Origin of the sequence: Cytobacillus depressus (genome assembly GCF_008923245.1) — a bacterium.
Lineage (GTDB): Bacteria > Bacillota > Bacilli > Bacillales > Cytobacillaceae > Cytobacillus > Cytobacillus depressus.
Map to the genome: position 1 here is coordinate 346,029 of NZ_WBOS01000004.1, position 87,949 is coordinate 433,977.

General features: G+C 37.4%; 79 protein-coding genes, 1 pseudogene and 3 riboswitches (1 of these 83 running past the window's edge). Of the genes and pseudogenes, 57 read left to right on the forward strand and 23 right to left on the reverse strand.

What is annotated here, in order from left to right:
• From F7731_RS12370 to F7731_RS12380, 3 genes are all read left to right on the forward strand, one after another.
• Positions 1-72: the 3' portion of an alpha/beta fold hydrolase gene (locus tag F7731_RS12370; RefSeq protein WP_151535082.1), read on the forward strand. It extends 654 nt beyond the left edge of the window; 72 of the gene's 726 nt are visible here — the last part of the coding sequence; its start codon lies beyond the left edge, outside the window; its stop codon occupies positions 70-72.
• A gap of 154 nt (positions 73-226) precedes the next feature.
• The gene (locus F7731_RS12375) at positions 227-877 is read left to right on the forward strand and encodes a hypothetical protein (protein WP_151535083.1); all 651 of its coding nucleotides are present in this window, start codon (positions 227-229) and stop codon (positions 875-877) included.
• A 328-nt stretch (positions 878-1,205) separates the two neighbouring features.
• Entirely contained in the window at positions 1,206-1,406 is a 201-nt protein-coding gene (locus tag F7731_RS12380) for a cold-shock protein (RefSeq protein ID WP_151535084.1), read from the forward strand.
• Between the two features lie 259 nt (positions 1,407-1,665).
• On the opposite strand, the pseudogene F7731_RS12385 reads toward F7731_RS12380, so the two are convergent.
• Positions 1,666-1,992: pseudogene (locus F7731_RS12385) on the reverse strand (redoxin domain-containing protein); the annotation flags it as partial.
• Positions 1,993-2,007: 15 nt separating this feature from the next.
• Entirely contained in the window at positions 2,008-2,175 is a 168-nt protein-coding gene (locus F7731_RS26485; RefSeq protein WP_170289703.1) for a hypothetical protein, read from the reverse strand.
• Between the two features lie 326 nt (positions 2,176-2,501).
• On the opposite strand from F7731_RS26485, the gene F7731_RS12390 reads away from it, so the two are divergent.
• Positions 2,502-3,038, forward strand: coding sequence for a hypothetical protein (locus F7731_RS12390; protein ID WP_246197198.1), 537 nt, complete (start codon positions 2,502-2,504; stop codon positions 3,036-3,038).
• A 429-nt stretch (positions 3,039-3,467) separates the two neighbouring features.
• Here F7731_RS12390 and F7731_RS12395 read toward each other — a convergent pair whose 3' ends face one another.
• Complete coding sequence (locus F7731_RS12395) at positions 3,468-4,265, reverse strand: AIM24 family protein (RefSeq protein WP_151535086.1); 798 nt, start codon at positions 4,263-4,265, stop codon at positions 3,468-3,470.
• Positions 4,266-4,417: 152 nt separating this feature from the next.
• Here F7731_RS12395 and F7731_RS12400 point away from each other — a divergent pair, with 152 nt between their 5' ends.
• The gene (locus F7731_RS12400) at positions 4,418-5,608 is read left to right on the forward strand and encodes a macrolide family glycosyltransferase (RefSeq protein WP_151535087.1); all 1,191 of its coding nucleotides are present in this window, start codon (positions 4,418-4,420) and stop codon (positions 5,606-5,608) included.
• A 208-nt stretch (positions 5,609-5,816) separates the two neighbouring features.
• Here F7731_RS12400 and F7731_RS12405 read toward each other — a convergent pair whose 3' ends face one another.
• A complete protein-coding gene (locus F7731_RS12405; protein ID WP_151535088.1) occupies positions 5,817-7,238 on the reverse strand; it encodes a sigma-54 interaction domain-containing protein in 1,422 nt (473 codons plus the stop codon).
• 297 nt (positions 7,239-7,535) lie between these two features.
• Here F7731_RS12405 and F7731_RS12410 point away from each other — a divergent pair, with 297 nt between their 5' ends.
• The 8 genes from F7731_RS12410 (at position 7,536) to F7731_RS12445 (ending at position 17,191) form a co-directional block, all read left to right on the forward strand.
• Entirely contained in the window at positions 7,536-8,711 is a 1,176-nt protein-coding gene (locus F7731_RS12410; RefSeq protein ID WP_151535089.1) for an aminotransferase A, read from the forward strand.
• Between the two features lies 1 nt (position 8,712).
• On the forward strand, positions 8,713-8,913 hold the full coding sequence (locus F7731_RS12415; RefSeq protein ID WP_151535090.1) for a DUF3311 domain-containing protein: 201 nt from the start codon (positions 8,713-8,715) through the stop codon (positions 8,911-8,913).
• Entirely contained in the window at positions 8,910-10,388 is a 1,479-nt protein-coding gene (locus F7731_RS12420) for a sodium:solute symporter family protein (protein WP_151535091.1), read from the forward strand. The genes F7731_RS12415 and F7731_RS12420 overlap by 4 nt, the downstream gene beginning before the upstream one ends.
• Position 10,389: 1 nt before the next feature.
• Positions 10,390-11,505, forward strand: a complete 1,116-nt coding sequence (locus F7731_RS12425; protein ID WP_151535092.1) for a M20 metallopeptidase family protein — start codon at positions 10,390-10,392, stop codon at positions 11,503-11,505.
• A gap of 226 nt (positions 11,506-11,731) precedes the next feature.
• Positions 11,732-12,697: a UV DNA damage repair endonuclease UvsE gene (gene uvsE, locus F7731_RS12430; protein ID WP_151535093.1), complete on the forward strand. Its 966-nt coding sequence runs from the start codon at positions 11,732-11,734 to the stop codon at positions 12,695-12,697.
• Between the two features lie 121 nt (positions 12,698-12,818).
• On the forward strand, positions 12,819-13,994 hold the full coding sequence (locus F7731_RS12435) for a sulfite reductase subunit alpha (protein ID WP_151535094.1): 1,176 nt from the start codon (positions 12,819-12,821) through the stop codon (positions 13,992-13,994).
• Between the two features lie 688 nt (positions 13,995-14,682).
• Positions 14,683-15,921: a serine/threonine transporter SstT gene (sstT, locus tag F7731_RS12440; RefSeq protein ID WP_151535095.1), complete on the forward strand. Its 1,239-nt coding sequence runs from the start codon at positions 14,683-14,685 to the stop codon at positions 15,919-15,921.
• A gap of 772 nt (positions 15,922-16,693) precedes the next feature.
• Positions 16,694-17,191 carry a YehS family protein gene (locus F7731_RS12445; RefSeq protein WP_151535096.1) on the forward strand — a complete coding sequence of 166 codons (498 nt, stop codon included), beginning with the start codon at positions 16,694-16,696 and terminating at the stop codon, positions 17,189-17,191.
• 216 nt (positions 17,192-17,407) lie between these two features.
• Here the strand turns inward: F7731_RS12445 and F7731_RS12450 are convergent, their stop codons facing one another.
• Complete coding sequence (locus tag F7731_RS12450) at positions 17,408-18,100, reverse strand: DUF899 domain-containing protein (protein ID WP_151535097.1); 693 nt, start codon at positions 18,098-18,100, stop codon at positions 17,408-17,410.
• A 235-nt stretch (positions 18,101-18,335) separates the two neighbouring features.
• On the opposite strand from F7731_RS12450, the gene F7731_RS12455 reads away from it, so the two are divergent.
• The 4 genes from F7731_RS12455 (at position 18,336) to F7731_RS12470 (ending at position 21,849) form a co-directional block, all read left to right on the forward strand.
• On the forward strand, positions 18,336-19,043 hold the full coding sequence (locus tag F7731_RS12455; protein ID WP_151535098.1) for a M48 family metallopeptidase: 708 nt from the start codon (positions 18,336-18,338) through the stop codon (positions 19,041-19,043).
• 168 nt (positions 19,044-19,211) lie between these two features.
• Entirely contained in the window at positions 19,212-19,583 is a 372-nt protein-coding gene (locus F7731_RS12460; RefSeq protein ID WP_151535099.1) for a VOC family protein, read from the forward strand.
• A 66-nt stretch (positions 19,584-19,649) separates the two neighbouring features.
• The gene (locus tag F7731_RS12465; protein ID WP_151535100.1) at positions 19,650-20,045 is read left to right on the forward strand and encodes a VOC family protein; all 396 of its coding nucleotides are present in this window, start codon (positions 19,650-19,652) and stop codon (positions 20,043-20,045) included.
• A gap of 331 nt (positions 20,046-20,376) precedes the next feature.
• Positions 20,377-21,849 carry an alanine/glycine:cation symporter family protein gene (locus tag F7731_RS12470; RefSeq protein ID WP_151535101.1) on the forward strand — a complete coding sequence of 491 codons (1,473 nt, stop codon included), beginning with the start codon at positions 20,377-20,379 and terminating at the stop codon, positions 21,847-21,849.
• A gap of 254 nt (positions 21,850-22,103) precedes the next feature.
• Here F7731_RS12470 and F7731_RS12475 read toward each other — a convergent pair whose 3' ends face one another.
• Both F7731_RS12475 and F7731_RS12480 read right to left on the reverse strand, forming a co-directional pair.
• Positions 22,104-23,489 carry an MATE family efflux transporter gene (locus F7731_RS12475; protein WP_246197199.1) on the reverse strand — a complete coding sequence of 462 codons (1,386 nt, stop codon included), beginning with the start codon at positions 23,487-23,489 and terminating at the stop codon, positions 22,104-22,106.
• A gap of 470 nt (positions 23,490-23,959) precedes the next feature.
• A complete protein-coding gene (locus F7731_RS12480; protein WP_151535102.1) occupies positions 23,960-24,841 on the reverse strand; it encodes a LysR family transcriptional regulator in 882 nt (293 codons plus the stop codon).
• A gap of 134 nt (positions 24,842-24,975) precedes the next feature.
• On the opposite strand from F7731_RS12480, the gene F7731_RS12485 reads away from it, so the two are divergent.
• The 4 genes from F7731_RS12485 to F7731_RS12500 all read left to right on the forward strand — a co-directional run bounded on the left by F7731_RS12485 (position 24,976) and on the right by F7731_RS12500 (position 30,335).
• Positions 24,976-26,241, forward strand: coding sequence for a methylaspartate ammonia-lyase (locus F7731_RS12485; protein WP_151535103.1), 1,266 nt, complete (start codon positions 24,976-24,978; stop codon positions 26,239-26,241).
• A gap of 81 nt (positions 26,242-26,322) precedes the next feature.
• Positions 26,323-27,438 (forward strand): zinc-binding dehydrogenase, encoded by a 1,116-nt coding sequence (locus tag F7731_RS12490; protein ID WP_151535104.1) that lies wholly within the window; start codon positions 26,323-26,325, stop codon positions 27,436-27,438.
• A gap of 56 nt (positions 27,439-27,494) precedes the next feature.
• Positions 27,495-28,937, forward strand: a complete 1,443-nt coding sequence (locus F7731_RS12495; RefSeq protein WP_151535105.1) for an aldehyde dehydrogenase family protein — start codon at positions 27,495-27,497, stop codon at positions 28,935-28,937.
• Between the two features lie 213 nt (positions 28,938-29,150).
• Complete coding sequence (locus tag F7731_RS12500) at positions 29,151-30,335, forward strand: amidohydrolase (protein WP_151535106.1); 1,185 nt, start codon at positions 29,151-29,153, stop codon at positions 30,333-30,335.
• Between the two features lie 74 nt (positions 30,336-30,409).
• On the opposite strand, the gene F7731_RS12505 is transcribed toward F7731_RS12500, so the two are convergent.
• From F7731_RS12505 to F7731_RS12540, 8 genes are all read right to left on the reverse strand, one after another.
• Positions 30,410-31,207 carry a TatD family hydrolase gene (locus F7731_RS12505; protein WP_151535107.1) on the reverse strand — a complete coding sequence of 266 codons (798 nt, stop codon included), beginning with the start codon at positions 31,205-31,207 and terminating at the stop codon, positions 30,410-30,412.
• Positions 31,208-31,211: 4 nt separating this feature from the next.
• The gene (locus F7731_RS12510) at positions 31,212-31,952 is read right to left on the reverse strand and encodes an ABC transporter ATP-binding protein (protein WP_151535108.1); all 741 of its coding nucleotides are present in this window, start codon (positions 31,950-31,952) and stop codon (positions 31,212-31,214) included.
• Between the two features lies 1 nt (position 31,953).
• Entirely contained in the window at positions 31,954-32,715 is a 762-nt protein-coding gene (locus F7731_RS12515; RefSeq protein ID WP_212031183.1) for an ABC transporter permease, read from the reverse strand.
• Positions 32,715-33,005 carry a thiamine-binding protein gene (locus F7731_RS12520; RefSeq protein WP_151535110.1) on the reverse strand — a complete coding sequence of 97 codons (291 nt, stop codon included), beginning with the start codon at positions 33,003-33,005 and terminating at the stop codon, positions 32,715-32,717. The genes F7731_RS12515 and F7731_RS12520 overlap by 1 nt, the downstream gene beginning before the upstream one ends.
• Positions 33,006-33,018: 13 nt before the next feature.
• Positions 33,019-34,011 (reverse strand): ABC transporter substrate-binding protein, encoded by a 993-nt coding sequence (locus tag F7731_RS12525; protein WP_151535111.1) that lies wholly within the window; start codon positions 34,009-34,011, stop codon positions 33,019-33,021.
• Between the two features lie 88 nt (positions 34,012-34,099).
• Positions 34,100-34,209, reverse strand: a riboswitch (TPP riboswitch).
• Positions 34,210-34,498: 289 nt separating this feature from the next.
• Positions 34,499-35,020 (reverse strand): cupin domain-containing protein, encoded by a 522-nt coding sequence (locus F7731_RS12530; protein WP_151535112.1) that lies wholly within the window; start codon positions 35,018-35,020, stop codon positions 34,499-34,501.
• Between the two features lie 184 nt (positions 35,021-35,204).
• Positions 35,205-35,305: riboswitch (purine riboswitch) on the reverse strand.
• A gap of 241 nt (positions 35,306-35,546) precedes the next feature.
• Positions 35,547-36,977, reverse strand: coding sequence for a hypothetical protein (locus tag F7731_RS12535; protein WP_151535113.1), 1,431 nt, complete (start codon positions 36,975-36,977; stop codon positions 35,547-35,549).
• A 909-nt stretch (positions 36,978-37,886) separates the two neighbouring features.
• Complete coding sequence (locus tag F7731_RS12540; RefSeq protein ID WP_151535114.1) at positions 37,887-39,092, reverse strand: MFS transporter; 1,206 nt, start codon at positions 39,090-39,092, stop codon at positions 37,887-37,889.
• An 87-nt stretch (positions 39,093-39,179) separates the two neighbouring features.
• Positions 39,180-39,280: riboswitch (purine riboswitch) on the reverse strand.
• A 205-nt stretch (positions 39,281-39,485) separates the two neighbouring features.
• On the opposite strand from F7731_RS12540, the gene F7731_RS12545 reads away from it, so the two are divergent.
• The 4 genes from F7731_RS12545 to F7731_RS12560 all read left to right on the forward strand — a co-directional run bounded on the left by F7731_RS12545 (position 39,486) and on the right by F7731_RS12560 (position 43,596).
• A complete protein-coding gene (locus F7731_RS12545) occupies positions 39,486-40,484 on the forward strand; it encodes an LLM class flavin-dependent oxidoreductase (RefSeq protein ID WP_151535115.1) in 999 nt (332 codons plus the stop codon).
• Positions 40,485-40,887: 403 nt separating this feature from the next.
• A complete protein-coding gene (locus F7731_RS12550) occupies positions 40,888-41,748 on the forward strand; it encodes an EamA family transporter (protein ID WP_151535116.1) in 861 nt (286 codons plus the stop codon).
• A gap of 334 nt (positions 41,749-42,082) precedes the next feature.
• A complete protein-coding gene (locus tag F7731_RS12555) occupies positions 42,083-43,036 on the forward strand; it encodes a nucleoside hydrolase (RefSeq protein ID WP_151535117.1) in 954 nt (317 codons plus the stop codon).
• Between the two features lie 263 nt (positions 43,037-43,299).
• Entirely contained in the window at positions 43,300-43,596 is a 297-nt protein-coding gene (locus F7731_RS12560) for a hypothetical protein (RefSeq protein WP_151535118.1), read from the forward strand.
• Positions 43,597-43,857: 261 nt separating this feature from the next.
• Here F7731_RS12560 and F7731_RS12565 read toward each other — a convergent pair whose 3' ends face one another.
• Positions 43,858-44,628, reverse strand: a complete 771-nt coding sequence (locus tag F7731_RS12565; RefSeq protein WP_246197200.1) for a class I SAM-dependent methyltransferase — start codon at positions 44,626-44,628, stop codon at positions 43,858-43,860.
• Between the two features lie 349 nt (positions 44,629-44,977).
• Here F7731_RS12565 and F7731_RS12570 point away from each other — a divergent pair, with 349 nt between their 5' ends.
• Positions 44,978-45,337: a hypothetical protein gene (locus tag F7731_RS12570; protein WP_151535120.1), complete on the forward strand. Its 360-nt coding sequence runs from the start codon at positions 44,978-44,980 to the stop codon at positions 45,335-45,337.
• 22 nt (positions 45,338-45,359) lie between these two features.
• On the opposite strand, the gene F7731_RS12575 is transcribed toward F7731_RS12570, so the two are convergent.
• Together F7731_RS12575 and F7731_RS12580 are read right to left on the reverse strand one after the other, a co-directional pair.
• Positions 45,360-45,599 carry a hypothetical protein gene (locus tag F7731_RS12575; protein WP_151535121.1) on the reverse strand — a complete coding sequence of 80 codons (240 nt, stop codon included), beginning with the start codon at positions 45,597-45,599 and terminating at the stop codon, positions 45,360-45,362.
• A 150-nt stretch (positions 45,600-45,749) separates the two neighbouring features.
• Positions 45,750-46,100 (reverse strand): DUF1360 domain-containing protein, encoded by a 351-nt coding sequence (locus F7731_RS12580; RefSeq protein WP_151535176.1) that lies wholly within the window; start codon positions 46,098-46,100, stop codon positions 45,750-45,752.
• Positions 46,101-46,319: 219 nt separating this feature from the next.
• Between F7731_RS12580 and F7731_RS12585 the strand changes: the two genes are divergently transcribed.
• The gene (locus F7731_RS12585; RefSeq protein WP_246197201.1) at positions 46,320-47,174 is read left to right on the forward strand and encodes a chemotaxis protein; all 855 of its coding nucleotides are present in this window, start codon (positions 46,320-46,322) and stop codon (positions 47,172-47,174) included.
• 158 nt (positions 47,175-47,332) lie between these two features.
• The gene (locus F7731_RS27075; RefSeq protein WP_281352308.1) at positions 47,333-47,467 is read left to right on the forward strand and encodes a hypothetical protein; all 135 of its coding nucleotides are present in this window, start codon (positions 47,333-47,335) and stop codon (positions 47,465-47,467) included.
• Between the two features lie 129 nt (positions 47,468-47,596).
• Here the strand turns inward: F7731_RS27075 and F7731_RS12590 are convergent, their stop codons facing one another.
• Positions 47,597-48,355 carry an AAA family ATPase gene (locus tag F7731_RS12590; RefSeq protein ID WP_151535122.1) on the reverse strand — a complete coding sequence of 253 codons (759 nt, stop codon included), beginning with the start codon at positions 48,353-48,355 and terminating at the stop codon, positions 47,597-47,599.
• A 208-nt stretch (positions 48,356-48,563) separates the two neighbouring features.
• On the opposite strand from F7731_RS12590, the gene cyoE reads away from it, so the two are divergent.
• Positions 48,564-49,466 carry a heme o synthase gene (cyoE, locus tag F7731_RS12595; protein ID WP_151535123.1) on the forward strand — a complete coding sequence of 301 codons (903 nt, stop codon included), beginning with the start codon at positions 48,564-48,566 and terminating at the stop codon, positions 49,464-49,466.
• Positions 49,467-49,742: 276 nt separating this feature from the next.
• Here the strand turns inward: cyoE and F7731_RS12600 are convergent, their stop codons facing one another.
• The gene (locus F7731_RS12600) at positions 49,743-51,191 is read right to left on the reverse strand and encodes a DEAD/DEAH box helicase (RefSeq protein ID WP_151535124.1); all 1,449 of its coding nucleotides are present in this window, start codon (positions 51,189-51,191) and stop codon (positions 49,743-49,745) included.
• Positions 51,192-51,547: 356 nt separating this feature from the next.
• Here F7731_RS12600 and desA point away from each other — a divergent pair, with 356 nt between their 5' ends.
• Both desA and F7731_RS12610 read left to right on the forward strand, forming a co-directional pair.
• Positions 51,548-52,579 (forward strand): Delta(5) desaturase DesA, encoded by a 1,032-nt coding sequence (gene desA, locus F7731_RS12605; protein ID WP_151535125.1) that lies wholly within the window; start codon positions 51,548-51,550, stop codon positions 52,577-52,579.
• Positions 52,580-52,649: 70 nt separating this feature from the next.
• A complete protein-coding gene (locus tag F7731_RS12610; protein ID WP_151535126.1) occupies positions 52,650-53,195 on the forward strand; it encodes a response regulator in 546 nt (181 codons plus the stop codon).
• Positions 53,196-53,328: 133 nt separating this feature from the next.
• Here F7731_RS12610 and F7731_RS12615 read toward each other — a convergent pair whose 3' ends face one another.
• Positions 53,329-53,631 carry a DUF5634 family protein gene (locus tag F7731_RS12615; RefSeq protein ID WP_151535127.1) on the reverse strand — a complete coding sequence of 101 codons (303 nt, stop codon included), beginning with the start codon at positions 53,629-53,631 and terminating at the stop codon, positions 53,329-53,331.
• A gap of 216 nt (positions 53,632-53,847) precedes the next feature.
• Between F7731_RS12615 and F7731_RS12620 the strand changes: the two genes are divergently transcribed.
• From F7731_RS12620 to F7731_RS12685, 14 genes are all read left to right on the forward strand, one after another.
• Positions 53,848-54,453 carry a TetR/AcrR family transcriptional regulator gene (locus F7731_RS12620; protein ID WP_151535128.1) on the forward strand — a complete coding sequence of 202 codons (606 nt, stop codon included), beginning with the start codon at positions 53,848-53,850 and terminating at the stop codon, positions 54,451-54,453.
• Between the two features lie 14 nt (positions 54,454-54,467).
• Positions 54,468-55,949, forward strand: a complete 1,482-nt coding sequence (locus F7731_RS12625; protein ID WP_151535129.1) for an o-succinylbenzoate--CoA ligase — start codon at positions 54,468-54,470, stop codon at positions 55,947-55,949.
• 103 nt (positions 55,950-56,052) lie between these two features.
• Positions 56,053-57,069, forward strand: coding sequence for a 3-oxoacyl-ACP synthase (locus F7731_RS12630; RefSeq protein WP_151535130.1), 1,017 nt, complete (start codon positions 56,053-56,055; stop codon positions 57,067-57,069).
• A 62-nt stretch (positions 57,070-57,131) separates the two neighbouring features.
• Positions 57,132-58,415: a substrate-binding domain-containing protein gene (locus tag F7731_RS12635; RefSeq protein WP_151535131.1), complete on the forward strand. Its 1,284-nt coding sequence runs from the start codon at positions 57,132-57,134 to the stop codon at positions 58,413-58,415.
• 86 nt (positions 58,416-58,501) lie between these two features.
• Entirely contained in the window at positions 58,502-59,257 is a 756-nt protein-coding gene (locus F7731_RS12640) for an ABC transporter ATP-binding protein (protein ID WP_151535178.1), read from the forward strand.
• The gene (locus F7731_RS12645) at positions 59,254-59,961 is read left to right on the forward strand and encodes an ABC transporter ATP-binding protein (protein WP_151535132.1); all 708 of its coding nucleotides are present in this window, start codon (positions 59,254-59,256) and stop codon (positions 59,959-59,961) included. The genes F7731_RS12640 and F7731_RS12645 overlap by 4 nt, the downstream gene beginning before the upstream one ends.
• A gap of 76 nt (positions 59,962-60,037) precedes the next feature.
• Complete coding sequence (locus tag F7731_RS12650; protein WP_151535133.1) at positions 60,038-60,901, forward strand: branched-chain amino acid ABC transporter permease; 864 nt, start codon at positions 60,038-60,040, stop codon at positions 60,899-60,901.
• A 211-nt stretch (positions 60,902-61,112) separates the two neighbouring features.
• Positions 61,113-62,114: a branched-chain amino acid ABC transporter permease gene (locus F7731_RS12655; RefSeq protein WP_151535134.1), complete on the forward strand. Its 1,002-nt coding sequence runs from the start codon at positions 61,113-61,115 to the stop codon at positions 62,112-62,114.
• Between the two features lie 29 nt (positions 62,115-62,143).
• Positions 62,144-63,055, forward strand: coding sequence for an intracellular short-chain-length polyhydroxyalkanoate depolymerase (phaZ, locus tag F7731_RS12660; protein WP_151535135.1), 912 nt, complete (start codon positions 62,144-62,146; stop codon positions 63,053-63,055).
• Positions 63,052-63,789 (forward strand): 3-oxoacyl-ACP reductase FabG, encoded by a 738-nt coding sequence (gene fabG / locus F7731_RS12665; protein WP_151535136.1) that lies wholly within the window; start codon positions 63,052-63,054, stop codon positions 63,787-63,789. The genes phaZ and fabG overlap by 4 nt, the downstream gene beginning before the upstream one ends.
• A gap of 103 nt (positions 63,790-63,892) precedes the next feature.
• Positions 63,893-65,392, forward strand: coding sequence for an acyl-CoA synthetase (locus F7731_RS12670; RefSeq protein WP_151535137.1), 1,500 nt, complete (start codon positions 63,893-63,895; stop codon positions 65,390-65,392).
• Positions 65,393-65,515: 123 nt separating this feature from the next.
• Positions 65,516-66,364, forward strand: a complete 849-nt coding sequence (locus F7731_RS12675) for an SDR family NAD(P)-dependent oxidoreductase (RefSeq protein WP_246197202.1) — start codon at positions 65,516-65,518, stop codon at positions 66,362-66,364.
• 3 nt (positions 66,365-66,367) lie between these two features.
• Positions 66,368-67,939 (forward strand): AMP-binding protein, encoded by a 1,572-nt coding sequence (locus F7731_RS12680; protein WP_246197203.1) that lies wholly within the window; start codon positions 66,368-66,370, stop codon positions 67,937-67,939.
• Entirely contained in the window at positions 67,936-68,211 is a 276-nt protein-coding gene (locus tag F7731_RS12685; protein WP_151535138.1) for a CC/Se motif family (seleno)protein, read from the forward strand. The genes F7731_RS12680 and F7731_RS12685 overlap by 4 nt, the downstream gene beginning before the upstream one ends.
• A 190-nt stretch (positions 68,212-68,401) precedes the next feature.
• Here the strand turns inward: F7731_RS12685 and F7731_RS12690 are convergent, their stop codons facing one another.
• Positions 68,402-70,207 carry a carbon starvation CstA family protein gene (locus F7731_RS12690; RefSeq protein ID WP_151535139.1) on the reverse strand — a complete coding sequence of 602 codons (1,806 nt, stop codon included), beginning with the start codon at positions 70,205-70,207 and terminating at the stop codon, positions 68,402-68,404.
• Positions 70,208-70,462: 255 nt separating this feature from the next.
• Between F7731_RS12690 and F7731_RS12695 the strand changes: the two genes are divergently transcribed.
• The 12 genes from F7731_RS12695 to F7731_RS12750 all read left to right on the forward strand — a co-directional run bounded on the left by F7731_RS12695 (position 70,463) and on the right by F7731_RS12750 (position 85,820).
• A complete protein-coding gene (locus tag F7731_RS12695; RefSeq protein ID WP_151535140.1) occupies positions 70,463-71,371 on the forward strand; it encodes an ROK family protein in 909 nt (302 codons plus the stop codon).
• Between the two features lie 62 nt (positions 71,372-71,433).
• On the forward strand, positions 71,434-72,453 hold the full coding sequence (locus F7731_RS12700) for a hypothetical protein (protein WP_151535141.1): 1,020 nt from the start codon (positions 71,434-71,436) through the stop codon (positions 72,451-72,453).
• Positions 72,454-72,835: 382 nt separating this feature from the next.
• Entirely contained in the window at positions 72,836-74,068 is a 1,233-nt protein-coding gene (locus F7731_RS12705) for an ATP-binding protein (RefSeq protein WP_151535142.1), read from the forward strand.
• 309 nt (positions 74,069-74,377) lie between these two features.
• Entirely contained in the window at positions 74,378-74,908 is a 531-nt protein-coding gene (locus F7731_RS12710; RefSeq protein WP_151535143.1) for a hypothetical protein, read from the forward strand.
• A gap of 77 nt (positions 74,909-74,985) precedes the next feature.
• Positions 74,986-75,324 (forward strand): hypothetical protein, encoded by a 339-nt coding sequence (locus tag F7731_RS12715; protein WP_151535144.1) that lies wholly within the window; start codon positions 74,986-74,988, stop codon positions 75,322-75,324.
• A gap of 228 nt (positions 75,325-75,552) precedes the next feature.
• Positions 75,553-76,272, forward strand: a complete 720-nt coding sequence (locus F7731_RS12720; RefSeq protein WP_151535145.1) for a hypothetical protein — start codon at positions 75,553-75,555, stop codon at positions 76,270-76,272.
• A gap of 294 nt (positions 76,273-76,566) precedes the next feature.
• Positions 76,567-77,097, forward strand: a complete 531-nt coding sequence (locus F7731_RS12725) for a DUF4871 domain-containing protein (protein WP_151535146.1) — start codon at positions 76,567-76,569, stop codon at positions 77,095-77,097.
• 889 nt (positions 77,098-77,986) lie between these two features.
• A complete protein-coding gene (locus tag F7731_RS12730; RefSeq protein WP_151535147.1) occupies positions 77,987-79,147 on the forward strand; it encodes an acyltransferase family protein in 1,161 nt (386 codons plus the stop codon).
• 1,822 nt (positions 79,148-80,969) lie between these two features.
• Complete coding sequence (locus tag F7731_RS12735; protein ID WP_425481998.1) at positions 80,970-81,998, forward strand: serine hydrolase domain-containing protein; 1,029 nt, start codon at positions 80,970-80,972, stop codon at positions 81,996-81,998.
• Positions 81,999-82,343: 345 nt separating this feature from the next.
• A complete protein-coding gene (locus F7731_RS12740; protein WP_151535149.1) occupies positions 82,344-82,754 on the forward strand; it encodes a hypothetical protein in 411 nt (136 codons plus the stop codon).
• A gap of 577 nt (positions 82,755-83,331) precedes the next feature.
• Positions 83,332-85,062, forward strand: a complete 1,731-nt coding sequence (locus tag F7731_RS12745) for a LytS/YhcK type 5TM receptor domain-containing protein (protein ID WP_170289704.1) — start codon at positions 83,332-83,334, stop codon at positions 85,060-85,062.
• 23 nt (positions 85,063-85,085) lie between these two features.
• Complete coding sequence (locus F7731_RS12750) at positions 85,086-85,820, forward strand: LytR/AlgR family response regulator transcription factor (protein WP_151535151.1); 735 nt, start codon at positions 85,086-85,088, stop codon at positions 85,818-85,820.
• A gap of 80 nt (positions 85,821-85,900) precedes the next feature.
• Here the strand turns inward: F7731_RS12750 and F7731_RS12755 are convergent, their stop codons facing one another.
• On the reverse strand, positions 85,901-87,337 hold the full coding sequence (locus F7731_RS12755; protein ID WP_246197204.1) for a YfcC family protein: 1,437 nt from the start codon (positions 87,335-87,337) through the stop codon (positions 85,901-85,903).
• Between the last annotated feature and the right edge of the window lie 612 nt (positions 87,338-87,949).

Below are 87,949 nucleotides of genomic sequence, written 5' to 3' on the forward strand. Positions count from 1 at the left end.
GCTCATTATATACAAAATGATGAACCAGAAGTGGTAGTCAGTGCGATAAAAAAGCTGATAGACATTAATTAAGATTAGATTATGAAGGATTATACTTAAAACTATTAGGGTGCGTTAGATTATTAAGTGATTTTATGAGAGAGGTCAGAATTTAGTTATTCCATTAAATAAGAAAAGCGTCTTTCTTTATGAAAAAGGCCATATTGTGGAATTGGAGGCAAAATAAATGAAATTTACTTATTTGTTAGTAGTCTTATTTACTCTGAGTTCCTGTGTTAAGGATACTACTAGTGTTCACGAAAAAAATACGCCTGTAGTCGCGGAAGATAGCAACACATATAGTGCTATAAACACAAAAATTACGCCAAGCACTGAACGGAATGTATTCCAAAATTCTCCCGAATATTTAGCTAAAAATGAAGGTGAACTATCTGAGCTGGATTCTGAAACGGCTTATGAAATGTGTGAGAGAGCGCTTACTGACTATTATAAAGCGGTCTGGAACGGCTTGGATATTGAATTGGATACATTTATCGATAATGATAACCTTAAACAGTATACGCAAAAGAAGATTCAATCCCAATATGATGTGTATAAAAATTTTACAAAAAATTCGGTGCAGGATATTGATATTGGCGCTTGGGAAGTGAAGTATACTGATGATGTGAATGGAGGTTTTCTCTATTTAAAATTACCTGTGGAAATTAATAAGAGTGTAGGTAGTTATGGTGAAGTCACTGAATTTCTCGTACGTAATGTAAACGGCAAGTTAGTCCTTGTTGATTGGTATACTGGTGCAAAAGATAGTTATGATTTCATGGTGCGTGGAGAAAATCTAACGATTGACAACCCTAATATTTGGAATGATAGTGAATAATAAAGTTCACTCTTGAACAAACGGGTGCATTAGCACAAGAAGAAATAGTGGTGAAGCATTGATTCTTTTATATTATGATCTTCCACAATCGGGCGTCTACTTGAATAAGAACAACAAAAGAATGCAAAACCAGATGCGTAAATTTATGAGTTGTAAAAATGGTAGCTTACATGTCTTCTTGCAAATACTTGTGAAAAATGTTAATCTAGATAAGAATTATTTTTGTTCGGTGTAAAGGATAGTATAAGTAAGAACTTTTCGTCTTGATGATCACTGAGAGCAAGGATAGTAACACAATGTGTGTTTTTCACACTAGGAGGCAACAAAAATGGAAAATGGTAAAGTAAAATGGTTTAACGGCGAAAAAGGCTTCGGATTCATCGAACGTGAAGGTGGAGAAGACGTATTCGTTCATTTCTCAGCTATTCAAGGCGAAGGTTTCAAAACTTTAGAAGAAGGTCAAGCTGTGACTTTCGATGTTGAGCAAGGACAACGTGGAGCTCAAGCAGCTAACGTACGTAAAGCTTAATAATAAAACCAAACTCAAGCAGACTCTTTATAGAGTCTGTTTTTTATTTAACTTATAAGCAAGGAACCCCACTCACGAATGAGTAGGGCACATATAAACAGTAAATCAAATGGGAAACAAAGAGTATCACATAATCACGAATTCTCCTAATTACATTTAAATAAACAATTTAAAATCCTTTTGTAGAGAGGGCTAAAATTGTCACTTTTTTTTGGGTTGTTAGGATTTTCTTCAGGTTAGAGAGCTAAATCTAATTTTTTTATTTAAGTTTATTATATTCTTCTTTAATCTTTTCAACTGTTATCTCGATTTGCTCTCCCCAATGATCATTTTTAGTACTAAAAATAATATATCCCTCTTTATCAATCATGCTATAACCTCTATAAGCTACACCATTTTTCTTCATTCCCATTTTTTCAATTAATTCTAATTTCGGATCGGAAATAAAGGAGAGAGTATGTCCAAAAGTTTTCTCCAGTTTATTCTGTAATGTACGTAGCTCTTCTGGGGAATCTTTGCTAATTACAAACATTTCAATATCCATTCCATCCAATTTATTCATATTTTCATGCAACTGAACCAGTTGCTTCTGGCAGAGAGTTCATTTATATGTTGTTATAAAAAAGAGTACTGCTGGTTTTTCTAACGGAAAAGTTACCTCTTTTTGTTCATGATTTAATAAAGTGATTGGTTCGATAGGCGTCCTTTGTCCAAATGCTGATAATACTAGAAAAGAAAGTAAGGACAAGATTATAATTTTCGTTCGCATTTTAAACTCCTTTCAAATAAATTTAAAAAACAGATTGGGATTATCTGATTGGAATGGGGCTAAATAATCCCTATGTGGAAAACTCATAATATTCATCCCCATTTTTTCTATATTAGAATGAGCAAAACAATTAAACACTATCCAAGTTTTTTCTAATTAACCCTTCAAAAGATTCAAAACCACTTCTCAATGAAAAAAGGCTTCGTCATTTTTCAGCTATAGTATTGTACATATTTTTACATTCGTTGTTATTCCCTTAATAAACCTTTTCAAGGGAATATGTGAAAAAACCTAATAATAAATTTAAAACAGAAGGGGGGATGACTATGGAGTTGGAATATATAAGGGATTATGTGATGTATATAGCGATTTTCGGTATGTTTAGTTTTGTTTGGTTCGGGTGGGCTCAGGAGAAACCCAGAAAAAATTGGCGCAAGTATATCGGGATTGCTTCCGGAATTGCGTTGTTAGTATGCTTGTTTGGCGTGTACTTAAGCGTGACGCACTGGGATGCGGCTACTACTTTGTCAGAAAAGGACACGTTTAATAGCTACCTAATTGTTTTCTACACTGAATTTTTTATAGCGGGTCTCGGCGCTTTCTTGTTGATCCGAAGTAAAAAAAAGGATTATGTTGCTCCGTGGATTGCTTTTATCGTAGGTGTTCATTTTTTCTGGCTAGTAAACATCTTTAAAGACCCCAGTTTGTATATATTAGCGGTACTTATGATAGCAATTGCGGTAATATCACCATGGGGATCCAAAAGGTTGGGCGTTGCCAGCAGTGCAATCACCGGCATAGGGTCTGGCATAGCTTTGTTTTGTTTTGCCATATTGGGATTGATTCGCTACCTATTGGCATAAAAATAGGGATCGGGCGCGTTTATTTAGGAACGCGTCTTTTTATTTTGTTGAGGAAAAGCAGGTATTTGTATTAAAGTAATTGAATGTATTCATTCACTAATGTGCCCTTCGACTATGATAATTTCTTTTAATATGCTTGAGAGGTTTTACGAACGATCGATGTTTATCGGTAGGGAGGCAAAGAAATTGTTTCATAAGATAGATAAATTGAACGGTCGTAACAAAGATATAGACACATAAAAAAAGAAGTACTAAAAGGGAATTTTTCAGAGATAATTCTTTGAATTTTTTTGTAAAAAAGGATCAAATCTAACCAAGTAATGGATCATTTATTTACTGTACAACAAATCTAGAAGTAAAATTAAGAAAAAATGCCCAAAGCATTGACCCACTCAACACAATTACGTTTTGTGGGTCAGACACCGTTTTTTATTTCGATGATGGCATTGGTTTTAAAACATGAGCTAATTTTTGGTAAACAGGTAATGTCGGTGCAATAATGACTTTCCCCGTCCCCCTAAAGGTTTGAAGCAATCCTTCTCCGGAAGCAACTGAACCGAAAATGCTTTTTGTCGACTTTTCAACGGTAAAATCAATGTTTCCAGTTCGGAAAAGTGTGAAGTTCCCATCAACTTGAACCATTTCATTTTGAAGTTCAAATTCCACAAGCTCTTCTTCAGGTACTGGTATTTCAAATACACAAAACCCGCTACCAGAAACTTTTGTTTGAAATAGTCCTTCACCTCCTATAATGGCGGAGCTGACATTTTTCATTGCTTGAACAGAAACGGAAACACTGGATTCGCAGCAATAAAAAAGACCTTTATCTGCAATGATTTCTTCGTTATTTAGTTCCACAATCATATAGTGTTTGAAACTAGGTTCCAGGTAAATAATTCCACTGCCTTTGTATTGCGGTTTGATCATGGATTCATTCGTTAAAACGCTAGAGGCAAGTCCTTTTAAAAATCCTTTGGCACCCGTTCCGCCTAAGCTTTTTAATGTAATATTCCCTTTCATAAACTGAAGAGCACCAGATTCCGCTGTTAAGGTGCTATCTTTTAGTGTAATTCTGACTTGTCTTAATTTGATATTTGACTTTTGAGCAAAATATAATTTTTCAGCAACGGAAAAATTATCATTCCCACTTAAATTTTGATATTCTAATATTTCAATTTTCATATTTTGATTCTCAACAAAAGAAATCACTTGATATGCTTCTGACATGACAATTTCCCCTTTTCCATTTTTTATAGTATATCAAACATTTTTTGTTAAAGTAGTAAGAGAAAGGCTGGATGTATGGAAATATTGGTGTTTAGAAATTTTAATAATACTTACACATTCCAGAGAACTTTTTTACTTAAGGAGGGGCTATCATGACACGTGTTTTATTTATAAATGGCGGTTCTGAAGGGCATGTCAATCCAACGATCGGAGTGGTCCAAGAACTGATTTTGCGTGGGGAAGAGGTCGTGTATTTTACAATTGAAGATTTTCGGGAGCGCATTGAGAAGACGGGGGCAACGGTAAAAACTTTTGATGTGCAAAAATTTATTAAGGCCTTTATCTCAGGGGGAAGAAATAATCTACTCGAAAGAATTAACGGTCTTTTACATACGGCAGATATTATAATCCCTAGCCTTCTGGAGCAAATCGAAGGAGAGCGCTTTGATTATATCATCCACGATTCGATGTTTGGCTGCGGGCGATTAATTGCCCAAATCCTGAAGCTTCCGGCCATCAATTCGTATACTACTTTTTCGGAGACAGAGACTTCATTCAATAAGGGGTTCAACCAGCTTGCTAATAATATTCCTGCAGAAACATTTGCTGAATTTCAAAGCCTGACAGCGATGGTTAAGCAGAAATATGGTGTAGAAATCCACTCACCTTATGAAGTCTTTTGTAACCCGGCATCGCTTTCAATCGTTTATACATCTAGGGAGTTTCAACCTTTTGGAGAGGAATTCGACGTAACATTCAAATTTGTAGGTCCATCCATTTCTGAACGATTTACCCATGAAGATTTTGATTTTACTGCAATCAAGTCGAAAAACACAATTTACATATCTTTAGGTACGGTAATTAACTATGCAATTGATTTTTATAAGCTTTGTATCGAAGCATTTAAGAACACAGATTATACTGTTGTCCTATCGATTGGGAATAAAACTAAGCTATCTGATTTAGGGGAGATTCCTGAAAACTTCATTGTAAAAAATTATGTTCCGCAAACAGAGTTGCTGAAATCCACGAAACTATTTATCACCCATGGCGGAATGAACAGTGTCCACGAAGGTCTCTACAACGGGGTTCCGCTCATTGTACTTCCGCAAAGCGCGGATCAGCCAGTCATTGCCAGACAAGTTGCCGACATCGGGGCCGGTATTCAATTACAAATGCAAAGCTTAACGGCAAATCAACTGCGTGAAGCGGCTAGTCATGTGTTAAGCAATAAATCTTTCCATAAAGCTGTAACAAAAATGAAGGAATCTTTTCAAGAAACGGGTGGGTATCGCCAAGCAGTTGATGAAATTTTTGCATTTAAAAAGAAGCATGATATATAAAAAATTCTTATGAGTTTATCCTTGGTTAGATATCCTGTCGTTAATCACCATCGCATTGTTGAGGATTATAATACGTGGCACAGAATATTATTTTATTGAACTTGAAGAACAAGAGTAAGTTCTGCCGAAAGATGCTTGAGATAAGGTGCCAGCCCCTCCTTACAATATTGCTTTAAAACACTAGGGGATAGGCACCTTTTTTCAAAAACTACTCCTCAACCAATTCCTTCGCATCACTTATTTTCAAATTGTATTTTTTTAACCGACGAATGATATAGGATTGAGATACACCGAGTTGTTTTGCGGTTTTCCAAGTGCTATTCGTTTCGTTATAGGTTTTTATTAAAATGCTTTTTTCAATCTGATCTAAATAGATTGGTAAACTCACTTCTTCTAAGTTTTGAAGGAGTATTTGTTGAGACTGCTGAAGGGGGAAGTCGCTTGGTAAATTATTTATATCAATTTTTGGTCCATCAGATGTAATTACCAATCGTTCCATTAAATTTTCAAGTTCACGAATATTTCCTTCCCACCGGTAATTGTATAAGGCATCCATTAAGTTTTTGGATAATGTATGTTGACGGCCATACTTTTTGTTAAATTTACTTAAATAAAAATTCAATAGTGGGATGATATCTTCTTTTCTTTCACGTAAAGGTGCAATATTCATAGGAACGACGTTTAGACGATAGAATAAGTCTTTACGAAATGTTCCTTCTTTGACCCGTTCCATTAAATTTACATTGGTAGCTGCAATAATTCGTACATCCGCTTGTTGTACTTTGTTATCCCCAATCATTCGATATGTCTTGTTTTGTAAAAATTGCAGAAGCTTTGATTGTAGATGAAGAGGGATTTCCCCGATTTCGTCTAAAAGCAAAGTTCCCTGATCAGCCGTTGCAATTAAACCGATTTTTCCATTCGCATTGGCCCCTGTAAATGCCCCTTTTTTGTACCCAAATAATTCAGATTCAATGAGAGATTCTGGAATTGCACTGCAGTCTAAATGAATAAAGGGTTTATTATTACGACTACTAAGCTGATGAATTCGATAGGCGAAGGCTGTTTTTCCAACCCCTGTTTCTCCAGTTAAGAGAATGGTTGTATCAATATCAGCAATCTTTTGAGCCCACTCAGAAATATAATGAGCAGCTTTACTTTTTCCGACATAGAAATCTTCATCTTGCTGATTCTTTTGCAAGATTAGTTGGCGAATTTGCTGTTTATATAGTTGTAATATTGATTCAATTTTTTCTAATTCCTTCGTTTGATTAATAGCTGGGGATAATTGTCTTCCATGTGTAACGATATATTGAATTTCCCCGTTTTCGTCTTGAATATAGTCACCAGAAACGAGCACGTGATCATTATTTTGAGTGATTTGGGTAGTACTGACAAACTGTTTTTGTTCGATGACAAGCCTTGCGATAGAAGGTGAAAATAAACCTTGTTTTTCCATTTCAAAAACGTTTTTTCCAACCAACTCGCCGATTGAAAAATAATCATAAGCTGCTTGATTCACCCACAATACATTCCCGTTTTTTTCGTTAATCCAAATAGGATCTTTTAAAGTATTAATAATCTTTAAAAGCATTTGTCCATTTAATTGTTGTAAGATCCTTGCTGTCAAAATGCTCCCCCCAATCTTAAGTCACTTCTACATTCCCGAAAAATTTTTAAACGTTCAGTATTTTTGATTCATAACCGACTCATTTTGAACCCATTTATAAGAGATTATAGCATAATAGAAACGTTTTTTTACATTTTTCGACACTAAATGAATCTTATTAGAATCAATAAGTCAGAATCGAATTGTTAATTTAATGTAAAGTTTTTAGAAAGTACCGATTTGTCGGTGTTTTAAAATTGGCATGATTTTTGCATATTATCGAAGTATACTAAAATTTTAGGAAAAGGGGAGAGAACTATGGATCACTTACTTAGCAAGACCGTAAAAAATATTAAAATTTCTGCTATTCGTGACATTGGAAACAAAGTAGCAAATGATCCGTCGATCATTAACTTTACAATTGGACAACCAGATTTTATTACACCGGATTCTATTTTAGAAGCAGGAAAACGTGCAATTGAAGCATGTAAAACTGGTTATACACATAATGCAGGTGTACTTGAACTTAGACAAGCAGCGTCTGACTTTGTAAAAAGACGTTACCAACTAAATTATCGCCCAGAAGATGAAATTCTAATTACAATGGGCGCAAGTGAAGCGCTAGATATTGCCTTCCGCACAATTTTGGAGCCTGGTGATGAAGTTATTTTACCAGCACCTATTTATCCAGGTTATGAACCACTTATTCGTATGTGCTATGCAACACCTGTGTTTGTGGATACTCGTAAAAATAATTGTAAAATCTCTGCAAAATTAATTGAAGAAAACTTAACAGAAAAAACAAAATGTGTTGTTTTACCGTATCCATCAAACCCTACTGGTGCTATTTTAAATGCTGAAGAATTAGAGAAAATAGCAAACCTGCTAAGAGGGAAAGACATTTTTATTATTTCGGATGAAATATACAGTGAACTAACATATGGATTGAAACATATTTCAATCGCTTCAATCCCAGAAATGAAAGAGCAATGCATCGTCATAAACGGTTTATCAAAGTCCCATGCGATGACAGGCTGGAGAATTGGCTACACATTAGCTCCTGCTTATATAACAGAGGAAATGTTCAAAGTTCATGCGTATAACTGTGTATGTGCAAGTTCTATTAGTCAATACGCTGCCATCGAGGCATTAAAAAACGATTTACCAGAAGTCGAAGAAATGCGCCAAGCATATGAAAAGCGACGTAACTATGCTTATCAATGTATAACGGATATGGGTTTAGAAGCAATTAAACCTGATGGTGCGTTTTATTTATTTGTTTCAGTTGAAAAGACTGGTTTAAGTTCGCATGAATTTACCAACCAACTTGTAGAGGAAGCGAAAGTGGCAGTCATTCCGGGCTATGGCTTTTCTGAATATGGCGAAGGGTATATCCGTATTTCGTATGCATGTTCAATGGAAAACCTGGAAGAGGGCATGAAGCGTATGAAACAGTTTGTACAAAGTTTATTAAAAGCAGAGGAGGTTTTTTAATTTGAAACCATTATATTTTCTAGCATTTATTCCGGTTGTGGGCTTCCTTATAGGTGTACCTTTAATGAATCGGATTGAACCTTATGTATTAGGACTGCCTTTTTCAATGTTTTGGATTGTTTTGTGCGTCCTTTTAAGTTCATTAACTATATGGGTGATGTACAGACTTGATCAACATGATGAGGAGGAAGGTGCAGAATGAATATTTCTTTAACGATTATGATTGCCGTTGTTATCGTTTGTATATATTGGGCGATAAAAGCAGGCAGAGGGAAAAATGAGAATATGGAAGAATGGGCATTAGGTGGACGAGGCATGGGTGCTATCGTTACGTTCTTCTTATTAGCAGGGGAATTTTTTACCGCCTTTTCTTTAACTGGGTTAGTCGGGCTAGCCTATAATAGCGGAATTGCGACTCTTTATATCATGTCATATATCTCGATCGCCTGTATTATTGGCTATTTTCTATTACCAAAAATTAGACGTTATAGTAAAAAGCATAATCTCATTTCACAAGGTGACTTTTTTGAGAAAAAATATCATAGTCCGTTTTTAGGGAAGCTTATTACAATCGTAGGAGCTATTGCCATTATCCCAACGATTGTAATGGCATTAAAAGGAATGGGCCTGATTGTTTCTGTCGCATCTTACGGGGCAATATCTGCTACCACGGCCATTTGGTTTGGAAGTATTATTGTCTTAATCTATACATTAATTTCCGGACTTCATGGCTCGTCACGTGTAGCCTTGATTAAGGACCTTCTTATGTTTGGTGTACTTGTATTTTTAGGTCTTTACTTCCCATTCCATTATTATGATGGTGTTGGATCAATGATTAAACAAGTTGCTGAGGTTAAGCCTCAAGTATTGTTATTTCCAGAGACAGGTTTAAGTCTTGTATGGTATGTCTCTACTGTCTTATTAATGTGTTTAGGGTTATATCTTTGGCCAAATTCATTTTTATCGACTTATGCAGCGAAAAATGACAAAGCCCTTCGTAAAAATACGATGTTAATGCCGTTATATTCATTGATGCAGCTATTTGCATGTCTTGTGGGATTAACGGCGATATTAGCGATTCCGACTCTATCAGGAGCGGAAAGTGATTTGGCTTTAATTAATTTAGTTTTTGAAACATTTGATCCATGGTTTGTCGGATTCATTGGAGCAGCAGGATTACTGGCATCTTTAGTACCGTGTTCTGTTGCGCTCATTACAATAGGTTCAATGATAACCTCTAATATTTATATGCCGTTGAAGCCAAACACTTCAGTTCGTAAGCAAATGAATATTGCCCGTCTTTTTGCAACCGTTGCAGCGATTATTAGCTTGTACGCATCATTACATTCACACGGTGCCATCGTGTTCTTGCAATTAATTAGCTATAACTTTATTATGCAGCTATTCCCAGCTCTTATTTTTAGCTTACAGAAGAGAACCTTCGTTACGAAACAAGGGGTTATTAGTGGGATTGTCGTTGGTGTATCTTTAGCATTATACTCAGCAGCGACAGGTACAACGGTGGCAACATTATTCCCGAACTTGCCTTCATTTATTTTAGACATTAACAATGGTTTATATATGTTAATCATAAATGCAATTGTAACGGTAGCTGTCAGTCTGATCACTAAAAAAACAACAGCTGAGGCTATCATTTTAGAAAGGAGAATTGGATAAAATGAAACCTCAAAATTATGAATTGGCAAAAAAGCTACGGCACGAATTGCACCAGCATCCTGAACTTTCAAACGAAGAAGTTTGGACAAAACAACATTTAATGGAGTTTCTGGAAGCGAATACAAATTTACGAATTGTCGATAAAGGAAATTGGTTCTATGCGATATATCAAGCTGGAACAGATAAGCCAAATATTGCTTTCCGTGCGGATTTTGACGCACTTCCGATGGATGAAGTCATCGAACTGCCATGGGCTTCTCGATTCCCTGGAAAAGCACATAAATGTGGGCATGATGGCCACTCAGCAACGCTAGCAGGATTTGCGCTTGAAATCGATCAAGAGGGTGCAGATAAAAATATCTTTTTCCTCTTCCAACCCGCTGAAGAAACAGGGGATGGTGCTATTCAATGTGTTGAATTCATTAAAGAACACAATATTGATGAAATTTATGCCTATCATAATATGAGTGGCCTCCCTTACAAAACTGTAGGGATTATAGATGGAACGATCATGTGTGCATCTAAAGGGATGACGATCCATCTGGAAGGCGCTCCTACCCATGCTAGTCAGCCAGAAAAGGGAATCAATCCATCCTTTGCAATCGGTCATATTCTCGGAGCCATTCCTGAATTAACTTCTCCGGAAAAAAATAAAGGCCTTGTCCTATGCACAGTTGTCCAAATCGATGTAGGTGAAAAAGCTTTTGGTATTGCTGCATCAAAAGGAGATCTTCGTATGACCATCCGTGCTCTTTACGAAGAAGAACTGGAGCGTCTTCAAGAAAACCTTGAAAACTTTGCAAAAGCGCAGGCAGAAGAGTTCGGATTAAAAGTAAGTTTTCAATACAATGATGAATTCCCGGAAACGTTCAATCATAAAGAAAGTGCAGATAAAATTCGATTAGTTGCAAAAGCGAAGGGAATGGAATTAGTTGAAATAAAAGAAGCATTCCGTGGCTCAGAAGACTTTGGACACTTTACAAAGTTAACAAAAGGAGCCTATTGCTTTATTGGAAATGGGGAAGATTATCCCCATGTTCATACACATAAGTATGACTTCCGCGATGAACTTATTGAATCGGGTGTTGAACTATTTAAGGGGTTAGCAAGCTTGTAATTTTGCACAACACGTTGTATCACGGGAAAACTTATAAAAAATAATTTGGATTAAACGATGAAGGGGCTAATCAGCTCCTTTTTATGTTTTCAAAAATCGCAACACTTATCCATTTGAGAAAAAACTTCTTCAGCCCGTTTTCATCATATTTTTTTAAAATTACTTAATACTATTAAAGATTACTTATGGTGAAAATTTATTGAAATACAATGGATGAGGTAGAAAAATGACGATTGTACGTCTCGGTTATGTTGCTATGAGCATGGAATTAAAAAATGCTTCACCCTCACAAACGATGACATTTGCGCAATTTCAGAAAATCGAGGATCGGGAAGCGGCTATTCGTAAATTGGAGCGAATTTCGCTTTCGAATTTAGAACATACATTACGAATTTTAAAGCATAATGCTGCTTCAAACATTCATTTTTATCGTTTAACGTCCCGAATCATTCCTTTGGCCAATCATAAAGAGCTTCCTGATTGGGATTATTTGAAGCCGCTGCGTAAAAAACTACGTGAAATTGGCGATTATGCTAAAGAACATGACATGAGAATTGATTTTCATCCCGATCACTTTGTTCTTATTAATTCCATGAAGAAAGAGATTTTAATAAATTCTATAAAAACGCTGAAGATGCATTATTTATTATTAAAAGGAATGGGAATTGATCCGTCTCATCGCTGCGTTATGCATGTAGGCGGCAATTATAAGGAGACAGAAGCATCGCTTGAACGTTTTGTAGAGAATTGGATGGACGTCCCAAGATCCATTCAAAAAATGATTATGCTTGAAAACGACGATACTTCATTTACGCTAGAGGATACCCTTTATTTATGCGAAAAGCTGGACATACCGCTTGTTTTCGATTATCATCATCACCTCGCTCATCATCGAATTGTAGATTGGGAAATTCATTGGCACCGAGTCATTCAAACGTGGAAACATTCTCCTCTACCTATAAAAATGCATATTTCCAGTCCAAAAAGCGAAGAGGCCTTTCGACATCATGCTGACAATGTCGATGTGAATATGTTCTTTCAGTTTTTAAAAGAAATTAAAGGCAGCGTTCCGCAAATTGACTGCATGATTGAAGCAAAAAGAAAAGACGAGGCTCTTTTTCGTTTAATAGATGAAATAAAAGCGAGAGATGATGTGGAAATTATTGATGGCTCTTCATTTTATTTAAAATGATTGCGCATTTGGGGACAGGCATCTTTGTTTCAAAAATCTAACCAATGTGTGACAAAAAACAAATATGTTTTCCACGCGATATGTTATGCTAGGTATATATTCCTTTTGGAGGTAAAGAGATATGGAAAGTACTTTAGAAAACCCTATGATTACCAAAAGTGACAAACCGCAATTTTCAAGGACCAATCCATTTCAAGCAAAGGTTCTTAAAAATATTAATTTAAATGGAACAGATTCTAGCAAGGAAACAAGGCATTTAGAGCTTTCATTAAAAGGTTCTGGCCTTTCCTATGTTCCAGGTGATGCACTTGGTATTGTCCCAGAAAATGATCCAGAACTTGTAGCTTCTCTTATAAAGGAAATGGGCTGGAATGAAGAAGAAATTGTCTCTGTCGGAAAGCTAGAGGAAACGCTGCCATTGAAGGCGGCGCTCTCAACCTATTGTGAAATTACCCTTTTGACGAAGAAAATTTTACAGCAGGCAGCAGCATTCACGGAAAATGAAGAATTGCAAAAGCTAATATTGCTTGAAAATGCTGGTGAGCTTAAAGAGTATTGTTATGGTCGCGATTTAATAGATATGCTGCGCGATTTCGGTCCTTGGAAGGCATCTGCCCAAGAGATCGTCTCGCTACTTAGAAAAATGACGCCCCGACTTTATTCGATTGCAAGCAGCATTGCCGCTCATCCAGATGAAGTTCATCTAACGATTGGTGCTGTCCGCTACACTTCCTATGGACGTGACCGAAAAGGAGTTTGTTCAGTGCAATGTTCTGAGCGTGTTCTAGAGGGAGATACGCTCGCAGTCTTTGTTCAAGCGAATAAACACTTTTATTTGCCAGAGTCTGGGGAGACAGATATTATCATGGTTGGCCCTGGGACAGGGATTGCCCCATTCCGTTCTTTTATCGAGGAACGTGCAGTGAATAAAGGTACTGGTCGTACATGGTTATTTTTTGGAGACCAGCATGCAGCAACGGACTTCCTTTATGAAGATGAATTGAAAAAATATCAACAAGATGAAGTATTAACAAAACTTGATACTGCCTTCTCTCGTGATTCAGATCAAAAAGTTTATGTACAGCATAAAATGCTTGAATATAGTAAAGAATTGTTTGAATGGATGAATAGTGGTGCTTATTTCTACGTTTGTGGAGATAAGGAACGTATGGCGAAAGACGTCAACGATACGCTCGTCACCGTTATTGAAAAAGAAGGTGCAATGACTCGCGATGAAGCGGAAGCATACTTAAAGGATCTGCAGAAGCAAGGACGTTATCAGCGTGATGTATATTAAATAAGACCAGTGTCCCTTCGTTTCCCATGGAACGGAGGGGCACTTTTTTAAATTAAATGATAAGTATTAGCCCGGGGGCACTAATTCTTTGAAGAATAATCCCCTTTATCTCTGAATAACTTCCCCAATCTAACAAAATCTAAGGAAGGATACAGATGATAGTTTTTTCCAAATGTTAAATTAAAATACTTTACTTAAGATGCGGCCGAACGACCATCCAACCGCATCTTTTTATAATAAAAAGTGTATTATTTAATAAAAATGTTATACTAATTAAATCATTCGCGCGCTTAAAAAATTCTCTTAAAATAGTGATCAACCCTTATATAATCAAGGGTTTTTATTACTGGGCCTCAAATTTATTTGAACATTCAACCAATTGGTAATTGTTTAAATTAAAATAACGATATTGTGCTATACTAAAAAAGTCTTTATAATACTTTTCATAGGAAAGACAAGTGTATATGTGGAGTGGAACTTTTAGGAATGTTATATATCAGAAATAGCTCTCCTTAAACTCTATCCAATTTGTGATCTCCTATATAGATGACCTTTTGGCAATCATATTATCTATTAATTAAATAGTCATCTACCTTCATACGTAGCTATTTTTAATAGACACTTCCATCTATTAAAAATGAACATCTCGATATAAACAATATCGCAAATTTAAAATTGGAGGAAATCTATGAAAAGCTTAATGAAAAAGTGGAATCAATTGAGCCTAGTAAAACAAATCATTGTTGGTTTGGTTATTGGTGTTGTCTTAGCTTTAACGATTCCAGATGCAGCAAAACCGATTGTCATTTTTGGCTCTTTATTTGTAGGTGCTTTGAAAGCAATTGCACCTGTGTTAGTACTATTTTTGGTAATGTCAGCTATTGCTCAGCACAAAAGTGGTCAGCAAACGAATATGAAATCCGTTATCATTCTTTATCTTTTAGGAACATTTTTAGCTGGCTTAATTGCTGTTATTGTTAGTTTTATTTTCCCTGTAGGCTTAACGCTTGTTAAGGGTGCTGAGGATGTGACACCTCCTAGCGGTGTTGTTGAGGTTCTTAAGTCCTTGCTGCTGAACGTTGTTGATAACCCAGTGAAGGCGATTTTTAATGCGAACTATATCGGAATTTTAGCTTGGGCTATTCTCCTTGGAGTAGCTTTAAAAAATGCCGCTGATTCGACAAAAACTATGATTACCAATTTTTCTGATGCTGTTGCTAAAATAGTTACATGGGTTATTAAGTTGGCACCATTAGGAATTATGGGTCTAGTATTTGAGTCTATTACTACAAGTGGACTTGATTCTTTACTAAGCTATGGGAAATTACTTGTCATCTTAATTGGTTGTATGCTTTTCGTAGCGTTAGTTGTTAATCCGCTCATTGTGTTTGTGTATATTAAGCAAAACCCATTCCCGCTTGTTTTTAAGTGCCTGAAGGAAAGCGGAATTACAGCATTCTTTACACGTAGCTCAGCTGCTAACATTCCTGTGAATATGAAATTATGTGAAAACCTTGGTTTAAATAAGGATAGTTATTCCGTTTCGATTCCATTAGGTGCGACAATCAACATGGCAGGTGCCGCTGTTACGATTTCTGTATTGACTCTTGCTGCGGTTCATACGCTTGGCATTCATGTTGATATACCAACTGCGATCATTCTTAGCGTATTGTCAGCTGTGTGTGCTTGTGGTGCCTCAGGTGTTGCTGGCGGATCCTTATTACTGATTCCTCTAGCTTGTAGCTTATTTGGAATCCCGAATGAAGTGGCTATGCAAGTAGTTGGAGTAGGCTTTATCATCGGTGTTATACAAGACTCAGTTGAAACAGCTATTAACTCATCAACTGACGTGCTTTTCACAGCTGCTGCAGAATATAAAGAATGGCGTAAAGAAGGAAAAACAATAGAAATTAAAAAAGTAGCATAAAGAATTTGTAAATGAACTGCATCCCAATGCTAGAACCGGGATGCAGTTTTTATTATGAAAAACGACTACATGTATTAAATAATACATCCATCGGTGAAGACAATTAGTTTTGATATAAAATAAAAAAACGGGGACATCCATCGGCATATATTAGGCTTTTTTCAAGGCATGTTTGAAAAAAATACATTAACCGTGTTCAAACGGACACTTTGTAGATTTGTAGAAGCGAACTGTCCGTTATCAGAGCTCTAACGGACACTTTGAAGATTTGTAGAAGTGAAGTGTCCGTTATCAGTGCTCAAACGGACACTTTGTAGATTTGTAGAAGTGAAGTGTCCGTTATCAGTACCCTAACGGACACTTTGTAGGTTTGTAGAAGCGAACTGTCCGTTATCATCGTTCAAACGGGCAGTTTTCTAAGGTCACTGCTCAAAAGTATTACTATGAGCTCGTCATAGCACGTGTTTTCAAAGATTCCCACCCCGAACAATCACTATGATTGTTTCATAACGTATATTTTAAAAAATCCCCGTTAAAACGCTCACCATGACCGCTTCAAATATTTAGCGCGTGCCTCTTAGCACGATAATACATAGTATGTCGGGGGTCAGGTATTTTTTTTGACCCCTAGTATAGGTAACTTCCCGATTGGTAGTTGCCTATTTACTTTTTGAAATCTGAATTACGTTGAGGTATATTAGATTAGTCAATTGGTCAGTACTTGGTTGTGGGACAGAGGATTGACGTTAATTTTTTTATTTGGAGGACTATTGTGGAAAATAACGATATATTAATTCGATTGAGATATGCGCAAGAAATTAAAAATAAAGAAATGGTAGAGATCTTTAAGCTTGGTGGAGTAGATGTAACAGTCCCAGAAGTAATAAAGATTCTCACAAAATCAGACGAGTATGATGACGAAAGTGACGATCAAATAAAATGTAATAACAGTATGTTAGATTCATTTTTAAATGGTTTTATTATTTATAAAAGAGGAAAACAGGAGCCCAAACCAGGGCAGCCGGATACGCCAGAACCGTCTATAAATAAAAGTGCAAATGTTAATAATCTCCTGTTAAAGAAAGTAAAAATAGCATTAGCATTAACGACAGAGGATATGCTGGATATATTCGAAAATGCAGGAATCACGGTTACAAAAGGGGAACTCGGCGCTTTATTAAGAAAAGAAGGGCATAAGAATTATAAAGAGTGCGGAGATAAATTTGCCCGGAATTTCTTAAAAGGATTGGCAATCAAATACAGGGGATAAACCTTAAAACCGATGATGCCACATACACTCTGGACATGTGGAGTGCTGTTCAATACTCGTAAGCAAAAGGAAAATAAGATTTAACAGTGAATAAGAGCCTTTTGGATTAAAAAGGCTCTTTAATTTGCATTTGTGAAGGGTTCACTAACGTCTCAGTTTAGTTCAACACGAAAAACATCCTTAATGCAAAAAAAGTGAGGTACTCCCCGCTTATTTTTAAATTTTTGGAACATATTGATCATGATGCCGTAGTCCACGGTCGTCCTGTCGACCTTTCGGAACCAAATCAAGAAACTGATATGTAATATTCATCATGTCAATGCCACGGGCGTATGTCGAGTATGTATGAAATATATTTTCTTCTTCATCTTTGTAAAAAACGCTCACACCTTCTCTGTCAGTACTCATAGGGTTCTGCAGTGTATAGTTGTAGAATGCATGTTTGTTCTCTACTTCCTCTTCGGTAAAAGATGCTTGAAAATCATAATTAAAATCCGTATGCCCCGATGAATACCAAGGAAATGTCCATCCCATTCGTTTTTTGAATTCATTCAACTTTTCTAAAGGAGCCCGGGAAATACAGACAAAAGAGACATCACGGTGAGATAAGTGTGGAATCATCCCACTATAATGATCTGCCCAAAAAGAACAATGTTTGCAGCCTTGATCCCAACTAGGATCGAACATGAAATGGTACACAATTAGTTGACTTCTACCAGCAAATAAGTCTGCTAATGACATCTTACCGCTGGGACCGTCAAATGTGTAATACTTGCTGACGGCTTCCCATGGGAGATCTCGTCGTTGCTGCGTGAGTTCATCACGCAACTTCGTGAATTCCTTTTCTTTCTTTAGTAGTTCTTTTCTTGCTTCGATCCATTCATTCCTTGGCAGAACTTTATGATCCATAACAACACCTCATTATCTTGTTTTCCCAATTATTCTTTCCAATCTCGATTATGTCATCCTTTTTCCTCTTCCTACGAAAAAACAATAGAGATCAGCAAAGTAACATAAAGAATTTGTGATTTAACTGTATCCCAATTGTTAGAATCGGCTAAACAATAGGATGCAGTTTTTTTATGAAAAAGGGTGTGTTTGTACTAAGTCCGTATTAAAGTATAAAATAGGGGACGGTGATTAAATGATACATACCTACTCAGGTGAGACAATTAGTTTTGATATAAAATATAAAAAGCGGACATCCATTGGTATTTATATAGACTATTATGGAAATATTGAAATTCAGGCTCCGAAAGGGACAACCAATGAAAGTGTAGTTCAATTAATAGAAGAAAAATGGGACTTAATTCAGCAGAAAACAAAAGAAATGAAGGACAGATTGCTTGGTCCTAAGGAAAGGGACTATGCTCATGATGAGAGCTTTCTTTATTTAGGAGGTTCATATCCCATACAGATCCATCATGATCGTAATATAACGCAGGACTATGTTGTGTTTGAAGGAGATAGGTTACATATTTATGTGAAACAGTTAGAGGATGAAAAGATAAAGCAAGCTTTAAAACGATTTTATTATCAGCAGTGTAAAGCTATAGTGGAAAAGAGTATCTCCTCTTATCAAAACAACTTTAAAGTGAAACCACGTTCTATCCGAATTTCTGATAGTAAAACTACGTGGGGCACCTGTGATTCAAAACTGCAGTTAACCTTCAATTGGAAGCTGGCAATGGCACCACGAAAAGTAATTGACTACGTAGTCGTACATGAAATGTGCCATATGGTGCATCTGAATCATGATCGATCCTTCTGGCGCCTCGTTGGAAAAATAATGCCTGATTATAAGGAACAGGAAAAATGGCTGGCATTATCAAGTTGGAAAATGACAGTATAGACATGATTGAAAAGAATATTCAGTTGAAAATACTATAAACCTAATAGAATTCTTGCTTGTTATCCTAATGTTCAGTATAGTCTAATTACATACTAGTAATCGAGTGAAGAAATGATTAGTTAGGGGAGTTAAAAAATTTTTTAAAGTCATTTTGAGAGGAGAAAGAATATGAGTATTGGAGCGTTTTCTGTTAGTTTGACGGTAAAAGATATTAAAGCTTCAAAATCATTTTATGAGAAACTTGGGTTTCACGTTTTTGGTGGAAATATCGATCAAAACTGGTTAATCATGAAAAATGAAGACGCTGTAATTGGTCTGTTTCAAGGTATGTTTGAAAAGAATATATTAACCTTTAATCCTGGATGGGACAATAATGCTGAGGAGATAAATCCTTTTAAGGATGTTAGAGTGTTACAAGAGGAACTGAGAGAAAAGGGAATAAACTTTATTCAGGAAGCGAATTTGGCTACTGAAGGCCCTAGCAGCTTTATGATTAAGGATCCAGATGGAAATCTAATCCTTGTCGATCAACACAGGTAGAAAGAAAATTTAATATATCCATTCAAGAGTGCAGTACAATCTATTGAAAATATTAGGAGGCTAATGATGGGACGAGTAGTTCATTTTGAGATTCATGTAAATAATATGGAACAGGCAAAAGCATTTTATAGAGAGGTATTTGGCTGGACATTTCAAGACTGGAGCGAATATGCAGGAATGCCTTACTTTGGAGTAGTGACAGGAAGTGAAGATGAACTTGGAATCAATGGTGCTCTAATGCAGCGGCAAAGTGCTTCACCTGAAGTAAATCAAGGACTAAATGCATATGTTTGTACAATTGGTGTTGAGAATTATGATGAATCGGAAGCTAAAATCATTAAGAATGGCGGAAAAGTTGCCATGGCAAAATATGCTTTGCCAGGAATGGCTTGGCAAGGATATTATTTTGATACAGAGGGCAATATTTTCGGGTTACATCAGCCTGATGTTAATGCTGAATAAGGTAATTCTAAAATTGGATCATTTAGAATAAATCTGGCTAAGGTGCCTGACTCAATCGTGGTTATGCTTTAATACACGGGGGTCAGGCATCTTTTTATTATCTGGAAAAAATAACTATTCGAAAAGAATAGTAAAAATATTCAAGTGTTATATTTTGTAAATCAATAGTGTTTATGCTGTGAACAGCAGTTATAAGAATAACCTGCATGTAGAGGAGAAAAAAAGTAGGTTATTTTTCCTGTTTTTAATAAAAAAAAGATTGTCTTATTTTTTAATATAATTTATACTTCGAATATGAATAATATTCTGAAACATAAAAAGGGGGATTTTTATGATTGATCAAATTGTTGATACCGTTAACGGGTTGCTGTGGAGCCCCGTATTGGTAGGTTTCATTGTTTTATGCGGTTTGTATTTTAGTTTTCGCACCAGATTCCTGCAGATTCGCCACTTCAAAGAAATGGTTAAACTCGTGGCCTCAGGGAAGGGTTCCGATGCGGGGGTTTCTTCGTTTCAGGCATTAGCGATGTCTTTATCAGGCCGTATCGGCGTAGGAAATATCGCTGGAACCGCAACAGGTATTGCTTTTGGAGGACCAGGTGCCGTCTTTTGGATGTGGGTCATTACCTTTATCGGTGCATCTTCAGCTTTTGTGGAGTCGACTCTTGCTCAAATCTATAAAGAAAAGCAAGATGGCGAGTATCGTGGTGGTCCTGCATTCTATATTGAAAAGGGACTTGGCTGGAAATGGTTTGCGGTAGTTTTCGCAGTGGCAACTCTGTTTGCAATGGCTGTCTTGATGCCAGGAATTCAGGCAAATTCAATTGCAGATGGCGTTAAAAACGCTTTTGGTCTTGATAATAAAATCACCGGTTTTATCGTTGTTGCACTTATTGGTTTTACTATTTTTGGTGGTGTTAAGCGTATCGCTAGAGTTGCAGAATTGATCGTTCCATTTATGGCAGCCGGTTATGTGTTACTCGCACTTGCAATCATAGGGGTTAACATTGGAGAAGTTCCAGCAGTATTTGCTCTAATTTTTAAAAGCGCTTTCGGAGCTCAAGAAATGTTTGGTGGTATTATTGGCTCAGCTATTATGTGGGGAGTAAAACGTGGTCTTTATGCGAATGAAGCTGGACAAGGTACTGGTGCTCACCCAGCAGCGGCAGCCGAGGTTTCCCACCCTGCAAAGCAAGGTCTTGTGCAAGCGTTTTCAATTTATTTGGATGTATTCTTAGTTGTTACAGCGACTGCAATGATGATTTTATTTACACAACAATACAATGTTATCGATGAAAAAACTGGGGGAGTAATAACTGAAAACCTTCCAGGAGTTGAACCTGGAGCTGGTTACACTCAAGCGGCTGTTGATACGCTTATTCCAGGATTCGGTGCAGGATTTGTTGCCATTGCCTTATTCTTCTTTGCCTTTACGACCATTTATGCTTATTACTATATCGCAGAGACAAACCTTGCATATCTAGTACGTGGTAAATTCAGGGGAATTGCTTTTGTTGCACTAAAAATCATCCTTTTAGGTTCCATTTTCTATGGATCAATAAAAACTGCAAAAACAGCATGGGCAATGGGCGATATCGGACTCGGAATTATGGTATGGCTGAACTTAATTGCGATTCTATTGTTATTTAAACCAGCGGCTATTGCTTTAAAGGATTACGAAGAGCAGCTTAAGGAAGGTAAAGATCCAGAATTCAATTCAACTAAATATGGAATTAAGAATGCGGATTTCTGGGCTAATGGTTATAAAAGTCCTGAAAATAAGGAAAGGGATAAAGTATCATAAAGTGAAACTTCATTTAGTGGGGGGGTTCTTTCATCCCCCCACTGAATGTTAGTTGAACTTATCGGGCCTTTACGGGCAGTTGATCTCCCACCTAAACTTCCTCGATTCATCTAAAGCCTTTGAGATGGGAGTCTTACTGCCCGTTAATCTGCGATAAATTGAACTTCTATCCGAGTAGTTCCTTCAAATAGTTAGTTATATCAGAAAAGCACCAGCTCTAGTAGCTGGTGCTTTTCTAATGACGGTTTCCCATATTAATTAACTGCGACTTCCCCAACTTCTGGAGTTTCATGGGAAACAAGTGCATGTTTTTCCCACTTTCTGCTTTTCCATCTAAAGTACATGATAATGGCTCGAGTCCACTCATCGGCTGCAATTGCTAGCCAAATGCCTGGTAAGCCAAGGTCAAGGTGAAACACAAAGAAATAACCTAATGAGAGACTCATTCCTACCATTGAAAATGCACCAATGATAACAGGAAATGTTGCATCTCCTGCTGCCCGTAAGGAGTTAATGACAACAATGTTTGTCGTTCGCCCTGTTTCAAGTAGAATGCTTAATAGTAAAACACTTGCACCCATCCGAATAATCTCAGGATCATCTGTAAAAAGCGCCATCAATGGTTCACGAAGCAAGATGACTACGGCCACGATCAATAATGTAGCAGCCATTGCCCATTTCAAACTTTTCCGGACTTGGGAGTAGGCTTCATCTTTTAGATTGCCGCCAACAAGCCGACCGACGATGATTGATGTTCCCATCCCGATGGCTAAGGCAAATAAATACATGAACATAGAGATATTTGCTGCATACTGTCTTGCTGCAAGTGAGTTCTCACCAAGAAAAGTGACATAAAATAAGAAGACGATTTGGCATGATTGGTACATCACCTGTTCAAAGGCAGAAGGCAAACCGATCTTTAATATTTTCCGTATATACTCTAGTGATAAGTTGAAATAATAGTTGATTTCAATTCGGAATTCCATGATTCGATAGAGGAGCCAGAAGAATACGAGCAATGCAAGAAGGCGACTAAATACAGATGAAATAGCAGCACCTTGGACACCTAACTCTGGAAATCCAAACTTCCCAAATATTAAACAATAGTTTCCTACAATATGAATCACGTTCATTCCAAGTGATACAAGCATCGCTTGCTTCGTGAATCCATGCACACGAATGATGGCAGCGACTGAATTTATTAGTGCCTGCAGGAAGATGGCTCCACCGACAATTTTTAAATAGCTGTCCGCATAGAGTAAGATTTCTCCTGATAAATTTAATCCTTCCAATATATTTCTGCTGAAAAGAAGAAAAATCACACTGACGATTAAGCCAACTATTAGATTCATTACAATAGCAGTCGCAGAAATTTTAGAGACTTCCTTCATTTTTTTCGATCCGATATATTGAGCAATCACGATGGCTGCCCCATTACCGACCACTTCCAAAATGAGTATGGAAATATGAAGGTATTGATTGGCCGCACCTACACCTGCAACAGCGTGGTCCGATATGGCACTCAACATAAACGTGTCAACAATACCCATGAGCATAAAGAGAAAAATCTCTAAAAATATAGGCCAAGTTAAAAAGAAGAGATTAAAATCCTTCTGTAATTTTGCTGTATGATTAACCACTTCGTTCACCTTTTCACATAAAAAGTTTACTAAAACAAAATGTATCTTATAACAGTTTAATGAGTGTTACAAGTCTTTTTTTGCTGCTCATGAAATGTAATCGTTAACAAGCGTGACGAGTTCTGTTCATAGGAAATAATTGGAGATTTCCAAAAATCAAATTAGACAGCTGGTTTGTATTTGGATAAATAGGCGGGTTACTCAAAAGACCATTTTGAAGATCGTTGTAAATAAAAAAGAAGAGATCCGAACGGATCTCATTCTAATACGAAATGGTTAATTAGTTTGTCTCATGATTGTAAAAAACCTTAAAGGTACAAAGCAATAAACCAAGGTAATGTTTTTTTCATTAAAGAAGAATGAGATAGATAAGAACCAATTCATCATTTTTATTAAAAAAGATTGAAATTAGGCAAAAATAAATAAATTTATTAAAAAACTTTATTCGAATATAAGAATATCAGTCCCGTTTAGATTAATTTACTTGAACCGATCGCATTTTTAATAGTTGTAATAAATTTTACGGCTGCTGGAGAAAGTTCTTTTAAGGATGTTGAGGCAATGCCGATATTCCGAAACTTTTCTTGTTCTAGCTCATGGATACTAACATTATGTGGATGTCCATGGAGAACTAATTCTGGTATGATACTTATCCCTAGTTCATTTTCCACCATAGCAATGATAGCTTGATCATCAGCCATTTCAAATTTAATGTTAAAGGAAGAATGAATATCTTTAAAAATACGTGTTAAATCATTGTCATATCCTGATTTTGGTATTATAAAAGGTTCCTTTACTAATTGCTCAATCTGAATCTTGTCCTGTACACTAAGAGGGTGATTTTTTGCAAGAATACACAGCATTCTGTCTTTTGCTAGCGATATGATGTCAAAGGATTTATCCGTAGGTAAAGTTACAAATCCAAAATCAACACTTCCGTTTCTAATCCAATGTTCGATATCCTCATATCCCCCTTGCAAAATCTTAATCTCTATAGCCGGATGCTCCTCTTTAAATTTTTTCATAATTCCAGGAAGCCATTGTGTACAAACACTTGTAAATGCTCCTATTCGAATCGTCCCTACCTCAATTCCCTTAATAGAAGCAGCTTCTTGTTTCATTTTTTCATCCCAATGGAGTATTGTTCGAACATATTTTAATATTCTCTTTCCATTGCTAGTCAAGCTAATACCAGACCGGTTTCTAGTAAGCAATGGAAAGCCAAGTTCTGTTTCAAGATTCGAGATAGAATAGCTGATAGCAGACTGTGTTAAATTTAAAGCTTCAGCAGCCTTAGTTAAGCTACCTAATTCAATAACAGTGTTGAATACTTCATACTTTGGGATACTCATTTTTTCAATCCTTTACATGAATTTTTTTTATGGTAATTTAAAAAATATTCAGTTTATTTATGTTTATTGTATCCCTATAATTATGTATAAGGCAATAAGTAACTAAATAGATGACTACTGCAAGGAGTGATTTAATGAAAATAAAAGAGGTTGTTCTTTGTGAAGGGGTAACTGGTTTCTATGTTGATGACCAGAATGCCATTAAAAGAACGGCCACACCCGATGGATTTACGTATATTGGGAAACCTGTAACAAAAGGATTTAAGAAAGTAAGGGAACCGGGAGAATCTGTTTCCGTAATGCTTATTCTAGAGGATGGACAGATTTCATATGGAGACTGCGTTACAGTCCAATACCCAGGTGTTGGTGGACGAGATCCAAAAATTAATGCTAGGAACCTAATAACTATTATTAAGAATCACATTTCTCCGATTCTTACAGGAAAAAAAATTAGTACATTTCGAGAGATGGCAGACGAGATAGACCAGCTAACCATTGATGGAAAACCTATACATGCATCTATAAGATATGGGGTCACTCAAGCTCTTTTGGATGCGGTAGCAAAAACTCACAAAATTACAATGGCTGAAGTGATTCAAAAAGAATATAAGACGGTATTCAAACTTAAAAAAATCAAGATTTTCTCGCAGTCTGGTGATAACCGATATGACAATGTTGATAAAATGATCATGAGAAAAGTGGATGCACTTCCACACGGACTAATTAATAATGTAAATGAAAAACTAGGTGTTCATGGAGAATTGTTAAAGGATTATATTGTTTGGTTGAGAGAAAGAATTCTAAGTTTGCGAGATTCAGACGAGTATTCACCTGTCATTCATATAGATGTATACGGTACGATTGGTCTCGCTTTTAAAAATGATATGAACAGTATGATTAAATATATTAGTGAACTTGAAAAGGCAGCTTCCCCATTTCATCTCAGGCTCGAAGGTCCGGTAGATTTAGATAACAGAGAGAAGCAATGGCGCTTACTTAAGCAATTAAAAACAGAGTTAAAAAAGCAGGGTATCTTAGTTGAGATTGTTGCGGATGAGTGGTGCAATTCATTGGAAGATATTAAATTGTTTGTGGATGAAAAAGCAGTAGATATGGTTCAAATTAAAACTCCTGATTTGGGAGGGATAAATAATATTATTGAAGCTCTTTTATACTGTAAACAAAATAATGTCGGAGCATACTTGGGAGGCTCATGTAATGAAACAGAAATATCTTCAAAAGTAAGCGTTCATATTTCTATCGCATGTGGAGCGGACCAATGCCTAGCAAAGCCAGGTATGGGCGTTGATGAAGGCTATATGATTGTATTAAATGAAATGAATCGAACCTTTTCTCTACTATGTGCTAGAAGAAGCGTTATTAGTGAACCAATCGCTTAAGGGGAACAACTCATATCCACCATAATTCCCAATATACCTAGAAAGAAATGAGACTAAAAGATAAATCAAGGAGGAGTTTATATGAAGGGTAAATTAGCAGTAATGACTAAACCAGGAAAATTAGAAATGAAAGAGTATGCATTACCAAAGGTTGAACCCGGAGCCGTACTGGCGAAAATACTCCGTGCGAATGTTTGTGGCTCTGAGATTCACATTTGGAAAGGCGAACATCCTACAAAAAAGTCAGGGTGTTTGGGACATGAAATGGTTGGGGAAATTGCTGCTTTGGGTGAAGGCGTACAAACAGATAATGCAGGGAATCCAGTTAAAGTAGGCGACCGTATTGCAGCTGTATATTACTTAACTTGCGGAAAGTGTTCATATTGCAATAACTACCAATATCACCTGTGTGAAAATGCATATAATTACTATTCCAGAACCCCAGAAGAATTTCCACATTTCCATGGTACGTTCGGTACCCATTATTACATTCATCCAGATCAACACTTCTATAAAGTTCCTGATAATGTTCCAAATTCTGTTGCTGCAAGTGCAAACTGTGCACTATCACAGGTATACTTTGGAATCGATAAAGCAGGAATCGGCTTCGGGCATACAGTAGTTATCCAAGGGGCGGGCGGATTAGGCTTGAACGCTACAGCTATTGCAAAAGAATTCGGTGCAACTGTAATTGTGATTGATAGTGTAGAAAGTCGATTGGAAATTGCGAAGCATTTCGGAGCAGATCATGTCATTAATATGAATGAGTATGAAACGATAGAGAAACGGGCTGCGCTTGTTTATAAATTGACGAATGGAAAGGGAGCAGATGTAGCAATGGAGCTAACTGGAGTACCAGCAGCCTTTCAAGAGGGAATTCACCTAATTCGTTTAGGTGGAAAGTATGTGAGTATTGGGAATTTATCACCAGGAAAATTTACTTCTTTTGATCCAGGATTAATGACAAGAAAATCAATTCAAATCCTTTCACTTGTTCGATATGATCCAACTTATTTAAATAAAGCTTTACAATTTTTGTCGAGGACAATTGATAAATACCCGTTCGTAGAGATGATTGACCAAGATTTTGATTTGAACGAAATTGAAAGAGCACTCGATAAATCTGTAAGTAGAGAAGTAACAAGAGCGTCAATTAATATAAATAATCATCATTTCTCAAGAGCTAGTCTTAAATAGAACTAGAAGGCCCCACAACATCATCATCATTATTATTACAAGGAGTGTAAGTTTTAATGACTCAATTAAAAGTTGGATTAGAAAAAGTTTATCCCATTTATATTGGAGGCAAGTGGTCCAATACAAAAGAGACGTATCCATTGGAATTTCCTTATAACGGAGAGGTAGTTACAAACGTTGCATTAGCAACAACTAAAGAGGCAGAAGAAGCAGTGGATAGCGCAATCTCCGCAAAAAAGGTGATGGCGGAGCTTCCGCTATGGAAGAGAGCAGAAATTTTAAATCGTGCTGCAGATTTATTAATTGAACGCCAAGATGCTCTAGCCGAATTAATGGTTTATGAAACTGGAAAGATCTTTAGAGACACAAAAACTGAAATTGCTAGATCAGCATCTACATTACGTTTTGCAGCAGATGCAGCCCGCGCTTTACAGGGTGATATGATCCCAATTGATGCCATGAAAGGCGGAGAAGGCCGTTTGATGTTCACTATCCGAGAGCCAATTGGGGTTATTGGTGCTATTACCGGGTTTAACTTTCCATTGTTGCTTGCAGCTCATAAAGTTGGACCGGCTATTGCAGGAGGAAACCCAACCGTTTTAAAACCTGCTCCTCAAACACCATTGTCTAGCTTTGAATTAGCAAGAATTTTTGAAGAGGCTGGTCTACCTAAAGGTGGCTTAAGTGTAATTACAGGTGATGTAGAAGTTGGTGAATATCTAGTAAAACATCCTAATGTCCCTGTCATATCCTTTACTGGAAGCTCAGAAGTAGGGAAGCGGATTAGTGAGATTGCTAGATATAAAAAGGTCTTGCTAGAATTGGGTTCAAATTCAGCGACAATAATTGATAAAGACTCAAATATAGATTATGCAATTGATCGTTGTGTTGTTGGAGGATTTGGTGCTTCTGGCCAGTCTTGTATTTCTGTGCAGCGAGTATACGTCCATAAAGAATACTATGAAGAGTTTTTGGAACGACTAGCAGCAAAGATCAATAATCTGAAGATTGGCAATCCGTTTGATGAGGATACGGACGTTTCTACCTTAATTTCTTTTGAAGCAACAAGTCGTGTATCCGGATGGGTCCGTGAAGCAGTCGAGTCTGGAGCACGTTTACTAGCAGGTGGTGAGGTAAAGGGAAGGATTCTTGAGCCTACATTATTAGCTGATGTTACATCAGATATGAAAGTTAGTTGCGAAGAAATATTTGGTCCAGTTATTGTCGTTAGTCCATTTGAATCGTTTACAAATGTGGTCGATCTTGTAAATGATTCACGTTACGGTCTGCAAACAGGTGTATTCACTAATAATATAAACAATGCATTCTATGCAATCAAGAACATTGAATCTGGCGGTATCAACATTAATGAGATTCCTAGTTTCCGTGCAGACCACATGCCTTATGGTGGAGTAAAGGATAGCGGAATCGGTAAAGAAGGTCCGAAATATTCACTGGAAGAAATGACTGTCGAAAAACTTGTTAGTTTTCGCATATAAATGTGATGTTGTCCATTTTGTAAAACAGGTCACTTTGTTCATAGATGCGGAGGTATAAGTTTTTGAAGTTAAATTGCGGAGTATGGTTGATTTTATGGTACCTATTCCGCTTAACCCTGAAGGAAGGAAACTTTGACGGTTTCCTTTAGTATCGGAAGAAGTGTGAAAATTCATTAATCAAAACATAAAACGATTAACGGGGGAAGATTCATTATGATTAATCGGAAAATAAAAGACGCTATTATAAGGTACAGTGATGAATTGATCACTTTGCGCCGGAAGTTGCATAGTGAACCGGAGCTGTCATGGGAAGAGGAAAATACAACAGCATTTGTCTGTGAATACCTTGATAGTCTTGGAATCTCGAATCGTAGAACAGAACCGACAGGCGTCATTGCGGAAATTAGAGGAGCGGAGTCCGGTAAAACCGTCGCTCTTCGCGGTGACATGGACGCCCTATCTGTTGAACAGCTGAAAAAGTATCTTCCGTACGCTTCCAAATTCAAAGGGAAAATGCATGCATGCGGACACGATGCACATACAGCTATGCTCCTAATCGCTGCAAAAGCGTTATCGGAGGTAAAAGATGAACTGCCTGGAAATGTCCGCCTTCTATTCCAACCGGCCGAAGAAGTTTGCCAAGGCGCGAAGGCGATGATAGAACAAGGGGCAATACAGGATGTAGACAATGTTTTTGGCATCCATATTTGGTCACAAATGCCGACTCAAAAAGTTTCCTGTACACCTGGGCCTTCATTTGCCTCAACAGACATTTTCAAAGTGCACTTTAAGGGAAAAGGCGGTCACGGCGCAATACCTCAAGACTGTATCGATGCGGCAATCGTGGCCTCTTCGTTCGTCATGAATGTCCAAACTGTAGTTTCAAGAACAATTGATCCTCAAAGCCCAGCAGTTATAACTGTAGGAAAAATGAATGTCGGGACACGGTTCAACGTCATCGCCGAGAATGCTTTCATTGAAGGGACAGTCCGTTGTTTCGATAAAGACATACAAGATCACATCGAAGAGTGCATCGTCCGATACGCCCAAAATGTCGCAAATATGTACAGTGCAACTGTTGAAGTCGAATATATACGTGGTACCCCACCCGTCATTAATGAAGAAGAGAGCGCAAAACTCGTCCAGAAAGTGGCTGCCGAAGCATTCGGAGAAGAGGTTTTATATACGGAAAAACCTACGATGGCAGGCGAAGACTTTTCGTTCTTCTTAGATGAAACTCTGGGAAGCTTCGCATTTGTCGGGTGCGGAAACCGGGACAAGGACACAGATTGGTCGCATCATCACGGAAACTTTGACATCGACGAAGACGCACTCTCCATCGGAGCTGAACTGTACGCGCAATATGCGTGGGCATTTTTGAATAAGAAAGATTATTAGATCGTAAGGAGAAGCCCTTTTCTTATCGCCTTTTTATTTTCAAGATTGGTCTTCAAAAGAGCGAACAGTACCATTCACTGTTCGCTCTCACTCTTTTCATCATTTTCTCTCAAACTATAAAAATCAATGGTATTTTTCCTAATAATAGAATAAACGTCTGTGATCGGTATACGCTTTAAATTAGCAATTTCCTCAAGCGATTTATGCATCATATTTGGGTGGGTCTGACTACCTGAAAAAGGACCTTCAAATGTCCAAGGACCGTCTGTTTCGACCATGATTTGCTCGAGTGGATACTTTTTGACAAGCTCTTTAATATCGGTTTCATAGAGTACATCAGGCGTGATGGATATATAGTAGCCATTCTGAATCATACGGTCAATCGTATACTCATCCCCTTTAAACCAATGGAAATGTGCTTTTGAAATCGAGTGCTTTTCAAGGAGGTCACAAACAATTTTTGCATCTTCGTATACAGCATGAAGCACAAGCGGTTTTTGCCATACTTTCGCCTTGACGGTCATTGCTTCTAACAAATCAAGATAAGGTTCGAGTGGAAGAGCCTGTTCTTGACGCAAATAATAGGGGAGTCCCACTTCACCTACGGCAATCATTTCGTCTTGATGACGATCCATCCAATTAATAAGCTCGACAAGCTCTTTTTCATGAGGGAGCTGCTGCTCTGGATGATAGCCATAAGCAGGGTATACCTGTTGATAACATGAAGCAATTTCCTGTGTAGCTACACACGATTTCAAATCAAAAGAAACGGCAATCAATGCTTCTACTGATGGGTCTCCTTCAATAATTCTGCTTAAATCCCGTTTTTCGTATTGATCAAGATGAATATGAGCATCAATGATTTTTTTCATATGATCACTCCATGAATGATTTCAGTTCGTAATAAATTTTACGTTTCCATTGTAAAAAGCCGTCATCTAACAAAAGCTCTTCCTTACGAGGTCTAGCAAAAGGAATGACAAATTCAGCTGCAATGGTAGCAGGCTTATTCGAAAGAATCACAATCCGATCGGATAAAAACAAAGCTTCCTCAAGATTATGGGTGACAAATAAAACAGTTCGACGATTGTTTTCCCAGATGGACAATAGCCATTTTTGCATGTCCAGTCTTGTGAGTTCATCTAACGCTGAAAATGGCTCATCAAGTAAGATGATTGGCTGCGGACTAAGTAAAGCGCGAATAAAGGAAACCCGCTGTTTCATGCCGCCAGAGAGCTCATGAGGATAAGAATGAATATATTCAGCTAACCCAGCCTTTTCAATCATTTCTACTGCTTTATTTGTATCCTTTGTTCCTTTTAACTCTTGTCCAAGAAGGACGTTTTGTAAGACGTTTCTCCACGGAAGCAAACTAGGGGACTGCGGCATATAGCTGACTGCACCTGTTTGACTGTTGATTTTCTCGCCCTTAAGAGTAATCGTCCCTTCATCAGGCGTCAGAATGCCGCCAATGAGTGAGAAGAGTGTACTTTTTCCACTACCTGAAGGGCCAAGAATGGAAACAAACTCACCTTCATTCACTTGTAAATTTAGATGCTTAATGACATCTACATCTGCAAATTTTTTCGAAATATCTTGTATCGTTAAGACACTCATTTTAGTTTGCTCCTTTAGACCGCCAGCGGATAAGAATTCGTTCAAGTAAAACAATGGCCGCAAAGAATAAAAGACTTATCGCCATGATCGCAAATATCGCAACGAAGACACGATCTGTTCGGAATGAGGACGAAGCATAGGTCATATACACACCAATGCCTGATTTTGCCCCGAGCCATTCGGAAATCACGGCACCCATTACGCTATAGGTGGCAGAGATTTTGATTCCTGAAAAAATGGAAGGGAGAGCATGTGGAAGTTCGAGCTTCCAAAACAATTGGCTCTTCGTCGCACCAGCCATTTTCATGTAATGCTTTAAGTCAGCTGATGTTTGCTTAAACCCATCAAGCGCGGCTATCGTTACGGGGAAAAAACAAACAAGTGTAATGACAATCATTTTTGGTAAAAGCCCAAAACCAAACCAGATGACTAATAAAGGGGCTAGAACGATCACGGGAATATTTTGTGAAAGTATCAGAAACGGATAAACAGCTTCTCGGACAAACGGCAGGAGATAGAGAAGAACAGCTGCGAAAAGCCCGATCCCAACACCGATTGCAAACCCTGTTATTCCAAGTTTTATCGTTGAAAGCAAATGTACAGAAAAGCTTCCAAAGCCTGTAATCGCTTCCGTCATAATCGTTGAGGGAGCAGGAAGCAGCCATTCTGGAATATCGGCTTTTTTAACGATAATCTCCCAAATGAAAAAGAAGAGAAGGAGAACGACAGCCGGTCTCCATCCCTTAAATCGCTTCATCTTCATTATTGATATTTCTCCGTTAACTGGTTCATCGTAATTCCTGTTGGCTGATATAAAATTTTCACTTGAGAAATTACGTTTCTGCTGCCCATTTCAATCATGCGTTCATTCATTTTCTTTATCACTTCAAATAGATAGGAAAGTTCACCCTCCATCGTTGTTTCTAATGGAGAAACTCTATAGGTCACACCTGATTCTTCAATGATTTTAATCGCTTCATCCACATATGGAATCACGTCTTCGCCATTTTTTGTTTTAGGAATGATTTGTATACTAACTAGTGCATTATTCATTCTGTTAGTCTCCTTACTGTGGTAAATAATCGTTTGTAAAAGCTTTTTTAGCCTCTAGTTCTTTGTCTAATAATTGATTTTCAAACATCCAGTTTGCATAGTTTTCCCAAATTTCAAGTTTCTGTTCACCCCACCTTGGAGCATCATCTTGATAACGGGATGCTAACCATTCCTGGCTTTTCTTCACAAGCTCTTTATCAAGATCAGGTGCTGCTTTTAATAAGCTATCTGCTGCTTCAGATGGATGATCGATCGCAAATTTGTAGCCTTTTGAAACAGCCTTTAAGAATTTCTTTACCTGTTCTGGATTAGATTGTAGCTTCTTTTCATTTGTTGCAAGGACAGGTGTATAGTAATCAAGCTTCTTACTATAATCGGTTAAATAGACCATATTGATTTTTTCGCCGCGAAGTTCTGCTTCAATGCCTGTCCAGCCATAATAAATCCAAGCAAAGTCAATATCTCGTTTTACCGCTGTAAAGAAATCTGTATCGCCCATATTCACAAAAGATACATCTTCTACATTGGCATGGTCCTGTTGCATTAATGAAGTAATTACTGATTTTTCAACTGGAGATCCCCAGCCTCCGTATGTTTTTCCTGCAAAATCCTTTGGTGAGGTAATATTTTTCTCTGCTGGAGAGGCGAATCCTGATGTATTATGCTGGATCACTGCTGCGATTGATACTAAAGGGACCCCTTGAACACGTGCTTGTGTGATGCTTTCCTGATAGCTGACACCGTAGTCAGCTTTCCCAGATGCTACTAACTGATCGGCTCCCGCTTCACCAGGCATAATAATCTCAACATCCAAGCCTTCATCTTTAAAGTAGCCTTTATCTTGAGCGACATATAATCCGGTATGATTAGTATTCGGTGCCCAATCAAGAACAACCGTTACCTTCTCAATTTTTTCTTGCTTTTCCTTGTTTTCTGCAGATTCCTTTCCTCCAGCACATCCAGCGAGAAGAAAGGTTGTGATCACCGCTGCAAGTAATCTTTTCATGATAGTTTCCTCCAAAGTGAAATGTTATCAGAAAAAATAAAAAAACACCCGGATGAGAACCCGCGCGTCCATGAACAAACATATCTATTCTTCATTCGAATATGTTTCCTCCGCTGGTCTTAACCAGGTCAGGTTCAAAGGGTCAGCATCTCAAAGATCCAATCTCAACCGGTCACACCGGTTCCCCTACAATTCTAAATGCTATTTTATTTTTTTCAGACACTTTATTATAACAAATAAAAGAGAAGGGAGTACCTTAATTATGAAATCTTTTTTCTGATGGTGGGTAAAGAGAGTTCTCTTGATAAAGCTGTTCTATGTTTAATGAGGTGTGAGGGACAAAACTAAGTGAAGAGCAGCTTGAGTATATTCAAAACTTTGTAAGTGGTAATAAGAAGAAAAAAAAGAATATCTAAAGGTTATTAGCATTGAAATTGACCCCCAGTAAAAATTACCTTACTGGGGGTCATGTCTTTCGTTAAAAATTTTACTCAGGAATTGTTTTATATGCTAACTTCTTGATTATATCTTTATACGCTGGATATTTTGGCAATAGGTCGTCTTGTGTGAACAATTCAAAGTCTTGAAATTCAAAACCTGGAGAAACCATGCAGCCGACTAAGGAGAAGGCGTCTTCTTCCATAACTGACGATCCGAAAATAGCATTTTTCGGAACTAACGCTTGAGGGACTTCTCCGTTATCCAAATTCAATCCTAATTTAATCTCTTCATACTCGCCGTTTTCATGAATAATATGAATCGTTAAAGAACTGCCGGCATGATAATACCATAGCTCATCCGATTTTAACCTGTGAAAATGTGATACGTCATTAGAAGTTAATAGAAAGTAAATACTTGTATAAAGCTTTCGTTTTCCCTCAAAATTTACCGTTAATTCTTGATCAGAAGTTCTTTCACCAGATTCAAATGTTCTTTTATAAAATCCGCCTTCTGGATGTGGTTCTAGTCCGAGTTTTGAAACAAAATATTGTGCGTCACGTATGTTCAAAGCAAAATACCTCCCAAAAACAAAATTCTTAAAAGATTACCAAACAAATAATCCCAAAAAACAATCTTTCGTTTCTATAATAATTCCACAAAAAAAACCAGAAATATTATCACCTACAATGAGTGAACAATACTCCTGGGTCCTCAATAAAATGTCTCCTGAAATCGTACATAGGAGAATAGAACACAATGATATCGCTGCTCATAGTCGAAGCTTTTACGGAGCTCGGTAGAAACTCGCAGGCCCTATCCCTGCAATTATATGAGTGAAAACTAGTGATTTAAAATGAACTAGAGAATTATATCAAAAAAAATATCATATATAAAGTTATTTTAATTTAATGAATAATATGATTGATTATTCGCTTCAAAAGGTTTGAATAAGGGTGAGGGAGTAAATAATAAATGTGATTTCTGCTGGAGAGGCTTTTTAATATTATCTTCTTCCATTTACACACTTTCGAAAGCGCATCTCTTTAATTAAAGGGATGCGCTTTTATTAGAGGGGAATGCGAGATTGGAGCTTTTCAGAATATCCATATCCCTATTATTGTAGATACAATTAATCCAATAATTACGGGCATAAAGCTTTTTCGCACAAGTTCCATCACTGATACTTTCGCAAAACCGGCAACTGCTACGAGGGATGACCAGGCAATTAATGTGCCGCCGCCTACCCAAATAGCACCCATCTGTCCAATCGCAGATAATGTTTCGACATCAACTCCAACACTGTCGCCTAAAGCTCCAGATAAAGAGCCAACTAAAGGCAGACCAGAAAAACCAGAGCCATCTAAACCTGTAATCGCGCCGATTAAAAGAATCCCAAAGCCTGCGATAAACGTGCTTTCCGGGATGAATTGCTGTCCAGAGACGACTAAATCAAATAGGAAAGAGGGAGATGCTTCTGCACTCAAGCCGAATATTTTTCCTGATAACTCATCGCTTCCAAGAAAGAAAAATCCTGCAATTGGAATGACGGGTCCCATTGCTTTAAAGGCGAAAACGAATCCTTTAACAAGATTATCACTGACTTCGTCTAAGGATGAACGGAAACCTTTAACCATCGATGCAGCAATAAGAAGTATAGCTGAAACCCCGCCAATTAAAGCGGCGCCAGTACCGCCCTCAATAGAAGGAATTAAGTCAGAAAATTTTGCTAGAAACATATAGAGGATGATAACTAAAAATGTTACGGGAACAAGGATAGCGAAGAGGAGGTTGTGTTTCCTTTTTGTGTGGGGATTCGTTGCTGCATCTTCATTTATTTGTCCGGAGGATGAATTTACTTTTTCCCAAGCGGCAAGATGGCCATTGGAAGGACGTAATATAAATTTTCTTAAGGAGAAGTAAGCGATAATGATCGCCGTAACCCCTGTAATGATGGATAACACAAACGCCCGATCGGCCACGATGCTAACATCAGCCCCAGCTGCAGTTGCAGTAAGGGTAGGTGCAATTTGGATGACATAGTCAGAAGATAACGCCATTCCTTGACCAGCAAGCGAAATGGCAATGGCAGCACCGATTGGCGGAAGGCCGGAACGAATGGCGACGGGAATAAGCAAGGCCCCAACTAGCGGAACAGCAGGCGTCGGCCAGAAGAAAAGTGAGATCGCATACGTAACAAAAATGATGATCCAAAATGAGAGATGACCATTTTTCATTACCCGCTGAAAAGGTGTGATCATTTGCTCATCGGCACCTAGCGATCGTAGTGAATGCAATAACGCTGTCATGATGGCGATAATAAGAAAGATATTAAATAATTCTCCTGCAGCAACTAAACTTGCATTAAAAATGGTCTGTAAGCCAACGATAAAAGATCCCGTAAAAATCCAGCCAACTAAAAATGTAACGACGATGGAGGGAACAACTACATTTTGTCGAAGCAGCATTGTTAAAATGATCATACAGGTTCCAATCAAATACATCCAATGAGCTGCTGTTAATTCCATATATAAACCTCCCGAAAAGATTTTTAATTGTAAAATAGCCTATGCTGTTATCTGGGCTTAAGTGAAAAGGATGGGTATGAAAGGTTGATGGAGCTTGTTTTAGGAGGCAGGCATAGGAAGCGCGTCCTATGAAACGTTCATGGTGACCGTTTGAGAAGAGTCTCATGGAAAATGCGCTCTATGAAAGGTTCATAGTGCCCGTTTTAGGTAGGACATATGGAAAGCTCGTACCATGAAGTGTTCATGGTGCCTGTTTAAGGAGAGTCTCATAGAAAATGCGTCCTATGAAGTGTTCATGGTGCCCGTTTGAGGAGAGTCTCATAGAAAATGCGTCCTATGAAGTGTTCATGGTGCCCGTTTGAGGAGAGTCTCATAGAAAATGCGTCCTATGAAGTGTTCATGGTGCCCGTTTAAGGAGAATCTCATAGAAAATGCGTCCTATGAAGTGTTCATGGTGCCCGTTTAAGGAGAATCTCATAGAAAATGCGTCCTATGAATCGTTCATGGTGCCCGTTTAAGGAGAGTCTCATAGAAAATACGTACTATGAATCGTTCATGGTGCCCGTTTAAGGAGAATCTCATAGAAAATGCGTCCTATGAAGCGTTCATGGTGCCCGTTTAAGGAGAGTCTCATAGAAAATGCGTCCTATGAAGTGTTCATGGTGCCCGTTTAAGGAGAGTCTCATAGAAAATGCGTCCTATGAAGTGTTCATGGTGCCCGTTTGAGAAGTGCCTCATTGAAAATACGCACTATGAAAGGTCTTTTTAGGAGGAACCTATTGAAAACGAGTTTTATGAAACAATTAATGTTCTCTAAAGCACTCAAGAGACGTACTATTTTAATAGATAAAAAGCTATCCAGAAAGTCAGGAAAAACTGACTTTCCGGATAGCTCTAAAATTTACGTAATCAGGAAGACTGTTGGTCGATAGATCTTTGGAAGGACGAGGAAGAGTCCACGTTTTCTCTCGTTGTAGCCGGTCTTGTCAAAGAAAAAACTACACATATTAATGAGATAATGACAATGCCGCTTCCAACCCAAGCTGTACTAGAAACAGTGCCGGTTTGGGTTAACACAAGGCCGCCAATGGCTGATCCAAGTGAAATACCGATTTGTATTGCGGAGTTATTTAAGCTTTGCTGTATGTCGGACGTCGCTGGGTCGATTTGAATCAAATAACTTTGTTGAGGCGGTGCTAAGCTCCAACTCAATGCGCCCCAAACCATCATCGTTGGAATGAATAAGACAAGTGAAAAGGTTGTTAATGGCAATAAGCATAAACAAATCGCAAATGCGCTGATAACGATAACCATACTTTTGTGAGTGCCAATCCAATCTGAAAGTAATCCACCGAATGCTCCGCCGCCAACTGCCGCAATACCAAATACAAAATAGCAGATACTAATCCAGTAGGAATTAAGGTGAAGATTCGTCTCTAAAAATGGAGTAAAATATGCATATACTGTATAATGTCCCGCCAGCATAAACACCGTAGAAAGATGGGCACTCCCTATTTTCGCGCTGCCCACTGCCTTTAATTGTTGTGAGAGCGGTACAGTTTTTTCTCCGGGTATGCGCTCTAAAAATAATGATATAAGCACCATGGATCCAATGGATAGCACGGCGATTCCAAGGAAAATGACGCGCCAGCCAAACATATTAGATAGAAGGATTCCTAATGGGACACCTAACACAATGGACGAACTTATGCCCATATAAATAAGCCCCACAGCCTTCGCTCGGTGAGCGGGCACTACAACTTTAGCAGCAATAGTTAAGGAAAGTACGACGACAAGTGCTGTACTAGCTGCAGTTAAAACCCTTGAAATCATCATAAAGGTAAAATTCGGACTAAAATATGTCATGATATTTCCGATGAAAAATATGAATAAGGAAGTAAGATATAATTTTTTGCGTTCGATTTTGCCGGTTAACACAAGTAATACAGGTCCAGCGATGGCATAAATGAGCGCGTACACTGTGATTAATTGTCCGGCAGAGCTTAATGAAATATTAAAATCACCGGCAATTGTCGGCAATATCCCACCAACGATCAATTCAACCAATCCAACCGCGACAGTCGATAATGCGAGAATAAAAACTTTCAAGTTCATAATCTATTTCATGTCCTTTCTTAGTTAATCTAAAAAGAGATAGCTTTGAAGGTCCTTTTAAGAAAAAAAAAATCCTGATTACAAAAAATGAATAAGTTCATTTTCTGTAGTCAGGATTTTCTTGGTTCCTGGTAGAGACCCTCCAGCCATATTCTAGAGGTTATACAGGTTATATACAGTTAATAGAATTCACTTTGTAGATTTTACTACTCTTCATTTTAATTATCAAGTGTAAAATTTAACTTAAATGCCTATTGCTTGTATCTAATCCCGCCACAAGCCTTTTTCTTTTTAAATAAATTTAAATTGATATAATTACATTATCAATTGATTTTACTGGATGAGCTTATATCGGTAACTACTTAAATATTGGAAAAGGAAAGGATAATATGAATGGCAAATATAAAGATACCTGTTTCTATCTTAAATCTTGCTCCTATTCGTGAAGGTCAATCGGCTAAGGATGCCATTGACGCGATGGTTGATTTGGCAAAAGCTGCAGAAAAAATGGGTTATACAAGATATTGGATTGCTGAGCATCATAATACTCCGACACTTGTTAGTTCTGCTACCTCCATATTAATTAATCATACATTAGAACATACAGATCATATTCGAGTCGGATCTGGTGGAATTATGCTGCCAAATCATTCGCCTCTAGTTGTAGCCGAACAATTTGGAACGATGGCAACTATTTATCCAAACCGATTGGATTTGGGCCTCGGTCGTGCACCTGGAACAGATATGCTGACCGCGAATGCATTAAGAAGATCGAAAAATGATTCTGTTTACACTTTTCCCGAGGATGTTCAAGCATTGCTTACTTTCTTCGGGCCTGAAGAGCAGCAAAGTTATGTTAAAGCTTATCCAGGGATTGGCACGGAAATTCCGATCTATATTCTTGGCTCTTCAACAGATTCCGCTTTTTTAGCGGCTAAATTAGGATTGCCTTATGTATTTGCTTCCCACTTTGCACCAAGATTTATGGAAGAGGCGATTGCCATTTATCGGAATCGCTTTCAGCCATCCGAATATTTAAACTCTCCATATATGATGGTTTGTTTAAATGTGATTGCAGCTGAAAGTGATGAAGAGGCAAAATTTGAATCGACAACGATGCAACAATTTTTCCTAAATGTCGTTCGTGGCAGTCAAAACATGTTAAGACCGCCAGTTGCAAGTATGGAACAAATTTGGAGCCCACAAGAAAGAGAAGCGGTTCATTCGATGTCAAACGTAACTTTGTTAGGAAGTAAAGATTCTATCAAAAAACAACTAACAAGCTTCCAGGAGAAATATAACGTAGACGAAATTATGGCCGTCTCTTATATTTTTGATCCTGACAAACAAAAGCGTTCTTATGAAATTCTAAAAGAGGTTGTTGATGGGTAAAGTGACAAGATTTTTTGTCCCTTTTTTTCGTTCCGAGATATATTGTGAATGGAAGCAGTTTTTTTACATATCCTAATAAGAAAATAAGAAAAGCGGAAGCGCCTTCGGAACAATCAAATTACAGATTGTTCCTGCGATGATTATTCTAAGGAGCTTTCCTTAGTGTTCAGCCCGGACAAGCATAAGACAAGTAGGCGAGAAGGTTGTTCTTTAACCTTCTTGACTAATTGGCTTATGACCTCGAGGTCGACAAAAACGCGACGTCCTCCCAAAAGCTACACTTTTGGTCGTGCGATGTGTCGCTGTCGAAGTCTTCCTTGTCCTGTCGCACTGTCGACACTAGTACGTCCTGTACGTCGGGGCTAGGCGCTGGAGCTAGACAATAAGAAAAGCAGGGACCTTAATGAGTATTATTTTAGCCTTATTAGCAGCCTTATTTGCTTCACTTACAGCAATCTTAGCGAAGATTGGCATGGAAAAAGTTAATTCCAATTTAGCGACTGCAATTCGGACAATTATTGTTTTGGTCATGGCTTTTATTACAGTGATTGTCACGGGAAAGCTTGATACGATTTCACAAATTTCAAGCAGCGCCTTTATGTTTATCATATTATCTGGATTTGCAACGGGATTTTCCTGGTTATTTTTCTTTAAAGCATTAGCCATTGGGGATGTTTCCAAAGTTGTCCCTATTGATAAATCAAGTGTAGTGCTTACTATTGCGATCTCTGTTCTCTTTTTGGGTGAGCCACTAAACCCTCTTGTTATGTCGGGGGGAGCCATCATTGCCATTGGAACCTTTATTTTAATTGGAAAAAATGATGAAAAGAAACGATTTACCGGCTCGCAAATATATATTGTCTATGCTATTTTAGCAGCAGTGTTTGCTGCTTTAACGTCCATCTTAGCAAAAGTAGGGATGGAAGACGTCGATTCAAATGTTGCTACTTTTATACGAACGATCGTGATTTTATTGTTTGCTTGGGCCATTGTGTTTTTTCAAGGAACACATAAGAAACTGAAAGCCATTTCAAAAAAGGGGTATCTTTTTTTAGCCCTTTCTGGAGTTGCAACAGGATTATCTTGGTTATGTTATTTTGCAGCACTGGCGATAGGGAAGGTATCAGTCGTCGCACCCATTGATAAATTTAGTGTTGTCGTTACTATTGTTTTAAGTTTTATTCTGTTAAAAGAAAAAGCGACGAAACGTACGATTTTTGGCGGGATTGTTATTACGGCAGGGACCGTTTTGCTAATAATATAATTTACTTCAATACGCACACAAGGTTTGCAGATAATTCGAACTGCAAGCCTTTTCAATATTTTTTTCGGTTTTATTCCAGGATCTGCATTGTGAAGTTTTGTCGAAATTTGTTGCGATCATAAAAATGCTATTGTATACTACCAAAGTAAATAAGTCGAACGATATATAACTTATTGTTATTAATGTTCGTGTTTTGATAAAGGGAAGGAATTTTTTCATAATTCATAACGGTTTTGCTAAAGCAATAGAGGATAATAATATTGACATGAATTATGCAGTTAACATTTAAAAAGTTAACTATATATAAATTATTAATGAAAGAATGGTGGTAAAAATGAAAAAGAAAATTTACTTCAATCATGATGGCGGAGTTGATGATTTAATTTCGCTGTTTTTATTACTGCAGATGGACAGTGTTGAACTAACAGGTGTTTCGGTTATTCCAGCCGATTGTTACTTAGAGCCAGCTGTATTTGCCAGCCGGAAAATTATCGATCGCTTTGGCAATGGCGGCTTAGATGTAGCGGAGTCCAATTCTCGCGGTAAAAATCCTTTCCCAAAAGATTGGCGTATGCACGCGTTTTATGTAGATGCCCTGCCAATTTTAAATGAATCAGGAAATATTGTTACACCTGTCGCGGGAAAACCTGCGCATCTTCATTTAATCGACACAGTGCGTGCAACAGAGGAAAAAACAACTTTATTATTTACTGGTCCGCTTACAGATCTTGCACGTGCACTTGATGAAGCTCCAGACATTGAAGAGAAAATTGAAAAGCTTGTTTGGATGGGTGGCACATTCCGAGAAGCAGGAAACGTGCATGAGCCTGAGCATGATGGAACAGCAGAATGGAATGTATTTTGGGATCCAGAAGCAGCTGCACGTGTATGGGAATCTAATATAGAAATTGATTTAGTAGCCCTTGAAAGCACAAACCAAGTCCCGCTAACATTAGATGTACGTGAGCGTTGGGCTGCAGAACGTAAATATCTTGGTGTCGATTTTCTTGGTCAATGTTATGCGATGGTACCGCCACTCGTTCACTTCTCAACAAACTCAACTTACTATCTTTGGGATGTGTTAACAACTGCGTATGTTGGCAACCGTGATCTTGTGAAAGTACAAACAATTAACAGTATTGTACACACTGAGGGACCAAGCCAAGGCCGTACGGAGGAAATAGCAGATGGACGTCCAGTGAATGTCGTCTATGACGTGAATCGTGATGCGTTCTTCGATTATATGACTGGATTAGCAAAGAAAGCAGAAGATAAGCTTTCTAAATAAAAATATCGGATACATCCTATAACAGACGAGTTCAATACTAACAGCCATTCAACGAAGATAATATTGGGAATTGCTGGGATGCTTGTTTAATGATTTGTACGAAATAGGCTTGTAGTACATTTGTGCTGCAAGCCTTATTTTTTATTCAGAAAACTGCTCTTTTCCCATAGTCTTTAGCCCTTCTCTATATTTACAAAATACGGAACACAAGAGCCTGTATAGGCATATTTTGTATATGAATGAAAAAGAGGAGGTATATGCCAGTGCAACATCATGTTCAGCCGCAAAGAGATGATCACCACCATCATCATGAAAAATGTAAAAAGTATTTGTTTCAAATTGTTCAAATTGAATTAAATGATGGCTCTGTTCATCAGGGGTTGCTTCACAGCTATGATAGGGATAAAGTATATCTATTAATGACTAGTCATCATCATCATCATCATGGGGAAATGGAAGAAAGCCGGCAGTTCTTCCCATTCTTCGGACCGTTTGGATTATTTGGCTTTCCTTTCTTTGGAATTAGAAGTTTTGGCCCATTCTTCCCGTTTTTTATCTAACAAAAAATAAGGCTTGCCGTACAGATGTACGGCAAGCCTTTCTTTATCGCAGATTAACGGGCAGTAAGCCCCCTAAATCAAGGATTCGAATAGAAACAATGAAGAAAAAGTGGAGACAACTGCCCGTAAAGGCTCGAAGACGGACACGATGTCCTAGTCAGGCGAAAGCCACAGGACAAGGAATACTGCTGTAGCTAGACATCGCCCTCCCGAAAGCAGAGCTTTTGGGAGGGCGTGGTGCTTTGAGCGTGATTGGTTCAACTAACAATCAGTGGGGGATAAGACCCCCCGACTGATTGAAGTTTCATCTTTTTTTGTACATGTAAATATTCGATAGTCCAGCGCTCCACGATACTTTTCCATAATATTAAAATGCTGAAGCATGATATTGAAAAGGTCTGGTTCAATATTCTCTGAATGCACAAATTCAGGCAATGACTGGTTTTGGTGGAACGGGAAATTTTGCTGGGGATGAACTTTAATATGTTTAAAACCTGTTTGTTCACATAATGCAATCCAATCCTTCTCCATTAGGACAGAGTCGATTCCATAAAATTTCTTAATCTCCTCTTTTTCAGTTGCTCCGAGAGAATGATTAACGGTGAGTTCATTCGCAATAAAGCGTCCGCCTTTCTTTAATAAGCGAAAAATTTCTTTCAAAGCTCTAGGTTTATTAACAAAAGCAAGAACTGACTCGGAAATGACAAAATCAAATTGCCCATCCTTTAAGGAGCATTTCTCTATTGAACCTTGAATAATTTCAACAGGTAATTGGTGTCGACTTATTCTTTTTTTCGCTTTTTCAATCATAATTGGGTTGATATCCATCCCAGTTACTTTTGCTCCGTATTGAGAAGCAAGATAGGCTGATGTTTGGCCAGTGCCGCACCCAACATCTAAAATGTTAGAGGTTCGATGAATCTCCTCCGCTTGTAAGATTACTTTAGATAAATTAAAACCCCCGGGGTGAGCACCACCAATACCAAACTTGGATAGAAAGTCTAAATACTTTGAAGTAGTAATTTGAACCACCCTCTTTTTACATCTTTTTTGCATGATATGTAAGTAAAATTAAGATGGTTCCACATTTGCCCAATAAATGCCTCAGACTAAGGGACTTGGCAAACATAAGATGAGGATTAAATGAAGAAAATGGACATAGGAAATAATTTTATTTTATCTGTCTCGGAGTAGCCGGTCCAATCCCAATGGACTTAGTAGTACAAGATTAATAGACGGACAGTTATTGTCCACCTCAGCTGGGAAAGTTTTCTCTTTAAAATAGGGCGCACTTTCTTAAGGCTCATATCCATTAGTTTTACAATTTCCTCATCATTCATACACTTTTCTTAAGAATGTTTTCGATGAGGAGAGTGAGAAAATGAATTTTGAGATGCAGAAGGCAAATATGCTGGCGGACAATATTATCGCATTATTAAAATTTGTGCAAAAAAATTATGAAGTTAAAAATAGCTTTTATTCTAATCCCGATAAGTGGTATCAAATTAAACTTCTAATGGAAGAGTATAAGTTTAAGATTTTAGCTGAAGAGCTGAAAAGAATCAATCGTTTTATATGGGATGAAAAATATACTCATTATTTAGTCAAACAATTTCGAAAAGGGAAGAGCGTTATTGATGAGTATGTAAAAAATAACTATGATGACTTGTTCATCTTAACGGCTAAACTCTATACGTTGGAGAAACTTTGCCAATCGTTTTACAAAGAGCAGGTTGGATAGGCCAACCTGCTCTTTATTGGTATTAAATAAAGAACGGAAAAAATCGAAAACCAAATGGAAGGAAAAAAGGACTAAAAAATGGTCTACGTCTAAAAAAGCCAAAGCCATGTCCATCATGAGAGGAGGAATGTCTTAACTCCTCGACCTCAAGCCCATCTTTCCTTACATTCGTGACTTTTGCAACTACCCATTCTCCGTCCGCATTTTTATATTGAATCATTTTTCCTTTTAAATGACGTGCACGTTCATAATTTAATTCCAACTGTATCCCTCCCTTCGTACCACTTGATACTAAAGTATGGCAAAAGGGATATAGTTGGAAGGGCAAGCGACTATTTCTTGTCCCTTTCTTCAAAGTAATTTGGAAAGGCTTAATTTGTGGGACGCCGGCCCAAGTCCAGTGTCCCATATATTACTTACTTTGCTTAATTTGTTCATTATACAATTCAGTTTTCTTAATATTTACCCCCACAAATGTTTCCAAGATGGCTTGTCCCCCTGCAATAGACAGAACAAAAATAATATATTTAGCAACGGAGGGGAGGAAAAAATAGATAGCACTAAGTAGTATTGCGGACCAAATTCCCGTACACCAATAACAGGTTAAAAGATAACCAAACATAGACTTAGGCACCTTTTTGATTTCATGATTCTGAGTTTCCTTTTTCGTTAAAAAGAGATTTCTTAAAGGTTCAGCTATTTTATCAAAAACAATTAAATGTGTTAAACGATAACTTGCTAATATGATCATCATTAAGGCCATCCATGATATATCCAAAAGGAAAATCCCCCTAAAATTAACTTTTTTTATTATCACCGGAAAGCATTCAAATTATGTTTAGAATGTGTTTGCATAAGGTAGAAATATTTTAGTTCACAAGGAAAACGCCCGTTCAAACTTGTCCAATTCTGAATAAATTGTTGTATGACAAATCACGTATACATTGGTATCGAAAATTTTAAATTTAAAGGAAGAGGACAAGTGCATAAAAAGCTAGCAGTAGCCATTATTCATGGAATGGGGAATCAAAAGAAGGGTTTTGCTGACGAAACAATTGAAATGATCAACAAATTATTTGCAAAAAAACTGGAGCATTTAATAAAGGACCCCGCCTCCTATCTTAAGATTGAGCCGATACTATGGGCACCAGTTTTTTCAGATCGAGAAGAAAAGCTGTTTGAAAGAATGGTGCATAAAAACAAATTGAATTTTCAAGAACTAAGGAAATTTATTGTCACTTATTTAGGGGACGCTATTGCCTATCAACCTGTGGAGACGGCAAAGCAAAATTATGAGAGAGTCCATGAAAAAATTGGAGAAGCACTATACCTTCTCTCTAATCAAGCAGGGGACCAAGCTCCTTTATGTGTCATTTCACATAGCCTAGGTTCTGTCATTGCAAGTAATTACTTTTACGATTTACAATTTAAACAAAATGATATTGCCTGTATTGTAGATAAATCGTCACCCTTGGAAAAAGGGGATACTTTAACTCTATTTTATACAATGGGAACTACCCTTCCTCTATGGAGTTTACGTTATTATAACTTTAGCCGCCCGATCAGTATCCCCTCTAGTAACCTCCAAAAATACTATCCCGGCTTAAATGGTGAATGGATAAATTTTTATGACAAAGAAGATGTTTTGGGCTTTCCACTTAGAGCTGTAGACGAAAATTATCAAAAAACAGTTAACGAAGATCGAGAAGTGAATGTAGGGGGGATATTAACGAGTTGGAACCCACTATGCCACACAGGTTATTTTATAGATATGGATGTGATTGAACCCATTGTAGATGGCTTAGTTCGAACATGGAAAAAAATAAATAATCTCTAACAGCTACTTCGTTTAAATAACAAACAGTGAGGGGAAAACCGCTTTAAAAAAGCAAATGGGCGTTTCTTTAGGTTCCTGCCACGATAAGCATTTTAAAGAATAAATGACTCTCCATAGAGCAAAATAAATCCGAATCTGCTTAAAAGGAGGGCGAAATGATGACAAACCGAAATGATAATAGAGAACGAAAAAATAAATATCCCAATGCCAAAAAACAAGACTCAGAATTCTCTAAAGACATCAATGTTCGAAGCGAGGTGACGAAACAGGATTTACGAAACAAAGGGGAATAATTTAATAATAGTGGGACACCGGACCAAGTCCAGTGTCCCATTATCATAAAAGCTATCCATGATGTATCCAAAAAGAAAATATTCCTAATTTTTACTTTTTTGTTTCGCCGGAAAGCTTCATATTATGTTTCATTCATCCAATAAATGATGCAATAATCGATTTTTATCCTCAAAAAATTGCTTCATTATTTTATAATGGCCAGTTTCTTCTAAAGAAGACTCCTGAATCCCATCTTCGGTAAATTCGATTATTTTTGCATTTGGATAGGCCATGATGATTGGGGAATGAGTGGCAATAATAAATTGCGAATGATCTCGGACTAATTCATGAATTCGCGCTAGCATGGATAGTTGTCTAAGAGGGGATAAAGCAGCTTCTGGTTCATCCATTATGTAAATTCCGTTTCCGCGAAATCGGTTCATAAAGGTTGCCCAAAAAGATTCGCCATGTGATTGCTGATGAAGGGATACTCCTCCAAATGAGTCAATCACTTTCCCTCCTCCCATTGGTTCGCTGTCTAATTCTTCAATATTTGACGCAACATTATAAAAGGTTTCTGCCCGCAGAAAAAAGCCATCCTGAGGTTTTTCAACTCCTTTTATCAGTCTAATATGATGATCCAATTCGGAATGAGAATCATAGGTTGAGAAGCTAAAGTTAAAGGATCCTCCTTCTGGATTAAACCCAGCTGCCACCGCAATAGCTTCCAATAATGTCGACTTTCCCATGCCATTTTCCCCAACTAAATAGGTTACGTTTGGATGAAAGGTCAATTCATCTAGAGTTTGAATACTAGGCAAATTAAATGGAAATGTATAAAAAGAAGGAATGCAATCCCGTTTAAGTCTAATTCCTTTTACATATTGACTTTCGGCAAAAAAATCCATGTTATCTTCCTCATCATTCATTTAATAATGTAATGATAACAAATTAAAGGTGGATGGGATATGATTTACTGTTCTGTCCATTTTCAATACTTTTGTGACAAAATAATTTAAATAATTGTAAGCCTGTTAGTCGTATGATATGTTAATAAGGCAAAGAACGGACGGGCAAAAAGTCATATTTGAACAATTGAAAATGGGGGAGAATAAGATGAGTAAAGACGGAATGTCTTCTCCGCAAAAGTCTTTATTATCAGATCTAAGATCGCTATTTAAAGCACCAGTTTTAGTCGCTAATGTTCTTCCAGTTTTTACTGGATATTGGTTAGCGCTTTATTTTACAAACGAATCTTTTACAGATCATTTGCCATTATTTTTCCTAACGATGATTGGAAGTACACTCGTTATGGCAGGAGCTCTGATCTTAAATAACTGGTATGATGTCGATATTGATACAGTGATGGATCGAACGAAAAATCGACCAACGGTAACAGGTAATATTTCTTTAAAAGTTGTATTGGCCTTAGGGATTGCTTTATCTATTATTGGCTTTATTTTGATGCTATTTACTACGATTGAAGCAACCATTTACGCATTGATTGGATGGGTCACTTATGTGTTTTTGTATACGATGTGGTCAAAGCGAAGATTTACACTAAATACAATAATTGGAAGTATATCAGGGGCTGTATCGCCATTAATAGGGTGGGCGGCTATTACGTCCAGCATGCATATTATTCCAATCGTACTGTTTCTCATCTTATTTATCTTTCAAATGCCGCATACATTTGCGATTGCGATCAGGAAATATGATGAGTATAAAGCAGCAAAAGTGGCAATGCTTCCGGTTGTCCACGGATTTGCTATGACGAAGCGGCAAATAACTGTCTATGTTGCATGCCTACTTCCGCTGCCGTTTTATTTAGCTTCGCTTGGGACATTGTTTATGGTCATTGCTACATTGCTAAATACTGGCTGGCTAGTGATTAGTATTCAAGGCTTTTTTACGAAGGACATTCAAAAATGGGCCCGCGTTATGTTTTTATATTCGGTTAATTATATCGCCATATTGTATATTCTGATGATTATTGTAACCTTACCGATATTTGACTAGCTCATTACATTTTTAGTACAAGTGAAAAGGGGAAACATGGGAGTGTAAGCCATGTTTCCCCTTTTGTTTTAATAAATAGAATGAATTATATTCAGTTACTCTGTTTATCCCCTCGGAATCAAGCTGTTTGCAGGCCATTACACTCACCTAAAACCCTCGTCCGCGTTCCTTCAAAATTGCTATAATAAATACTATTAGAATAGATCGAAGAATGAATAGGGGCGTAAATGCACTGATTAACAAGACAATTGGAATGTAGATGCAGGGAAAATGACTTTATTTAATTGCTTTGCTAACTTTTAATTTCTTACCTTTGACTGTTGTATTTTCCATGGCTTGTAAGACAAGTGAGCCTTTTCCGTTAAGAATATCAACATATGACAAATGATCCTTGATGGTTATTATTCCGATATCATCTGCTGTGACTCCAGGTATTTTTGCAATCGTTCCAACGAAATCCACAGCTCGAATCTTTTTGTTTTTCCCTCCGCTGAAATGGAGTTTCATAATATCTTGGTTTATTCGAGCCGTTTTATTATTCCTAACGGCTCGGCGGCCACTAATTTTTTCTTCGAAAGCGGCCTTTCCTGCTGCAACTTCTTGATGTTTAGGAGCTTCCATAATAGGTATCTCAAAGCCAATGTACTTTTCAATGGCTTTCAGGAATTTCCCTTCATAAGGTGTCGCAAACATAATCGCTTTTCCTTTATTGCCGGCACGGCCCGTTCTTCCTGTTCGGTGAACATAGCTCTCCTTTTCCATTGGAACATCATAATTTATGACAAGTGTTACATTATCAATATCAATTCCTCTCGCAGCTACATCTGTGGCCACAAGATAACGGAAATTTCCCATTTTGAAACCATCCATAACGGCAAACCGCACTTCTTGTTCTAATCCTCCATGGATTCTTTCGCAGGAATAATTGGATTCTTCCAATTCGGTAAACACTGTATCTACGTGTTCCTTAGTTCTGCAAAAAATGAGACAACTATCAGGATTTTCGACGACTGTAAGGTCTTTAAGTAGTGAAATCTTTTGTTCTTCTTTCACTTCGATTAATTGATGTTCAATGGTATCCGCTGTTACCCCAGTAGTAGTCTCAATCTGGATATGAATAGGATTCTCCATATATTTATGGCAAAGATTTTCAACATCTTTAGGCAATGTTGCGGAAAATACCATGGTAATTCTGTCTAAAGGAAGTTCATTTATAATCTCTTCTACTTCATCGATAAAACCCATATTGAGCATTTCATCTGCTTCATCAATAATCAGAAACTTTATTTGGTCTAAATCTAAAGTTCCTCTTTCGATGTGATCCATGATACGGCCAGGTGTACCGACGACTGCGTGAGTTTTTTGTTTTAATTCTTCTTTTTGTTTAGAAAAAGGCTCTTTTCCATAAAGGGCGGTAGCTCTTATTCGTTTGAATCTTCCAATATTTGTTATATCTTGACGAACTTGAACAGCAAGTTCTCTTGTTGGTGTAAGAACTAATGCTTGTGGCTTTTTTTCCTCCCATGCAATCATTTCGCAAATAGGTATGCCAAAGGATGCAGTCTTTCCGCTGCCTGTTTTAGATTTCACAACAAGATCCTGTTTTTCGAATGCTAATGGCAAGACCTCATTCTGAACCTGCGTGGGAGTTTCGTATTTTAACACGGCAAGTGCTCGTTTTATTTCATCACTTAAAGAGTAATCAGCAAAGCTTTTTTCATTCATATATTAACCTCATTTTTCGTATTATCCAATTCATGTATAGGGTTCTCTTAAAAATATGTCATATGCATGAAGTGAATAAGGTTCATTATACTTGAAATACTGTACAAGTTGGATTTTATTTTTAAAAAACAACTGGTTTCCATTATATAGCTGTTATGGGGAAGTAGCTCTATTTAAGCCTGAAATGGCGGCTTTTGTTACTTATATTTCTTGAAAGTATTTTACATTATTTGTTTTTAAGACTACCTTATACATGACGTTTGTCATGCCTTGTACATGATACCTGCTACTAACAACTCCAAATCCCTTCCTCTATAATTAAAATTAATAAGGCAACAAGGAAGGAATTCAAAGATATGACCTTACAAAACACGAAAAATTTGCGAAAACAAGTGGCATCATTTGAAAAATCAACGACAAAAGAAAGTGTATGGCAGCTCATCAATACAGTAGTTCCATTTATTGCATTATGGTATCTTGCCTATTTAAGCCTGTCCGTATCCTATTGGTTGGCTTTAGTACCCATTGTGATAGCAGCTGGTTTTTTAACAAGAATTTTTATTATCTTTCATGATTGCACCCATCATTCCTTTTTTAGAGATCGCCGTGCCAATCGAATAGTTGGAACAGCCATGGGTGTTTTGACCATATTCCCTTTTGATCAATGGGGGCATGAGCACTCCATTCATCACGCAACAAGCGGAAACTTGGATAAACGCGGCACTGGGGATATTTGGACGCTTACAGTAGATGAATATTTAGCGGCGCCGCTCAGACTTCGTATAGCTTACCGTTTTTACCGTAATCCATTCGTTATGTTCGGCTTAGGACCGATTTATGTATTCCTTCTTAAAAATAGATTTAACCGTAAAGGTGCCAAAAAGAAAGAACGCATGAACACTTATTTGACGAATATTCTAATCGCTGCTTTAGCAGGGGGGCTCTGCTGGGCGGTAGGATTGCAGTCATTCCTTCTTGTTCAAGGATCGATTTTCTTACTATCTGGTTCAGTAGGCATTTGGCTGTTCTATGTACAGCATACGTTTGAGGATTCTTATTTTGAAGCAGATAAAGATTGGGAATATGTGAAAGCTGCAGTGGAAGGAAGCTCCTTTTATAAGCTTCCAAAACTGATGCAATTCTTAACTGGAAATATTGGGTTTCATCATGTTCACCATTTAAGTCCAAGGGTTCCAAATTATAAATTAGAAGAGGCACACAATAATACGCCTCCCTTACAAAACGTTCCGACGATCTCTCTTGCCACAAGTTTGAAGTCGCTCCGTTTCCGTCTATGGGATGAGAAGAACAAGAATTTCGTGAGTTTTAGAGAAGTTAAAACTTTAGTTAAAAATCGAGTTTCCGTTCAAGTAAAACCTGAACTGTAACTTTGACGGCTCCCCATTGCTTTAGGGGAGTTTTTGTTTAATAGTGCATCCAGATAAGGAGAGAATGAAAATGATTCGAATTGTCATTGCTGAGGATGTGGAAATGCTGTTAGGGGTATTGGGTTCCCATCTCAATTTGGAAAGTGACATGGAAGTGGTCGGTCAGGCAAGAAATGGAGAAGAGGCTCTTGCTCTTGTACAGAAATTAAAGCCGGATGTTTGTATCATGGATATAGACATGTCCGAAATGAGCAGACTTGAGACAGTAGATGCCTTCATGCTAACAGGATGCAAGGTCATCATTTTAACAACCTTTGCAAGGACTGGATATTTTGAAAAAGCACTAAAAGCGGGTGTAAAAGGTTATTTATTGAAGGATTCCCCAAGCGAGGAGTTAATTAGCTCGATACGCCGCATTATGAAAGGAGCACAAATTTACTCTTCTGAACTAATGGACAAAGATTCCTTTGAAAACGAACATGGAATAGAAATGTTTGAATGGTGTGCCGCTGGCCAAATCATAAATGAAGCCTCTAATCAGAAGAGTAACAAAATGGTATCCGTTAGAAGTTTTTTTTCAACAATCATGGATAAAATGAAGTTACCAACTGGATAGATACTTTTTAAAGCTTTTTTAAATGAATCAATAACCGAAAAAGGGATGAACATACAGTCAATGACAAGGTTTATCATTTACCCAAAAATGCATATGCAAAAATGAAGCCTTCAGTTCGAAGGCTTCATTTTTGCTAAATATCTCGCAACACACTCTCTAAATTATCATATCCCCTCTGATCCTTCTTGTTAGGATCATCTGATTCAAGTGTCCACTCATCTTTTTCCGTAGCTAGTTCCCCGTGATCATTTTTTATGTAAGGGCTATGGATGTGGTAGGTTTTACCGCCTTTGTTTACTGTGTAGCCGAGATAGTAGTGGTTGCCCTCGCCATGCTCTTCAAAAATACCAATATCATCTATACCATATTTGTCGAGATAGGATTGAAACGGCTGTTGTAATTCACGGATTCGTTGCTCTCTCGGTAAAAATTCCATCTAATTTTCTCCTTCCGAATTAACCTATCCTTAATATGGCTTTTTTTACTTTTTTTAATCGTTTTATCTTTATCTGAGCAGTTATGAACAATAACGGGTTCCTCTACATAAGCAATGAAGTGTCCCAATCCTTCTGTAAAAATGAAAAAGCATTAAAATAAATTATTGCATAATTCAGACATTAGGATATATAATCAAAATTGAGAGGTGATTCATATGTCAGAAAAAGAGGCTGTTGAAGAAAAACCTTTGACACAAAAAGGTTTGGAAACGAGACAAAAGCTTTTACGTGCTGCCGAAGAGGTATTTGGACAAAAAGGTTATTATGAAGCCTCTATCGTCAATATTGCACAGGAAGCAAAGGTAGGGCAGGGAACATTTTATAATTATTTTCCCTCCAAAAAGGACATATTTGATGAATTAATTCGGCTGTATAACCGCGAGCTGCGTTTATATATAAAAGAGAAAATGGCCAATATAGCAAACTACGAAGATGCACAGCGAATAGGATTTCAAGCATTTTTCAATTGGGTGAAAGACCGCCGAAATTTATATAGTATCGTTCAGCAAGCTGTTGTTGTTGATCAAGAGCTGTACCGGTGGTATTACGATAAACTTGCGGCTGGTTTTTTAAAAAGCTTGTCAGCGGGAATAAATGCTGGAGATTTTAAAAATATTGACATAGAAACGGTTGCCTACTGTTTAATGTCTATCGGTCATTTTCTTGGAATGCGCTGGGTATTCTGGGAAGGGAAAGACGTTCCAGAGGAGGCGTTTGATGCTGCAATGACACTTATTTTTAATGGCTTAAATAATAATTGAGAGAGGGGACCATTATGCAAGGCATTGCCTATTGGATCGAAAAACGAGCAAGCATCAATCCGGATCGCATTGCCATCATCACAGAACATGAACAGATCACTTATAAACAACTGGAGCAGCAGGTAAATGCTACCGCTTCCTATTTAAAAAGAGAGCTTGGAATGGAGAGGGGAGAGCGTATTGCCATCCTTTCTCAAAATAGAGATGAGTATATCATCTTATTATTCGCAATCGCAAGAATTGAATGTATCGCTGTCCCATTGAATAATCGCTTAACTGCAAGTGAACTTATTTATCAAATAAGGGATAGTGGAACAAAAATATTGTTTGCAGAAAAGCAGTTTCAAAAAATATCTCATTCACTTCAAGCGGAATCAAGCGTAGAAGAAGTAATTGAAATTGAAAAGGTAAAGCTTTTACAAAGGTATCCTAATGAAACGTTTGACCCAACTAATGAAAGCGCTCCCTACATAATTTGTTATACTTCGGGAACTACTGGGAAACCAAAGGGGGCGGTATTAACCCAAAAAAATATGTTTTGGAATGCGATGAATAACATACTTGCAATTGATATTACATCATGGGACCGTTCGATTGTTTTGCTCCCGCTTTTTCATATTGGCGGAATAGGGTTGTTTGCTTTTCCTACTCTATTAGCAGGCGGGACGATTATTATTCCTGACAAGTTTGACCCTTACAAAGCTCTTTCGATGATTGAAAAAAATAAAGCTACAATTGTCATGGGAGTACCTACCATTCATCAAGCGTTGTTATCGTGTCCGGCTTTTGAAACAACGGATTTACAATCTGTACGCTGGTTTTATAATGGTGGTGCCCCATGTCCTCATGATCTTATTCGGGCATTTTTAGATAAGGGCTTACTATTTGGGCAAGGGTTTGGGATGACTGAAACATCACCAACTGTCTTTATGCTTTCCAGGGAAGATGCTAATCGAAAAATCGGATCTATTGGAAAGCCTGTTCTTTATTGTGAATACAAAATTGTAGATTCAGAGGGGGATGCTGTTAAAGCTGGAGAAATTGGTGAACTGATCATACGTGGACCAAATGTTATGAAAGAGTATTGGAATAGACCTGAAGCAACGAGTGAGGCAATTCGTGATGGATGGCTTTACACCGGAGATTTGGCAAGAGTTGATGACGAAGGGTTTATATATATCGCTGGAAGAAGTAAAGATATGATCATTTCGGGCGGGGAAAATATATATCCTCTAGAAGTTGAACAAGTAATTGGGCAAATGGCAGATGTATCTGAAGTGGCAGTAATAGGCATTTCTGATCCTAAATGGGGGGAAACAGCTGCAGCCTTTGTTGTTAAAAAGAAAGGCAGCCCCCTAACTCAAGAAGAAATAATAGCATATTGTCATAAGTTTCTGGCGGCATATAAAGTTCCGAAAAAAGTGGAGTTCATCGAGGGTTTACCGAAGAATGCAACAGGAAAAATCCAAAAAAACAGTCTAAAGACAACGGGATGAAGGGTAGGTGATGGTATGAGAGAGATCTCCTATCAACGGGACAAAAGATGAAACTGCTGACTAGTTCAGCCGAAATAATAATACAAAGAGAAGGGGGACTGAAATGACGTCGATTGGCATTGAAGCAACGAGTGTATACTTTCCGAAAGGGATTGAAACAGCCGAAATATTGGCCGAAAAGACTGGTATTCCCGAAAAAATCATTATTGAAAAGTTTGGCTTATACGAAAAACATGTCGCCGATGAAACTATGCAAGCCTCGGACTTAGCGATTGCAGCAGCGAGGGGGGCCTTAAATAAAATAGACCCGTTATCAATCGATGTTGTAATTTATTTTGGAAGTGCACATAAAGATTATTACGTTTGGTCATGTGCGTCAAAGATACAATACGAGCTTGGAACTAAAAATGCCTATGCATTTGAAATTATGAATGTAAGCGCCAGCTTCCCAATTGCGTTAAAGGTCGCAAAAGATATGCTAAAAGCGGATGAATCAATTAAAAATATTTTGCTAGTAGGCGGATGTAAAGATTCTCAATTTATCGATTACGAAAATCCGCGCTCGCGGTTTATGTTTAATTTTGCCGATGGAGGAACTGCTGCTTTGGTAATGCGAGAATCAGCGACTAGTGAAATTTTAGAAAGTGCCATCATCACAGATGGATCCTTCCATAACGATGTACGTATTCCGGCGGGAGGATCAAAGCATTTTGCCAGCATGGAGACGGTTCAAAACAGACAGCATTATATTGATGTCGTTGATCCGGCTAGCATGAAAGAGAGACTTGATCCTGTATCCCTCCCAAATTTTGAAAAAGTTATTAAACAAGCATTACAAAAAAGCGGTTTAGCACTCCAAGACATAAACGTTCTTCTTCCACTACATTCGAAACGCTCCATGTTTAGAGAACTCCTACAAAGATTAAACCTACCAGAAGAAAAAGCAGTGTATTTAGATCATCACGGTCACATGTCTGCACTTGATCCATGTATTGGATTACATTTTGCTAGTCAGCAAGGAAAATTAAAAAATGGTGATATAGCCGTAGCGGTCAGTGCAGGCACAGGCTATACGTGGGCAGCAACTGTAATTCAATGGAAAGGGGAAAATGGTTTATAAGTTTCTTCCATCTTATATTTACTTTCAATTTTAATAAAGATTTTACAAGGGGGATAAAAATAATGTTCAAGAAAAATTCTTTTAGTCATGTATTGTTTCTCTTTATGTTAGCAGTTCTTATGGTTTTTACATCAGCTTGTAGTTCAAATTCAACGGGCAAGAATGAGGAGAATACAGAAAGCACAAATAATGCAGGAACTTCAAACTCCGAAGGCTCAAGTAATTCAAGTGATGACAAGAAGGATCCAATTAAAATTGGCGTTCTCGCTTCATTAAGTGGGGCTCTTGAATCATACGGTAAGCAAACGGTGAAGGGCTTCAAACTCGGACTTGAGTATGCAACAGAAGGAACAATGGAAGTGGCTGGCTACAAAATCGAGTATGTCATTGAGGACACTGAAACAAAACCAGAGGTTGCCATTCAAAAAGCTACGAAAATGATAGAAGACGATCGGGTTGATTTCTTAATCGGCTCTTCAAGCTCAGCAGATACATTAGCAGTGTTACCGCTTGCCGAAGAATATGAAAAAATTATGATCGTCGAACCGGCTGCAGCAGATAGTATTACGGGTGCTGATTGGAATAAATATATTTTCAGAACAGCACGCAACTCATCACAGGATGCGGTTGCTGGTGCAGCTGCCATTGCAGGTGATGGTGTAAAAATCGCAACGCTTGCTCCTGATTATGCCTTTGGCCGAGACGGAATTGCTGCCTTTAAAGAAGCGGCGGAAAAACTAGGTGCTGATATCGTTCATGAGGAATATGCTGATCCGGCTGCAACAGACTTTACCTCTAATATTCAAAAAATAATAGATGCAAAGCCTGACTACTTATATGTTGTTTGGGCAGGTGCCAATACTCCTTGGAACCAAATTGCAGATATGAAGGTTCAAGAAAAAGGCATAAAAATTTCAACAGGTGCCCCTGATATTGCTGCGCTTGCGACGATGGATGCACTAATCGGCATGGAAGGATTTACGGTTTATTATCACACTCTGCCAAAAAATGAAGTGAATGATTGGTTAGTAAAAAAGCATAACAGTAGACATAACGGAGAAGCGCCAGACTTATTCACTCCAGGCGGCATGAGTGCAGCTATTGCCATTGTTCAAGCACTTAAAAACACAGATGGCGACACAGATGTTAATAAGCTAATCAGCACAATGGAAGGAATGAGCTTCGACACACCAAAAGGTAAAATGACATTCCGGAAAGAAGATCATCAAGCACTTCAAGCGCTATATGCCATTCGCTTAGAAAAAGTGGATGGTGTCGATTATCCTGTCCCTGTTCTAATGCGTGAATTAACTCCAGAAGAAACAGCTCCGCCAGTACGTAACTAAAGAATTCATGAATAGTAAACTTCGGTAGTTCTCATACCGAAGTTTACTATTCTACAGTTTCCTGTAAAAAGAGGTGAAATTATATGATGACTTCTATTATCGAAACAAAGGATTTAACGATAGCTTTCGGTGGACATATCGCGGTTGATTCTGTAAATTTTTCTGTCCCTTCGAACCATTTTAAGTCCATTATTGGGCCAAATGGTGCAGGAAAAACAACTTTTTTCAATTTATTAAGCGGTCAGCTTACCCCCACAAAAGGTCAAGTCTTTTTAAAAGGGGAAGACATTACAAAGCTATCTCCAACAGAAAGAACAAGAAAGGGAATCGGCCGCTCCTTCCAAATAACGAATGTCTTTCCCAATTTAACAGTATTGGAGAATGTACGATTGGCTGTCCAATCAGTTGCAGGAGTACGCTATCAAATGTTGAGGCATTTCCGTAAATATCGTCAATTTGAAGAGAAGGCTTATGAAATCTTAAGACTTGTCCTTCTCGATAATAAAGCCGGAGCTGTGGCTAAAAATCTAGCCCACGGAGAAAAGAGGAAATTAGAAATTGCGATGCTTTTAGCACTTGAAACGGAAGTTCTTCTTTTAGATGAGCCAACGGCAGGAATGTCCCTAGAAGAGGTGCCAGCCATTTTAGATGTGATAAAAAAGATCAAAGCAGATGGCAATCGGACAATCATATTGATTGAACATAAAATGGATATGATTCTCGATCTTTCTGATAGTTTAATGGTTTTATTTAATGGAAGATTTCTAGCAGATGGAACACCCGAAGAAATTATGAATAATGAAACGGTGCAAACTGCTTATTTAGGGGGCCTGTACGAATGACTTTGCATCTTAAATTAGACGCCGTTGAAACATATATCGATCAATTTCATATTTTACAAGGTGTTTCATTGGAAGTTAAAAGAGGGGAAGTAACGGTGTTATTAGGTCGAAATGGCGCAGGAAAGACAACGACATTACGGTCAATTATGGGCTTAAATCCACCGGCAAAAGGAACGATTGAATATAGTGGAGAAAACATTACAGGTCTCGCAACTTATCAAATTGCTGCAAAAGGGATAGGATATGTCCCTGAAGATCAAGGAATATTTGGTGAATTGACAGTGGAAGAGAACATGAAGGTAGCGATGAAAAAGGATAACGAGCAAACGAAAGAACGGCTGGATTATATTCTTAACTTGTTCCCTGATTTAAAGAAGTTCTGGAAGCGAAGCGGCGGTAATTTAAGCGGCGGACAAAAGCAAATGCTCTCCATTGCAAGGGCATATGTGAACGATAATGATCTATTACTTATCGATGAACCAAGTAAAGGCTTGGCACCAATTGTTGTTGAAAAGGTGATGGAGTCAATCCAGGAAATGAAATCGAAAACAACGATTGTTTTAGTAGAACAAAACTTCATCATGGCCAGTACAATTGGTGATCATTTCTATATTATTGATGACGGCAGAACCATTCTTCATGGCGAAATGAAAGAGTTAAAAGAGGATGAAAACATCCGAAGACAATATTTAGGTATAGCGTAAGGTTAAATCAAAGAGTTTTACTAAAGATGTAGAAATAACCTGTGTGAGAAAGGATTCAAGGAGAGGAGGAGCTCCAGTGGATGTATTAATTAATCTCTCTATTAATGGACTTGCGACGGGCATGTTAATTTTTCTTTTAGCGGCAGGTTTAACGCTTATTTTCGGATTGATGGATGTATTAAATTTTGCCCATGGCGGTTTGTTTGCCTGGGGTGCATATGCAGGGATATGGTCATATACAATGACGGGCAGCTTCTTAATGGGCATCATTTGCGCCTTACTGGCGGGGCTTCTTTTAGGCTTATTAATGGAGAAATTCATTATCAAACCAGTATATGGCAATCATATTCAACAAATATTAATCACGTTAGGTGTCATGATTGTTCTTTCAGAAATGTTAAAAGTTGTATGGGGCCCCAATCAGCTTAGTGCAAAAACACCGTCTTACTTAGCTGGAAGCTGGGAGTTTGGCGGAGTGATTATGATTAAATATCGCTTGTTTATCATTGTCATTGGATTTCTTGTGTTTTTTACCGTGTATTATATTTTGAAAAAGACGAAGATCGGTTTAATTGTACGTGCTGGCGTCATGAATAAAGAAATGGTGCAAGCACTCGGAATAAATATAAAAAAAATCTTCATGCTCGTTTTCATGGTTGGTTCTTCCATGGCAGCACTAGGAGGAGTATTGCTTGGACCATATTCCGGCGTTATTTATGCGGAAATGGGAATGGAATTTGCCATTTTGGCCTTTATTGTTGTTGTCATTGGTGGAATGGGAAGTATTAAAGGGTCATTATTTGCGGCTATATTAGTAGGTTTGTCGGGGGCCTTCATGGCTTATTATGTCCCAGACTTATCCCTTGCTGTAAATATGCTGCTTATGGCTGTTGTGCTTATTTTTAGACCACAAGGATTATCGCAGATTAACGGGCTGTAAGACTCCCACTTTAAGAAGTTGTGAGAATCATAAAATTCTAAGTGGGAGATCCAACAGCCCGTAAAGGCCCGACGACGGACACGATGTCCTAGTCAGGCGAAAGCCACAGGATGTGGCGTTTTGAGCGTGATTGGTTCAACTAACATTCAGTGGGGGATAAGACCCCCCACTGAATGAAGTTTCACTTTATTTGGTGTAAAGGGGTGAGAAAATGCTTCCCAAAAATTCCTCAAAGACGAATATCATCTACTGTGCGGTTGCCTTTCTATTAATATGTTACCCATTTTTGAATGATTCAAAAAGTATGCTTATTTTGTTCACGCAAGTCTTTATTTTTGCCGTTTTTGCCATGAGTTATGATATTTTACTAGGCTTTACAGGCATTGTGTCATTTGGTCATGCGATGTTTTTCGGAATTGGTGCCTATACGACAGGCATTTTTTTAAAAAGGTTTGACCAAACCATCTTAATCTTAATTCTTTCCATCTTAGTAGCTGCCATAATCGCAGGCGTCGTTAGCTATATAGTCGGCCTTCTCTCCTTACGATTAAAAAGTCACTTTTATGCGATGTTAACCCTTGCTTTTTCAGGCTTATTTTTAGTTGCTGCTGAAAAATGGCGCTCTTTGACATATGGGAATGATGGCTTTACTTTTCCGATTCCAGATGCACTAAAAGATCGGATGACGCTTTATTTTGTCACACTGTTTCTCATGATTATTGTATATATTGCGTTAAAGCGATTTACACAATCGCCTCTCGGTCGAGTTCTCCAGGCCATTCGAGAAAATGAACCGAGAGTCGAATCATTAGGGTATGCTGTCATTCATTATAAAGTTATTGCGAGTGTTGTTGCCGGTGTTATTGCAAGCTTTGCAGGCTCCATGTACGTACTGACTCTTCGCTTCGTCAATACATCTGTATTTGCTATTGATGTTACGTTAGATGCTCTTCTTATGACCATTATTGGCGGAGTCGGAACTTTAGTTGGCGCGATCATCGGTGCAGGACTAATCGAATTTGCCCATCATTGGTTAACAGGTTTAGCGAAAGTTCATTGGATTTTCGAACGATGGATGATCTTTTTTGGAATTTTATACATTTTAGCAGTCATGTTCTTCCCGTTAGGAATTGTCGGAACGATTAAATTATGGGCGATAAAACGTAAAGGGAAGAAGGCAGAGGTAGTTAAGTCTGAGAAAATTGCCGGCTAAAGGGAAAAATAATAAATAGGGGATTTGTTATGACTAATATTCAGCTTAAATCTGTCAAACTATCAAATGGAGAAATTCTTGGCTATCGTGAGGGTGAGGGCGGAGAGAAACCATTGCTGCTTATTCACGGAAATATGACCTCGTCAAAACATTGGGATATTTTAATAGAAAATCTCGCAAGCGATTACAAAATTTACGCTGTTGATATGCGAGGGTTCGGAATTTCTACTTATAATAAGCGAGTAAGCTCGATTAAGGAATTCGCAGATGATGTAAAGCTTTTTGTTGATGAGCTAGGCTTGCAGGATTTTGCTATTGCAGGCTGGTCGACCGGCGGTGCGGTTGGGATGCAGTTTGTCGCTGACAACCCTGGGCTCTGCAATAAACTGATTTTACTAGCTTCAGCATCGACTAGGGGTTATCCAATCTATGGCCTCAATGCTGCTGGACAGATGGATCCTCAAAATCGCCTAAAAACATTAGATGATATTCATAAAGATTTAGCAAGAACAATCCCAATCCAAACCGCTTATGACACGAGAAATAAAGAGGTTTTAAAAGGGATTTGGAATGCATTAATTTATCGGGATCATCAACCGAGTGAAGAGCATTATGATGAATATTTGGAAGATATGCTCACACAAAGAAATTTAGCTGACATCTATTATTCTCTTAATACTTTTAATATAAGTGAACACGATAATGGTTTAGTAAAGGGCAATGGGTTATTAAAAAATATTCATATTCCTGTTCTCGTTTTACGTGGTGATCGTGATCTAGTTGTGAATGACAACATGACAAAAGAAATTATCGAGGACCTAGGAGAAATTGCAACGTATGTAGAATTAGAAGGCTGTGGACATTCGCCATTAATAGATAATCTAGACATGCTTATACACGTAATGGATCAATTTTTGCGACAAAAGGAGCTGACAAAATGAGATTAAAAGACAAGGTTGCCGTTATTACGGGAGCGGCAAACGGACTTGGTCTTGAAGCTGCAATTACATTTGTAAGAGAAGGGGCAAAGGTCGCTCTCGTAGACTATGATACTACTGGGCAAGAACGAGCAAAGGAATTACAAGAACAAGGTGCCGATGTTGAGTTCTTCCAAGCTGATGTGGCCAATCGTGAAAGTGTCGATCATATGGTTATCGGTGTAGTTAAGCGTTTCGAGAAAATTGATATTCTAATCAATAATGCGGGAATTACCCGTGATGGCATGCTGACCAAGCTTTCGCAAGAGGATTTTCAAATGGTAATTGATGTGAACTTAACTGGGGTATTTAATTGTACGCAAGCAGTTGTACAGCATATGATTGCAGGTGGCAAAGGAAAGATTGTGAATACTTCATCTGTTTCAGGTGTATATGGAAATGTCGGCCAAACAAATTACGCAGCCACGAAGGCAGCTGTTGTCGGGATGACAAAAACATGGGCGAAGGAATTAGGGAGAAAGGGGATTAATGTAAACGCAGTCGCCCCCGGCTTTATTGAAACAAGTATGATCACATCCGTTCCTGATAAAGTGATCGCGGAATTGAAGCAGCTCATTCCATTACAAAGGTTAGGAAAGCCATCTGATATTGCCAATGCTTATTTATACTTAGCATCTGATGAATCTGATTATGTGAATGGCACTACCTTACATGTTGACGGTGGAATTATGATGTAAGTTTAACAATCGAGTAGAAGTTTCTACTCGATTTTTTTGAATCGATTATTTACCCATCATCCGTTTTTAATTATTTTTTTCCTAATGTGAGGAGAGATTCATATTGAGGTGGGAACTAGATTGGATTGCAAATCGAGCTCGGCTATTACCAGATTCAATTGCAGTTGTGGATGGAGAAGAAGGTTGCCGTTTTACTTATAAGGAAATGAATGAACGTGCGGAAAATCTCGCTAACTATTTATCCTCTATCGGCATACAAAAAGGAGACCGAATTGCGTTATTATCTCCAAATCATGTCAGTTATTTTGATTTATTATTTGCCTGTGGAAAAATTGGCGCGATCTTCGTACCAATAAACTGGCGATTATCTCAGGCGGAAATTGAATATATTTTACAAAACTGTACTCCGAAATTACTGGTCGTATCCAAAAAGTTGGAGAAGCTGGTACTAAATCAAAGGAAAACGAAAGTAATCAATATAGATTTAGAAAAGTACCACAATATAACAGCTAATAATAGTCCTGAACGCAAGCATAAAATTAATATTAGTGAAAATGACCCATTAGCCATTATTTACACTGGCGGAACAACGGGGAAACCAAAAGGAGTTGTTCTTTCCCATGAAGCAATCTTGTGGAATGGCATAAACACGATCATAAGCTGGAATTTAACTGCCAGCGACACGACATTAACTTATTTACCGATGTTTCATACAGGTGGACTGAACGCTTTATCAATTCCTATTTTAATGATGGGCGGAAAAGTCGTCATTGGTCGCGACTTTGAGTCGGAAAAGGCCATTCAGTTAATGAATCAAGAACGATGCACAATCGTATTAATGGTTCCAACGATGTACCTTACAATTATAAACAGTGAGTGTTTTAACAATACTTCTTTTCCAACGATGCACACCTTCCTTTCTGGCGGAGCACCTTGCCCGCTTGAAATTTACCATGCATTTGAACAAAAAGGACTGTCATTTAAAGAAGGATATGGACTAACAGAGGCTGGCCCAAATAACTTCTTTATTGAGCCAACTATGTCGAAGCTGAAACGAGGTTCTGTTGGAAAACCTTGTGTTTTTAATGAAGTGAAAATCATGACTACGAACGGAACGGAAGCTGATGTTGGTGAAGTAGGCGAACTCCTTATCCGTGGTAAACATGTATTCACTCATTATTGGGATAATCCGCAAGCAACTGCTGAGGTCTATAAAGATGGCTGGCTTTATACAGGTGATTTGGGAAAACGAGATGAGGAAGGGTTTCATTATATTGTTAGCAGGAAAAAGGAAATGATCATTACAGGTGGAGAAAATGTCTATCCGCTTGAAGTAGAGCATTGCATTCAAAGACATCCTGCAGTAAATGAGGTTGCTGTTATCGGCTTGCCCCATGAAAAATGGGGAGAAATGGTTGTTGCTGTTGTTTCTTTGAAAAAAGACAAATATGTTACCGATGTAGATTTAACTGATTTCTGCAAGCAAATATTAGGAAAATATAAAATTCCAAAGCACTTCATTTTTGCCGACAACATTCCTAAAACACATGTTGGGAAAATCGATAAAAACAAATTAAAGAATACTTATGAATGTATAGATTAAGCACAAAACTCGCTTTCGCAATCTTTTGCGCAGTATCAAAATGAGAATAAAGGTGTTTTCGCTTTTTTCATAGAATAGTACAGATACAAACTATTTATGAAAATAATTTTAAAAGGATTTGCCATGATACACAAATACAACTTACTAGAACGATTTTTATTTCCAGCGGTCTTTTTAAATAAGGAAATGCTCAGAAGTAGTCTGCAAGGAAAGACGATTCTTATAACAGGAGCGAGCTCTGGTATAGGGGAGCAGCTCGCTTATTTGTTGAAGGATATCCATGTCCAAATGATTTTAGTAGCTAGAAGAGAAGAAAAGCTGTTATCGATGAAGGACGAGATCGAAGCAGCTGCAGCCAAAGTGAGCGTTTTCGGTGCAGATCTTAGAAATAAAGCTGAGATGGAAGATCTGTTGGCATTTATTCATAAGCTCCCTGATGGGTTAGATTTAGTCGTGAATAATGCAGGTTTATCCATTAGGCGTTCCATTTTTCATTCATTAGATCGTTACCATGATTTTACGAGGACGATGGCGATTAACTACTTTGCCCCCGTGCAATTACTATTGTCTGTTATTCCATTACTTGAGAAGAAACAAGGCCAAATTATTAACGTCTCTACTATTAACGTTATGCTGCAGCCCTTTCCTAATTGGGCTGCTTATCAAGCATCAAAATCAGCCTTCGACACTTGGTTTCGATCTGCAGCCCCGGAATTACATGCGAGAGGAATTTCAACAACATCCATTTATCTGCCATTAGTTAAAACTCCGATGATCCTACCGACTACTGCCTATGAAAAAATGCCAGCGATGTGCCCGAACCATGTCGCCAAAATTATTTGTAAAACGATCTATACAAAGAGAAAAAGATATCAGCCATGGTGGGTCATTTTTGGACAGCTTGCATCCGTTTTTTGCCGAGGAATTTTGGAGCGGGTCATCGAAATCAGTTTAAGTAAAAGGGGGAAATAAGTTTTGCCAGTATGTAAGCTTTTTTACGTTCTATATCAAATTAAACTCCTTTCCCCTATAGGACTATACAGGTTAATCGTCGCTATTTACAAAAATGGAATGAACGTTATGACTCTTTTATCCTTCGCAGAAAAGGCATACTCAAAAAGAAAAGCATTAGTAGATGATCAAGAAACAATAAATTATCAGCAATTACTATCCCGATCCGAAAAGCTGTCTTTCATCTTTTTCGAAAAATACGGCCTTGCAAGCGGACAAAAGGCAGCTTTTCTATGTAAAAATCATGCTTCGTTAATTACCGGTATTTTTGCTGTTTCCCGATTAGGTGCAGACATTTATTTACTCAATACTGAAATGAGCAAGAATCAATTAAAACAAATAGTGGACAGGCATGATTTTGACTTGCTTGTATATGATTTTGAGTTAACTGCACTAGTTGAATATTCCAATTTTAATAAAGTAAAGGTGTTAAGTTATCATGATCACTTGCCCGCAATCAATCGCCTTCTGACAGCCATTGTGAACAAAACGCGAAAGCTGCCTAGAGCGTCAACAGGCAAATTAATGCTGCTAACGAGCGGGACCACAGGAAATGCAAAGGAAGTGGCCCATCAGCCATCTCTATTCAATTACTTAAATCCCTTTCTAAGTTTACTTACTCGTTTAAAACTAATACATTACAATACAGCTTATATTGCCACACCTATTTATCATGGCTACGGGATAGCTGTTCTTTTTTTATTTTTCGCCTTAGGGAAAAAAGTCGTTGTCAGCAATGGTTTCCAAACAACAAAAGCATGTAGACTCATTCGTGAACATAAAGTTGAAGTAGTAACTGTTGTGCCATTAATGCTTCATAAAATGTTAAAAAATCATGCCGAAGATATAAGAACCCTTGCTTGTATTGCTTCTGGTGGTGCGGAGCTTAATCCAAACCTTACAGCTGAGGTTTTCCACCAACTCGGTGATGTTTTGTACAATCTGTATGGGACATCAGAAGCCGGTTTAAATATGATAGCGACACCAATGGACTTAAAATATTCACCTTATACGATTGGAAAAATAATCAACGGCGTGCGCTTAAAAGTACTGGATCAAAATAAAAAAGAGGTTCCCCCCGGCACGGTCGGCCAGTTTTGTGTTAAGTCAGAGTCGTCAATGAAGAACAGGAATTCAAACTGGATTGAGACAGGGGATGTGGGCTACCAAGATCAAAATGGATATTATTTCCTTTGTGGGAGGATGGATGATATGGTTGTCTCTGGCGGGGAAAATGTGTATCCAATTGAGTTGGAGAAAATCCTTAACAAGCATCCGCTATTAGAAGATGTTGCTGTTGTCGGCGTAAGCGATGAACAATTTGGGCAAAGGCTAAAAGCATTTGTGCAGCCCGCAGGTAATACCACTCTTATAAAAGAAGAACTCATCGAATGGCTACGCCCGAGAGTAGCTCGTTTTCAAATGCCTAAAGAGATTGTTTTCATTGATTCCATGCCCTATACAGCATTAGGAAAGCTCGATAAAAAACAGTTTAAAACTAGAATGGTTAGTGAAACTGGGGGAGAAAATGAATGATTATTGAAATCGACGCTGAATCCAAAAAGTGGATTGAGGCTAAAGGCAAACAGCTGACTGTAAAAACGCTTGACGTGAAGGGATGCTGTGCCCCAGGAGTTCAAGAGGTCGTTGCGGTACCAGGAAAACCTCAAAACTTACATCAATATAAAGAGTATGTAGTTGATAATCTAGCAATATATGTGCAAAAACAAATTGTGGCCAAGGAAAAACTAGCGCTAAAATTATCGGGTTTTAGCTTCCTGAAATCTATCTCAGTAAAGCTTCATTAGTATACATGCACCAAAAACATCACCCAATCATACGAATAGATTGGGTGATGTTTTTGGTGTCTAGTTCCAGCACCTAGCCCCTCGAGGGTCCTTGTCGGACTTGCACAGGATGTGCTGACGTCGATGTTCGCCACAGGACGTGGCGGTTTTTAGTCGACGTTCTTCCGTCAAGGTGCTTCCGCTTTTCGATTTATGCTATTTCTTTTTGTGATTGTTCTACGAGAATGGCTTGCGGTATTTTGAATAGCTTTAACCACTTGTTAATGGATGTAACTAAAATAATAAATCCTAGGATAAGCATGATGATGGAAAGAACGCCATTTAATACGTTGTATCCAGCACTTTCGGCATTTAAGTACACATTAGTAATCATCCAGTATCCTGCCACATTAACCGTTACATAAAGGTAGGCAAGTGGGACTAAGCATGTCAGCATATACCAGCGTTTATCTGCAATCTTTAGAACGACTGTTGCACCAATAATAAGCCCGATTGAAGCCATTAATTGGTTGGATACACCGAATAATGCCCAGACTGAGCTAATATCTCCGGAATAAAGCAAGTATCCCCAGAAAAGACACGCGATGGCGCTGGCAATAATATTTGCAGGTAATGAATCGGTCCGTTTTAATGGTTTAATAAAGTCACCGCCGAAATCTTGAATGAGATAGCGTGCAACACGAGTTCCCGCATCTATCGCTGTTAAGATAAAGACGGCCTCAAAAAGAATAACAAATTGATAAAAGAATGATGCCATTTTTTTAAAAACTGGTATTTCAGTGAAGATGTATGTCATTCCTACAGCAAGAGTTACTGCTCCTCCTGTTCTTCCTTCAAGGTCCATCCCAATTTCTTCGCTAAGTTTGTCTAGGTGGACTGTTTCCATTCCTAATGCGGCATATTTCTCTGGTGTTGAGTTAATGGCAAAATAATCTCCAGGTTGTAGAGAAACGGCTGCAATTAATGCCATAACTGCAACTAAACACTCAACAAGCATGGAGCCGAAAGCGACCCCTTTTACATCACTCCAACGATTGATCATTTTTGGAGTTGTCCCTGAGCCAACGAATGCGTGGAAGCCTGAGATTGCTCCACAAGCAATCGTAATGGAAACGAATGGCCAAACAGGACCTGCAATAATCGGACCGCCGCCATTAATAAATTCAGTTAGTGCAGGGAATTGCACAGCTGGATTTACATAGAATACTCCGATAATTAAAGCAACGAATACCCCAATTTTCATAAAAGTACTTAAATAATCACGCGGTGCTAGTAAGAACCAAACTGGTAAAGCAGCCGCAAAGAAAGCATAGATTGGTAGAGCAAGAGCAAGCGTGCTTTTTTCAAGCGTAAGGAAATCGCCCAGAGCGGTTCCTTGAATATTTGGCCCTAAAAATACTGCTAGCATGATTAAACCGAAGCCAACTATAGTTGCCACTTTTAAGTTGCCAGTCTTTTTATGATACAAACCAACTCCCATAGCGATTGGAATCGTAATCGCTACTGCGAATGTTCCCCACGGGTTTCTTTCCAACGCACTTAAAACAACTAATGAAAGACCTGCCATTGTAATAGTAATGATGAATAGCATCGCCAAGCCTGTACAGAATCCTGCAACAGGACCGAGCTCTTCTTTAGCGATTTCTGATAAGGATTTTCCATCTCTGCGCATGGAAGCAAAGAGGACAACCATGTCGTGGACCGCTCCGCCGATTACGGCTCCAATTAACAGCCAAAGCAATCCTGGCAAATAACCAAATTGTGCTGCCAAAATTGGCCCAACTAACGGCCCCGCCGCAGCAATCGCCGCAAAATGGTGACCAAAGGAAACCCATTTATTCGTGGGTACATAATCTTGCCCATCTTCTAACTTATGTGCAGGTGTTGGCTTTGAATCATTGAGCTTTAAAACCTTTGCTGCCATAAATGTTCCGTATAAGCGATAGGCAATTAAAAGTATACAAATAGCACCAATTACGATTGTAACCGCATTCATTTCTACTTTCCCCCTTTTTATCATTTTCACAAAGTATAACGTATAAATAAAACCCACTGGATTCATTTTACAGTACAATTTAGAAAATATGAAGTTAATTTCAGCAATTATCAAACAAATTGTAATATTATATAAATAACGAAAAACTATTTACTTGAATATACATTCGACTCCAGGAGTTGAGGCTTTATATAGAAAAATATAAGTTTTAATAATTATGACTCGTCCTAATTTATCAAAAGTGTGGAGGCTATAATGAATATATTAGTCTTAGATATTGGAGGTACATTAATAAAAACCGGGATATGTGATGAAAACGGGCATTTAACTCAAATGAAAGAATACCCAACAGAACTTCAAAACGGTGAAAAAAACATCATAGATAAATTGAATAATATAATCACCGGGTTTCATGACTATGAAGCGATTGGAGTGAGCATTGCGGGTTGCGTTGATAGTGAAGAAGGTTATATTTACTCGAGCGGAAATATTCCAGACTTAAATGGATTAAGATTAAAGGATGTTTTGGAGAAGAAGTTTTGTGTACCTGTCAAAATCGAAAACGATGTGAATGCTGCAGCTCTAGGAGAAAAATATTATGGAGCGGGGAAGGGCTTTAATGACTTTCTTTGCCTCACGATCGGTACGGGTATTGGCGGAGCCATTGTGATTGATTCTACCATATTCAAGGGACATAAAGGGATTGCAGCTGAATTTGGCCATATGATTACTCATCCACGCGGGGCTCGATGTTCCTGCGGGGGATCGGGTTGCTATGAAACTTATGCATCTGCCACCGCTTTAGTTAAAAACGCGAGAAAAATAAATCAAAAATATTTCAACGGCCGAATTATTTTTGCCGAAGATAATCAACAGGACAAGGAACTTGAAAGAGTTATTCATGATTGGGTCTATGAAGTGGCTCTCGGTTTAACCTCGCTTATTCATATCTTTAATCCCCCGGCTATTATCCTCGGCGGAGGAATTATGGAACAGGAGAAGCTCGTTCATATGATTTCTGCGAAAGTAAAAGAATTAGCTTTGGAAAGCTTTTCAGATGTAAAGATTTTAAAGGCATCTCTTGGGAATAAAGCTGGGATGTATGGAGCGGCTCAATTAATTTTGAACGGTGAATATTATAAAAGTGGACGGAATATCACTTAATGAATACAGGAAATGGTATCATTGTTAATGAAAGAGTATTCTGTTAATAAGGGGGAGGAATAATGACAATAACCTTTCAAAAAAAAGAAGAGTGTTTTAATTTTTTTGATAATAACGGAAATGCGATTGAACGGAGTACTGAAGTTCGATTTGATCCGTTAACCGGTGAGACATCTCGGCTTATTTATGATTCGGGATTAGTATTTTTACCACCAGATTACTCGGAGATAGCCGTTCAAAATGGGGGGGCTAAATGTCCATTCTGTCCGGAAAATTTATTGAAATTGACTCCTGTTTTTCCTAAAGAGATTATAGGAAAGGGACGGATTTACAAAGGAGAAGCGGTGGGATTTCCGAATCTGTTTCCTTATAGCAAGCATAATGGAGTTATTATCTTCTCTAGTCAACATTATGTTCAATTAGAAGAATTTACGACTACTATGATTAGTGATGCGTTTTCGGCAGCACAAGACTATATACAAAAAATTATAGCTTCTGATTGTGAAGCCCGTTTTGCTTCAATTAATTGGAACTATTTACCCGAAGCAGGTGGGAGTGTTCTCCATCCTCACATACAAGTTTGTGTATCGGATTCTCCAACAAATTATCAGGCACTTCTTGATGAAAAAACACAAACTTATAAAGGAGAGCAAGATGCATTTACAGACTTATATGAAATAGAAAAGTCACTCGGCGAGCGATGGATTGGCGAAAAAGGGAATGTAGCTTGGATGCATGCATTTGCACCGAAGGGCCAAAATGATTTCTTGGCTGTCTTTAAGAATAAATATTCAATCCATGATATTAATGAACTAGATTGGACAGATTTTGCTGAAGGATTGCAAGTCATTTTTCAAACGTTAAAAGATCAAGGATTCGCCAGCTTTAACATGGCTTTAAATATATCGATAAATGAGGAATCGTCGAAACAGGCCATGAATGCTCGCCTCATACCGCGTTTTACTATAGGAATGATGAATACAAGTGACATCAACTATTATCAAGCACTTCACCAGGAGTCACTTACATATAAAACACCCGAAGCAATCGCATTAAAAGCACGAAAACATTTTAATATTTGAAAAGGTTACTATATAAAGCATGAGTACAATGGAAAAATCCTTTGGTTCATGCTTTTTTTTATCTGTCTAGCTCCACAAGGAACACTACGGCAGCATAAACATCGCACGAGTAAAAGCGATAGCTTTTAGGAGGAGCGCCTACCCCCTCGAGGTCATAAGCCGTTCCACCCAGAAAGGAAAGAACGCCTTTCCGTGCGGACCGTCTTATGCTTGTCGGGGGTGACCAAGGCGCTTCCGCTTTTATGCAATACTCTGAAATCTGCCTGGATATTGTTAATAGGCTTAAAGTTATAGTAAACTTGAAGAAACGTGTCGAAATAAGGTGGTTTTTGACGATTAATAGAATTTTTATAAAAATGATTATTTATTGTGAGGAACACCAATGAAAAAAAAGAATATTAATTCGTGGCTGCTTCGAGAAGAGAAGCGTGCACTGAAAGTTTATTTAATAAGCTTTTATATCACATTAGTTTTATACGATTTCTTTTACTATTATTTATTTCCAAAATTTATTCTCGGTATGAAACCTGAACTAGACATACCATTAGTCTATTGGGGATATGTCATATTACTCGGGGTGCTACCTGTTTCGTTCTATTTAAGTAGAAAGGGAAAACAGCATTCCATCAAATACTTATATATTATTCTATATATGGCGTTTGCTGCCTTTAGTGATATTTTGCAGTTCACAGCAGAAAGTACTGAATATAGAAGCGGGAATGCTGCAGAACTGATTCTTATATTATTTTCGCCTATTTTTATTAATAAACGTTTTTTTTGGGTCGCTTTCATTGCGTCCATTTTACGGTATTTAATTGTTGGTGTCTTTATTAAGTCAGGGGCTGTCGTTTTTCCGGTCGCTTTAATTATTGTCCTCTCGGTTATTGCTTTCATTTTTTTAAACCGTTCTTATTCCTTTATTCGCACATTGACCAATGCTTACGAGGAATTGCGGCATAAGGAAAAGCTTGCATTTGTCGGTCAGATGGCAGCTTCGGTTGGTCATGAAATCAAAAATCCACTTGCATCTTTAAAGGGATTTACACAATTACAAAAAGAAAAATATACAAGTGATCAACAGTATTTTTCAATTATGGAACAGGAGATTGATCGAATTAATTCAATCGTCAATGATCTACTGCTGCTTGGAAAACCCCGACCTAGCCAGTTCCAAAAATGTGATATGAAGAATAATATTTCCTACGTAATTTCTGTAACAGAACAACAGGCATCTCAGAAAAAGATTGCGTTTTCAATTGAGAGTGATGATCAAATTCCCCCGATTGAATGTGACGAGAATCAAATAAAACAAGTCTTTATGAACCTTATAAAAAACGGCCTAGACTCTATGGAGAATGGTGGAGAATTTAGGATTCTATTAAAGCTCGTGGCAGATCATAAGTTATCAATCAGCTTTATCGACCAAGGCTGCGGCATTCCGAAATCTGATTTAGAGAAGCTATTTGATCCTTTCTATACAACAAAGCAAGATGGAACAGGACTGGGCCTTCTCGTCTCGAAAAAAATTGTTGAAGATCATCAAGGGGAAATCACGGTGGAAAGTAAACTCAATAAGGGAACAAAGGTAGAAGTGATTTTACCAATTGTTCAGTGAGGAAATTGTTTCGAAAAATAGAAAAGCCTGCAAAAGGGATTTATCCCTGTGCAGGCTTTTTATGTTTCGTGAAAGTTGCTTAAATCATAATAAAGTATATTTAAAACTAAAACGTCAGTTATGCTATTCAACAAACGGGCCATTTAATGGTAAAGGACTATGAGCTTGGAATGAAGAATATTCATTAGTAAATGGGTTGTTAGCAATATAGGGGGAGTACCTTGAAACGTCTTATCTTTGGTATTTTGGTAATAATGGTTATCCTTATAGTTATGTATTTTTTGACTACTCCTGGAACGTAAACAGTATTTGCTTATTTGGGTAATGGGCACGATTATTGGAAAAGGATTTGTTCAAAAGGAACGGAGGGATATTATCAAAAGATATTTTGCTTTAATCTCAATAGCTGTTCTATTTTTATTAAGCTCCTGCTCTGAAAATATAGAGGTTGTTAATATTAAAGATAAAAGCTTATCAGGTCAGTTACTCATTCAAAAAGCAGAGGATAATACAAGTTCTAGAGAAATGACAAAAACGATTAAAGACAAGCAAAAAATAAAACAAGTATTAACAATGGTTGAAGGTCTCGAGGTAAAAGAAACAAATAGTGAGAATGTCACTAATCAATTGAAGGAGCAAAACAATTACTTGTTTTATTTTTCCGAGGGTGAAAAACTGGAAACTAGTAAAAAGGCGCCATATGCTTTTTCCGTGTTAAGTGATGGAACCTTCATATTTTTTTATAAGGATTTCAACGCCCCGCAGAAGCCTCGAATTACTATTGAAAAGCATAAGGAGCTATTTAATGACATTAAACAGATTCTTGAAATAAACTTTTAATCCTTATTCTAGAAAAGGGCCAGATAGTTGAACTGATCATATTGTGTATTGCCTTTAAACACAAAGGGGGAAATGAAATGGGGGCTAGTGAGAAGCTGAAAACTGATAATCTTCGTAAAAGACTAGGATTAGGGTCAATTTCACTATTACTATTTGTAATAGGATTATTATTTTCATTTTCATTTGGCAAACACGGAGCGCTTGGAGATACTATTTTACGTTTTGTAGGCTTAAATCCTTGGTCAAATGGCGAAACAGGTCTACATTATACAATGTTTTATTCGCTAATTTTTTATATACCAGCGTGGATAATTGGTAATAAATTTAAAAGCGATTTGGGAGCAAAAACAGGAAAAATATTATCCGTAATTATGATAGTACTAACATTACTTTTTTCACTTTTCATAATAGCTTAATTCCATTAACGGGCGCTTTTCTTGAAGAAGAATTGTGCCTTTTTCAGTAATAGGTCCATTTAATGGAATAAGACTTTAAACAAAACTGGATATTTATGTGAGATTGTGAAGAATTGTACTTAAACTAAAGTGGCAGATTAGTTCAATAAGAAAGGGACCCATTATTGGACATTTGACACCCATTATTCACTCCTATTTGGAAATTATAAATAAAAAGGAGTGAGAACAATGAGGAAATTCTTTATAGGTTTAATAATAACGTTTTTAGTTTGTCATACAGGAAAAGCATATGCAGTACAGAGAGTTGTTACATCACACATTATATCCGATGTATGGTATGAAAACATATTTCTAATTGCAGATAAGGTAGATAGTATGGCTACTAAAAACTTTACTGTTCAAATTGGCGGTGGAGTTGACAGTGTTGGTGGAGAATTATTTTACAACTTTCCAAATTGGTATAACGATAAGTTTGCCCCTAAATTATTTTATGAAGATATTAATAGCGATGGACTAAAGGATGTTATAGTCGCATTGATTTCAGGAGCAGGTTCAGGAATATCTACAAAAGAAATACATGTGTTAAATCAAGTACATGACCCTTACAGGAGATATGAAAAGGTACCAGTTGAGTCCCTAAATGCTGCCGTTAAGCGACTTGTAAAAATAGAACAAAAAGGTAATGAAATCACGGCTTTAATTGGCAAAAAGAAATATGTAGTGGACTATACAAAGTTTGGATACCAGACTCCTGTTGACCACCCTGGAGTAGGTGCAATTGAAAATTATGAACCTAAAGATGGTATTCTTTATGGCACAACAAATGTTTTTGTAACTATCCCTGAGGCTTACATAGGCAGTATAAAAGTTAGATATGCTTGGGATGGAAAAATGTATAAAGCAGAATCTGCTGTATTTGAGGCAAATCCTTATAAGGCATCAAGTTGATTAGAGTTAGTAATAGTGTTAACTTGGTAAACAAAACAATGATATTGTGAAAAAATGTACTTAAACAAACGGGGGCGTTAGTTTAACAAGACATATACTTATGATATTCAACAATCGGGCGCTATTCTGAAATAAGGAAAGCGTCTTTCTTCATGAAAAGGGCCAGATTGTGAAATTATGTACTTAAAGTAACGATGGCTTCTTAGTAAAAGAAGGGTTATCTTACACTTAAAATAATCTGAATATTACGAAACTAAATAGTTTGTTTTTCGTCAAATATATGAGGAGGTTATTATGAAAAAAATTATATTATGTTTGTTTTTAATAGGTATGTTAGTAGGTTGTTCAGAAAAAACAGAAACAGTAAAAAAAGAGGATTGGGAAGTAAGTCCGACTTTTAATATTCCTGTTACATTTGGAGATGGAATAAAAGGAGAATATGTTTTGGTTGGAGAGGAAGGAAGAATTGGATTTTTAGTTGGCTCTGGTAAAGAGGGAGTCGCAGAAGCTCAACCAATTATTGCAGGAAAAGGTAATAAATATATGTGGCATTTTTGGGGAGAAAAAGAAGAATTTGAGGGAAATTTAAAAGTTGTTGGTATTAACGAAAAAGGTGAAGAACACAAAGTCCTTATTAGAAATGCGGGAACACCTAATAGTGAAAAAGTTTGGGAGTATCCAGAAGTTGCAATAAGTCCTAATAATGGAGCTGACACACATGTTCCATCAAATATGGAATTTCCGACAGAAGGATTATGGAAGCTAAACGTTTATATTGGTGATAAATTATTTGGTGAAATTATTGTAAATGTTGAAGAAAGCTAATTTCTTGTTCGACTATTGGGCGCTTTTCTGTAATAAGGAAAGCGTCTTTCTTCATGAAAAGGGCCATATAATTGAATAAAAAAGGAATTTTCACGAAACAATTGAACTAATAATATATGGCCCACACTCCAACTTGAACAATAGGAGGTATAACAAATTGTCGATCTTCCGTAATCCCCAAGTTATTCTGTTCAGTTCAGATGTAGTTAGAGCAGCTGCGTTCTACAAGAGTCTGGGATTCACGAGTCCTTACGAGTGCCAAATGATGGCGAACCGATCATATTGATTTGGTTCTCGATGACTATAGAATAGGCTTCGCATCTGTTTCCTCTACGCGCGATGATCACGGCCTCTCCCCCGTGTCTCGTGGGCAGCGTATTGCAGTGATTTTGTGGACGGATAACACTGCTGCTGCCTTTGAAACCGTCACCTCGAATGGCACCAAAGCCCTGGTATCACCGCACGAATGGCTCGGTCGCTGCTCATTGCTTGGGTTGCAAATCCGGATGGTAATCCAATTCAGATTGTGCAAAATCTCTGACGATGCACTTTCATCTCAGGCAACGGTAAGCATTCTTCATAGTAGTTCTCCCTATGCTAACGAAGCAAGACAATAACATACAACAGCTTTTTGATCTAGGGTATTGTTGCATATCAAAAAAGGGAATAAGGAGTACTTCGTAAAAATTAAGGAGGTAATCCATGTACTTATATCTCGTTCTACCGATCCTTAGATATCGGGTGCTATTCCCTTACAAGGATTAGCGTCTATAAATTACATAGATGTATAAATAATAAAATTATTTACTATATTTGAATTTTTTTACTATAATGGTAAAAAATACGTCATTATTTAAGTGTAATTTTTTAATGGGAATGGGGTTTAAAAGTGAAAAAAGAGAGTGATCATTTATATTTCATCGATAATATAAAAATAGCTTTAATTATGCTTGTAGTAGCTCACCATGCTGGGCAAGCCTATGGACCAGGTGGTTGGTGGTATTTTTTGGATGATGAATCAATCAACTGGTTGGGTAGATTTTTCTCTGTAAATGCAGCATTTTTTATGAGTATGTTTTTCTTTTTATCAGCCTATTTTCTCCCTCAATCAATCGCGAGAAAAGGGCCGAAACGATTTTTAAAAGAACGATTTATTAGAATCGGTATTCCATTACTACTGGGATTTCTCGTGATAATTCCTATTCTGATGTATTTATATTACATTAATTTCAGAGAGTATGAACCCATCTCATTTTTTTCTTACTATGTTAATATATTTTTTGGACTTGGCAATGAACCAACCAATTGGACTGGGCCATCATGGCCTGATATGCAATTTGGCCATTTATGGTTTTTAGAGCATTTACTTGTGTATGCGGTTGTGTTTTCAGTCTGGACCTTCTTTACATGTAAGAAATCCACAAAAAAATCTGATGGAAAAATTAAGGTTTATCAGATTCTCTCCTTGTGGTTGGTCGTTAGTTTAGTGACTTTCATTACAAGGATATGGTTTCCTATTGATCATTGGTCAGCTTTCTTAGGGTTTATTCAAACAGAATTTGCACATGTACCACAGTATGTGAGTTTCTTTTATTTAGGCATTATGGCTTATCATCGCAAATGGTTTTTAACTCTAAGTGTGAGAGCAGGATACATCTGGCTTGCTATTGGAATTTTTATTGTAACTATTTTGTATTTTGGAGGGACTACAGTATATCCTTTTCTTTTAAAGGGTGGCCAAAACTTCGGTTCGTTGGCTCGATCATTTATTGAGACGTTACTGTGTATTTCGCTAATAATTGGTCTTCTAATTTTATTTAGAGAAAAAATTAACGGCACTAGTCGTTGGTCAAAGATGTTATCAAACAATGTATTTGTTGTTTATTTCATCCATGTCCCAGTAGTTGTCTCCCTCCAATATACATTGAATGACCTGCCAATATCAGTCTGGGCTAAATTCCTTATAACAGCATTTTGGGGAATTGTTTTAAGTTTTTTGCTAAGTCATTTTGTATGGCGAAAGATTCCATACCTCAAAAAAATGATGTGAACGGAAATAATATTTAAATAAGTGAAAAGTGAAAAGCCAGAAATAATGCTGGCTTTTATCTTAGTAGGCAGACGATACGCAGTAATGTAATCTTATTCAACAATCGGGCGCGTTTGTTGAAGATACAAATGATAATTTTGTTGTGGTATAAGCTTTGGTGTTGTAGTAGTAAATGAGGTCATATGTTGTACAAAAAAGGATAGATGTAAGCAGGTATAATCCCATGTTAATCTATCCTTCCTTTTTACCCTATATAATATGTGACATTATAATAAATCGTTTAATTATAGATGTTCATAATTATTTTCTTGTCTTTTAATAAAATTGATAAAGCTCGAAATCTTTTTTTGTTTTTCAGTTTGTTTGTACTAGGGGGTCCAACATTGTTTCTGGCAATCAATGTTTTGGCAGTATGTTTATTAATTCTTATGAATTTTTACTCAAAAGAAAACTGAATAGACACGGTTTTGGTCCTAAAGTTGGAAGGGAATTTTAAATTTTATACAGAATGTGTAATCTATGGATATATTCAACATGAGGGTTGACAATGGAACTATTAAAATTATTGGTTAGTGGTAACGTTTCTGTTCCTTAGCTTCCGGCGGTTCAAAAGTAGCATCAATATGGTGGGAAGAATACAGTGATGGAAAAGCATTTGCTGTTGATTATCCTCGTTCTAAACAAGTTAAGTCAACAGTTTGGCAATATAGAGATTTCAAAGCTGTAGCAAATAATATAAAAACTGCAGAGAAGGAGTTGGTAACCTTCGGTGTATTAGGTGTTGCAGATGCTGTGTGGAGAACTGTTAAAAAAGGTGATCTTCTAAATTTAACACTTATTAAAAAATTAAGTAGTAAATTATTAAGGGCTATTCCAGGTTTAGGCACTTTATATAGTATATATACATATGTAAGTTATTGTATTAGTGCAAGAAATCTCTATAATAAAATTCCTGTATAAATGCAACAAATGCCTAAAATTCCTTAATTTTACTAAAAAAGTGGTTAGATATATATTTATCTAGCTACTTTTTAGTAATAATATTTTTTTGTAAAAGTATTTGAATCCGAAATTTATTGAGGCGGGAAAACTTAATTGTGGTGGGATGCTATCATAAGTGGTTTGTTGATATACATATATTTACATTTAAGTTATAAGGTTTTCTATTATTTGAAAAATTATACAAATAAATCATCAAATGATCCCTTTTTAACCTTACTCCCTGGTTGGATATTTGTGATAATTTCTTCTAGATTAATACTTTATTTATTAAATCTATTCCAATTCCCTGGTTTTACAATTATGTATATTATATTTTATTTATCAGTTACTATTGTTATCATTTTGGCGATAATTATATTTTTGATAAAACCTTTTAATAAAAAAGTATATACAAAAATTTTAAATATTTTTAATAAAAATTATAAATAACCTTTATTGATATATTACACAATAAAGGAACCTGGTTGACAAGGGCCTCCCCTACAAAATGCGGGAAACATACGACTAAGATAATTTTCAGAAAATCAGAGTCATTTACACCATCGTCAACCATTGGTTGCAATCCTCTTTTTTCTTGCACGAAACTATTAATAGAAACTTAGTGAACTTCCGCAATCGGGCACTTTTATGAAATAAGGAAAGCGTCTCTTTTCATGAAAAGGGCCATATTCTTGCATAAGAGAAGGAGTTTTCAGAAGGTAAATTGAAATTAAAAAGGATGATATTTGGTTGAATATGGTACATCGATATGCATTTTACCCTCCGTTAGAAAGGGGCAGGGATTTGAAAAAAATATTCATCTAAAATGAGGTGGTGGAACTTGACTAAAAGAGGTGTAAAGGTTGGTGAATCGATTAAAAAGGTCATAAACAACGAGGGATTTTCTGGAGTTGTTTTCGTGAAGGACGACAATGAAATACTATTTGAATCAGTATCTGGATATTCTGAGCGGCCTGAAGAACGATTGAATAACATTAACACACGATTTGGTATGGCTTCAGGCTGTAAGTTGTTTACTGCAATTGCAGTTTGCCAATTAGTTGAGAATGAAATATTATCATTTGATACACGACTTAAAGACTGTTTAGATATAGTTTTTCCGCATTTCGATGAAAATATAATGATCCATCATCTTTTAACCCACAGTTCTGGAATTCCAGATTATTTTGACGAAGAGGAGATGGATAACTTTGAAGATCTTTGGAAACAAACACCTATGTATCTATTAAAGGATTTAAGCGATTTTCTGCCATTGTTTAAAAACAAAAAAATGATGTTCGAACCTGGAGAAAGATTTCATTATAATAATGCTGCATTTATTGTTTTAGGTTTAATTGTGGAACAACAAACAGGCCTTTCTTTTACCGATTATATTGAAACGAATCTTTTTAATCAATGCGGTATGAATGATTCAGGCTATTTTTCATTAGATCGGCTCCCCAAAAACACAGCTTATGGATACATCGACGACGAAGGTGGGACATGGAAAACGAATATCTACTCGATTCCGATCAAAGGTGGTGCTGATGGAGGAGCCTTTATCTCTGCACCTGATATGATCAAACTTTGGGAAGCATTACTGGATTATCGTCTTTTAAGTAAAAAATATACTGAACTACTTATGACCTCACACATTCATGTAAAAGAGGAAGTCCATTATGGGTATGGAATTTGGATCAACAAACGTAATAATTCCATATTCAAGTATCATATAATGGGGTACGATCCCGGGGTGAGCTTTCATTCGGCTCTGTATCCTGAGTCCGGGATTAAACTTGTAATTCCTTCAAACAAAAGTTCAGGGCCATTGAAAGTTATGAAAGCGATAGAAAAATATTTTGAAATTTAACTTCGTACATCTTTATGCTGTTTTCGATTAAAAATCGCCTTCCCCTGGTGATGCATTTTAGCTTAGGAACAATAGATACTGCTCAATTAACTACCTAATAAAACAAGAATTATGTTTTATTCAAGAATAGGGCGCTTTTCTGAATTAAGGAAAGCGTCTTTCTTCATGAAAAGGGCCATTTAATGGAGGAAGAATCTCAAGAAAAATTGAATACTTATGGTTTGGGGGGGTATTTTCATAAAAAATAGAGTTCGGATATTTTATTTGGAACTTATTAAGACAGAGGCTTTTAAGATAAAGTACATATTTTAGAGGACAACATAAATAAACAGGGGAGGTAATATATTGATAAAGCGAATGGGTATTGTTTTATTTTCTCTGTTATTGTTAATTGGATGCAATAACTACAACATCAAACAAAACACAGAATTAGAAAAAAATATTAATACGTCTATTATTATGGTCTCCGATAAAAGTGATAGCGAAATATATATAAAGGCTTTTACAAATTTTGAGTGGGACAAGGCATTTTTAATTAATCCTTATACGTCGCAAGAAGAGATAGAAAAACAAGTAGGCGTTAATTTCAAAGACCCAAGTAATATTAGTTCGAGAGATGATATCTATTTATTGATATTCCTCAATAATGGAAAAGTAGTTCAGTATGCAGAAATAAATCGTTTACAAACCTCTTTTTCCTTAGCTGATAAAGAGTTTCTTACACCCTCTAATGATATAATTTATATAGAAAGGTAACGAAGTATTATTCAACAAGAGATGATTTTCCACTAGGAACAGTCGCTTCTTTAGCTAACAGGGCATTTGTTGATCAAGACATGTACTTATGATCTTCCACAATCGGGCGCTTTTCTAAAAAAAGGAAAGCGTCTTTCTTCATGAAAAAGGCCAGAAGTTATTTTATTAAAGGACGCGTTTATTTAGGAACGCGTCTTTTTTATTTAAAGGCTAGTTTAGTTGAAGAATGAGCTTTTTTAAGTTATTGAATATGTTATATCAATTGGTTAATATCGGTGTTTTTTATGTAGGAGACGATATATAAAATGAATAGGAAGTTAATTGGGTATTCAATTAGTTCATTTGGGTTAGGAGTTTTAACAAGTTCAATTATTTATCCATTAGGTTTTTTGGAATCAGCATTCGTATATGGTGTAATGACATCAGGAGGGGCAGTATTAATATTTGTTGGTAGTTTTATTAGGCCGTCTAAAAAACGATTTTATTGCCAAGCTACCAGTTACCCCTTACTATGAAAAATAGAAGCACTATGAAAAAAGAAATTTATTTAAGAGTGGAAAAGAAACGGGGATTTAACATGTGGGATCTATTATCACAAATGCTATCAAGAATGACGCTTATCATCACTATTGCCTTCCTCTTCACACGACTGCCTATTTTTAGACAGATGATCTATCGAGATTTAAACATCAAAGGTAGCTTTGTTATGATAATGCTCTTTGGATTATTTGGTGTCATTGGGAATTATACAGCCATCGTCGTCAATCCAGAAGCACATGTAATTTCTAACCTATGGAATCCTGAACTTCAAATGAATAATGCCATTGCAGATACACGCAATATTGGCATTATCATGGGTGGGCTGGTTGGTGGCCCATTGGTTGGACTTGGATCAGCTTTAATTGCAGGTGGACATCGCTTCTTTATGGGGGGATTTATTAGCGAAGCCAGTTTTATTGCCTCACTTGTCGGTGGTGGATTGGCAGGACTATTTGGCCGCAAACTGCGTGGCATTGGCTTAATTCGCCCTTTACCTATGCTTTTAATTAGTATTTTGATTCTGATCATTCAAATTTTACTTATCCCATTGTTTACTACCCAGCACATTACAGCTCTTCATTTAATTAGCTATACTGGGATTCCGATTATCGTCATCAATAGTATTGGTATCTGGATTTGTGCGATGATTTTTTATAGTGTCATTCAGGCTGAGGAACGAACACGTGCTAACCAAACGGCTACGGCACTATCGATTGCAAACCGGACACTTTCACTTTTCCGTCAGGGGTTAAACGAATCCACGGCATCAAAAGCCGCAAAGGTCATCCAACAATTAACCAATGTCGACCATGTGGCAATTACCCGCGGTATTAGAGAGCTAGCTCATACAGGCGGAACCAGCAATCCATCTGAGCTTAAATATAGAGAACAGGTAATTAAAACGGGGAATATGAAAATCGTTCGATCCTTTACGAATGCATTATATCCGCGAAATGTAAATAATGCGGCGTTTATTGTATTGCCGTTACTCGTAAAAGATAAGACGATTGGGACGTTAACATTTTATTTTCGCCATCCATTTCTCATGACTTCTGTTGAACGAGAAATGGCAGAAGGACTTAGTAATTTATTTTCTAGTCAATTAGAGCTGGGAGAGGTTGAACGTTATAATAAGTTACTGCAAGATGCAGAAGTAAAGGCGCTACATGCCCAAATTCATCCTCATTTTTTATTCAATGCTCTTAATACAATTGTTGCACTTTGTCGCATGGATCCTATGCTCGCTCGTAAATTGTTACTTCATTTATCTACCTTTTTAAGAAACAATTTGACAGGACTTACCGACCGTCTTGTACGTATCGAAAAAGAATTGGAAAATGTCCATGCCTATTTCGCATTAGAAGAAGCACGATTTCCTGATAGGTTTGAACTTAGCGTCGAGATGGATCCGAATCTAAGTCATGCTCTCATTCCACCTTTTATTCTACAACCGCTTGTAGAAAATGCGATTACCCATGGTGAATTAAAGAACTTAGGGGAAACTGGAAAAATTCATATCAACATTAAACAACGAACAGAATCGAAACTACAGTTAATCGTTATCGACAATGGAATTGGCGTGCCCCCAGAAAGGCTCGTTGATTTAGGCCAGCGTGTCGTTAACTCAACCAAAAACGGAAGTGGGTCCGCACTCTTTAATATTAAGGAGCGTCTAACCGCTTTATTTAGCCAAAATGCATCTTTTAACATGGAAAGTAAACCAGGGCAAGGAACTACCGTTTCAATTACATTACCGATACAATTTTAATTATATAGAGAGGGCAGGTAGATATGCTGTATGCATTTATTGTAGAGGATGAACAATTTGCACGAGAGGAATTAAAATATTTATTAAATGAAACAGGTGATATAGAGATTATTGGCGAGTCCGAAACGATGCACGAAGCTCTATGGGATATTAATGAATGTCAACCTGATGTTGTGTTCCTTGACATCCAGCTTGCTAAAGGAAATGGAATGGAACTGGCGAAACAATTTAAACATATGAAAAAACAACCGATGATTGTATTTGCTACAGCTTATGATGCGTATGCACTTGATGCATTCGATCTTGATGCTGTTGATTACATTGTCAAGCCAATTGATGAGTCAAGGCTTCGTAAAACTGTAGACAAATTACTAGTACACGCACAGTTCCATAGTGTTAAACCGCAACAAGAGGATACGCAGCCGCACGGAACAAAAACAATTCCGGTAAAAGACGAAGATAGAATGATTATTGTACAAGTTGATGAGATTTACTATATAGGAACAGAAAATCGCCAAACGTATATTAAAACCGCCAAGCATAAATATGAAACTGATCTGTTGCTTTATCAAATATTAGAAAAGCTAGGCGATGACTTTTTACAAGTGCACCGTGGTTATATCGTTAATTTAAAGCAGGTTTCCGCCATAGAACCATGGCTTAATCGTGCGTATAATTTAATTTTAAAAGATGGATCAAAAGTACCTATCAGTCGCTCATACGCTAAAAATGTTAAACAAAAATTGGGATTTAAATAAGTTGGTTTCGTCTTGCCTTTAAAACAAAAAAATAGCATCCATTCTTTAATTAAAAGAATAGATGCTATTTCTAAAATTTATTATGACCAGCCAATCAATTGGGCGATGACAAGTGTCACAACCGAAATTCCAGCCCAAATGAGGAACAATGGGAAGAAGAAACGAATCCATTTCTGCCATTGCACACCCGCAATCGCAAGTGCTGCCATGAAGTACCCACTTGTCGGATAAAATATATGAGTGAACCCATCACCAAGTTGATAAGCAAGAACAGCAGTTTGTCTCGTCACACCAACCATATCAGCAAGTGGCGCCATTATTGGCATGGTTACAAGCGCTTGTCCACTACCAGAAGAAATAATAAAGTTAATAAAGACCTGCACAACATACATACCAACTGCCGCTAATGCTGGTGGCAAATCACCAACGAGTGAACCAAGCGTATGAACCATTGTGTCCATAATGTTACCATCTTCTAGTACAACTGCAACTGCCCGAGCCAGCCCAACTATAAACGCTCCCATTAAAACATCTTTAAACCCTTGGGTAAAGGCTTCGCAAAGTTCACCTAATTTAAGACCGGCAATCATTCCAACGACAATTCCCATGATGATAAAGAGTCCTGCCATTTCAACCATAAACCAACCTTTTGAAATGACACCATATACAAGAATGACGAAGAATACAAGCGCTGCAACCGCTGCCCACTTTTGCCGTGCAGTGGCTGAAATGGCTTCAGCTTTTCCCACACTTTTATATAAAGCACGCTTTTCCATATCATCTTCATATACTAGACTACGCGTTGGATCCTTTTTGACTTTCCTTGCATAACGGATAATGAATAAAATGGCTGCCGTAACCGTCACAATAAAAACGATTAAACGTAATTCAATTCCAGAGAAAACAGGCAAGTCCGATAATTTTTGTCCAAGCCCCGTATTAATCGGATTTAGTACACCTGCTGTAAACCCAACAACAGTCCCACAAAGTGCAATGGCTGCTGCTGTAATTGAATCATAACCCAGTGCAATAATAAGAGGCATGATAACTGGAATGTAAACAAGTGATAATTCAGCTGTTCCAATCAATGTTGCTATGATGGCAAACACGGTTGTTAAAACAGGAATGAGCATAATACTTTTATGCGAGAATTTCCGTGCTAGTTTATCAACGGCGACCTCAATGATTCCAGTACGCCTTAGAACCATAAACATCCCACCAATGATAAACGTGAAGAATACAACCTCACCTGCGTCAATCAATCCCCGTGGAATAACCGTCAAAAAGTCTGTAATCCCAACAGGGGTTTGTTCAACATGATGAAAGGAATTTGGGTCTATCGTTGTTCGGCCTTCTGGACCAGGTACACGATTAAATTCCCCCGCCGGAATGAAATATGTTGTAATTGCGGCAAGCGCACTAAAGACAAATAAAATGACATAAATATGTGGCATCTCAAATTTTTTCTTTTTCTTTTTTGGCTCCTGTTCCGTGTTCAGTTGCTCCGTACTTAACATGTTAATCCCCCCGGAAAGTGTGTATGATATTACCAAATAAATGCAAATAGCATTAAGTCAATCTTGGTATGTACACATTATAAAAAAGAAAACGCTATCCCGGACATTTTTGTGACAAAGTGTTCACATATAAAACAAGAGGTACACAATCCGAAACGAACTGCACACTTTACTTGTCGCTATGGTGAAAGAATAACACTGGGTGCTTCATCGGGAGAGGGAACTGTTTCCTACATTTCTTTGTCCATGTTTCTCCCCGGCTGCAAAAATGCCCAGCGACATGCCAAAACTAGTATCGATCCCTAACTGAACTGTGTCCTATTAGATTTGAGTACCTTTCACTCCCCGGATGAGATTCTAGATGGACTAACAGCAGCGGATGAGGCAAAGTTCATGAACACAAAGGCTTTTAGTTCCAGAAAAATAAGAAGATACATATCCGTTTTTCTAATTTTCGTTATTCCATTAAAGGGCGCAATTCTTTAGGAGCAAACTTATTTAACTCATGGCTCATGTATGTGAACAAGGTATTTACCCTGTTCGCAATTCAGGATATGCCCATGTGCTTTAGGTTAATAATTTTATGATTAATGTTACTTTATAGGAATATGT

Coding starts and splice junctions, on each gene's coding strand:
- F7731_RS12375 (WP_151535083.1), top strand. CDS start 227: ATGAAATTTACTTATTTGTTAGTAGTCTTATTTACTCTGAGTTCCTGT.
- F7731_RS12380 (WP_151535084.1), top strand. CDS start 1,206: ATGGAAAATGGTAAAGTAAAATGGTTTAACGGCGAAAAAGGCTTCGGA.
- F7731_RS26485 (WP_170289703.1), bottom strand. CDS start 2,175: ATGCGAACGAAAATTATAATCTTGTCCTTACTTTCTTTTCTAGTATTA.
- F7731_RS12390 (WP_246197198.1), top strand. CDS start 2,502: ATGGAGTTGGAATATATAAGGGATTATGTGATGTATATAGCGATTTTC.
- F7731_RS12395 (WP_151535086.1), bottom strand. CDS start 4,265: ATGTCAGAAGCATATCAAGTGATTTCTTTTGTTGAGAATCAAAATATG.
- F7731_RS12400 (WP_151535087.1), top strand. CDS start 4,418: ATGACACGTGTTTTATTTATAAATGGCGGTTCTGAAGGGCATGTCAAT.
- F7731_RS12410 (WP_151535089.1), top strand. CDS start 7,536: ATGGATCACTTACTTAGCAAGACCGTAAAAAATATTAAAATTTCTGCT.
- F7731_RS12420 (WP_151535091.1), top strand. CDS start 8,910: ATGAATATTTCTTTAACGATTATGATTGCCGTTGTTATCGTTTGTATA.
- F7731_RS12425 (WP_151535092.1), top strand. CDS start 10,390: ATGAAACCTCAAAATTATGAATTGGCAAAAAAGCTACGGCACGAATTG.
- uvsE (WP_151535093.1), top strand. CDS start 11,732: ATGACGATTGTACGTCTCGGTTATGTTGCTATGAGCATGGAATTAAAA.
- F7731_RS12435 (WP_151535094.1), top strand. CDS start 12,819: ATGGAAAGTACTTTAGAAAACCCTATGATTACCAAAAGTGACAAACCG.
- sstT (WP_151535095.1), top strand. CDS start 14,683: ATGAAAAGCTTAATGAAAAAGTGGAATCAATTGAGCCTAGTAAAACAA.
- F7731_RS12450 (WP_151535097.1), bottom strand. CDS start 18,100: ATGGATCATAAAGTTCTGCCAAGGAATGAATGGATCGAAGCAAGAAAA.
- F7731_RS12455 (WP_151535098.1), top strand. CDS start 18,336: ATGATACATACCTACTCAGGTGAGACAATTAGTTTTGATATAAAATAT.
- F7731_RS12460 (WP_151535099.1), top strand. CDS start 19,212: ATGAGTATTGGAGCGTTTTCTGTTAGTTTGACGGTAAAAGATATTAAA.
- F7731_RS12465 (WP_151535100.1), top strand. CDS start 19,650: ATGGGACGAGTAGTTCATTTTGAGATTCATGTAAATAATATGGAACAG.
- F7731_RS12470 (WP_151535101.1), top strand. CDS start 20,377: ATGATTGATCAAATTGTTGATACCGTTAACGGGTTGCTGTGGAGCCCC.
- F7731_RS12480 (WP_151535102.1), bottom strand. CDS start 24,841: ATGAGTATCCCAAAGTATGAAGTATTCAACACTGTTATTGAATTAGGT.
- F7731_RS12485 (WP_151535103.1), top strand. CDS start 24,976: ATGAAAATAAAAGAGGTTGTTCTTTGTGAAGGGGTAACTGGTTTCTAT.
- F7731_RS12490 (WP_151535104.1), top strand. CDS start 26,323: ATGAAGGGTAAATTAGCAGTAATGACTAAACCAGGAAAATTAGAAATG.
- F7731_RS12495 (WP_151535105.1), top strand. CDS start 27,495: ATGACTCAATTAAAAGTTGGATTAGAAAAAGTTTATCCCATTTATATT.
- F7731_RS12500 (WP_151535106.1), top strand. CDS start 29,151: ATGATTAATCGGAAAATAAAAGACGCTATTATAAGGTACAGTGATGAA.
- F7731_RS12505 (WP_151535107.1), bottom strand. CDS start 31,207: ATGAAAAAAATCATTGATGCTCATATTCATCTTGATCAATACGAAAAA.
- F7731_RS12510 (WP_151535108.1), bottom strand. CDS start 31,952: ATGAGTGTCTTAACGATACAAGATATTTCGAAAAAATTTGCAGATGTA.
- F7731_RS12515 (WP_212031183.1), bottom strand. CDS start 32,715: ATGAAGATGAAGCGATTTAAGGGATGGAGACCGGCTGTCGTTCTCCTT.
- F7731_RS12520 (WP_151535110.1), bottom strand. CDS start 33,005: ATGAATAATGCACTAGTTAGTATACAAATCATTCCTAAAACAAAAAAT.
- F7731_RS12525 (WP_151535111.1), bottom strand. CDS start 34,011: ATGAAAAGATTACTTGCAGCGGTGATCACAACCTTTCTTCTCGCTGGA.
- F7731_RS12535 (WP_151535113.1), bottom strand. CDS start 36,977: ATGGAATTAACAGCAGCTCATTGGATGTATTTGATTGGAACCTGTATG.
- F7731_RS12540 (WP_151535114.1), bottom strand. CDS start 39,092: ATGAACTTGAAAGTTTTTATTCTCGCATTATCGACTGTCGCGGTTGGA.
- F7731_RS12545 (WP_151535115.1), top strand. CDS start 39,486: ATGGCAAATATAAAGATACCTGTTTCTATCTTAAATCTTGCTCCTATT.
- F7731_RS12550 (WP_151535116.1), top strand. CDS start 40,888: ATGAGTATTATTTTAGCCTTATTAGCAGCCTTATTTGCTTCACTTACA.
- F7731_RS12555 (WP_151535117.1), top strand. CDS start 42,083: ATGAAAAAGAAAATTTACTTCAATCATGATGGCGGAGTTGATGATTTA.
- F7731_RS12570 (WP_151535120.1), top strand. CDS start 44,978: ATGAATTTTGAGATGCAGAAGGCAAATATGCTGGCGGACAATATTATC.
- F7731_RS12580 (WP_151535176.1), bottom strand. CDS start 46,100: ATGGCCTTAATGATGATCATATTAGCAAGTTATCGTTTAACACATTTA.
- F7731_RS27075 (WP_281352308.1), top strand. CDS start 47,333: ATGACAAACCGAAATGATAATAGAGAACGAAAAAATAAATATCCCAAT.
- F7731_RS12590 (WP_151535122.1), bottom strand. CDS start 48,355: ATGGATTTTTTTGCCGAAAGTCAATATGTAAAAGGAATTAGACTTAAA.
- cyoE (WP_151535123.1), top strand. CDS start 48,564: ATGAGTAAAGACGGAATGTCTTCTCCGCAAAAGTCTTTATTATCAGAT.
- F7731_RS12600 (WP_151535124.1), bottom strand. CDS start 51,191: ATGAATGAAAAAAGCTTTGCTGATTACTCTTTAAGTGATGAAATAAAA.
- desA (WP_151535125.1), top strand. CDS start 51,548: ATGACCTTACAAAACACGAAAAATTTGCGAAAACAAGTGGCATCATTT.
- F7731_RS12610 (WP_151535126.1), top strand. CDS start 52,650: ATGATTCGAATTGTCATTGCTGAGGATGTGGAAATGCTGTTAGGGGTA.
- F7731_RS12615 (WP_151535127.1), bottom strand. CDS start 53,631: ATGGAATTTTTACCGAGAGAGCAACGAATCCGTGAATTACAACAGCCG.
- F7731_RS12620 (WP_151535128.1), top strand. CDS start 53,848: ATGTCAGAAAAAGAGGCTGTTGAAGAAAAACCTTTGACACAAAAAGGT.
- F7731_RS12625 (WP_151535129.1), top strand. CDS start 54,468: ATGCAAGGCATTGCCTATTGGATCGAAAAACGAGCAAGCATCAATCCG.
- F7731_RS12630 (WP_151535130.1), top strand. CDS start 56,053: ATGACGTCGATTGGCATTGAAGCAACGAGTGTATACTTTCCGAAAGGG.
- F7731_RS12635 (WP_151535131.1), top strand. CDS start 57,132: ATGTTCAAGAAAAATTCTTTTAGTCATGTATTGTTTCTCTTTATGTTA.
- F7731_RS12640 (WP_151535178.1), top strand. CDS start 58,502: ATGACTTCTATTATCGAAACAAAGGATTTAACGATAGCTTTCGGTGGA.
- F7731_RS12645 (WP_151535132.1), top strand. CDS start 59,254: ATGACTTTGCATCTTAAATTAGACGCCGTTGAAACATATATCGATCAA.
- F7731_RS12655 (WP_151535134.1), top strand. CDS start 61,113: ATGCTTCCCAAAAATTCCTCAAAGACGAATATCATCTACTGTGCGGTT.
- phaZ (WP_151535135.1), top strand. CDS start 62,144: ATGACTAATATTCAGCTTAAATCTGTCAAACTATCAAATGGAGAAATT.
- fabG (WP_151535136.1), top strand. CDS start 63,052: ATGAGATTAAAAGACAAGGTTGCCGTTATTACGGGAGCGGCAAACGGA.
- F7731_RS12675 (WP_246197202.1), top strand. CDS start 65,516: ATGATACACAAATACAACTTACTAGAACGATTTTTATTTCCAGCGGTC.
- F7731_RS12685 (WP_151535138.1), top strand. CDS start 67,936: ATGATTATTGAAATCGACGCTGAATCCAAAAAGTGGATTGAGGCTAAA.
- F7731_RS12690 (WP_151535139.1), bottom strand. CDS start 70,207: ATGAATGCGGTTACAATCGTAATTGGTGCTATTTGTATACTTTTAATT.
- F7731_RS12695 (WP_151535140.1), top strand. CDS start 70,463: ATGAATATATTAGTCTTAGATATTGGAGGTACATTAATAAAAACCGGG.
- F7731_RS12700 (WP_151535141.1), top strand. CDS start 71,434: ATGACAATAACCTTTCAAAAAAAAGAAGAGTGTTTTAATTTTTTTGAT.
- F7731_RS12705 (WP_151535142.1), top strand. CDS start 72,836: ATGAAAAAAAAGAATATTAATTCGTGGCTGCTTCGAGAAGAGAAGCGT.
- F7731_RS12715 (WP_151535144.1), top strand. CDS start 74,986: ATGGGGGCTAGTGAGAAGCTGAAAACTGATAATCTTCGTAAAAGACTA.
- F7731_RS12720 (WP_151535145.1), top strand. CDS start 75,553: ATGAGGAAATTCTTTATAGGTTTAATAATAACGTTTTTAGTTTGTCAT.
- F7731_RS12725 (WP_151535146.1), top strand. CDS start 76,567: ATGAAAAAAATTATATTATGTTTGTTTTTAATAGGTATGTTAGTAGGT.
- F7731_RS12745 (WP_170289704.1), top strand. CDS start 83,332: ATGTGGGATCTATTATCACAAATGCTATCAAGAATGACGCTTATCATC.
- F7731_RS12750 (WP_151535151.1), top strand. CDS start 85,086: ATGCTGTATGCATTTATTGTAGAGGATGAACAATTTGCACGAGAGGAA.
- F7731_RS12755 (WP_246197204.1), bottom strand. CDS start 87,337: ATGTTAAGTACGGAGCAACTGAACACGGAACAGGAGCCAAAAAAGAAA.